Source organism: Marinigracilibium pacificum (genome assembly GCF_012926615.1).
GTDB lineage: Bacteria > Bacteroidota > Bacteroidia > Cytophagales > Cyclobacteriaceae > Mangrovivirga > Mangrovivirga pacifica.
Genome location: NZ_JABBNU010000010.1, coordinates 115,343 through 230,685, shown reverse-complemented (window position 1 = coordinate 230,685; position 115,343 = coordinate 115,343). Strand labels below are relative to the sequence as shown.

At 34.1% G+C, this 115,343-nt stretch carries 111 protein-coding genes, 1 tRNA gene and 1 riboswitch (2 of these 113 running past the window's edge); of the genes, 72 read left to right on the top strand and 40 right to left on the bottom strand.

Features of this window, described 5'->3' with window-relative positions; translation table 11 throughout:
• Positions 1–1,669, top strand: the 3' portion of a protein-coding gene (locus tag HH304_RS16590; RefSeq protein ID WP_169684069.1) for a DEAD/DEAH box helicase. The gene continues 26 nt to the left of window position 1, outside the view; the window shows 1,669 of its 1,695 coding nt (coding positions 27–1,695); its start codon lies off the left edge, out of view; the stop codon is at positions 1,667–1,669.
• 113 nt (positions 1,670–1,782) lie between these two features.
• Here the strand turns inward: HH304_RS16590 and HH304_RS16585 are convergent, their stop codons facing one another.
• Positions 1,783–2,622, bottom strand: a complete 840-nt coding sequence (locus HH304_RS16585) for a prephenate dehydrogenase (protein ID WP_169684066.1) — start codon at positions 2,620–2,622, stop codon at positions 1,783–1,785.
• The gene (locus tag HH304_RS16580) at positions 2,622–3,797 is read right to left on the bottom strand and encodes a pyridoxal phosphate-dependent aminotransferase (RefSeq protein WP_169684062.1); all 1,176 of its coding nucleotides are present in this window, start codon (positions 3,795–3,797) and stop codon (positions 2,622–2,624) included. Before HH304_RS16580 ends, HH304_RS16585 begins: the two co-directional genes overlap by 1 nt.
• Positions 3,798–4,163: 366 nt before the next feature.
• Between HH304_RS16580 and pta the strand changes: the two genes are divergently transcribed.
• Together pta and HH304_RS16570 are read left to right on the top strand one after the other, a co-directional pair.
• Positions 4,164–6,260, top strand: a complete 2,097-nt coding sequence (gene pta / locus HH304_RS16575; RefSeq protein WP_169684060.1) for a phosphate acetyltransferase — start codon at positions 4,164–4,166, stop codon at positions 6,258–6,260.
• Entirely contained in the window at positions 6,257–7,462 is a 1,206-nt protein-coding gene (locus HH304_RS16570) for an acetate/propionate family kinase (protein WP_169684058.1), read from the top strand. Before pta ends, HH304_RS16570 begins: the two co-directional genes overlap by 4 nt.
• Here the strand turns inward: HH304_RS16570 and HH304_RS16565 are convergent.
• The gene (locus tag HH304_RS16565; RefSeq protein WP_169684055.1) at positions 7,459–8,595 is read right to left on the bottom strand and encodes a sensor histidine kinase; all 1,137 of its coding nucleotides are present in this window, start codon (positions 8,593–8,595) and stop codon (positions 7,459–7,461) included. The genes HH304_RS16570 and HH304_RS16565 overlap by 4 nt on opposite strands.
• A gap of 145 nt (positions 8,596–8,740) precedes the next feature.
• Complete coding sequence (locus HH304_RS16560) at positions 8,741–12,055, bottom strand: ATP-binding protein (RefSeq protein ID WP_333908764.1); 3,315 nt, start codon at positions 12,053–12,055, stop codon at positions 8,741–8,743.
• A gap of 355 nt (positions 12,056–12,410) precedes the next feature.
• Between HH304_RS16560 and HH304_RS16555 the strand changes: the two genes are divergently transcribed.
• Genes HH304_RS16555 through HH304_RS16535 form a run of 5 tightly spaced genes read left to right on the top strand, consistent with a single transcriptional unit; the run spans position 12,411 to position 17,214 of the window.
• Entirely contained in the window at positions 12,411–13,196 is a 786-nt protein-coding gene (locus HH304_RS16555) for an SOS response-associated peptidase (RefSeq protein ID WP_169684051.1), read from the top strand.
• 5 nt (positions 13,197–13,201) lie between these two features.
• Complete coding sequence (locus HH304_RS16550) at positions 13,202–14,719, top strand: FMN-binding glutamate synthase family protein (protein WP_169684049.1); 1,518 nt, start codon at positions 13,202–13,204, stop codon at positions 14,717–14,719.
• A gap of 5 nt (positions 14,720–14,724) precedes the next feature.
• The gene (locus HH304_RS16545) at positions 14,725–15,252 is read left to right on the top strand and encodes a hypothetical protein (RefSeq protein WP_169684046.1); all 528 of its coding nucleotides are present in this window, start codon (positions 14,725–14,727) and stop codon (positions 15,250–15,252) included.
• A 1-nt stretch (position 15,253) separates the two neighbouring features.
• Positions 15,254–15,787 carry a peptide-methionine (S)-S-oxide reductase MsrA gene (gene msrA / locus HH304_RS16540; RefSeq protein ID WP_169684044.1) on the top strand — a complete coding sequence of 178 codons (534 nt, stop codon included), beginning with the start codon at positions 15,254–15,256 and terminating at the stop codon, positions 15,785–15,787.
• Positions 15,787–17,214, top strand: a complete 1,428-nt coding sequence (locus HH304_RS16535; RefSeq protein ID WP_169684042.1) for an FAD-dependent monooxygenase — start codon at positions 15,787–15,789, stop codon at positions 17,212–17,214. The genes msrA and HH304_RS16535 overlap by 1 nt, the downstream gene beginning before the upstream one ends.
• A 2-nt stretch (positions 17,215–17,216) precedes the next feature.
• Here HH304_RS16535 and HH304_RS16530 read toward each other — a convergent pair whose 3' ends face one another.
• Positions 17,217–17,843, bottom strand: coding sequence for a hypothetical protein (locus tag HH304_RS16530; protein ID WP_169684039.1), 627 nt, complete (start codon positions 17,841–17,843; stop codon positions 17,217–17,219).
• Between the two features lie 161 nt (positions 17,844–18,004).
• On the opposite strand from HH304_RS16530, the gene HH304_RS16525 reads away from it, so the two are divergent.
• Complete coding sequence (locus tag HH304_RS16525; protein WP_169684037.1) at positions 18,005–18,580, top strand: YkgJ family cysteine cluster protein; 576 nt, start codon at positions 18,005–18,007, stop codon at positions 18,578–18,580.
• 9 nt (positions 18,581–18,589) lie between these two features.
• On the opposite strand, the gene HH304_RS16520 is transcribed toward HH304_RS16525, so the two are convergent.
• A complete protein-coding gene (locus HH304_RS16520; RefSeq protein WP_169684034.1) occupies positions 18,590–19,234 on the bottom strand; it encodes a TPM domain-containing protein in 645 nt (214 codons plus the stop codon).
• A gap of 17 nt (positions 19,235–19,251) precedes the next feature.
• Positions 19,252–20,169 (bottom strand): TPM domain-containing protein, encoded by a 918-nt coding sequence (locus HH304_RS16515; protein WP_169684031.1) that lies wholly within the window; start codon positions 20,167–20,169, stop codon positions 19,252–19,254.
• A gap of 62 nt (positions 20,170–20,231) precedes the next feature.
• Between HH304_RS16515 and HH304_RS16510 the strand changes: the two genes are divergently transcribed.
• The 5 genes from HH304_RS16510 (at position 20,232) to HH304_RS16490 (ending at position 23,409) form a co-directional block, all read left to right on the top strand.
• Complete coding sequence (locus HH304_RS16510; protein WP_169684030.1) at positions 20,232–20,825, top strand: LemA family protein; 594 nt, start codon at positions 20,232–20,234, stop codon at positions 20,823–20,825.
• A gap of 85 nt (positions 20,826–20,910) precedes the next feature.
• On the top strand, positions 20,911–21,366 hold the full coding sequence (locus HH304_RS16505; protein ID WP_169684028.1) for a hypothetical protein: 456 nt from the start codon (positions 20,911–20,913) through the stop codon (positions 21,364–21,366).
• A gap of 111 nt (positions 21,367–21,477) precedes the next feature.
• On the top strand, positions 21,478–21,807 hold the full coding sequence (locus tag HH304_RS16500) for a hypothetical protein (protein ID WP_169684025.1): 330 nt from the start codon (positions 21,478–21,480) through the stop codon (positions 21,805–21,807).
• Positions 21,808–21,921: 114 nt separating this feature from the next.
• Positions 21,922–22,542, top strand: coding sequence for a sigma-70 family RNA polymerase sigma factor (locus tag HH304_RS16495; RefSeq protein ID WP_169684023.1), 621 nt, complete (start codon positions 21,922–21,924; stop codon positions 22,540–22,542).
• Between the two features lie 90 nt (positions 22,543–22,632).
• Positions 22,633–23,409 (top strand): acyl-CoA desaturase, encoded by a 777-nt coding sequence (locus HH304_RS16490; RefSeq protein WP_169684020.1) that lies wholly within the window; start codon positions 22,633–22,635, stop codon positions 23,407–23,409.
• 88 nt (positions 23,410–23,497) lie between these two features.
• Here HH304_RS16490 and HH304_RS16485 read toward each other — a convergent pair whose 3' ends face one another.
• Entirely contained in the window at positions 23,498–24,439 is a 942-nt protein-coding gene (locus HH304_RS16485; RefSeq protein WP_169684015.1) for a sterol desaturase family protein, read from the bottom strand.
• 126 nt (positions 24,440–24,565) lie between these two features.
• On the opposite strand from HH304_RS16485, the gene HH304_RS16480 reads away from it, so the two are divergent.
• Together HH304_RS16480 and HH304_RS16475 are read left to right on the top strand one after the other, a co-directional pair.
• Positions 24,566–25,462, top strand: coding sequence for an ATP-binding cassette domain-containing protein (locus HH304_RS16480; protein WP_169683965.1), 897 nt, complete (start codon positions 24,566–24,568; stop codon positions 25,460–25,462).
• Entirely contained in the window at positions 25,462–27,027 is a 1,566-nt protein-coding gene (locus HH304_RS16475) for an ABC transporter permease/substrate-binding protein (protein WP_169683874.1), read from the top strand. The genes HH304_RS16480 and HH304_RS16475 overlap by 1 nt, the downstream gene beginning before the upstream one ends.
• On the opposite strand, the gene HH304_RS16470 is transcribed toward HH304_RS16475, so the two are convergent.
• Positions 27,024–27,473, bottom strand: a complete 450-nt coding sequence (locus HH304_RS16470) for a DUF4174 domain-containing protein (RefSeq protein WP_169683864.1) — start codon at positions 27,471–27,473, stop codon at positions 27,024–27,026. The genes HH304_RS16475 and HH304_RS16470 overlap by 4 nt on opposite strands.
• On the bottom strand, positions 27,473–27,949 hold the full coding sequence (locus HH304_RS16465; RefSeq protein WP_169683854.1) for a DUF6992 family protein: 477 nt from the start codon (positions 27,947–27,949) through the stop codon (positions 27,473–27,475). The genes HH304_RS16470 and HH304_RS16465 overlap by 1 nt, the downstream gene beginning before the upstream one ends.
• 294 nt (positions 27,950–28,243) lie before the next feature.
• Between HH304_RS16465 and HH304_RS16460 the strand changes: the two genes are divergently transcribed.
• Both HH304_RS16460 and HH304_RS16455 read left to right on the top strand, forming a co-directional pair.
• Entirely contained in the window at positions 28,244–29,563 is a 1,320-nt protein-coding gene (locus HH304_RS16460; protein ID WP_271711663.1) for a DEAD/DEAH box helicase, read from the top strand.
• Positions 29,560–30,030: a DUF6495 family protein gene (locus HH304_RS16455; protein ID WP_169683847.1), complete on the top strand. Its 471-nt coding sequence runs from the start codon at positions 29,560–29,562 to the stop codon at positions 30,028–30,030. The genes HH304_RS16460 and HH304_RS16455 overlap by 4 nt, the downstream gene beginning before the upstream one ends.
• Before the next feature lie 59 nt (positions 30,031–30,089).
• Here HH304_RS16455 and HH304_RS16450 read toward each other — a convergent pair whose 3' ends face one another.
• On the bottom strand, positions 30,090–31,703 hold the full coding sequence (locus tag HH304_RS16450) for an ABC-F family ATP-binding cassette domain-containing protein (protein ID WP_169683841.1): 1,614 nt from the start codon (positions 31,701–31,703) through the stop codon (positions 30,090–30,092).
• Positions 31,704–31,808: 105 nt separating this feature from the next.
• On the opposite strand from HH304_RS16450, the gene HH304_RS16445 reads away from it, so the two are divergent.
• Both HH304_RS16445 and HH304_RS16440 read left to right on the top strand, forming a co-directional pair.
• Positions 31,809–32,420 carry an FMN-binding negative transcriptional regulator gene (locus tag HH304_RS16445; protein ID WP_169683787.1) on the top strand — a complete coding sequence of 204 codons (612 nt, stop codon included), beginning with the start codon at positions 31,809–31,811 and terminating at the stop codon, positions 32,418–32,420.
• A 112-nt stretch (positions 32,421–32,532) separates the two neighbouring features.
• Positions 32,533–34,521, top strand: a complete 1,989-nt coding sequence (locus HH304_RS16440; RefSeq protein ID WP_169683783.1) for an IGHMBP2 family helicase — start codon at positions 32,533–32,535, stop codon at positions 34,519–34,521.
• Here HH304_RS16440 and HH304_RS16435 read toward each other — a convergent pair.
• Positions 34,492–35,190 (bottom strand): uracil-DNA glycosylase family protein, encoded by a 699-nt coding sequence (locus HH304_RS16435; RefSeq protein ID WP_169683726.1) that lies wholly within the window; start codon positions 35,188–35,190, stop codon positions 34,492–34,494. The two genes, HH304_RS16440 and HH304_RS16435, sit on opposite strands and share 30 nt — an antisense overlap.
• Positions 35,191–35,359: 169 nt before the next feature.
• Between HH304_RS16435 and HH304_RS16430 the strand changes: the two genes are divergently transcribed.
• Genes HH304_RS16430 through HH304_RS16420 form a run of 3 tightly spaced genes read left to right on the top strand, consistent with a single transcriptional unit; the run spans position 35,360 to position 38,866 of the window.
• Positions 35,360–37,600: a heavy metal translocating P-type ATPase gene (locus HH304_RS16430; RefSeq protein WP_169683717.1), complete on the top strand. Its 2,241-nt coding sequence runs from the start codon at positions 35,360–35,362 to the stop codon at positions 37,598–37,600.
• Between the two features lie 10 nt (positions 37,601–37,610).
• Positions 37,611–37,823, top strand: coding sequence for a heavy-metal-associated domain-containing protein (locus HH304_RS16425; RefSeq protein WP_169683710.1), 213 nt, complete (start codon positions 37,611–37,613; stop codon positions 37,821–37,823).
• Between the two features lie 20 nt (positions 37,824–37,843).
• Entirely contained in the window at positions 37,844–38,866 is a 1,023-nt protein-coding gene (locus HH304_RS16420) for a glycoside hydrolase family 113 (protein ID WP_169683706.1), read from the top strand.
• Position 38,867: 1 nt separating this feature from the next.
• On the opposite strand, the gene msrB is transcribed toward HH304_RS16420, so the two are convergent.
• Positions 38,868–39,359: a peptide-methionine (R)-S-oxide reductase MsrB gene (msrB, locus tag HH304_RS16415; protein WP_169683704.1), complete on the bottom strand. Its 492-nt coding sequence runs from the start codon at positions 39,357–39,359 to the stop codon at positions 38,868–38,870.
• A gap of 163 nt (positions 39,360–39,522) precedes the next feature.
• Here msrB and HH304_RS16410 point away from each other — a divergent pair, with 163 nt between their 5' ends.
• Entirely contained in the window at positions 39,523–40,239 is a 717-nt protein-coding gene (locus HH304_RS16410) for a hypothetical protein (RefSeq protein ID WP_169683702.1), read from the top strand.
• Between the two features lie 55 nt (positions 40,240–40,294).
• Here the strand turns inward: HH304_RS16410 and HH304_RS16405 are convergent, their stop codons facing one another.
• From HH304_RS16405 to HH304_RS16390, 4 genes are read right to left on the bottom strand one after another with little or no spacing between them, the layout of a single operon-like run.
• The gene (locus HH304_RS16405) at positions 40,295–40,516 is read right to left on the bottom strand and encodes a DUF3820 family protein (RefSeq protein WP_169683699.1); all 222 of its coding nucleotides are present in this window, start codon (positions 40,514–40,516) and stop codon (positions 40,295–40,297) included.
• Positions 40,517–40,519: 3 nt separating this feature from the next.
• Positions 40,520–41,218 carry a TIGR04283 family arsenosugar biosynthesis glycosyltransferase gene (locus tag HH304_RS16400; RefSeq protein WP_169683689.1) on the bottom strand — a complete coding sequence of 233 codons (699 nt, stop codon included), beginning with the start codon at positions 41,216–41,218 and terminating at the stop codon, positions 40,520–40,522.
• Positions 41,208–41,972: a DUF547 domain-containing protein gene (locus HH304_RS16395; protein WP_169683686.1), complete on the bottom strand. Its 765-nt coding sequence runs from the start codon at positions 41,970–41,972 to the stop codon at positions 41,208–41,210. The genes HH304_RS16400 and HH304_RS16395 overlap by 11 nt, the downstream gene beginning before the upstream one ends.
• Positions 41,973–41,985: 13 nt before the next feature.
• A complete protein-coding gene (locus HH304_RS16390) occupies positions 41,986–42,282 on the bottom strand; it encodes a GNAT family N-acetyltransferase (RefSeq protein WP_169683684.1) in 297 nt (98 codons plus the stop codon).
• A gap of 336 nt (positions 42,283–42,618) precedes the next feature.
• Between HH304_RS16390 and pgmB the strand changes: the two genes are divergently transcribed.
• The 5 genes from pgmB to HH304_RS16365 all read left to right on the top strand — a co-directional run bounded on the left by pgmB (position 42,619) and on the right by HH304_RS16365 (position 47,597).
• Positions 42,619–43,269 carry a beta-phosphoglucomutase gene (gene pgmB / locus HH304_RS16385; RefSeq protein WP_169683676.1) on the top strand — a complete coding sequence of 217 codons (651 nt, stop codon included), beginning with the start codon at positions 42,619–42,621 and terminating at the stop codon, positions 43,267–43,269.
• 26 nt (positions 43,270–43,295) lie between these two features.
• Positions 43,296–45,605: a glycoside hydrolase family 65 protein gene (locus HH304_RS16380; RefSeq protein WP_169683667.1), complete on the top strand. Its 2,310-nt coding sequence runs from the start codon at positions 43,296–43,298 to the stop codon at positions 45,603–45,605.
• Positions 45,606–45,805: 200 nt separating this feature from the next.
• A complete protein-coding gene (locus tag HH304_RS16375) occupies positions 45,806–46,576 on the top strand; it encodes an exodeoxyribonuclease III (RefSeq protein WP_271711662.1) in 771 nt (256 codons plus the stop codon).
• Positions 46,576–47,040: a DUF4268 domain-containing protein gene (locus tag HH304_RS16370; protein WP_169683661.1), complete on the top strand. Its 465-nt coding sequence runs from the start codon at positions 46,576–46,578 to the stop codon at positions 47,038–47,040. Before HH304_RS16375 ends, HH304_RS16370 begins: the two co-directional genes overlap by 1 nt.
• Complete coding sequence (locus tag HH304_RS16365; protein WP_169683655.1) at positions 47,037–47,597, top strand: inorganic diphosphatase; 561 nt, start codon at positions 47,037–47,039, stop codon at positions 47,595–47,597. The genes HH304_RS16370 and HH304_RS16365 overlap by 4 nt, the downstream gene beginning before the upstream one ends.
• Here the strand turns inward: HH304_RS16365 and HH304_RS16360 are convergent.
• Positions 47,594–48,241 carry a hypothetical protein gene (locus tag HH304_RS16360; RefSeq protein WP_169683649.1) on the bottom strand — a complete coding sequence of 216 codons (648 nt, stop codon included), beginning with the start codon at positions 48,239–48,241 and terminating at the stop codon, positions 47,594–47,596. The genes HH304_RS16365 and HH304_RS16360 overlap by 4 nt on opposite strands.
• 190 nt (positions 48,242–48,431) lie before the next feature.
• Between HH304_RS16360 and HH304_RS16355 the strand changes: the two genes are divergently transcribed.
• The 7 genes from HH304_RS16355 to HH304_RS16325 all read left to right on the top strand — a co-directional run bounded on the left by HH304_RS16355 (position 48,432) and on the right by HH304_RS16325 (position 55,789).
• Entirely contained in the window at positions 48,432–48,638 is a 207-nt protein-coding gene (locus HH304_RS16355) for a hypothetical protein (RefSeq protein ID WP_169683647.1), read from the top strand.
• A 90-nt stretch (positions 48,639–48,728) separates the two neighbouring features.
• A complete protein-coding gene (locus HH304_RS16350; RefSeq protein ID WP_169683645.1) occupies positions 48,729–50,612 on the top strand; it encodes a tetratricopeptide repeat protein in 1,884 nt (627 codons plus the stop codon).
• A gap of 168 nt (positions 50,613–50,780) precedes the next feature.
• Positions 50,781–52,862 carry an S-layer homology domain-containing protein gene (locus HH304_RS16345; protein WP_169683640.1) on the top strand — a complete coding sequence of 694 codons (2,082 nt, stop codon included), beginning with the start codon at positions 50,781–50,783 and terminating at the stop codon, positions 52,860–52,862.
• 96 nt (positions 52,863–52,958) lie between these two features.
• Positions 52,959–53,456, top strand: coding sequence for a GbsR/MarR family transcriptional regulator (locus HH304_RS16340; protein ID WP_169683636.1), 498 nt, complete (start codon positions 52,959–52,961; stop codon positions 53,454–53,456).
• Positions 53,457–53,511: 55 nt separating this feature from the next.
• Entirely contained in the window at positions 53,512–53,883 is a 372-nt protein-coding gene (locus HH304_RS16335; protein WP_169683632.1) for a hypothetical protein, read from the top strand.
• The gene (locus HH304_RS16330; protein WP_169683625.1) at positions 53,876–54,781 is read left to right on the top strand and encodes a TIGR01777 family oxidoreductase; all 906 of its coding nucleotides are present in this window, start codon (positions 53,876–53,878) and stop codon (positions 54,779–54,781) included. Before HH304_RS16335 ends, HH304_RS16330 begins: the two co-directional genes overlap by 8 nt.
• A 114-nt stretch (positions 54,782–54,895) precedes the next feature.
• Positions 54,896–55,789, top strand: a complete 894-nt coding sequence (locus HH304_RS16325; RefSeq protein WP_169683621.1) for a helix-turn-helix transcriptional regulator — start codon at positions 54,896–54,898, stop codon at positions 55,787–55,789.
• 2 nt (positions 55,790–55,791) lie between these two features.
• Here HH304_RS16325 and HH304_RS16320 read toward each other — a convergent pair whose 3' ends face one another.
• Together HH304_RS16320 and HH304_RS16315 are read right to left on the bottom strand one after the other, a co-directional pair.
• A complete protein-coding gene (locus HH304_RS16320; protein WP_169683619.1) occupies positions 55,792–56,100 on the bottom strand; it encodes a hypothetical protein in 309 nt (102 codons plus the stop codon).
• A 3-nt stretch (positions 56,101–56,103) separates the two neighbouring features.
• Positions 56,104–56,745 carry a M15 family metallopeptidase gene (locus tag HH304_RS16315; protein WP_169683617.1) on the bottom strand — a complete coding sequence of 214 codons (642 nt, stop codon included), beginning with the start codon at positions 56,743–56,745 and terminating at the stop codon, positions 56,104–56,106.
• A 133-nt stretch (positions 56,746–56,878) separates the two neighbouring features.
• Between HH304_RS16315 and HH304_RS16310 the strand changes: the two genes are divergently transcribed.
• The 4 genes from HH304_RS16310 to HH304_RS16295 all read left to right on the top strand — a co-directional run bounded on the left by HH304_RS16310 (position 56,879) and on the right by HH304_RS16295 (position 59,891).
• Positions 56,879–57,817, top strand: coding sequence for a succinylglutamate desuccinylase/aspartoacylase family protein (locus HH304_RS16310; protein WP_169683615.1), 939 nt, complete (start codon positions 56,879–56,881; stop codon positions 57,815–57,817).
• Positions 57,818–57,995: 178 nt separating this feature from the next.
• The gene (locus HH304_RS16305) at positions 57,996–58,442 is read left to right on the top strand and encodes an Hsp20/alpha crystallin family protein (protein ID WP_169683609.1); all 447 of its coding nucleotides are present in this window, start codon (positions 57,996–57,998) and stop codon (positions 58,440–58,442) included.
• A gap of 124 nt (positions 58,443–58,566) precedes the next feature.
• Positions 58,567–59,499, top strand: coding sequence for a DnaJ C-terminal domain-containing protein (locus tag HH304_RS16300; protein WP_169683606.1), 933 nt, complete (start codon positions 58,567–58,569; stop codon positions 59,497–59,499).
• A 20-nt stretch (positions 59,500–59,519) separates the two neighbouring features.
• Positions 59,520–59,891 carry a hypothetical protein gene (locus tag HH304_RS16295; protein ID WP_169683604.1) on the top strand — a complete coding sequence of 124 codons (372 nt, stop codon included), beginning with the start codon at positions 59,520–59,522 and terminating at the stop codon, positions 59,889–59,891.
• Here the strand turns inward: HH304_RS16295 and HH304_RS16290 are convergent.
• Genes HH304_RS16290 through HH304_RS16280 form a run of 3 tightly spaced genes read right to left on the bottom strand, consistent with a single transcriptional unit; the run spans position 59,888 to position 62,436 of the window.
• Positions 59,888–60,790, bottom strand: coding sequence for an aminotransferase class IV (locus HH304_RS16290; protein ID WP_169683602.1), 903 nt, complete (start codon positions 60,788–60,790; stop codon positions 59,888–59,890). The two genes, HH304_RS16295 and HH304_RS16290, sit on opposite strands and share 4 nt — an antisense overlap.
• 2 nt (positions 60,791–60,792) lie before the next feature.
• Positions 60,793–61,503 carry a sulfotransferase-like domain-containing protein gene (locus tag HH304_RS16285; protein WP_169683598.1) on the bottom strand — a complete coding sequence of 237 codons (711 nt, stop codon included), beginning with the start codon at positions 61,501–61,503 and terminating at the stop codon, positions 60,793–60,795.
• Positions 61,504–61,515: 12 nt separating this feature from the next.
• Positions 61,516–62,436, bottom strand: a complete 921-nt coding sequence (locus tag HH304_RS16280) for an AraC family transcriptional regulator (protein WP_169683596.1) — start codon at positions 62,434–62,436, stop codon at positions 61,516–61,518.
• Between the two features lie 192 nt (positions 62,437–62,628).
• Here HH304_RS16280 and HH304_RS16275 point away from each other — a divergent pair, with 192 nt between their 5' ends.
• From HH304_RS16275 to HH304_RS16260, 4 genes are all read left to right on the top strand, one after another.
• Positions 62,629–64,152, top strand: a complete 1,524-nt coding sequence (locus HH304_RS16275) for an aldehyde dehydrogenase family protein (RefSeq protein ID WP_169683594.1) — start codon at positions 62,629–62,631, stop codon at positions 64,150–64,152.
• Between the two features lie 84 nt (positions 64,153–64,236).
• Complete coding sequence (locus HH304_RS16270; RefSeq protein WP_169683591.1) at positions 64,237–64,611, top strand: DUF779 domain-containing protein; 375 nt, start codon at positions 64,237–64,239, stop codon at positions 64,609–64,611.
• A 248-nt stretch (positions 64,612–64,859) separates the two neighbouring features.
• The gene (locus HH304_RS16265; protein ID WP_169683589.1) at positions 64,860–65,915 is read left to right on the top strand and encodes an App1 family protein; all 1,056 of its coding nucleotides are present in this window, start codon (positions 64,860–64,862) and stop codon (positions 65,913–65,915) included.
• A gap of 79 nt (positions 65,916–65,994) precedes the next feature.
• Positions 65,995–66,849: a dienelactone hydrolase family protein gene (locus HH304_RS16260; RefSeq protein WP_169683586.1), complete on the top strand. Its 855-nt coding sequence runs from the start codon at positions 65,995–65,997 to the stop codon at positions 66,847–66,849.
• A gap of 51 nt (positions 66,850–66,900) precedes the next feature.
• Here the strand turns inward: HH304_RS16260 and HH304_RS16255 are convergent, their stop codons facing one another.
• From HH304_RS16255 to HH304_RS16235, 6 genes are all read right to left on the bottom strand, one after another.
• Positions 66,901–67,794, bottom strand: a complete 894-nt coding sequence (locus HH304_RS16255) for a cation diffusion facilitator family transporter (protein WP_169683584.1) — start codon at positions 67,792–67,794, stop codon at positions 66,901–66,903.
• 4 nt (positions 67,795–67,798) lie between these two features.
• Positions 67,799–68,170, bottom strand: coding sequence for a DUF3703 domain-containing protein (locus HH304_RS16250; protein ID WP_271711661.1), 372 nt, complete (start codon positions 68,168–68,170; stop codon positions 67,799–67,801).
• Positions 68,171–68,186: 16 nt separating this feature from the next.
• Complete coding sequence (locus HH304_RS16245; RefSeq protein ID WP_169683583.1) at positions 68,187–69,377, bottom strand: efflux RND transporter periplasmic adaptor subunit; 1,191 nt, start codon at positions 69,375–69,377, stop codon at positions 68,187–68,189.
• 16 nt (positions 69,378–69,393) lie between these two features.
• Entirely contained in the window at positions 69,394–73,725 is a 4,332-nt protein-coding gene (locus HH304_RS16240; protein WP_169683581.1) for a CusA/CzcA family heavy metal efflux RND transporter, read from the bottom strand.
• 65 nt (positions 73,726–73,790) lie between these two features.
• Positions 73,791–74,099 (bottom strand): DUF6660 family protein, encoded by a 309-nt coding sequence (locus HH304_RS21455; protein ID WP_408631355.1) that lies wholly within the window; start codon positions 74,097–74,099, stop codon positions 73,791–73,793.
• Between the two features lie 43 nt (positions 74,100–74,142).
• Complete coding sequence (locus HH304_RS16235) at positions 74,143–74,544, bottom strand: Fur family transcriptional regulator (RefSeq protein ID WP_169683579.1); 402 nt, start codon at positions 74,542–74,544, stop codon at positions 74,143–74,145.
• Positions 74,545–74,633: 89 nt separating this feature from the next.
• Between HH304_RS16235 and HH304_RS16230 the strand changes: the two genes are divergently transcribed.
• From HH304_RS16230 to HH304_RS16220, 3 genes are all read left to right on the top strand, one after another.
• Entirely contained in the window at positions 74,634–75,314 is a 681-nt protein-coding gene (locus HH304_RS16230; protein ID WP_169683577.1) for an aspartate/glutamate racemase family protein, read from the top strand.
• Positions 75,315–75,528: 214 nt separating this feature from the next.
• Entirely contained in the window at positions 75,529–79,695 is a 4,167-nt protein-coding gene (locus HH304_RS16225; RefSeq protein WP_169683575.1) for a hypothetical protein, read from the top strand.
• A 39-nt stretch (positions 79,696–79,734) separates the two neighbouring features.
• On the top strand, positions 79,735–80,214 hold the full coding sequence (locus HH304_RS16220) for a hypothetical protein (RefSeq protein WP_169683573.1): 480 nt from the start codon (positions 79,735–79,737) through the stop codon (positions 80,212–80,214).
• A gap of 49 nt (positions 80,215–80,263) precedes the next feature.
• On the opposite strand, the gene HH304_RS16215 is transcribed toward HH304_RS16220, so the two are convergent.
• Both HH304_RS16215 and HH304_RS16210 read right to left on the bottom strand, forming a co-directional pair.
• Positions 80,264–80,971: a YebC/PmpR family DNA-binding transcriptional regulator gene (locus tag HH304_RS16215; protein ID WP_169683572.1), complete on the bottom strand. Its 708-nt coding sequence runs from the start codon at positions 80,969–80,971 to the stop codon at positions 80,264–80,266.
• 89 nt (positions 80,972–81,060) lie between these two features.
• A complete protein-coding gene (locus HH304_RS16210; RefSeq protein ID WP_169683569.1) occupies positions 81,061–82,671 on the bottom strand; it encodes a WYL domain-containing protein in 1,611 nt (536 codons plus the stop codon).
• A 146-nt stretch (positions 82,672–82,817) separates the two neighbouring features.
• Here HH304_RS16210 and HH304_RS16205 point away from each other — a divergent pair.
• From HH304_RS16205 to HH304_RS16165, 9 genes are all read left to right on the top strand, one after another.
• Positions 82,818–82,901: transfer RNA gene (locus HH304_RS16205), tRNA-Tyr, on the top strand.
• A 601-nt stretch (positions 82,902–83,502) separates the two neighbouring features.
• Entirely contained in the window at positions 83,503–84,612 is a 1,110-nt protein-coding gene (locus HH304_RS16200) for a slipin family protein (protein WP_169683567.1), read from the top strand.
• Between the two features lie 39 nt (positions 84,613–84,651).
• Complete coding sequence (locus HH304_RS16195; RefSeq protein ID WP_169683565.1) at positions 84,652–86,067, top strand: RtcB family protein; 1,416 nt, start codon at positions 84,652–84,654, stop codon at positions 86,065–86,067.
• Positions 86,068–86,219: 152 nt separating this feature from the next.
• Complete coding sequence (locus tag HH304_RS16190) at positions 86,220–87,005, top strand: glucosaminidase domain-containing protein (protein WP_169683563.1); 786 nt, start codon at positions 86,220–86,222, stop codon at positions 87,003–87,005.
• 28 nt (positions 87,006–87,033) lie between these two features.
• On the top strand, positions 87,034–88,077 hold the full coding sequence (locus HH304_RS16185) for a polysaccharide deacetylase family protein (RefSeq protein ID WP_169683561.1): 1,044 nt from the start codon (positions 87,034–87,036) through the stop codon (positions 88,075–88,077).
• Between the two features lie 144 nt (positions 88,078–88,221).
• The gene (locus tag HH304_RS16180) at positions 88,222–88,506 is read left to right on the top strand and encodes a response regulator transcription factor (protein ID WP_169683559.1); all 285 of its coding nucleotides are present in this window, start codon (positions 88,222–88,224) and stop codon (positions 88,504–88,506) included.
• 421 nt (positions 88,507–88,927) lie between these two features.
• Positions 88,928–89,104: a hypothetical protein gene (locus HH304_RS16175; protein ID WP_169683557.1), complete on the top strand. Its 177-nt coding sequence runs from the start codon at positions 88,928–88,930 to the stop codon at positions 89,102–89,104.
• 114 nt (positions 89,105–89,218) lie between these two features.
• Positions 89,219–90,205, top strand: coding sequence for an NADPH:quinone oxidoreductase family protein (locus tag HH304_RS16170; RefSeq protein WP_169683555.1), 987 nt, complete (start codon positions 89,219–89,221; stop codon positions 90,203–90,205).
• The gene (locus HH304_RS16165; RefSeq protein ID WP_169683553.1) at positions 90,202–90,657 is read left to right on the top strand and encodes a MaoC family dehydratase; all 456 of its coding nucleotides are present in this window, start codon (positions 90,202–90,204) and stop codon (positions 90,655–90,657) included. The genes HH304_RS16170 and HH304_RS16165 overlap by 4 nt, the downstream gene beginning before the upstream one ends.
• A gap of 97 nt (positions 90,658–90,754) precedes the next feature.
• On the opposite strand, the gene HH304_RS16160 is transcribed toward HH304_RS16165, so the two are convergent.
• Positions 90,755–91,408 (bottom strand): TetR/AcrR family transcriptional regulator, encoded by a 654-nt coding sequence (locus HH304_RS16160; protein ID WP_169683551.1) that lies wholly within the window; start codon positions 91,406–91,408, stop codon positions 90,755–90,757.
• 128 nt (positions 91,409–91,536) lie between these two features.
• On the opposite strand from HH304_RS16160, the gene HH304_RS16155 reads away from it, so the two are divergent.
• From HH304_RS16155 to HH304_RS16130, 6 genes are all read left to right on the top strand, one after another.
• A complete protein-coding gene (locus tag HH304_RS16155) occupies positions 91,537–92,304 on the top strand; it encodes a glucose 1-dehydrogenase (RefSeq protein WP_169683548.1) in 768 nt (255 codons plus the stop codon).
• 22 nt (positions 92,305–92,326) lie between these two features.
• Positions 92,327–93,538 (top strand): acyl-CoA dehydrogenase family protein, encoded by a 1,212-nt coding sequence (locus HH304_RS16150; protein WP_169683546.1) that lies wholly within the window; start codon positions 92,327–92,329, stop codon positions 93,536–93,538.
• On the top strand, positions 93,535–94,599 hold the full coding sequence (locus HH304_RS16145) for a phosphotransferase family protein (RefSeq protein WP_169683544.1): 1,065 nt from the start codon (positions 93,535–93,537) through the stop codon (positions 94,597–94,599). Before HH304_RS16150 ends, HH304_RS16145 begins: the two co-directional genes overlap by 4 nt.
• A gap of 5 nt (positions 94,600–94,604) precedes the next feature.
• Positions 94,605–94,781 carry a 3-hydroxyacyl-CoA dehydrogenase NAD-binding domain-containing protein gene (locus HH304_RS16140; protein ID WP_169683542.1) on the top strand — a complete coding sequence of 59 codons (177 nt, stop codon included), beginning with the start codon at positions 94,605–94,607 and terminating at the stop codon, positions 94,779–94,781.
• Positions 94,782–94,790: 9 nt separating this feature from the next.
• Entirely contained in the window at positions 94,791–94,931 is a 141-nt protein-coding gene (locus HH304_RS16135) for a hypothetical protein (RefSeq protein WP_169683540.1), read from the top strand.
• A gap of 210 nt (positions 94,932–95,141) precedes the next feature.
• The gene (locus HH304_RS16130; protein WP_169683538.1) at positions 95,142–95,381 is read left to right on the top strand and encodes a hypothetical protein; all 240 of its coding nucleotides are present in this window, start codon (positions 95,142–95,144) and stop codon (positions 95,379–95,381) included.
• Here the strand turns inward: HH304_RS16130 and HH304_RS16125 are convergent.
• Positions 95,361–96,095, bottom strand: coding sequence for an EcsC family protein (locus tag HH304_RS16125; protein WP_169683536.1), 735 nt, complete (start codon positions 96,093–96,095; stop codon positions 95,361–95,363). The two genes, HH304_RS16130 and HH304_RS16125, sit on opposite strands and share 21 nt — an antisense overlap.
• Positions 96,096–96,228: 133 nt before the next feature.
• Between HH304_RS16125 and HH304_RS16120 the strand changes: the two genes are divergently transcribed.
• A complete protein-coding gene (locus HH304_RS16120; RefSeq protein ID WP_169683534.1) occupies positions 96,229–97,494 on the top strand; it encodes a glycosyltransferase in 1,266 nt (421 codons plus the stop codon).
• On the opposite strand, the gene HH304_RS16115 is transcribed toward HH304_RS16120, so the two are convergent.
• Together HH304_RS16115 and HH304_RS16110 are read right to left on the bottom strand one after the other, a co-directional pair.
• The gene (locus HH304_RS16115) at positions 97,491–97,877 is read right to left on the bottom strand and encodes an acyl-CoA thioesterase (protein ID WP_169683532.1); all 387 of its coding nucleotides are present in this window, start codon (positions 97,875–97,877) and stop codon (positions 97,491–97,493) included. The two genes, HH304_RS16120 and HH304_RS16115, sit on opposite strands and share 4 nt — an antisense overlap.
• Positions 97,874–98,350: a PAS domain-containing protein gene (locus HH304_RS16110; RefSeq protein WP_169683530.1), complete on the bottom strand. Its 477-nt coding sequence runs from the start codon at positions 98,348–98,350 to the stop codon at positions 97,874–97,876. The genes HH304_RS16115 and HH304_RS16110 overlap by 4 nt, the downstream gene beginning before the upstream one ends.
• Positions 98,351–98,478: 128 nt before the next feature.
• A riboswitch (cobalamin riboswitch) is annotated at positions 98,479–98,713 on the bottom strand.
• A 519-nt stretch (positions 98,714–99,232) separates the two neighbouring features.
• Here HH304_RS16110 and HH304_RS16105 point away from each other — a divergent pair.
• A complete protein-coding gene (locus tag HH304_RS16105) occupies positions 99,233–99,823 on the top strand; it encodes a hypothetical protein (RefSeq protein ID WP_169683528.1) in 591 nt (196 codons plus the stop codon).
• Between the two features lie 10 nt (positions 99,824–99,833).
• Here HH304_RS16105 and HH304_RS16100 read toward each other — a convergent pair whose 3' ends face one another.
• Positions 99,834–101,048, bottom strand: coding sequence for a multidrug effflux MFS transporter (locus tag HH304_RS16100; protein ID WP_169683526.1), 1,215 nt, complete (start codon positions 101,046–101,048; stop codon positions 99,834–99,836).
• Between the two features lie 297 nt (positions 101,049–101,345).
• Between HH304_RS16100 and HH304_RS16095 the strand changes: the two genes are divergently transcribed.
• From HH304_RS16095 to HH304_RS16080, 4 genes are all read left to right on the top strand, one after another.
• Positions 101,346–102,005, top strand: a complete 660-nt coding sequence (locus tag HH304_RS16095) for a DinB family protein (protein ID WP_169683524.1) — start codon at positions 101,346–101,348, stop codon at positions 102,003–102,005.
• Positions 102,006–102,071: 66 nt separating this feature from the next.
• Positions 102,072–102,326, top strand: coding sequence for a hypothetical protein (locus HH304_RS16090; RefSeq protein WP_169683522.1), 255 nt, complete (start codon positions 102,072–102,074; stop codon positions 102,324–102,326).
• 96 nt (positions 102,327–102,422) lie between these two features.
• Entirely contained in the window at positions 102,423–103,082 is a 660-nt protein-coding gene (locus HH304_RS16085) for a hypothetical protein (protein ID WP_169683519.1), read from the top strand.
• A gap of 74 nt (positions 103,083–103,156) precedes the next feature.
• Positions 103,157–103,408, top strand: a complete 252-nt coding sequence (locus HH304_RS16080) for a hypothetical protein (protein ID WP_169683517.1) — start codon at positions 103,157–103,159, stop codon at positions 103,406–103,408.
• Between the two features lie 48 nt (positions 103,409–103,456).
• Here HH304_RS16080 and HH304_RS16075 read toward each other — a convergent pair whose 3' ends face one another.
• Together HH304_RS16075 and HH304_RS16070 are read right to left on the bottom strand one after the other, a co-directional pair.
• The gene (locus HH304_RS16075) at positions 103,457–107,008 is read right to left on the bottom strand and encodes a M1 family aminopeptidase (protein ID WP_169683515.1); all 3,552 of its coding nucleotides are present in this window, start codon (positions 107,006–107,008) and stop codon (positions 103,457–103,459) included.
• A 3-nt stretch (positions 107,009–107,011) separates the two neighbouring features.
• Complete coding sequence (locus tag HH304_RS16070; RefSeq protein ID WP_169683512.1) at positions 107,012–107,899, bottom strand: ABC transporter ATP-binding protein; 888 nt, start codon at positions 107,897–107,899, stop codon at positions 107,012–107,014.
• A 206-nt stretch (positions 107,900–108,105) separates the two neighbouring features.
• On the opposite strand from HH304_RS16070, the gene HH304_RS16065 reads away from it, so the two are divergent.
• The 3 genes from HH304_RS16065 to HH304_RS16055 all read left to right on the top strand — a co-directional run bounded on the left by HH304_RS16065 (position 108,106) and on the right by HH304_RS16055 (position 110,338).
• Positions 108,106–109,236 carry a sensor histidine kinase gene (locus HH304_RS16065; RefSeq protein WP_169683510.1) on the top strand — a complete coding sequence of 377 codons (1,131 nt, stop codon included), beginning with the start codon at positions 108,106–108,108 and terminating at the stop codon, positions 109,234–109,236.
• Positions 109,233–109,937, top strand: coding sequence for a LytR/AlgR family response regulator transcription factor (locus HH304_RS21415; protein WP_169683508.1), 705 nt, complete (start codon positions 109,233–109,235; stop codon positions 109,935–109,937). Before HH304_RS16065 ends, HH304_RS21415 begins: the two co-directional genes overlap by 4 nt.
• 125 nt (positions 109,938–110,062) lie before the next feature.
• A complete protein-coding gene (locus HH304_RS16055; RefSeq protein WP_169683506.1) occupies positions 110,063–110,338 on the top strand; it encodes a hypothetical protein in 276 nt (91 codons plus the stop codon).
• A gap of 9 nt (positions 110,339–110,347) precedes the next feature.
• Here HH304_RS16055 and HH304_RS16050 read toward each other — a convergent pair whose 3' ends face one another.
• Positions 110,348–111,712 carry a transglutaminase-like domain-containing protein gene (locus tag HH304_RS16050; RefSeq protein WP_169683504.1) on the bottom strand — a complete coding sequence of 455 codons (1,365 nt, stop codon included), beginning with the start codon at positions 111,710–111,712 and terminating at the stop codon, positions 110,348–110,350.
• A 246-nt stretch (positions 111,713–111,958) separates the two neighbouring features.
• Here HH304_RS16050 and HH304_RS16045 point away from each other — a divergent pair, with 246 nt between their 5' ends.
• Positions 111,959–114,106 carry a Kelch repeat-containing protein gene (locus HH304_RS16045; protein WP_169683502.1) on the top strand — a complete coding sequence of 716 codons (2,148 nt, stop codon included), beginning with the start codon at positions 111,959–111,961 and terminating at the stop codon, positions 114,104–114,106.
• A 121-nt stretch (positions 114,107–114,227) separates the two neighbouring features.
• On the opposite strand, the gene HH304_RS16040 is transcribed toward HH304_RS16045, so the two are convergent.
• Positions 114,228–115,343 carry the 3' portion of an alpha/beta hydrolase gene (locus HH304_RS16040; RefSeq protein WP_169683500.1) on the bottom strand. It continues 57 nt past the right edge of the window, so 1,116 of the gene's 1,173 nt are visible here — the last part of the coding sequence; its start codon lies off the right edge, out of view — the gene reads right to left on this strand; it ends in the stop codon at positions 114,228–114,230.

Sequence of the window (115,343 nt, the reverse complement as noted above, 5' to 3'; positions counted from 1 at the left end):
TTCTCCTGTGATCGTTCAGGCGATCGAAAAACTTGGTTTTGAAGACCCCACTCCGATTCAAAGGGAAGCAATCCCTTTTCTATTAGCAAATCAAAAGGATATAACAGCGTTGGCACAGACCGGCACCGGTAAAACGGCTGCATTCGGTTTACCGTTACTTGAGAAGGTTGATTCTTCAAGAAGTAACACCCAGGGCTTAATCCTTGTGCCTACGCGTGAATTGGGGCAGCAAGTATCTCAACAACTTAAGCAATTTGCAGCATTTGCCAAGCAGGTAAATATTGAGGTTGTTTATGGAGGTGCTTCGATTGAGCAGCAAATAAGAGCGCTGCGCAAAGCTCCGCATATAATAATAGCAACGCCTGGGAGACTTATTGACTTGATCAACAGAAGAAAGGTTGATCTTACGCAAGTAAACTATGTTGTTTTAGATGAAGCCGATGAAATGTTAAATATGGGCTTTAAGGAGGATATTGATACTATCCTTGAAACAACACCAGAAAACAAAAATACTTGGTTATTTTCAGCTACGATGTCTACTGGTATTAGAAGAATTGCTTCTAATTACCTTAATAATCCTCATGAGATCAAGATTGATGCTCAGGAGACTGTTAACGAAGGTATCACTCATGCATTTGTTGAAACTAATCGTGAAACACGTGTAGACATCATCAAAAATATCCTGATGATCGAAAGTGAAGCGGGAGGAATTTTATTCTGTCGTACAAAAGCTGAATCTGAAGAAGTTGGACAAGAGCTTCAAAATGCAGGAATTAAGTCGGAAGTTCTTCACGGAGGATTTACTCAGGCTCACCGTGACAAGGTGATGAAGAAGTTCAGAGAAAAGAAAATTCAACTTCTTGTGGCTACTGATGTTGCAGCTAGAGGAATTGATGTTAAAGATATCGGCTATGTTTTCAACTTTGGTATTCCAGATAATGTTGAATTCTATACTCACCGTAGTGGCCGTACAGCCAGAGCTGGATCTAAAGGTACTTCAATTGTATTTATCGGTCGAAGAGACAGATCTAAGTTAAAGAATCTGGCAAGAAGACTAAGAATTGACTTCGAACAGTTCCAAATGCCTGATGTAAATAAGGTAGTTGAAGAAAAACTGGTCAATTGGATTGAAGAACTTCAAAAGAAGTCTGAAAAGGCTGAGAAAAGAATTCCTGCTGATATCATTAATGATGTTACCAAGAAACTTAACCACTTTTCAAGAGAGCAATTGATTTCTATGCTTATTGATTCTGATTTCGGAAAGCTATATAAAGCTTTAGATCAAATCAAAAAGATCGAAGAAAAGAGATGCTCAGAAGAAATCAATGGTAAAAGAGAGGGTAGAGGCAGAAATGATAGAAATGACAGATCAGACAGATCAGACAGGTCTGAAAGATCTAGAAATTCTAGCCAGCCATCAAGAGGAGACAGAAACTATCCTAGATACTTTATCAATCTTGGTAAAATGGATAGTATGAATAAAAAGGATCTTGCAATGTTTATTAGTCAACAAGCAGGTATCCCTCAAAGAGATCTAGTATCGATTGATATTTTCAGAACTCACTCTTATTTTTCTGTAAATAAGAAGTTTACTGATAGAATTGCTTCTTCAATGAGAGGTATTGAAGTAAATGGTAGAAAGCTAAGAGTTAATCCTGATAATGTTTAATCAGTAGAAATACTCCAATAAAAAAAGAGGCTGTTAAATTAAACAGCCTCTTTTTTTATCTTTTTCTTTAACCTGATTATTAGGAATACTTAATAATTTAGCTTGAATTCGACTTATTTTAATATTTTACGGATTTTACCGGCATCTGTAATTAATTCTTTAAGTGATTCATCACTTGATTCAATCAATGCATCTTTAATTCGCTGCAATTGATTTTGATATTCCTCAACTGCAATCAGTAAATTTCTTTTATTAGACAAAAAGATTGATGTCCAGGTATCCGGATTACTCTTGGCAAGTCTGACCGTGGAAGCAAAACCAGATCCACTTAGATTGAGTATTTGTTCATCATTTTTTTCAATTTCAAGGGCTGTAAGGCTTAATGCGAAAGAAGATACATGTGATAGGTGTGACACATAAGCAAGGTGCTTGTCATGTTCTTCAGATGTCATATAAAGTAACTGCATTCCAAGAGAACTAAATAATTGTAATGCTATTGTTTTTGCTCTCTCATTACTTTTCTCAATATCGCAGAAGATCATTTTTTTACCTGAAAATAAATCTGGGAGTGCAGCTGATGGTCCGCTAAACTCAGTTCCGGCTATCGGGTGTCCTGCCACAAATCGATCTCTAAATTCATGACTATCTATGTTTGAGCAAATGTCTTTTTTTGTGGAACCGCAATCAATGATTATCTGATCAGATGAAGTTTTAGAAAGTGTTAAATTGACTAAATGGTCAATATGCTCAACAGGTGTACAAATAATAATTACATCACAATTATCAGTTAAATCATCTAATTTATCTGTGAAATCACTAATAAGCCCAAATTCATGAGCTTTTTCAGTATGATTCCTGTTTTTATCAAATCCTGTTACATTGTGTCCATTTTTTTGAAGGGAAAGGCCTAGCGATCCTCCTATCAATCCCAATCCTATTATACCAATATTCATTATACTACTTTTTTATTAGGTATACTTAATATTTTGTTTATTGCTTCTGAAAGCACATTTAGATTTGAACACAAGGAAATTCTTATAAATCCATTACCTCTTGATCCAAAAACACTTCCCGGGGTTATAAATATTCCGGTTGCATCAAGCAGGTAGTCAGATAGTTCTTCACCAGATTTAAAATAATCAGGTATTTTAGCCCAAATAAACATTCCTGCACTTGATTTGCTATACGTACAATTCAATAAGTCTAGAATTTCAAGGGCCAATTCCTTTCTTTTGAAATATTCATTATTGAGATCTTTAAACCAACTGACACCAGCTTGTAAAGCACTTACTGCAGCCATTTGTAAAGGAAGAAACATCCCGGAATCCATATTTGTCTTAAATCGTAAAACGTTATTGATATGATCTTCACTGGATATCATATATCCGATTCTCCAGCCTGCCATATTATGAGACTTAGATAGGGAATTTAATTCGATAAGGTTTGGATGTATTCCTTCGACCTGTAAAGCACTAACTGGATTATCATTTAAAATAAAAGAGTATGGATTATCATTAACTACCAAAACATTGTATTTAGTTGCAATCTTTAAAATGCTTTTGAAAAGTTCAATATTAGCCATGGCGCCAGTTGGCATATGAGGGTAATTCAGAAATAAAACCTTTACAGAATGATTATTTATAAGGTATTCTAAATAAGAAGTGTTAATTATCCAATTTTCTTCTTCATTAAGATCATAAGAAACAGGAATAGCTCCAGCCATTCTTGTAACTGCTTCGTAGGTAGGGTAACCAGGATTAGGAATCAATGCAACATCACCTTCTTCAAGGTAGGTCATTGCAATGTGCATCAGGCCTTCTTTTGAACCTATCAAAGGAAGTACATTGTCAGAATTAATATCCGTTAAATAGTTTTCGTTATAGAAATTGGCTATTGCTTTTCTGAATTCGGGAAGGCCTCTGTATGACTGATAACCATGCGTATCGATTCGGCCACTTTCTCTGATAAGAGATAGAACTGCCGATTCAGGTGGTGGTAAATCGGGGCTTCCAATACCCAGATTGATAATTTTAATACCATTCTCTTTCATTTCATTGAGTTGTTTCAATTTCGTTGAGAAGTAGTATTCTTTTTGGTTACCTAATCTGCTTGCTAATTTGATCTGCATAATTTTAAAAGTAAGGGCAAAAAAAAAGAGGCCTCAAGGGCCTCTTCCATAAATATTTAGACATATCTAACTATTACGAGCACCCTTTGGGTTTCGGGAAATAGTAATAGTAGTAATATGTTGCTGTCATTGTCATTGAATGCAATAAATGAACTTTTAATTAAAATAAAAAGATAATTCTAAATTAATTGAAGATTAATAGTGGGTATTGTTAATTAACAGGGCTGATAATTGTGAAATTAATAAAAATTAGCCTGATATATTTCTCAATATTATATGATATATATCTTATAAAAACCGACTATTATCTCACTCAATTCCATAATCTATTGTTATTTTTAAATAAGCAAGATTGACATCAACGATATGGCAGGATCTATCTATTTAACCACTTCAGAATCAGGGTGCGGAAAGTCTTTGGTACTATTAGGCATTTCTGAAATACTTCTCAGAAAGACAAACAAAATTGGAATATTCAGACCTTTCATTAGCCGTCGAGGTGAAATCAGAGATAAAAATATTGAATTAATACTGAAGCATTTCAACTTACAATTGAATTATGAAGATACTTATGCTTTTTATCTTGATGAAGGTTTACGGCTAATTCAGGAAGGTAAAAAGGATTGGGTAATTGAAAAGGTAATAGAGAAGTTTAAAGCAATAGAAGAAAAATGTGACTTTGTAATTTGTGAAGGCTCTGATTTTTCTGTTGATAGTGTTTCTTTTGAATTTGATATTAATGCAACTCTTGCAAAGAATCTTGGATGCCCTGTAATGGTCGTCGGAAAAGGTACCGGAAGAAATCTTGAAGAAACACTAAATCCTTTATTCCTGGCATATGATAGTTTCATCAATAAAGGTTGCAGGGTGATGGGTGTTATAATAAATAAAGTTTCAGATCAGAATTTGCAACCGTTATTAGATACGTTAAATAATCGAATTCCTGATGAATCTATAATAAAGGCAGTTATTCCGAATAACAGAATTCTTGAAAGTCCAACACTCCGGGAAATTGCTGAACAATTGAATGCTGAAGTGTTATATGGTGAAGAGAGGTTAGAAAATCAAGCTTATAATATAACTACTGCGGCAATGCAGGTTCAAAATGTTTTACCAAGACTGGTAGAGAATAGCCTGGTCATAACTCCTGGTGATCGTGCTGATGTCATTCTGGGAGTGTTACAAGCACATGCGTCTGTTAATTATCCTCCTTTAGCAGGTATTTTGTTAAGTACAGGGTTTAAACCAGACCATGCTATTGACAATCTATTAAGAGGTATCTCACAGATAATTCCGATATTATCGGTAAAGACTAATACTTATGAAACTGTATCAAATTATAATAAAATTCACTCATATATTACTCATGATAATGCCTTGAAGATAAAAACAAGCATGTCAATTTTCGAGAAATACATTGATACAGATAAACTCGAAAAAGAATTGTCTGATATCCGCAGTGAAGGTCTTACTCCAAAAATGTTTGAATATCAGCTTACGCAAAAAGCAAAATCTCAACGAAAGAGAATTGTTCTACCTGAAGGAGATGATCCACGGGTACTAAAAGCTGCTGCTATATTATCCGAAAGAGATATTGTGGATTTGATATTGGTTGGAGACGAAGATGAGTTAAGGCAAAAGGCTAATAAATTATCTATATCGCTTGATTTTAATAAGGTTTTAGTTACTAACCCAAAAATAAATTCTAAAACGCCACAATATATTAATAAGATAGTAGAATTGAGACAGCATAAAGGCGTAAACCATGATATGGCTAAAGATCTTATTAATGATGTATCGTATTTTGCTACTATGATGGTTTTGGAAGGAGATGCAGATGGAATGGTAAGTGGAGCGGTACATACTACTCAACATACTATCAGACCTGCACTTCAGCTAATAAAAACCAAGCCGGAATATAATGTCGTTTCTTCCGTGTTTTTTATGAGTCTGGCTGATCGTGTATTAGTATATGGTGACTGTGCGGTCAATCCTAATCCTAATGCTGAAGAACTCGCTGAAATCGCTATAGCTTCTGCAGAAACCAGTCGTAATTTTGGAATTGAGCCAAAAGTTGCGATGTTAAGTTACAGTAGTGGGGACAGTGGTAAAGGAGAAGAAGTTGAAAAAGTTAGGAAAGCTACAGAAATAGTTAAAAGCAAAGTTCCGGATCTGGCAATTGATGGCCCTATTCAATATGATGCAGCCGTTGATACTTCAGTAGGAGCTAAGAAGCTGCCGGGGTCACCTGTAGCTGGTAAAGCCACCGTACTTATTTTTCCGGATCTTAATACCGGGAATAATACTTACAAAGCTGTTCAAAGAGAAACCGGAGCAATCGCAATCGGACCGGTATTACAAGGTTTGAATAAACCTGTTAACGATCTTAGCCGTGGCTGTAAGGTTGACGATATTGTAAATACAGTAATAATTACCGCAATTCAATCTCAAGATTATAAATGAAGATATTAGTTTTAAACTCAGGAAGTTCGTCAATCAAATATAAGTTTTTTGAACTTGAAGGTGAAAGTTATAAAGTACTGGCAGAAGGAATGGTTGACAGGCTTGGAATAGCCGGATCCATATTGAAATACACTAGAATTAATGGTGATGAGGAGCATTCAAAAAAAATAGAAACTGATATTCCTAATCATGAAGCAGGATTGAAAATGATAGCTGAAGTGCTAATGGATAATGAATTTGGTGTTATCAAGAGTGCTGAAGAAGTTGATGCTATTGGACATAGAGTCGTTCATGGTGGAGAGAAGTTTTCCGGGCAAATGGTTATTGATGAGTCAGTGAAGAAACAAATTAAAAACTTATTTGAATTGGCTCCGCTTCATAATCCTCCTAACTATACAGGGATTGAAGTTTGTGAAAAGGTTTTTCCCGGTGTAAAACAAGTTGGTGTTTTTGATACAGCTTTTCATCAGTCTATACCTGAAGTAGCTTTCCGATATGCTATACCGGAAGAGTGGTACAAAAAATACCATGTCAGAGCTTATGGTTTTCATGGTACGTCTCACAGGTATGTGTCAGAAAAAGCCAGGAAAATACTCGGAACTAAAAATTCCTCCCGAATGATTACCCTTCATCTTGGTAATGGCGCTAGTATGGCAGCAATAAAAGATGGTAAATGTGTAGATACTTCAATGGGGTTTTCACCTTTGGCTGGGTTAATAATGGGTACAAGAAGTGGAGATCTTGATCCAACGATACCTCTTTATATGGTTTCAAATTATGGGATAGCTGCCGATGAGGTAGACAGGATACTAAATAAGGAAAGTGGTTTAGCTGGTATTGCCGGAGAAAGTGATATGCGTGATCTTGAGGATAGGATGAAAAATGGAGATAAAATGGCAACATTAGCCATTGAGATGTATGTATATAGAATTAAACGATACATTGGTTCATTTGCATCTGTTATGAATGGATTAGATGCCATGGTGTTTACAGCAGGAGTAGGAGAGAACAGTGATTATATAAGGGACCTTATTTGCAAAGATTTGGAATATTTTGGTGTTAATATAGATGGCGATTTGAATCAAATAAGGAATGATGAAGCTAGATTAATCAGTTCAGAAAAGAGTAAGGTAAAATTGATGGTAGTACCAACAAATGAAGAATTGGCTATTGCCCAAAGAACTGTAGAGGTTCTATCTTAATTTTCTTCAGATGTAACGACAGGGAGTTCGACAAAGAAAGTCGTACCCTTGTTGGTTTTACTTGTTACAGAAATATTGCCATTAATTTTAATTAATGCTTCTTTAACAATGTATAGGCCAAGTCCTGAACCATTGTTAATATCAGAACCACGGTAAAACATATCAAATATTTTATCCAAATGACCTTTTTCAATGCCAGTTCCATTATCTTCTATCTCAAGGATGATTTTAGAATTATCTGTTGATTTATAAACATCTATCTTTATAAAAGGAATTTCATTTCTATGGAATGCATGAAATTTTATGGCGTTTGAAATAAGGTTATTAAGAATGATTTTTAACCTCAATTGATCACTGTTAATGACTTTTAGATTCTCAGGAATAGAAATCTTTACATCAATCTTTTCAAATCCATTATGAAATGAGTGATTTTCCAGTATCGACTGAATGAGTTCTTCGAGTTGGATTTCTTCATATTCAACTTCCTGCCTTGTATTTCGGCTAAAGTTTATAATCTCGACAATAAATTCATCGAGTTTATGGACACTTTTTTCCATCAGATTGAGATATTGAGTCATCTGTGGTTCTTTGGTATCCAATTTAGCCACATTTATTAAGCCTAATAAGGATTTTAAAGGTGCAGAAAGATCATGAGATGCACTATACACAAATCTGTCTAATTCTTGATTTGTCTTTTGAAGTTCATGATATTGCTTTGTAAGTAATTTATCAGCTTCCTTTTTAGCCTTTACTAACTTCCATTCCCTTAGTGTGCGGTTAACAATACGTGGAAGTTCCTGAAATACTGATTCTGATTTGACTACATAGTCAATAGCTCCCTTTTTTATTGCGTCTACAGCAATGTGCTCATCACCTTGACTAGTCATTAAAATAACAGGAACGTCTCTCTCTGATAAGACATTTGAATCAAGCAAGTCAATTCCTTCACCATCTGGTAGAAGGTAATCAGTTATTATCAGGTCAAGATTATTCTTGTTAATATGGTCTAATGCTGAATTTAGTGAGTTTACAGATTCAACTTTGAAATTTTCAGATCTTTCCAGAAACCTCTTGATTAACTCAGCATGAGCTATTTCGTCTTCAACCAATAAAATATTTATCGTTTCCTGCATTTGAATGATGTGGAAAATTAATGACCAGATCTAAATTTCTACAATATGTTTAAATTAATGAATTAATTGGTTTTTATTATAGGTAAAACCACAATTTCAAAATAATAATTTTAAACAATCGGAAATAAAAACACAGAAACAATAATTAATTGGATATTTCTAGGTTTTTGGGTTTATAGGGCGATTTTGGTTTTTTATTAATTGTGAAATAAAAGGTGGAGCCTCTTCTTGGACCTTCAGACTCTACCCAGATGGCACCATCATGCATGGTAACGATTTTTTCTACAAGTGCAAGTCCAATTCCTGTTCCTTCAACATTATTTTCAAGTCTATCGAAAAGTTTAAAGATTCTTTCCTGGTGTTCTTTTACAATACCCGAACCATTATCTTTTACGAAATATACTTTGTTACCATCAATAATATCTGTACCTATTTCAACTATTGGCTCATCTTGAGAACCCATATATTTCAATGCATTCTCAATAAGGTTTTGAAAAACTTGAAGTAATCTTGATTTATCGCCATAAATTATATCTTCAGAATCATATGACTTTATAATTTTTGCGTTCTTATTGTTTATATGGCCTTTTACAGCATATAATGACTCCTCTACAATGTCATCCAATTCAGTATGATCAAAATTATTTACCACCATACCAATTCTTGACAATTCTAAAAGGTCATTAATCAGAGTTTGCATTCTTCCGGTCGCTTTTTCCAGATTTAATAAATCACTATCAACCTGTGATAAATTACCGTTGCCCAAATCATGCTTTAGAATAGAAACAAACCCTTGGATAGTTACCAATGGACTTTTTAAATCATGTGAAACGGTATAAGTAAACTTCTCCATTTCCTCATTTTTCAATTGCAGTTCCTTATTGATATCTTCAAGCTGATCTTTCTTGAAGGCTAATTCGTGAGTATGAATTCGTATTTGCTTTTCAAGGTGAATTTTTTGAGCCTTTATTTTTCTGATTCTTAGATATACATAAGAAGTTATTAGTGTACCAATTATGATGATACTCAAAGCATAAAACCAGATGGTTTTCCAGAATGGAGGCTTAACTATTATTACTACACTAGTTACTTTTGAGTTTTCTGGTAAAATTTTATTAATAGCCTTTACCTCAAAGATGTATCTTCCTGGCTCAAGGTTTGTGTAGGTTACATCTGTTCTTTCACCAATTTCAATCCAATCTGCATCAAAATTAACCATGCGGTAAGCGTAGTTTATGTTTTTATCAGGACTATTAATTATTGAAGTCCATTTAAAACTTATGACACTATGGTTGTAATTAAGGCGGATTGTATCAACAAAGCTTATTGATTCCTTAATCAGGCTACTGTCGCTAGGGAAGATTTTATTATTGAATAAAAGAAAATCAGTCAAAATAGGGGTTGGTGAATTATCATATGATTTTACCGAGTCAGTGTGGAAATATGTTATTCCTCCTAATCCACCGAAAAATACTCTTTTTGATATAGGACTGTAATAAGATGTATTCTCATTAAACTCCTGAATACTAATCCCATCACTTTTATCAAAATTGATGAATTGTTCTTTTTTGATGTCAAATCTTGCAATTCCCAGATCAGAAGATACCCAGATATGATCATTATTATCAATAATTACATCATAAATGATATTTATAGGGAGCCCTTCCTTGGTATTGTAAATATGAATTTCACTTGAATTTGGGTTATATTTTGTAAGTCCAAGCTCAGTTGCCAACCATAGCACCCCATTTTTATCTTTCTTGATATCAAAAATATCAACATCTTTTAAAGAGTGTTGGTCTGATTCAACAAATGAGAATGTGTTCCCTTCATTATAATCTCTTTTTATTAATCCCATCGGAGTACCCAGATAAATTATCGAGTCTCTCGAATTCACATGAGCAGTATTTAGACCATAGGTTAATAATAGTGTGTCAAGTGAACTATTAAATAAAATTTCTTCTAATTTACCAGTCTGTTTATTTAGCCTATTTAAGTTATATGAAGAAACTGTATAAATGTTTTGCTCTTCATCACTAAATATATCAGTAACATAATTCAAATAACTACCCTTGTAGGTTGCTTCTTCGTGGTATATGTTTTTAAAGGTGCCGGCTTCTTCATCAAACAAGTTTAAACCCCTTTGGGTACCAACATATATTTCGTTAGTAGCTGGAAACCTTTTAACTATTGTAATTGAATTAAACGATATACTATTTTCATCTGTACTATCATGTTTAAAATACTGATATTCACCAGACTTTTTATTGTAAACATTTAAGCCATTGTTATCAGTTCCAATTAGAATATTCTTCTCACTTTCTGAAACTCCCCATACAGTTTGATCATTTAAACCTTTATTTGGGTTGGAAGAGTAACTTATATTTTCGAAACCGATTTGGTCAGCATAAATAACATGTACTCCATTAAGTGTTGAAAGCCAAATGTTGTCGTGAGAATCCTGATATATATTATAAACCTGATTACTTTTTAAAGAAAAGGCACCTTCCTCGTTTTGAGGATAATTGGTAGTCTTTCCTGTTTTCGGATCATAAACTATCAATCCATATGTATCTGTACCAAATAAATATAAATCTCTAAGACTATCGTAGTGAGTCTCTATTATAAGCATTCCATTTTCTTCATAAATGGGAGTGATCTCTGCTTTATTGGTGTTTAATATATATGCGCCTTGATAATAGGATGTTATTATAGCTGTTGAATCAGAAAGCTTATCAAAATCAGCAACCAGGAGGTTCCTGTCTTTTAATTTGTTTTCCTTAACAGTATCTAGCTCAAATGTATTAGTATTAATGAATTTTAATCCGGAGCCTGTACTAACAACAAGCTCTTCACCTATCAGATCAAATCCAATAATAGAGGAATATTTATGCTTAATAGCTTCTTTTTCAGAATTACTAATAGTTTCTACTGTTCCAGTTTTTTTATCTATTATTGATAAGTATCCATTATATCCAGCAACAATTAATTTGTCACCATTAATTTCGGTTACATCAACTATATATCTTCCGGAAAACAGGACAGAATCAGTATTTACATTTTTGTAATTTTGAAAGTATTCATGCTTGTAGTCATAAATACTTAAGCCATTATGAGTACAAATAGCAATTTTATTATCCGAAAGTTTCTTGATTTTTCTTATTCCATTACTTGGAATTGAATGAATAGTATCTTGGTTGAATCTGAAAATCTGAAAATTTTTCCCGTCATATTTATTCAACCCATTTTGGGTGCCTATCCAAATGAAACCAAGGTCATCTTCAATAATATCAGAAACAGCTGTTTGAGATAACCCATCTTTTACAGAAAGGTGGTGGAATTTATACTCATTTTGAGCAATTACTGTAGAATTTCTCAATAAAAAGAGAAGAGAAACTACTAAGTAAAGTTTAAAAAAATATTTATAGTTACCCATTGACACCATCACTACTATATACACTTACATACATAAGAGGTAAACCCCCATGTAATAAAATTTGGCACGATTTATGAAAAACGATCTTATTAGCTCTTGATTCTATTAAAATCTATTTGCTAATATAATGACAATATTTACTTAATCAACAATTAATTCAATAACTCTAATTTTGAACTAAAATTGAAATGAAAAATATCACAGAAAGAATTTTAATTAGTACATTTTCTGCCTTGATTGCTTCTTTGTTCTATGTTTTATCGATTACAGATAGAATACTTTTTAGAAGACGAGTTGAGAGAAACTCTAATATTTAGGTATGTACTATTCTTTGGCTAAAATCATTGTTTATCGACCATCTTTGGGCTAATTTCAGACCATGTGTGGTCGTTATGTACAAGTTTTTAGTGTTGACCAGGTTAAAAAAGAATTACCTGCAATAATAGTTCCTTCTTCCTTTAAAGGAGTTCAAAATTACAATACTTCTCCTACTCAACTAGTTACAGTTGTCCAAGAAGCAGATACCCCGGTTTTGAATGAAATAAGATGGGGTTTGTTACCTCCTTGGGAATCAGATCATAAAAAAACAGGCTTATTTAATATACGAGCGGAGACAATTACCGAACCATGGAAACAAAAACCTGGTTATGCTCGATTTATTGGATCAATTTTATCAGAAAACAGATGTTTATTTCTTGCAAATGGATTTTATGAATGGGCTGCAGGGAAACCTCCAAGACAGCCTTATTTTATTTATTCAAAGAATGAATTGGCTGAACAGGGATTAATCACTTTCGCCGGATTAACATATGAATGGGTAAATAAGAATACAGGTGAAATAATGAAAACAGGAGGGATTTTGACCAGGCCGGCTAACGAACTACTAAAAAAAGTCAGCCACGACCGAATGCCTGTTATTTTAGATGATAATTTGAGGAACATTTGGCTTAAACCAAATGTTGATCCAGGTGAATTAAAAGATATTGTTAAGTACCAGAAAGAAGCTAAAGAAATGAATGCATTTCCTGTTGGAAGAATTGGAAGAGAGAACTCACCTTCACTTTTGGTACCTGCAGGAAATACAGTATATTCGGAAAGTGAAATACAAATTAATGAACAATTGTCACTGCTAGGGATGGGTGGCAGACGAAACAACCCCAGATAACTATAATGCGGAAATCATTTATATATACTTCATTACTATTGTTGATTCTTTTGATTGTTTTAGGATTATGGGTCAACAAGCTGTTTATTACTGTTTTATTAGTTTTATCACCTGTATTTTTGCTTGGTTGGTATGATATTTTACAGCCATGGCACTCTATTAAACGTAATTTCCCGATAGTAGGCCGTTTGAGATACGTACTTGAATCTATGGGTCCAAAAGTGTATCAATATTTTATTGAAGGAGAAACTAACGGAACTCCAATTAATCGCAATTTACGATCATTAGTTTATCAAAGGGCTAAAAACACTGTTGATACACTTCCTTTTGGAACAAGAGAATTGGTTTATGAAGAAGGATATGAATGGATGAATCACTCTATCGATCCTTTAGCTTTAGAAGATATACCAGAAGATATTAGAATTACAATAGGAGGTAAGCAATGTAAAAAACCTTACAGTGCTTCAATTTTGAATATTTCTGCGATGAGCTATGGATCACTTTCTGCAAATGCAATTCTGGCATTAAATGGGGGTGCCAAAAAAGGTGGGTTTGCGCATAATACAGGTGAAGGAGGGATAAGTAGACACCATCTAAATTATGAGGGAGACCTTATTTGGCAAATAGGTACAGGATATTTTGGTTGTAGAACTCATGAAGGTGATTTTGATGAAGAGATGTTTAAGCAGAATGCTGCTGCAGAATCCGTCAAAATGATTGAATTAAAATTATCTCAGGGAGCCAAACCTGGTCATGGAGGTATATTGCCTGCAAAGAAGAATAATGCAGAAATTGCAAGTATAAGAGGTGTTAAACCACATACCCAGGTTGTGTCACCACCGTATCATAAAGAATTTAAAGGGAAGGGACATAGGGGGTTACTTGAATTTGTAGAAAGACTGAGAAATGCTTCAGGAGGAAAACCAGTAGGATTTAAGATGTGTATGGGGAACCCCGTTGAATTTGAAGCACTATGTGATGAGATATTAAATTCAGGAATTTATCCTGATTATATAACTATTGATGGAGGAGAAGGAGGGACGGGTGCTGCTCCACTGGAATTTAGTAATTCTGTAGGGATGCCATTTAAGGAAGGGTTATCAACCGCATATACTATTTTAGTCAGAAAAGGCCTTAAAGATGAAATAGTGTTAGGTTGCTCTGGTAAAATTGTTACCGGATTTGATATCTTTCGTGCATTTGCTTTAGGAGCTGATTTCTGCTATTCTGCAAGAGCAATGATGCTGGCAATTGGATGTATTCAGGCACTTGAGTGTAATTTAAATACATGCCCATCAGGTGTGGCAACACAAGATCCGTTTTTAACACAAGGGCTAGTAGTTAAACATAAGATAGATAGGGTGTCTAATTTTCACAAGGAAACCCTTCACAGCTTCAGGGAATTGTTAGCGTCTGCAGGATTAAAAGATACTAAACAAATAACCAGAGATCATATTTTCAGGCGAGTTACATTGTCTGAAATAAAAACTTATACGGATATCTACGGAAAAGCCTATGACTGATTGTAATGATAGCCTCAAATACTTATGAAATTCGTTGGTTTTTTGATTATGAAGTACAAAAAGTTGATTTTGAACAACTGTTCAATGATGCAGAGTTTGTAGAAGAATCAAGAGTTGATAATTACCTGATAAGTAACAATAATCAAGTTTCAATAAAGAGAAGAGAAGGGTTATTCGAGTTTAAATACTCTACAAATCAACAGTTAATCATTAACAACTTTGTCTTTCAGTCATATAGGAAATATTCATTTACTAATGTAGAGGAATATGGTGATAATAGGTTTATAGATGTGCATAAGAAGAGGATTGTTTACTTACTTAATTCAGGTAATCTGAGAATAGAAAACTCAAGTCTTCAAATAGGATTAAATAAATACCATAGTGTTAACATAGAAATCAATGAAACTAATCTGGAACCTTCTATAGGCCTATTGGAACAAGATTCAAGGTTTACAGTTTTATTTTCAAAATTGAAAAGTATTTCTGATACTAGAATTATTAGTTATAGTGAATTTATAAGTCAATTTTATTGATATGGAGAAAATTTCATTAGGTGCAGGATGTTTTTGGTGTATTGAAGCGGTGTTACAACGGATGAAGGGTATAAATAGGGTTAAGTCCGGATATATGGGAGGGCATGTTAAAAATCCACCTTATAGAGAAGTAGCAATGGGAACCACCGGGCATGCTGAAGTTGTAGAAGTGGAATATGACCCTTCGATTGTGAAAATTGAAGAGATTCTTGAAGTATTCTGGAATATTCATGATCCAACAACCCTAAATCGTCAAGGATACGATGTGGGCACTCAGTATAGATCGGCAATTTTCTATTATACAGAACACCAAAGATTAGTAGCTGAAGAATATAAGATGCAGCTTGACAAAATGGAGATATTTGAAAATCCAGTTGTTACGGAAATTACACCTGCGGGAGAATTTTATCCGGCTGAGGTTGAACATGATAATTATTATAATGACCATCCCGAACAACCATATTGCAATATAATTATTAGACCCAAAGTCGAAAAATTCAATAAATTGTATCCTGATAAAAGAAAAGAAAATTAGTGAATGACCCTGTTTTAATTGTAGGTGCAGGACCTGTAGGGTTATTGACTGCATTGATTTTGGATAAGTTTCAGGTTCCAAGTATAATAATCGAAAAAAGGCGATCGTTACCAGGTATTCCAAGAGCCATTCATTTGGATGGTGAAGTTATGGGTATTTTAAGAATGGTGGGACTTGGTAGTTATATTGATGCTAAAACTTATTATTCAGAAGGTCTGTATCTTATAAACAAAAAAAGCAATAACACATTCTTAGAAGCAAAACTTAAATACACTAATAGATTTGATGGGTCTTCATATTTTTTTGATCAAAATGAATTAGAAGCCGAGTTAATCCAAAAAGTTAATTCTTCGGATTATATAAGTTTTAGATATGGTAATGAACTAACAGAATTAATTAATAACGAGGCAAATATAAAGTCTCAAGAAGGAGAGTATATTCAAAAGTTTAGCTATTTGATTGGGACTGATGGAGCAAATAGTATGGTAGCTAGGTTACTTGATATTAAGTATACTAAATACCCGTTTGCTAAATCTAATTATAAAGTTGATTTTGTAACAGAAGACAAGATTAACTATTTAAACAGAATAGAAAAATTTTGCTCTACGAACGACAGCTATGTCAGGATGGGGTTTAAAAATAGAGTGAGGGTAGAATTTACTTGTCAGAATACAGAAGAACTGCCTTCCCGGGAAAAGATAGAACAGGTTGCAGAGGTTAAAATAAAAAGAGTTCTTCATGCGGATATATACAATTTTGAAGCAAAAATAGTTACCGAGTGGATTCGGAATAATATTATTCTAGCAGGAGATTCAGCTCATACAATGCCACCTTATATAGGCGAGGGGCTTTGTTCAGGAATAAGGGATGCCAACAACTTGGCCTGGAAAGTTGCGTTGAGTTATCATAATAAAGAAAACCTTAATCTTTTGGAGACATATCCTCGAGAGAGAATACCAAACGTAAAGAAATATATTGGATTAACACTCTTGACAGGATTTCTTTTTACCACAAGACTAAAGTATTTACTTAAGCCACTTGAGTTATTAAATACTCCTTTAAAAATAACACAAAAGGCATTAAATAGTGGGGAAACTAATATTATTGATAGGAGCTTTAATTTACCTGTTTTAGTAAGCAAACCTTCGAAATTTGCCTCAGAGATTGAAAAATTATATGGGAAATTTACTCTAATTACTTCCGAAGAGCTTTCTGATGAACTGTTAGGGTATTTAATTAAAAAAGTTGAACCTATGGAGGTAGTGATTTTCAGGGAAAATGAAAATATAAGCAGGGAAATACTTAATAAATTAGGAATAAAAAAAGTCAGGTCATTAATAATTAGACCTGACTTATATGTTCTTTTTAAAGGTAATTTAATTGATTTTGCAAGTAGTAATAAATATTTTAAGTTACCTGTATACTAAAATTATTTCATTGAAAGTTTCTTTCTCAATTCATCAACAGTATTTCGTTGATCTTGAAGTTCTCTCATAATCTTAATTTCTTTCTCCTGAGTACGTTGCCTGAAGTCTTGTAACTCGTCTTCTTTAGTTTTAAGATTTTTCTTTGCTTCCTTAGTCAGGGAATTACTTCTTTTATATTGCCAAAAGAAGAATCCTCCAAGTAAACCAAGTACAGCAAATAATATTAAACTGAAAGTAACGTATCCTGTTTTACTCACAGGCATGCCTAAAAACATAAGATTATCAACCCTGGTCTGAAGATCTTCATTACTTGAAGTCAGGGTAGAAACATTGCCATTAAGTGCTTCAATTTCAGTAGTCTGATTTTTAATAACAGACTGTAAGCTGTCTTTTCTTGCATTAAAAGCTGCTAAAGAGTCATTAAGAGACTGTTTAAAATAGGCTAATCGGTCAAGTCTAACAGTTTTTACAGTGTTATATGTTTTGGATAAGTCCAGAAGTTCTTCATATTGACCTTTCAGATCTCCTTTCAATAGTTCATCATCTTCTTCACTTTCCTGAGATACCGCACTAAAGCTGGTGCAAAAGGCGATTAATAAAATTGCAATTCTAAATTTAAAGCTGGTCATTATTTAGTTATGATTTTTGTTAAACCTTAAGTCAATACAAAGATAATAAGGCATTTAGACTAAATTAAGTTATTAATAAATAAAAATCTCTTTTGTTAACGTAAAATATAGAGGTTATTATATTATTTTCGCGACACTTTTTTATGAATCTGGTTCGCAAAGTGAGATTGGTGGAACGGGTGTTTCAAGATCTCGACCTGGAAATTAGTAATGCAAAGGGCAATTTAGGATATTCTTGCATTAGCTCCTGTGGGGCTTGTTGTTTTAAACCTGATATTGAAGCCTCTGTACTTGAGTTTTTACCATTAGCATATTATTTATTTAAAAGCGGAAGAGCTGAGGCGATGTATGAAAGTCTCGTTGAAAATAAAACAGATATCTGTGTTATTCTTTCCACATTATCAAGTGAGAACAAAAGTGGATTTTGCTCAGAATATAAGTATCGAGGGTTAATTTGCAGGTTATTTGGTTATTCTACAGTTAGAAAAAAGGAATCAGTCAAATCTTTATTGGTATGTCAACAAATAAAAGAGGCATATTCAACCCGGATTATGGAGATAAATGGAGATGAAGAAGTCAAAAATACATTGCCTGTATGTTCCGATTACTTTTATCGTTTATTAGCGATTGATTATAAGCTTGCTACAGATAAATTTCCAATTAATACTTCCATCCAAAAAGCATTAGCTGAGGTATTGTGGTATTTTCAATATAGGTCACCTAAGAAATCGGCATAAAATTAATATCTAATATCTATATCTGATTCTATCTGATAACTCATTTTCAGGGCTTTCTGATGCAGGAAACCTATGTTCTAATAGTAACTTCTCTGAACTTTCAATAGCTTTGACCATTGATTCAGCTATTTTCTTTTCTTTGATACCAGTAATTACTATATCAACAATGGCTTTCCAGTCTTCAAATTTAACCTGAGAGTTAATCCCTGAATCACCCATAATAACTACTTCTTTTTCAGCTATCGAAATGTAAAGTAGAATACCAGTTCTGTGGTTGGTATTAAATACTTCTTCTTCAAGAAAAGCAGTTTCTGCTGCTGACATTACCCTTTCATGCTTTTTCTCAGCAGATACAAATAGTAATCTGAATTTGTCGCTGAACTTACAAGCCAGGATACAAATGGACAACAGGATTAGAGAATACAACCCTACTACAAAAAATGTAATCTGATTTGGAATAAGCCACAAGTAACTGGCTATTGCTAAAGAAGCAAAAATGAATAATGATACAATTGAAGCAAAAAACCATGTTCCTTCATCATAATCATCAGATATTTTAGAGATGTAAGGAACGAATTCTCCAGATGTATTTTTTTCAAGCTTTCTGATTGCCTGAAGGATATTTTCTTCTTCTTGTTTATTAAACTTTTTCATAATAATCTCAATATTAATTACCAGCCTCCTGAAGCACCTCCACCTCCGAAACCACCTCCGCCTCCGGAGAATCCACCGAAGCCTCCGCCTCCGCCGCCGAATCCTCCGCCGCCGAAACCACCTCCCATAGGTCCGTAGTATCTTCCGCCACCACGACCCCCGTGTCCACCTCTGCTGTCAATAAGCGCAGCAAAAAGACCTGCAATAATGCCTACAATGAAATTGACAAGGAAACCAACAATAAGGGCTGTAAGTATAAAAACTATTATTCTGCTAGCTGTTTTCCCTACTACTTTTCTTAGAATGGCTTTTATAATAGATAAAAATATAATACCGAAAATCACAAAAAAGGGTAATAACTCAAATAACTGATTTGGGTCATCAACCTCATTATTTTCGGGTAGCGGTAATTCTTCACCTCTAATTAATTTGAAAAGAGCATCAGTAGCATTATTTACACCGGAGTAGAATTCACCATTTCTGAAATCCGGTTTCATAATGTTTTCGATAATTCTTTTGGCATAAATATCAGGAATGGCACCTTCGAGACCGTAACCAACTTCAATTCGCATTCTGCGATCATTTTTGGCAATCAGTACAATTACTCCATCCTCGACATCTTCTCTACCTGCTTTAATTTTATCTGCCAAGCGAATTGAATACTGAGCTATATCTTCAGGTTCTGTAGTAGGAACAAAAATTACTACTACTTGTGAACCCGTCTCTTTCTCAAAATTTGCTAACTTAGTATTAAGCGTTTCGACTTCTACCTCAGATAAGGTATTGCTTTGATCTACTACAAACTTATTAACTTCAGGAAGCTCAGCAAGCTGTGCGAACGAAGTAAACGATACCAGGATTAAGCAAACAAGCAATATAAAAGTATAAAATTGCTTTGGATGATAAAAAAAAGTCGAAGAGCTTTTAATATTCATTGTTCGGCTAGTAATTTGTCAGTAATTTATAGCAACAAAAACAGGTTACAAAATATTAAAGTATGAAAAAAGGATTAATTATATTTTTAGCTATTGCCGCTGTTGTAGTTTTAATAGGTTATAATTTCTTCGCTGGTAATTATAATAAGATGGTAACCTCTCAAGAGGTTGTCGAAAAACAATGGGCACAAGTTGAAACTCAGTATCAGCGTAGAGCTGATTTAATTCCTAATCTTGTCAATACCGTTAAAGGATATGCAGATTTCGAAAGAGAAACTCTTACACAAGTAATCGAAGCCAGAGCTAAAGCTACAAGTGTAAATATTGATGCTTCAAATCTGAATGCAGAAACAATGGCTCAGTTCCAGGCTGCACAAGGTGAACTTAATGGTGCACTATCTAGACTACTTGTTGCAGTAGAAAGATATCCTGATTTAAAAGCTAATCAGAACTTCCTGGAACTTCAAGCTCAATTAGAAGGTACGGAAAACAGAATTCAGGTAGCCAGAGATCGCTATAATGATACAGTTAGAGATCATAATTCATTAATAAAAACTTTTCCAAGAAATATGTTGGCTGGAATGTATGGGTTTGATGCATATCCATATTTTGAGGCTGATGAAGGAAGTGAAAAAGCTCCTGAAGTGAAATTTTAAAATTTATTGAAACCTTTTTAGTAAAAATATAGTTATTAAGATATCGAGGTGAGGCTCACTGATTATTCAGTGGGCTTTTTTTTGTATGCGACTTTATACACTATCCACATATTATAAAGAAATTTGGGATGAGATATATTCTCAGGTAGGAGACCCCTATACATTTTGGGAAAGTCTTCGATTAGGAGGTATTGGCAGTCCAAGATTGATCCTAGTTGATTCAACAGATCAAGACATTAATGAGCTTATTTTTAAAACGAATGCCTCTAAAGATTGTAATATCCAACTACTAAAACAGGGTATTTTGATTAGGTTCAGATCCCGCAACGATGAATATGGTATTTCTATTAAATTTAATGAAATAGCAAAAATCAATATTAAAAGTCTAAAAGAAACAGATCAATATCAAGGAGCAAAAATTGCTTCAGTAGTTCTGACTTCTAATGAAAGAGTTGATCTGGTTATCAGAAAATTTGAGATTAATAGATTTAACCGTTTTGTTGATAAATTTCTAACCAAAAAAGGGTTTGATATTATTTAGAATACTTAATAAAATCTCTTTATTTATGGTTTACCTAATAAATAGAATAAAATCCTTGATTATTAAGTATACTTATTATTATCTTTGAATTATTAAGTATACTTTAAAGATATGCCTAAAGGAGAACACTTTAAGAAAAACAATCCAAGAATACATCAGGTTAGCTTCAAAGTTAATGCGACTGAGCTAAGTGAATTGAAGCAAATTCTTGCAAAAGAGAAGATGGGGATGGCTGAGTGGTTTAGATCTCAGATTACTGTTTATTCCGGAAGTGATAATCCTGTGGTGAAACAAAAAGAAGTAAAACAAACAATAGTGAAGACTGTTGAACCACCAAAGGTTGAACAAAAGAAGGTATCTACTGCACCAAAACCAAACAAGCCTGCCAAAAAAAATCAAGTGGAGGAGTCATCAGACCAGTCACAAATGTCATTATTTTAGTAATACAGGCATTAGAATTCTTCTCATGTACTTAATTTGAGTTAATTTTATTTTATTAGATTTTTAATTGCTGCTGTATTTCATAACTTTGATATATTATATAAGAAAAGTAAAGTGGCAGCAGAATTAACGATAGAGGTATATAAGTATAGAAATATCTTAGAATCCATAGCATACAGGATGGTAGGGTCTATGGAAGATGCTCAAGATATTGTGCAAGATGCTTTTCTAAAATGGTTTACCATTGATAAAACACATATAGATAATGCGAAGGCATATTTGATAAAAGTCGTTACCAATAAGTGCCTTAATCATTTGGAATCAATTAAATCCAAGAAAACCGAATATCTGGATTCGTTACAACAATCTGAATGGGTCCAACGAATTAAGGAAAGCGAAATACTTAATTTCGATCTTGATAACGAAATCTCATCAGCTTTAAATTATCTTCAAAATAAGTTAGAACCTGTTGAGAAAGCTGTTTTCTTAATGAGAGAGGTTTTTAACTTTGAATACGAAGAAATTCAGGAGGTAATTGATAAGAAAGTTGACAATTGCCGAAAGCTTTTTAGTAGAGCAAGTAATAAGATAAAAGAAGATAAGAATTTTTTGATTACAAAAGAAAATAATAATTCCCACCTTACTGATAGCTTTAAAAATGCTTGTACGGGTAATTCTGCGGCATTTTTAGCAGATCTTAAAAAAGACATTGAGTCTAAATTCAGAAAAAAATAATTTTTTTTTAATCATTTTGTCACAAATCAAAATGTTTCCTGTCTTTACAGTAAAGGGATAGATATATTTAAAATTTTACTGTTTAATTCTATGGAAGTTATATTAACGTTTTTTGTGGCACATTGGTATTTGTCACTATTCTTTCAAACATTTTTCCTACATCGATATGCATCTCATGCAGCTTTTACAATGTCAAAAGGCATGGAAAAAGTGTTTTTTGTTTTGACATGGATTTTTCAAGGTTCAAATTACCTGAGTCCTTATGGTTATGGAGTAATGCACAGAATGCACCACGCATATGCTGATACACCAAATGATCCTCACTCTCCAAAGTATGATGAGAGTATCTGGAAAATGATGTGGAAAACTAAAACTATTTATAGTGCTATAGCAAATCGTAAAATGGATGTAGATCCTCGATTTACAACAGGAGTTCCAGAGTGGGATCCATTTGATAAATTTGCACGTTCATGGGTATCAAGAGTATTCTGGGGTGCTATTTATGTATTTATTTACTGGCAATATGCTGATGTATGGTGGTTATGGTTATTGCTTCCTATGCAGTTTGCATTATCTCCAATACATGGAGCAATTATCAACTGGTTTGCTCACAAGTATGGTTATGTGAACTTTAAAGTTGGCGATACATCTAAGAACTTCCTACCATTTGATTTCCTTATGATGGGTGAAAGTTATCATAATAACCACCACAAGCATGGGAACAGAGCAAATTTTGGAGGATTCAGATGGCATGAAATCGACCCAACATATATAGTGATTAAAGTTTTGAATGCTGTAGGTGTAATTAAGCTAAAAGCTCAAAAACAAGTTTCTCTTAATGAACAAGAGAAAAGAAAAGCTGCCTAAAACGTTATTTAGATATATCATAAAAATGAAAAGCACGATCAATTTTGATCGTGCTTTTTTATTGATTTAAGATTTTATTATTGGTTTCTTAAGCTGCCTTTTTTTGTTTGCGAGTTTGTACACTGTTATCTGATGCAGCTTCAGATGAAGGTAATTTTCCTTCTTCCTGTAACTGACTTATCCTTGTAGGCGATGCAAATATTAATGTCCATGCTTCTTTAATAGATCGAGCCCTTCTTACATCTTTAATTATATCACTCCATTCATGAAAGCATAGGTATACAGGATTATAAGGTTTGTCAAGCTCTTTGGTAATCCCATAAACAGGTGTTTCAACTTCAGGTTCAAATGTTCCAAACATTCTATCCCATATAATTAATGTTGAACCGTAGTTCTTATCAATGTATTGAGGATTTGTTGCATGATGAACTCTGTGATGTGAAGGAGTTGTAAATATATATTCGATAGGTCTCGGAAGCTTTTTAATATAGGCACTATGAATCCAGAATTGATATAATACTTCAATCTGGTGGCAAATGAAGAATACAACCGGGTTAAATCCTATGATAAATACTGGAATGAAAAATATAATTTTTAGGTATTGAGTCCAGCCAAGTCTAAATGAAACAGAGAGGTTGTATTTTTTAGAACTATGATGTGTTATGTGAGTTGCCCACCAAAACCGGCTCTCGTGACCAATTCTATGTGACATATATCTCCAGAAGTCAATCCATACAATACAAAGTATAAAAGACCACCAAGTTGCCGGTACACTCCACGGAACCAGGTTATAAAAGAAAATTGCCATACCGAAAGTAATCACTTTTATTCCCGCTCCAATAGCAACATTTACCAGGCCTACAACAGTAGCTGCAATTGTGTCTTTACCATTATATTTATTTTTATTTTTATAGAAACTCACTGCCCATTCAATAATTACCAGTGAAATCATTACAGGAGCAGCGTAAACAATAATGTTTGGCAGATCCATGTTTTGAACCATTTCATAGGTTAATTTTTCTTTTTGCATAAAAAATATTTAAAAATGTGTAACTAATTCGCTCAATTATAAAAGTAAAGATTTAAAATTTACAATTAAAGTCTGCATGCATAATATTTTAAATAATCTGAAATTTATTCTGTATTATTATAGCTAATGGTGAACATTCAATTTAATAATGTTTTTAAACATTTCGGTAATAAGGCCGCAATAAAAGATCTTTCTTTTGATACATCCAGTTATAACAGAATTGTTTTTCTTGGTACAAGTGGAAGTGGAAAGACTACTAGTCTCAAACTTATAAATAAGCTTATACAACATGATAAAGGGGATATTTATTTGAATGGGGATACCATAAATGATCTTAACCCGGTTCTTTTAAGAAGAAATATTGGATATATGATTCAGAAGGGTGGTTTGTTTCCTCATAGAACTGTTCGTGAAAATATTATGACAGTTCCTGAACTTATAAATATGAATAGGAAAGAGGCTGAAGAAAGACTTGATATGCTTATTGATTTTGTGAAAATAGATAAGTCTTACCTTGGAAAAATGCCAGATCAATTAAGTGGAGGAGAACAGCAACGAGTAGGAATAGCCAGGGCTTTAATCGGACAGGCAGAATTAGTGTTAATGGATGAGCCTTTTGGTGCTCTGGATCCACTTACAGCTCGAGATATAAGAAATGATTTTTTACAAATACAATCTGATCTGGGATTTACATCAGTATTAGTTACCCATAATATAATGGAAGCTATTGAGTTTGGAGAACTTATCATTTTATTGCATGAGGGGGAATTGATGCAGGCAGGGAGTGTTTTGGACCTGCTTTTTACACCAAATAACAGTTTTGTAAAACAATTTTTTGATGAAAACAGATTTGAGCTAGAACTCCAGGCTGTAAAAGTAAAAGATATTAAACCATTTATATCAGTGTTAAATGGTCATAAGGATAAATTGGCGATTAGAGAACTAATGAGTGTTTCAGATCAACGAACTGATATTTTAAATGCATTCGAAATGTTCAAGTCTGATTATAAATCAAGAAATTAATGATTGACTTTCTTCAATTCATTATTGATCAAAAAACTGAGATTATAACTCAGACTTTCGAGCATATCTATCTTACTCTAATTAGTTTGTTTATTGCAATTATTATTGGCGTTACAATAGGAATAATTATTTCTGAAAAACGAAAATTAAGCAGTCCGGTTATTTCCTTAGTTAATGTTGTTCAAACTATTCCTAGTCTTGCGTTATTAGGTTTTATGATTCCTATTTTGGGAATAGGGAAAGTCCCTGCTATCGCAGCTTTATTTCTCTATGCATTATTACCAATAGTAAGAAATACGTTTGCCGGAATTGATGGGGTTGATGAAGCTGTAATTGAAGCGGGGAAAGGAATGGGAATGACACATAAACAAGTATTGTTTAATATAAAGCTGCCGATTGCTTTGCCAGTTATTTTTGCAGGCATCAGGACAGCATCTGTTATTAATGTTGGGGTAGCTACTTTAAGTGCTCTTATTGGTGCAGGAGGGTTAGGGGAGTTTATCTTCAAAGGAATCCAACTCAATAATAGTAATATGATTCTTGCCGGGGCAATACCAGCCTCATTACTTGCATTAGCATTTGACTTTGGTCTTGGCAAATTAACTAAATTACGCTCTAGACAATTGATAAGGCTTTCACTTGTAGCGGCTGTCTTCACAATCGTAATTGTAGCATCGTTTGTTTTGGTAGATGGATTAAAAAATAAAACCAGATTTGTCGGTGGTTTCCCTTCGGAGTTTATAGAAAGAGAAGATGGGTTAAGAGGGCTATTTAGTAAATACAATTTTGAAATGGACTACATTGAATTGGAGATCGGTTTGATGTATAAAGCCTTAAATGAAAAGGAAGTTGATGTTATAAGTGGCTTTTCGACAGATGGAAGAATTATGGAATTTGGTTTTTATTCCCTTGAAGATGATGAGTCATATTTTCCTCCCTATTATGCTGCACCATTTGTAAGGAGGGAGGTGCTGAATAGATATCCTTTTATTGAAGATATTCTGGAACAAATTATAATCGATGATAGTACAATGACAGCATTGAATTATCAAGTTGATATTCTTAAGAGAACACCAGAAGAAGTCGCACTTCAATATCTTGAAAATAAAAATTTATTGAATATACATTCAAAAAATAAATTTAGCACTTCAGGTGTTATTAAAGTTGGTTCTAAGGCATTTACAGAGAGCTATATTCTATCAAATATTATTTCAATACTTATTGAATACCAGTCTGATTTGACTGTAGAAAGGCTATTTGGATTTGGAGGAACCAAGCTTTTAATGGAAGCGATGAAAAATGATGAAATAGATATTTACCCTGAATATACCGGGACAGCTTTGCTTTTAATGTTACAGCCAGAACAGAGGATTATTGATTCACTTGAGTTTGACAGAAGAAGTGTTTTTAATTATGTGTCTAAAGAATCTGCAAGAAGATTTAATTTCATACTATTAAACGAACTAGGATTTAATAATACTTTTGCTTTAATGGTTAGAAAAGAATTTGCTGAAAAGAATAATTTAAAGACAATATCAGATCTTTCAGAAAGGGCCCAAAACTAATTATTATTCATTTCTGTTTTTCTCATTGGCATTTTATCAATTAAATCAAACCAATAATTACTTTGGTTAATTTCATGGGATATGTCCTTTATTCCTGTGTCTTTTCCAATAAGAACCACTGATAATTGACCGGAATCTAATTCGAAATGCTGGATCAGTTTCTTATTAGGAACATAATAAGTAGGTATTGATGAAGGGTATGACTTTATCATCCAGTGTGCTTCAGAAGGTATAATTATAATTAAATCTCTTTCTTTAAAGCCTTCAGTATCCTTTTTCCAAATGGTGTACTGTTCCCTAATTAGAGAATGTTTTTCTTTTTCTGCAGCTATGACCAAGATTCTGTTTTTAGACGCCGCATCCTTTAGTACCTTGTCAAGGTTATCTTTCTGACCCAGATAAATGGGTGATATTATTAAGAATACTAAATAAACTAATGTTTTCATTAAAAGATGAATTTAAATCCTGGTCCATTTTGAGTTATTTGAAAAGTGCTTAATATCTTTTCAAGATTATCAGAATGGTTTTTATGAATCAAGTAAAATATCAGATCAAAACTAATTAAAAAGCTTCCCTGAAGAATTAACGATTTACCATAGCCTTTCAATCTTTCAGAGTGTTTAGAATTGCCCTTTTCCTGTAACCACAGTCCTCCCATAATGTATGCAACATCTAATCCTGTATTGAAAAGTAATATTTTTTCTATCTTATTTTGCTCAGCGAGGCTTTCAATAGGAGATAAATAAGCATCCCCATTGATGGTGTTGTATAATCCATAGCCTGCAATTACTAAATTTACTGTATTCCAGTAAATATTCATTTGCATGAAGTATTTATTTTCCTGGTTTAAATTGCCGTTTCGTAAAAGTAGCCCTCCGTTTAAGGCAATATTAGACAATGCCCATGTACCCAAAATTATCATTCCTGTTTTGGTAATTTGATTACGATTTTGGTTATATGTAGTCAATTGGGAAGTTAAAGCCGAATTAATTTCCTGAGAATTACAGTTAAAGTAAAGTATTGTAAAAAAAAGAATTAAAACAATCCTGCATTTCATAGAGGTGATAATTTATTATTGGTAAATGATAATACAATTTAATTTTTATAGGATTAAATTTGAAAAATGTATATCATTTGTTTATTAACCTGATATACTTTTTGGTAAATCAAATAATTGTTTTAGGTTAAGATTTACATATTATTAAAATAAGATCATTTGAAATTTCAAGAACTTAAATTAAATGAAACCCTGATAGATGGACTAATGTCTATGGGGTTTGAAAATGCAACTCCAATACAGGAGCAGGCTATTCCAATAGTACTTCAAGGTAGAGATTTGATAGGTTGTGCACAGACAGGTACAGGAAAGACTGCTGCTTATCTATTACCAGTATTAAATAATATTACTAACAGAGGTTCAAACAAGATCAATACATTGATACTAGCACCAACAAGGGAATTAGTTCAGCAAATTGATCAGCAGCTTCAGGGGTTTGGATATTTTACTAACACATCATCAATTCCTATTTATGGTGGTGGTGATGGTGCAACCTGGACACGACAAAAGCATGCAATGAAACAGGGAGTAGATATAATTGTAGCCACTCCCGGAAGATTATTGTCACAGCTAAATACAATTGATTTTGATTTTTCTGATTTGCAACATTTAGTACTGGATGAAGCTGACAGGATGCTTGATATGGGTTTTTATGATGATATCGTAAGAATCATTTCTTTTATTCCAAAGAAGCGACAGACACTCTTATTTAGTGCTACAATGCCTAAGAAGATCAGGGAACTTGCAAATAAGATTTTACATAATCCTGCAGAAGTTAATATTTCAATATCAAAGCCAGCAGAAGGAGTTGAACAGGTTGTGTATTCGGTTTATAATAAACAGAAGACACCTTTGTTAATGCAGCTTCTTGATCATGGTGATTTTGAAAGTATAATTATCTTTGCATCCCGAAAAGAAATTGTTAAAGATCTTGAAAAGGAGCTTATCAGGAAGAAATATAATGTGAAAGCATTTCATTCAGATCTGGAGCAACCTGAAAGAGAGTCTTTAATGCGTGATTTCAAGAATAAGCAAGTAAGGGTTCTAATTGGTACAGACATCCTTGCTCGTGGTATTGATGTGGATGGTATAGATTTGGTTGTAAACTATGATTCTCCTTCTGATCCTGAAGATTATGTTCACAGAGTAGGAAGAACTGCCAGAGCTTCAAGAACAGGTAAGGCTGTAACTTTTATTAATGAAGATGATCAGCGTAAGCTATTCAAGATTGAACGAATGATAGGGATGGAAGTTCCAAGAGGAATTTTACCAGAATCATTAGGAGAAAGCCCTGTAATAGAAAAGAGACCTCCAGCCGGAAATAAAAGGAAAAATTTCAGGAAGTTTGATAAAAACAAAGGGGGAGGACCTTCAAATAAGGGAGGAAATAACAAATTTTACAAAGGAAAAAAACAGGGAGGGAAACCAAACAATAATAGGGGGAATAGAAATAATCCCCAAAAGAAAGCAGAAGGATGAAAAAATACAGGAAGCTGACAAAAACTGAGCTTGAAAATCTGAAGGACGAGTTTATTGAGTTTTTATCGGTACAAACTATTACTGGTGAAGAATGGAAAACAATAAAGGAGGAGGAGCCTGAAAAAGCCGATGAAATAATAGCCTGGTTTAGTGAAGTAATGTATGAGCAGTGGATGAGAAGAGTTAATTTTGCTGTTAAGGTTGATCCCAAAAGCATTACTGCATTCAGATTTACTGCCAGTAATATGGTGCTAATTTCAATTCAGTCAACAAATGGAAATATTGATTTAACTCAAACTCCTTTGGCACAAATTGACAATGAAGCATTAAAAAGCATGGAAGTTTATACTTCAACAAAAAAATATACAAAGAGTAGGGAAGAAGAGATTTTCGATCTGGTAGAGAAAGGCTGTTTACCAGATGATGGAAAGTATTTTAAAACCCTGATACAGATATTGCCTGACTAACCATTAAAAAAGCCGGATTTAATTAATCCGGCTTTTACTTTTAATTGAAATCTTATTTTTTATTGATGAATTGCAGCTCGTTGCTCCGCAATATTATTATCAGAGATATAATCATCATATGACATTAGTTTGTCAAGCATTCCATTTTTACCTATTTCTATAATTCTGGTTGCCACTGACTGTGTAAATGCGTGGTCATGAGAAGTAAATAAAATGGTTCCAGGGAATTCCATTAATGCATTGTTAAGTGCAGTAATTGATTCCAGGTCCAGGTGATTGGTTGGCTCATCAAGAAGAAGAACATTACCACCAGTAAGCATCATTCTTGAAAGCATACATCTCACTTTCTCACCCCCTGAAAGTACATTTACTTTTTTAAGAACTTCTTCACCACTGAAAAGCATCTTACCGAGGAATCCTCGAACATAAACTTCTTCTTTATTCTCAGAATATTCCCTCAACCAATCAATTAGGTTGTCATTGCTTTTGAAATACTCTTCGTTCTCATTAGGAAGATATGAAGTTGTAATAGTCTGTCCGAACTTAAATTCACCCGAATCAGGCTCCATCTCACCAGCAAGAATTTCGAAAAACGATGTTGTGGTTAAACCATCTTTCGAAAGTACTGCGATTTTATCGCCCTTGTTGACATTAAGGTTAACATTATCAAATAATATCCTTCCTTCTCTTGATTTCTTCAGGTTGTTAATTTCAAGAATTTGATCTCCGGCTTCTCTGTTTTGAGTATAAATAATAGCAGGGTATCTTCTACTTGAAGGTTTGATATCATCAAGGTTGATTTTATCAAGGAGTTTTCTTCTACTTGTTGCCTGCTTTGATTTCGCAGCATTAGCAGAGAACCTCGCAATGAATTCCTGAAGTTCCTTCTTCTTTTCTTCAGCCTTTTTGTTTGCTGAAGTACGTTGTTGTGCTGCCAATTGAGAAGATTGGTACCAAAAAGAGTAGTTACCTGTAAAAAGGTTTATTTCTTTGAAATCAATATCAACAATATGAGTACAAACTGTATCCAGGAAGTGTCTGTCGTGAGAAACTACAATTACAGTATTTTTGAAATCAAGCAGGAAGTCCTCTAACCATGCAATTGTATTAAGGTCAAGGTCGTTGGTAGGCTCATCGAGAATAAGTACATCAGGATCACCAAATAATGCTTGAGCTAGTAATACTCTTACTTTTAATGTTCCAGGAAGATCTTCCATTAAAGAAAAGTGATAGTCTTCATGAATACCAAGACCGCTTAATAAAGCCGCAGCATCCGGTTCGGCATTCCATCCATCCATCTCGGCAAATTCAGCTTCTAGCTCAGATGCCTTAATTCCGTCTTCTTCAGAAAAATCAGGTTTGGCATAAATGGCATCTTTTTCCTGCATGATAGACCATAATTTGCTATGTCCCATCAAAACAGTATTCATTACAGTTTCTTCATCAAATTCGAAGTGATTCTGTTTTAGAACTGCCATTCTCTTACCAGGTTCTAAAGCAATTTGACCACCGTTTGGTGATATTTCACCTGACAAAATTTTCAGAAATGTGGATTTACCAGCTCCGTTGGCACCAATTACACCATAGCAATTGCCATTAACGAACTTAAGGTTTACATCTTCAAAAAGAACACGTTTTCCAAACTGTAAGGTTAAATTATTTACTGAAATCATTCGTAAGTATTTGTTTGCCCTTAGGCATTTGATAATTTTAAAGCTGCAAAGGTATGAAATTCAAACCGATCGATCTTGATCTGTGCTATATAAATTAACTTATTTATGAAATACCCTCCTGTACACTATAGAGAAGCTGACCATGATATGTCATTGAGACTGATTGAGTTATTTCCATTGGCTATGGTAGTTTCTACAAATGAATCCGGTATTCCGGATATCACTTTTATGCCTCTGATCGCAGAAATTCAAGGCAATGAGCTTTACTTACTAGGACATATTGATGGAAATAATCCCCAAGTAAATAATCTTGAAAAAGGAACACTAAAGGTGATATTTAAAGGTCCTGATACTTACATCTCGCCAAATGATTATATTTCAAAGAAACAGTTGCCTACCTGGAATTATGCTTATGTTGAAGTTACTGGTACTTGTGAGTTTTTGTCTGATTCGGAAAGTGGGAAGTTATTAGTTACTATGACAGACAGGCTTGATTCAAAAAACTGGAAACTTGAACCAGAAGATGAGAGAATAAATCATCTTGTGCCATATATAAAAGGTTTCAAAATAAAAGTTGATTCGATTGTTAACAGGTTTAAACTATCACAAGATAAAACAATTGATGATCAACTAGTAGTTAACAATGTTATGAAAGAGGATGATCGTGATATCAGGTTTACAAACGAACTTAAGAATCTTATTAATCAAGTTAAATGATTCTAATTATTATTCAGTTAACCTAATATAATTACTTCTTATTCAGTATACTTATGTATATCAATTTAGATTGAGGTAGAGGTATTTTTTAAAATGATAAAAGCATAGCGGATTGAGAGAAATTAAAAACATAAAGCTCTATCAAAAGTATTTTAAGAGCCTCATTGAATTAGAGCGTGAAGAGGAAATGGCAACTCAGTTAATGGAAATCAGGACATTATCTGGAAAGGAGCGTCAAAGGAGAGGAAGAGCTATTTTGGATGTCAGAGGTAAGGATGCCGGTACTGGATTAGGTGGGACTTATCTCGTTAGACTGGGTGGAAGGGGGAAACTACCTGATACTCAAATAAGTGTTGGAGATCTAGTGATTTTAAGCAGCGGAAACCCTTCAGGAAAAGAAGAGCATGCAGTTGTTACAGAATTAACAAAGGGGACCATTACTGTAGCTTATCAAACAATGCCTCCACATTATGTATATGGTAAGGGAGTAAGGGTTGACCTGTATGCCAATGATGTGACGTTTAAAAGAATGTCTGAAGCAGTAGGTAAACTTAAGCCTCACCAGGTTTTATCAGATTTATTGCTATTTCATAGAGATCCGGAAGTTGATAGTAATAGTGTGGTTGACCCGGAATTTATTAATCAGAATCTAAACGAGAAGCAAAAATTTGCAGTTAAGAAATCTCTTGAATCAAAGAATATATTTCTATTGCATGGACCTCCGGGAACAGGTAAAACTACCACCTTAACTGAAATAATGATTCAGCATGTAAAAAATGGAAATAAGGTGCTGGCAACTGCAGATTCAAATACTGCAGTGGATAATATGGTAGAAAAGCTGATAAAATATGGTGTTAAGGTGTTAAGAATTGGAAATCCGGCCAGGATTCATCCTGAATTAATACCAGTTTGTCTGGATTATCAGATTCAAAATACAGAAGGTTTTCAATCTGCTACAGCCATTTGGAATACTATACATGAATTAAAACAAGATCAGGAGAAGTTTACTGTCCCTAACGGGCAAAACAGGAGAGGATTATCTGATCAGGAGATATTAAAATTTTCACGAAACAAGACTACTTCACGAGGAATTCCAATTCAGAAGATCCATCGAATGGCTAATTGGCTAAAGATTCAGCAAAATGTTAATAAGCTTGTTGACGACGCCAAAAAGTTAGAAGAAGAAGCAGTGAGTGATTTAATAAACTCTGCTCAGATAGTTTTATCAACCAATAGTGCTGCCGGAGGTGAGGTTTTAGAGCCATACAAATTTGATGTGACGGTAATTGATGAATGTACTCAATCTGTAGAACCATCATCCTTAATATCAATGACCAAGTCAAAGAAGTGGATAATGGCAGGCGATCATAAGCAATTACCTCCGACAGTGATTTGTGAAGAGGCTGAGGCTTTACTTCTATCACTTTTCGAAAGATGGATAAACGGATATAAAACCTCTAGTGTCATGCTGGAAGTTCAGTATCGTATGAATTCCGAGATTATGAAATTTTCCAACAGGGCATTTTATGGGGGACAATTAGAAGCCGCGGAATCAGCAAAAGATAAGCTGCTTAAGGATTTGAACGGTTTTAATTCACCTGATAAATTCTACGACCCTCAAAATTATAGTCTGATCCGACCTGATTTACCTGTTTCTTTGATAAATGTTGCCGGGAAAGAGGCAAAAAAGGAAGGGGCATATTCTTATTACAATGAAGAGGAGGCTAGTGAGGTTAAAAAAGTAATTGATGCTCTATTATTTTCTAGAGTTTTTCCTGAAGATATAGGTGTAATTAGCCCATACGAAGGACAAGTGAGCTTACTAAAGAAAATAATAGATGTTCAAGGGCTTGAAATCAAATCAATTGATGGTTTTCAGGGCAGGGAAAAGGAAATAATAGTATTGTCTCTGGTAAGATCAAATAATAAAGGAAGAATTGGCTTTCTTACGGATTACCGAAGGCTTAACGTGGCTTTGACACGGGCTAAAAAGAAGTTATTCATAATTGGTAATGTAGAAACCTTAAATATGAATAAGTATTATTCAGCTCTGATAAGGCAAATTGAAGGATCAGATCTTTCGGTTAATATCGACGACTGATCTGATGGTACTTACATAATTATCAATATGGTCTTCAAGAGATTTTCGTTTGTATTGCATTATGTATCTGGGGTGAGGTAAAGCAACGATCTTATCTACAAGCTTTTCTTTTTCATTTAGTTTTTCCAGATAATCCTGGTTTTTACCACCACCCAGACTAATGATTTGTTTTTGGGGTCCGACAATATTAATGAGCTTTCTAAGCTGGTAAACAGCATAATCATAGATTTTGTTCTTTAAGCCCTTATCATCGTAGTAGTTCAGGTTTTTACCATCTTGCTCAAAGCCAAGAGGAGAAACAGCACTAACAATAACATCATTATAGTAAAGTTCCGGACCACCATAAGCATCTATCATTTTGTAAATGAATTGAGATGAAAGTTCGTGTTTTTTATTGTAATTATTCGATATTCCTAATATACTGTCCATAAACACAGGGTCAGTAAATGGGATCCCGGTAACGCCAGCTCCAAATCTTCCGGGGTTAATACCAAGAATTATTGTTCTGTTTCTCTCGTCCTTATAATATTTTTCAAAGAAAAGTTTAATGTTTTCAAGAGTTTGCTGACTTTCATAAGGGTACAAGACCTTTATGTGGGCGGGAATATTTTCGGCTGGAAAATTCTCTTGCAATTGTGAATGGTAAACAAATAAATCTCTGGAAAGCATAAACAGTTTCTACTATAATAAAGTTTGCTAAATACTATTATTGTAAGTTATAATTGAAAGATATAAACTTCAAATATTTGGCAGGTAAGATACATGTTGAATTAGATATAAATATGGCCAACACTAACTCATTATTTACGTTCTGAATTAATGATTTGAGTTAAATTAAATGAATAGTGATATCAAACATATAAATACATCGGTTACAGGGATGACCTGTGCATCATGTGCTACTTCGTTAGAGTCGTATTTAAAGGAACTTGATGGAGTAGCTTCAGTAAACGTGAATTATGCTAATCAGTCTGCAGATATAAAATTCCATCAAGACCTTGTAAATGAAGAGATGCTGGAGTCTGCTGCCAGGAAAATTGGTTATGGATTAATTCTTGGATCTGCCGGAGAACAGGTTAAAGAAACAGAGCAGCGCGAAGGAGTAAGACTGGCTCTATTAAAAAGGAAGCTAATCATATCAATAATTTTCACAGTGCCGGTATTTATTATATCGATGATTCTGAATAATCAAATTCCGTTTGCAGCAGAAATATCATTGATGTTTAGTATTCCGGTATTATTTTATGCAGGAAGCGAATTTTATGCTAATGCATATAAGAGAATTCGACATGGACAGCTTTCCATGGATACTTTAGTTGCCTTGAGTACAGGAATAGCATTTGTATATAGTGTATTCAATACAATAAATCCACAATACTTGTTGTCACGAGGTATTGAGCCACATATATATTTTGAGTCAGCAGTTGTAATTATTACTCTTATTCTAATAGGCAGATTTCTTGAAGAACGTGCAAAATCGAAAACAACATCTGCAATAAAAAATCTTATTAAGCTTCAACCTTCTACCGTATCAATTATTCGAAATGGAGAAGAGATTGAAGTTTCCGTTGAGGAAGTTATTGCCGGGGATCTGGTTTTAATTAAGCCAGGAGCAAGAATTCCAGTAGATGGAAAGATAAAGAGAGGAGAGAGTTACCTCGATGAAAGTATGATTACAGGTGAGCCTGTACCTGTTTTTAAAACAAAGAAAGACATTGTTTATACCGGTGCCGTTAATGGAAATGGGGCTCTTAAGGTACTGGCAACCAAAGTAGGCTCTGATACTCTGCTTTCCCAGATTATCTCGATGGTACAAAATGCTCAGGCTGATAAACCAAAAGCTCAACAAGTTGCTGATAAGATTTCAGCTGTATTTATTCCAATAGTTATTGCTATTGCAGTTGTTTCAGCTTTATGCTGGTATTTCATAGGTCCTTCACCTGAATTATCTCATGCAATGTCTGTATTAGTTACTGTGCTGATTATTGCATGTCCATGTGCCCTTGGTTTAGCTACACCAACAGCTTTGATGGCAGGTATTGGTAATGGAGCTGACCAGGGAATTTTAATCCGTAATGCAGATAGTCTTGACTCTTTACATAAAACAGATATCCTGGTTTTAGATAAAACTGGTACAATAACAGAGGGAAAACCACAATTAAAAGAGATTGTATGGATGAATGGGCTTGGTCCTAAAGAAAAAAGAGAACTTGAAAGTTCAATATTTTCACTTGAGAAGCAATCTGAACACCCATTGGCAAAGTCAATTATTGATGGGTTACAAAATGAAAATCACAACATAGTTGAAATAGAAGTAGAAAATCCTCAAAATCAACCAGGAAAAGGTATTGTAGGGAAAATCGAGGGTACCAGCTTTGCCATTGGAAACTTAAAGATGATGGAGGATCACAATGCCCGGTTGTTAGATCCATATATAAAGGCAAAGCATATTGAATATGATCTTAAAGCAGGTACGAAAGTCTATGTTTCAAGAAATGGTGAAATTGTATGTTTTGCTATTATTGAAGACAAGGTTAAGCCTGGTATAAAAGAGGCAATAGAAAAGCTAAGAGATGAGGGTGTAGAGGTTGAAATGCTGACTGGTGACAATCATGTAACGGCCAAAGCAGTTGCAAAAGAAGTTGGTATCAGGCATTATCAATCAGATTTGATGCCTACAGATAAGGGAAAGATCATAAAAGAGCTTCAATCAAAGAATTTTAATGTGGCGATGGCTGGCGATGGCATTAATGATGCTGAAGCACTGGCACTTGCTGATACTGGAATTGCTATGGGAACAGGAACAGATGTCGCAATTGATAGTGCAGGAATAATATTGATGAAAGGTGATCTTTCTAAAATTATCCAGGCAATTAAATTAAGCCGGAATTCAACTAATACCATAAAACAAAATCTATTTTGGGCATTTATATATAATATTGTTGCTTTGCCAATCGCAGCCGGAGTTTTATATCCAATTACCGGATGGTTACTAAACCCGATGATAGCTGGTGCTGCAATGGCGTTTAGTTCAGTTTCAGTTGTTACAAATAGTTTATTATTAAGAAATAAAAGATAATTTATAACTTATGGAAAGTATCAAATTCAAGACAAATATAAATTGTGGAAACTGTATAAAATCAGTTACACCCTTTCTTAATGAACTTGATGATGTAGACGAATGGAAAGTAGATACGGATAATCCGGATAAGATTTTATCAGTTACTTTTGATGGCGATGCAGATCCGCAGCAGGTTATCGATGCTGTGGTGAAAGCCGGATTTAAGATTGATAAAATCTAATTTTATTTAGAATACTTAATATGCGAAGTTTATTAGTTGTAGTTATATCTATATTGGTTATATCCTGCGGTAAAACTAATGATACTTCGCATTCTCATTCCAAGATAAAATACAGGGGAGTTAGTCTTGTAGCTCCACCACAACCATTTGATCCTGTATATTTTGATTCTCTTAAAGAAATGGGAGTTTCCCATGTAGCAATTATCCCTTTTGGATTTTCAAGAAACGGGCATACCAAAGTTGTTTTTAATCATTCACGACAATGGTGGGGAGAAAAAGATGAAGGTGTAATACAGACCATCAAACAGGCTCATGACAAAAATCTTGAAGTATTACTAAAACCTCATATCTGGGTTCCTGGAGAGGGCTGGCCGGGTGACTTTAAGCTTGATATAGATTCAGTTGACCAATGGTTCAGTAATTATACTGATTATATAAGGAATTATGCCAGGGTAGCGGATTCATTAAATGTGGAATTATTTTCTATTGGAAATGAATTCAGGCATCTGACTAAAATGTATCCGGAGAAATGGAAAACATTGATATCAGATATAAGGACTATTTATAAGGGTAAAATATTATATTCAGCTAATTGGGACAACTATTCTGATATTCAATTTTGGGATGAGGTGGATATAGTCGGTATTAATGCTTATTTCCCGCTTCCGGTCAAAAATGATGATTCGTTAAATATTGAATCATTAAAAAATGCCTGGGATCCATGGTTACAAGAATTGAAATCATTTGAGAATGATATAAAGAAGCCGATTATTTTTACTGAATATGGTTACATGAGTAAAACCAATTCACATAAAGGTCATTGGTCGGTTGAAAATGAAAGCTATAATGAAGAAAATCAGGCTCTAGCTTATGATGCGTTGTTATCGGTTTTCAGAAATGAGGAATGGTGGTATGGTGGATTTAGCTGGAAATATTTCATGAAAACTATTCCCAGCCAAGAATTCCACCAAAGAGATGCTTTTATTTTTCAAGGGAAAAAGGCTGAGGATATTATAAAAAAGCATTATAATTCAGGCTATTAGATTACTTTTTCTCAAAATCCAGAGAAACTGAATTAATACAATATCTAAGTCCTGTTGGATTTGGTCCATCATCAAAAACATGTCCCAGGTGACCACCACATGACGAGCATACAACTTCTGTCCTTAGCATACCCAAAGACTTATCTTCAATTAGTAACACATTCTTTTTAGAGTAGGGAGCATAGAAGCTCGGCCATCCGGAACCACTATTAAATTTGGTATCTGATGAAAATAATTTGGTACCACAAGCGGCACAGGTATATACACCATCATCATAATGTTTATCAAATTTTCCTGTAAACGCTCTTTCTGTTCCTTTTTCTCTTAGAACTTTATATTCTTCATCTGTCAAAACAGTTTTCCATTCACTGTCAGACTTAACAACTGTGAATTTATGGTTGTTCATAGATTCTACATTTTGTGGATCTGATTGCCCGCAGGAACTGAATAAAACAGCTGAACTGATTAATAAAATAAGAATTATTCTATTCATGATTTCTCAATTATTGACTTTTGATAGCTTTTTACTGTTATAACGGATATTAAATCATATAGATTGGATGATTTTCTTACATTTTGTTAAAAAAATTATCACAAAAATGTTACGATGGCATGCTGTTTGAAAATTATTGAAAAAAAATCAAATTTTTAACTTTATGATAATCAGCAAGTTTTATAATCTTTCAGCCCTATTAGTTATCTCTTTTTTAATTTTAGCTTCTTGCTCTGACGACAAAACTTCACCGAATGACAGTAAGTTAATTTATGATGTTAAAATGAATCCTTCGAGTATAGCAACACCCTATGAAGCTGATTCAAATAATATTGAATTACTATTTACCGACGCATCATTTAGTCTGGAGGAAGTTTATTTTCATGCCGGAAGTAATAAAACAGAAATCGAAATAGAGAGTAATACCAAGACAAGATTAAATTTGTTGACCGGAGAGTCAAGTCCTGTATTACCTCAATTAAGTCTAGCTAAAGGAACTTATGAGAACATCAAATTCGGGTTAAAGCTTGATAATGAGAAGGATGATTATGCCTTACTTTTAAAGGGTGTATTCACAGATTCAGAGGATATTTCTATTCCTTTTGAGTTAAGAATATCTGATTATCTGGAGATTGAACTTCAATCAGAAAGTAATCTTGAATTTGAAGGTAAAGAACTAGTAGAGATAAAATTTAATGCCGAAAGAATTTTTGATAGTATAGATTCAGCTTTAATTTTTAAAGGGAGTAAAGATCAAAATAATATTCTAGTTATCAGTGAAGATGATAATAGTTCACTTTACGAAATGATACTTAAAAATTTAAAAGATAATGGGGAGGACGATTCTTTATTTGAAGTAAATATTGAGTTTGAAAACTAAATAAAGAATTTTCTTGATTTACTTGCAAACAGGGGGCTAAAATTAGCCTCCTATTTTATTTGTACATCTTTTTTAAGTTATAGATAATTTCCTCAAGCCCATTCATTTTGATTTCTAAAGTCGTTTCTAGCAATACACCTAATTTCCCTTGTGGAAATCCTTCACGTTTAAACCACTCCAGGTAGTGGATTGGCAGATCTGCTATTAATCTGTCCTTGTACTTCCCAAAAGGCATTTTGACAGTTACTATATCCTTAAGTATTTCCTTATTGAACATTCTTTACTTGAGCATTTTATAATAGAAACTTTTGATCTTTTCAGGGTTATGCCCCATAAAAAATCGAATCAAAGCTACTCCATTAATGAAATTAACCCACAACCAAATGTTATTTTTATACTTTCTTGATGATACTTTAATTTCTTTCTGGATAATATGATAACCATAGATGTTCAAATTTTGATGATAGAACTCAAAGTCCTCCATTATTGAATACCTTTCATTAAACCCTCCACTGCTTTCAAAATCTGACTTTCGAATAAATAGTGATTGATCTCCACCTCCAGTAAAAAATCCTTTCTTTCCAGACAGATATGAATTAATTCTTAAAAATGATAGTCTGGATCTTGGTTTAAGCTTCATTTTAAACCCACCCATACGATGACCATTTTCCAAAGCTTTGATTATTGACTTTTTAAAACAGGTAGGAGGACGGGCATCAGCATGTAGGAAATACAGAATATCGTTGTTTGCATTTATTGCTCCGAGGTTTAATTGAGATGCTCTTGAGCACTTTTTAGAGTTCAGCCATTTGATATTATTTGATTCCGTGATAGCACCTTTAGAATTATCAACACTTCCACCGTCAACTATAATTATTTCATCAGTGGAATCGAGACATGAGGTTAGGTAAGGAATAAGTTTTTTTAAATTCTCTTCTTCATTAAGTACCGGTATAATAACTGATAAATTATTGTTCATTTAGATTCCAGTCATATTCCATATAATTAATAGATGCATCGCTGTTAATTTTGGTATAAGAGTATTGGTTCAGATATTCAATAAGAGAAATTTCCTTGGTAAAATCTCCTTTAAACCAGCTAAATATTTTAGATATGTAGACTTCACCATCATCTTTTATAATGTTTCTCTTTGAGTCATTTATAAACCATATAGCTTGTTCTTGAAGCTGACTATCTAATTTTTCTGCTGTAAAAGCCTCATTTCTTAATGGAGGACAAGAAAATGAAGCACAATTTATGGCAAAATGAATTCTGGGTTCTTTAAACTGTTTTCTTAAAATTCCGTGTTCAATTTCATCAAGATTAAAGTCAACTCCATTTATCTTAAAAAACTTCCTATGCCACACCGTTTTAACTAGTGGAATCATTATTGTGGGATGAAGATCTTTAATACTTTTTACCGGGTAATTATCAACTATTAGTTTTAATGTGAATCCGTTATATGCATTAATCCAATAAGCTAATTGTTCATTATCACTCCAATTTTGAGAAGGAGGGTTGTTACTCAGTGTTTCAAGGTAGTTGTCTAGTATATTTTTGTTTTCCCTAAGACCTTTGTAATCAACCATTCCTTGATCATCAACATACTTTTTGAGCAATGTTGAGAAAGGTGAATGGTCTGGGGGTGTGGTATTTTGAGCAAATTCAAATGTCTGACCATTACAACTTGCCAGACTTATTAAAGAAACAAATATGATAAACAGATAACGCATAAAACTTTTTCGATTATGCAATAATATAATGATAAGATGAATCAGACTTCATTAATTTGTTGGCATACGGACATATGGGTATAATTTTTCTTGATTCCTTTTCTGACAATTCCACAACTTTATCGACCAGAGCACGACCTATTTGCTTACCTCTGAGTGAATTTGTAACAAAAGTGTGTTCAATAATGATATACTTCGTACCTGATCTTGAATATATGATTTCTGCTAATCTTCGTCGATTAACTCCTGGAATGTAAAAAACTCCCCTGGTTTCTCCATCACGGTGATTTATTTCTATTGCTTCGTTCATTTCTAAAAATCTTGAAGTAAATTATAATAGTAAAATAGCAAATAATTGCCCTGGTTCTTATGTAACCGTTTGCGTAAAATCAATAATTCAGTATCAATATAATGTGATTTTATAATTTGATGACAAAATAAGATTGCTTTCAAAAAAAAACTTGAAATTATTTTTGGGAGCTAAAAAGCATTTTGGATAAATCTCAATCGTTTGCGAGAAGTATTTGAGATTCAATTCACTGGAAAACACCAGTTAAGTTTTACCTCGATTATTTGTTCAATTTAACCAGCGGTTTATATTTGACAACTGTATAACCTAAGTAGACATTAATTACGACAACTCAAAATGGAGGTGAAAGCATGTATTTTCGACCTGGACGGGGTCATCGTTGATACGGCAAAATATCACTATTTAGCCTGGAAAAGATTAGCAGAAGAACTCGGAATTAACTTTACCGAAGAGGATAATGAAGAGTTGAAGGGTGTTTCCCGAATGGATTCATTAGATATTATTCTTAAAAAGGGAAATAAGGAAATTTCTCAAGAGAGAAAGGATGAACTTGCTGCTAAGAAAAATGATTGGTATTTAGAATTCGTCAATGAAATGACACCTGGAGATGAACTACCAGGAACCCTCGATTTCCTTAAAACTTTAAAACAGAATGATATCAAAATTGGTCTTGGCTCTTCAAGCAAGAATGCAAAGCTATGCCTTACCTTGCTTGATATGATGGATTTCTTTGATGTTATAGTTGATGGAACAATGATAACAAAAGCTAAACCTGATCCTCAGATTTTTCTAATGGGAGCTGAGCAATTAGGTGTTGCTGTTGAAAATACAATTGTTTTTGAAGACGCTGTTGCAGGAATTGAAGCAGCACAGAATGGAGGTTTCCTGACAGTAGGAATCGGAAATCCTGATGTGTTAAACAAAGCCACGATAGTAAAACCTTCATTGGCTGAAGTTACCATCAAGGAGCTTGAAAGTTTGAAATAACCCAAATAGATAAACATAAATACTGTATGAAAGATTACATCATCCATGATGAATGGAATATAATTGAAGAAGGATTCGATCCTGAATTAAACCGTGTTTCAGAAAGTATCTTTTCACTTGGTAACGGTCGAATGGGACAAAGAGCCAATTTCGAAGAACAATATTCAGGTGATTCTCTCCAGGGTAATTATGTAGCGGGAGTTTATTATCCTGATAAAACCAGAGTTGGATGGTGGAAAAACGGATACCCAGATTATTTTGCAAAAGTACTTAATGCTGCAAACTGGGTGGGTATAAATATCTGGATTGACGGTGAAGCTCTTGATCTGGCTAAGGCAAAAGTTTCTGATTTCAGAAGAGTGCTGAATATGAAAGAAGGGTATCTGGAAAGGTCATTCGTTGCTACACTTCAAAATGGAAATCAGGTTGAGGTAAAAGCTACACGTTTCTGCAGTATTGTTGATGATGAAACAGGTGCAATTGAATATAAAATAACAGCTAAGAACTTTTCGGCTCCAATCAAAATTGAACCATATATTGATTTTGATGTTGTGAATGAAGATTCAAATTATGATGAAAAGTTCTGGAATAGTGTTGATCAATCAGCATTTGATGGATCAGCGTGGGTAACAGCATCAACTAAAAAGACCAACTTCTATGTGTGTTCTGCAATGAAATTTGCAGTAGTTCACAATGGGTCAGAATTAACTCTCAACCCTGAGCTGGTAGAGAAAGAGAAATATGCCTCAAACATTATCGAAAGTGTAATCAATTCAGGTGAAACCGTAACTATTTATAAGTATGCGGCAAATATCTCATCTGAAAATCATAAGATCGATGACTTATCGAGTGTTGCAAATGAGCAGTTAGCAAAAGTTTCTTCCAAAGGATTTGACCAAATGAAAAAAGAGCAGGCTGATGCCTGGGCTAATAAGTGGGTTGAGTCTGATGTTGTTATAAAAGGTGATGTTGCTGCACAACAGGGAATTAGATTTAACATATTTCAGTTAAATCAAACTTATACTGGTGAAGATCCAAGACTGAATATTGGTCCTAAAGGATTTACCGGTGAGAAATACGGTGGAAGTACTTACTGGGATACTGAAGCATACTGCTTGCCTTTCTATATGAGTACTTCTAATAGTCATGTTGCAAGAAATCTACTGGTTTACCGCTATAAGCATTTGCAGAAAGCAATTGAAAATGCTGAAAAGCTAGGCTTTAAAAATGGAGCTGCTCTTTACCCAATGGTTACCATGAATGGTGAAGAGTGCCATAATGAGTGGGAAATCACTTTTGAGGAAATTCACCGTAACGGAGCAATTGCCTATGCCATATATGATTATACCAGATATACAGGTGATAAATCTTACTTGGGAGAGTACGGTCTTGAAGTCTTAATCGGAATTTCAAGGTTTTGGGCACAACGTGTGAATTGGTCTGAGGCTAAACAAAAATATGTAATGCTAGGTGTTACCGGACCTAACGAATATGAGAATAACGTTAATAATAACTGGTACACTAACTATATCGCTGCATGGACATTGAGATATACTCTTGAGTCTATGGATTATGTTAAAGAAAATAATCCGGAAGATTTAAAACGTATTTCTGGTGCAGTGAACTTCGATTTTGATAAGGAAACTCAAAACTGGAAGAAGATCATCGATAACATGTACTATCCTTATGATGAGGAAAGAAAGGTATATCTTCAACAGGATGGTTTCCTTGATAAAGAATTAATCCAGGTTAAGGACTTGGCTAAGGAAGACAGACCAATAAATCAAAATTGGTCGTGGGATCGTATTTTAAGATCTTGTTTTATCAAGCAGGCAGACGTACTTCAAGGTTTATATTTCTTTGAAGATGAATTTACTGAAGATGAAATTAGAAGAAATTTCGAATTCTATGAGCCAATGACTGTTCATGAGTCTTCTCTTTCACCATGTGTACATTCGATTCTTGCTTCGAAATTAGGAATGGAAGACAAAGCCTATGAGATGTATCTTCGTACTGCAAGATTAGACCTAGATGATTACAATAATGATACAGAAGACGGGTGTCATACTACTTCAATGGCAGGAACGTGGATGGCAGTTGTCAAAGGGTTTGGTGGTATGGATATTAAAGATGAGAAATTGCATCTAAATCCATTTTTACCTTCAAAATGGCAAGGATATTCTTTTAAGATTAACTACAGAGATGTTGTCTTAAAAGTTGATGTGTCTAAACATGGAGTAGAAGTAACCAACGAATCTGGTGAGGACCTTGATATTATTTTCAAGGGAAGTCCAATTACTGTTGAAGGTAAAGCCAAAAAAGAAATGGCATTCTAATTAGTTGAAGACATAAATTTTAAAAAGCCCGGTCAAAAGCCGGGCTTTTATTTTATGTGAGGGTGAAAATTGTTGTCAGATAGAAAGAATGGAATTAGATTTAAATTTAATTGCTTAGGGAAGAATATGGCTTATTGCTGATTATATCTTCAAAAAGGTAATTTTTGTTAAACAGATTGAAATATAACTTAAAAAAGTAAATGATCATGAATATAGTTTCCTGGAATCTGAATGGAATCAGAGCAGCGGTAAGAAAAGGTTTTTTAGATTCATTATCTCAACTTCAACCCGACATACTTTGTGTTCAGGAAACTAAAGCCCAGGATGATCAGGTTCAGGAAGCTTTAGAGGAATTGGATGGGTATCATGTATTTTCGAATAGTGCAGAGAAAAAAGGATATTCCGGAACCGCAATTTTATCAAAACACGAGCCCTTATCTGTTACAAATGGAATCGGAATTGACGAACATGATAATGAAGGTAGAGTATTGACTGCAGAGTTTGAAACTTTTTACCTGGTAACTGTATATGTTCCAAATTCATCCTCAGGACTTAAAAGGCTTCCGTATAGAACTGAATGGGATAAAGATTTTTTAAAGTTTTTAAAAGGATTAGAGAGCAAAAAACCTGTTGTAGTATGTGGTGATTTTAATGTGGCACATCAGCCAATTGATATTGCCAGACCCAAATCGAATTACAACAAGACTGCCGGATATACCCAGCAAGAAATCGATGGAATGACTGCTTTCATAGAATCAGGTCTGGTTGATACATTCCGATATTATAACCCGGAAACAGTCGCTTACAGCTGGTGGAGCTACCGTGCAGGAGCCAGAGAAAAGAATATTGGCTGGCGTATTGATTACTTCCTTGTAAGTGAATCATTGATTGGTGATATTAAAGATACCGGAATCCATCCTGATTATTTCGAATCAGATCATTGCCCTGTTAGTATAAAACTGGAAGTTTAATGTATTCCAAAGAAGCCGCTTCAGCAATAAGGAAAGAATTCTGGACAAAACTGGGACAGTTTATGAAGCCTGTCCCTTCTGCTGATGGATTAAAAGTAAACTGGATCAATTATAAGACCGGGGTTAAAGGGATCAGGTTTAAACTGGATGCAAAAGATAAATTGGCCTGGTGTGGTATTGCTGTCGAGCATAAAGATGCAGATATCAGTTCCTTATTATTTGATCAATTAGTTGAACTTGAAAAAATGCTTGAGTCAGAATCCGGAGAGGAATGGATTCTCAATGCACCGGGAGAATATCGATATGGTATACCCCAACCTGGTTATTATCAGGTGCTTGAAGGAGTTAAAATAATGAACGAAAACGACTGGCCAGAGATGATTTCATTCTTTAAAAAGAATTTGATAATTCTGGATGAATTCTGGTCGACTGCTAATTATGCATTCGAAATTTTTAAGGGATGAAATTGATATATCTTTTTTTGCTTTTAATTCCATCTGCCTTGTTTTCTCAGACTCAGCCAATCGAAATGATGGTTGAAATACCGGCTGGAACGATTGAAAAATACGAAGTAAATAAAACTACCGGCTTAATTGAACAAGACTCCGTTGACGGAAAGCCTCGGGTGATTGACTATTTAGGTTATCCAGGTAATTATGGATATATAAAGGGCACATTACTATCAAAATCAGATGGAGGCGATGGTGATCCATTGGATGTTATATTGCTTTCTGGTTCAGTATCGAAAGGCACGATTTTAGAGATCATTCCAATAGGTGTTTTGCGATTAAAGGATAACGGTGAATCTGATGATAAAATTCTTGCCGTTCCTTTAGGTCACCCGAAAAACAATTTGCAAAATCTTAATACCTTTGAAGAATTGATGGCGAAATATCCCTCAATAGCCGAGATTATAAAATCATGGTTTCTAAACTATAAAGGAAAAGGCAAAACAAAATTTTTGGGGTGGGAAGATGAGGTTTTTGCACTAGACCTTATTGATGCATCGAGAGTTGATTAGATCTCGATAATAAAATTATCTCCTTCAGTAAAATATTCTCCATTTATTAAATATTCGTAAGTATCAGTGAGTTCTTCATACCCTGGAGTATCTACATATCGTGGGATTTTATATATTCTATCATCCTTTTTCTTGAATGGTGGCTCAATTTTTGAGCTGAATAAAAATGGAAAAACAGTTTTATTGCAACTTAAGGCAATTATATCAATTGAATATTGATCGTGATAATTTTGAAGTCTGGTATTGATATTTTCGAAAAACTCTAAAGCATTGGCAAGTCTTACTCGTGAACCCGCTCTTGATTTTCCTTTGGTTTTTAAATACTTGAGTTGACTTTTTCCCTGCTTCTTTCTAACCATATATGATTTGAATACTTTATGTTCAAGTATTTCCTCTTCGTCACATAGTGCAAGGGCAGCATGACCTGTTTCAATTAAAGCAATGGTAAAATGTCTGGATACCTCTGTAACCTCACCGTTTTCATAAATGGAGGGCAGGGGAATGCGGATAAAATCCCGTTTATCTTCTTTAGAAACAATGATTCTGCATTTTTCAGGTTCATAGGTGATTTCAATATCCGGATCGGAGTTGATTTTTTCCAAAAGGTCATTCAATGAATCAATATCCAGAATCTTTCTTTTCATATTGTCAAAAATATCATTTTACTAGCATTTTTCAATCCGAGTTCATGATTATAAATTTTGTACATTTTCGTACAAAACCTGTTCAATACTGAATAGTTTTTGCTTGGCTATCAATTGTTAACTTGTTGTAAATAAAGTGTTTATGTGTTTGGTGAGATAATTGTATATCTATAATCAAACAATTGAAGATATGAGAACATTTATAGCATTTTTACTTTGGATGATCCTGTTAGCAGTATGCTGGCCGTTGGCACTATTGGTTTTCTTCTTATTTCCGGTAGTCTGGGTACTTTCTTTACCCTTTACAATATTGGGACTATCAATCGAACTTGCATTCAATATATTAAGAGATCTGATTTTATTGCCTTTCCGAATTTTAAAGATGGCTATAAAGTAAATTATCCCTTGACTTTTATGAATAAGGTTGTAATATTATAGTAATGTCTATCATTATTTATTTTTCTTTCAACCTTATACTTATTATAAAATGTCAATTAGCATTTTATTTATTTTTAGATTTTTGATAGCATCATTATTAATACCAAATCATAATAGTTTAGAAGATGAATGTCCTGCGGAAAAATATCTGCAGTTGGGTCTTGAACAACGAAAACATGACTTGTATGATGCTCTAAGTTCATTTAATAAAGGTTATCAGTCTGCAATTGAATGTGACGAACAGGAACTTATAGTTTTGTCAAAAATTCGCAGTGCTGAAGTTTATTTCATGTTAAATGATATTGATACCGCCCTTTCAATATTGAAGAGTAATACTATTTTAATACAAAGGATAAAAAATGAGCGTTTAATTCTTCAAAATAAATTAGCTCTTGGGTTAGGGTATTATTACCAGGGTGAATATCATCATGCCGAATCAATTTTAAAAGAGTCACTAGACCTGGCAAAACAAATTGATAGTTCATTCTATGCTAAGGCATTGAATAACATTGGGTTGGTAAAACATGTGCAATTTCAATATGATTCTGCCCTGAAATATTATCTATTAGGTTATGAGGTGAAAAAACGTATGAGTAGTCAGACAAATCTGGCAAGTACAGCTAGTAATATCGGGTCAGTTTATAAAAAGATAGGTAATTATCAGGAGGCTCTAAAATATCTAAATGAAGCTATTTATTATGATTCAATAAACCAAAATCCAATTGGAATAGCTCAAAGTCTGAACAATATTGCAGCAGTATTTATTGATGATAACCTGCCAGAAAAAGCCATACCTGTTTTACTAGAAGCATCTTCTAAATTTAAGGAATATGGCTATCTAAGAGGTTTTGCAAGCACTCAGTTTAATCTAGGGAAATTATATTTTGATACAAAGTCAAATCCATTACTTTCAGAAGCATATTATTTTTCTGCTGCTCAAATTTATGATTCATTGGATATGGGTGAAAATGAGTTTATCACCTATTTGAGTCTTGTTGAGTTAAAACTGTCTGAGAATCAAACTGAGGAAGCCTGGAGTTATTTTTTGAAAAGTCAAAATAAATTAGAAACTATTGACTCTTCAAGTATTGATATGAGTAAATACTATTTTATAAATAGTGAATTGAATAAAGAAATAGCAAACTATCAGAATGCTTACCATTATTTAAAGAAGTCTTATGAATTAAAAGATTCATTAAAATTTTCAGAACAGAAAAGCAGGATTGAAGAAATAGTAGAAAAACAAAAGTATCTGCTTGCCAGTCAAAAATTGGAGTTAGCAAACAAGGAACATCGACTTGAGATAATATCAGACAGAATAGTATTAGTCATAGTTATTCTAATATTGGCTTTTGTGATTTTCTGCTACATATACTTTGTGCAGTTAAGCAAAAGGAAAAATGCAGAATTTAGATATTCAATAGAAAATGAAAAAGCTGATTATAGGAGGCTCAGGATACTTGAATTAGAAAAGGAACAGCTTAAAACATTGCTAGAGCAGAAACAGGAAAGTCTGTTAAACCAACGTTCATTAATTCAGGAAAAGCATAAAATTCTAGGTGATTTAGGTAACGAAATTAGTGAGATAATAAAGAATGACTCGGTAGAAGATAGTGTTATTAGAAAAAGTATAAAGGACATTCTTAAGGACTATAATAAAAGAATTGATTTTGATTCTGAAAAATGGTATCGCCGGTATCTGGAGAGTTCTGCATGGAGTGAGTTTAACCAAAAACTTGATCAAATAGGAGGAGGGTTAACTGAAAATGAAAAAAGACTTGCCATATTACTTCGTTCTGATTTTAACTCTAAAGAAATAGCAATTGCAATAGGAGTTGCACCTAAGACTATTGACATGAGTCGATACCGTTTACGGAAGAAAATAGGGTTAAAAACCGGAGAAAGCCTAGTTGACTATCTGAAATCTCTGTAGTGATAAAATATGCCAATAAGCTCCAAAATAAGCATTTTTATTAGTGTTTGTAGAGATAATAATCCAGATTAATTTCTCAATGTAGGCATAATATAGATACAATGGTTTTTGTCAAATTTCGCAGTGGTTATAGATTTGAAATTCATCTTTTAACCAAACCATTGAAATATGTTAAAGAATAAACTTGGTTATTTAATAGCTCTATTATTGTTAGTGCTATTAAATAGTTGCGACAAAGAGGAAGTTTCTCCGACTGAACATCCTTCAAAAATTTCAACATCTATCAGATCCGTTTCTCCAAAGTCACATGACCGGGACATATTAGAAACAGGTACACCACCAGGTGTTAATACAAATTCGAATGCCAGAATTTCAGGTACAAACAAACTTGGAATGTGGTTGTGGTATCTGGAAGGAACAGGATACTCAAGCCATACAGTGTTGGCAAATGATCTGGCTAAAATGGGTGTGTCAAGGATTTATGTGAAAGTTGCAGATGGAACAAATATCTGGAAGGAAAATAAGGATAAGTCTGTTGTCAATGCCTATAAAAATGCTGGTCTGGAGGTATGGGCATGGGCTTATAATTATCCGGGAAATGAGTATGCCCAGGCTGATGCTGTTTATTATGCTGCCCGAGCAGGTTATGATGGATTTGTAACTGATATCGAAGTTGAATTCGACGGGAAGTCTACTGAATTACATAATCTCTTTAAAGAATTCAGGAAAGCAATTACTCAGGCTGGTAATGACGGATATATTGGTGACTTTAAACTTTATTGCACCAGCTGGGGAAATCCGAAGGACCATGGAATGAGGGTGGATATAATCGATCAATATGTCGATGCCCATATGCCACAGACCTATCTTGAAGTATGGGGAAATACCTATATGTCAAATGCCAGATACTGGGTCGATTATGGAACCAATGAATATAAAGCATTGGGATGTAAAAAGCCTGTCCATCATATTTTAAGTGCAGAATATAATACAATAACTTCCGGGCAGCTAAATGAGGCAATTCAGGCATCAGGATCTGAAACTTCAATTTGGAGAATACCTGGGGGAGGCACTTCTCTTGACATCTGGAAAACCCTTGAAAATGTTAACTGGTCAGCTAATTTTGGTAACCAAAATATACCTTTCAGGGATATAAGAGGTCATTGGGCTGAAAAGGAAATATCGGCGTTAATAAATAAAGGCTTCCTTTCAGGATATAGTGATGGTACTTTCAGACCTGACCAGAGCTTGACACGGGCTGAATTTGCGGCTATGATATCATCAACAATTAATCCGGCGATAAACCCGGATTTCCAGAATCGTTCATTTACAGATATTTCAAGTCACTGGGCGAAAAGTCACATATTAAAGGTGGCAAGAGCCGGATATTTGTCTGGATATCCGGATGGAACATTCAGACCTGATCAGCGCATTTCAAAATACCAGATGCTTATAGCACTTGCTAGTCATAATGGATTAACAAATGCTAATGAATCAGTTCTTAATTATTTTACAGATTATACCAAGATTCCAACCTGGGCTAGAAAAGCTGTGGCCAGGGCTGCAAAAAGTAAATTGATTGCTAATTACCCGACTTTAACAACTCTAGATCCACTAAGGAATGCTTCAAGAGCAGAAACTGTAATGGCTATTTATCAAATTTTGACCCTTGAAGGAAAAGTTTCACAAATAGTTAATAACAATAGAGTTACAGATTTAAACAGTACAGGATACATAAAAGGTGTGCCGTATTTTTATCAATTGAATAATGATTATAATCCGTATGGATCATGCCAAAATACATCTGTAGCTATGGTTATCAATTATTACGGAGGAAATACTTCGCCTGATGAAATTTCAGATAACTATGGGGGTACGGATAAAGGTCAGACTGTACCCGGACTTGAATCGATATTCAATTCGGAAGCTTCTTATTTTGGTTTGAATGTAAGAGTAAGTGGTACAACCAAAGGATCCCTGACCAGATTAAATCAGCTTTTGAAAGAAGGCAAGCCAGTTATTGCTCATGGTTATACAACTAGCTATGGTCATGTAATGGTGTTTCTGGGTTTTGATGGAACTTACTATACTGTCCATGACCCTTATGGCAAGTGGGATCAAAAAGCATATAGCTCAGGTTATTATAATAGTTCTACTTCTGGTAAAACAGTAAAATATCATAAAGATGCTATTAGGGAAGCATTTTCACCCGATGGACTTTTATGGATGCACGAAATATATTTTAAATAAGGTTAAATGGGAGGCTATCAATTGGTCTCTCATTTATTTTTGCTAAAACTTTCAATAACTTTTGAAAGTTATGAATTTTTGTTTTACATTAGCATTATGAAATTTGAAGAAGCAAAATCGAAGTTTATACATACCTGGGGAGCACTAGGCTCAGACTGGGGAATCAATCGGACTATGGCTCAGATTCATGCACTACTTCTTATTTCACCGGAAGCATTATCTGCCGAGGATATAATGGAAGAATTAAAAATATCACGTGGTAATGCCAATATGAATATCCGGGCTTTAATTGATTGGGGATTGGTTTATAAGGATCATATACCAGGAGAGAGGAGAGAATACTTCAAAGCTATTAAAGATATAATGGAAATAGCGAGAAAGATTAGTGCAGAAAGACGTAAAAGGGAGTTAACGCCTATCTTAAATACCATGAATGAATTAAAAAGTATTGAAAGTGAAGGATCAGCCCAGGAGGATGAGTTTAAAAAAATGACTTCCGAGATTGCTTCATTTTCAGGGAAAGCAGATTCAGTTCTTGATATGTTTATCAGATCTGACAAAAGCTGGTTTCTTAAGCTTCTAACGAAACTTTAAAAAAATTTGTTTTAAAGTTTCAATAAATTTTGAAAGTAATGAAACTATTGAAATTATGATGATTAAAATTAACTTCTACCTACAATTATTTCAGTTTAGCATTATCATAATGCTCTTGCTGGCTTCCATATTTAATGTTGAAATTCTGGTATATGTTATGCTATTGGCGATGCCTTTGGGATTTACTCAATTCCTGAGTGGAATGTGGTTTAGTTTTAGCCAATATTATCGTTCAAAAGGCTGGATCAGATATTTTTTGTATGCAACTCTAATTTTAATTTCTATTCCACTGTGTAATTATCTTATTGATTTAATTGGAATTAGAAATTTTAAGGACAATTATATCTTTCCTTTCTACATTATAAACTGCTCGATTGCAGCTCTATCTCATTGGTATTTAACATTTAAAACTTACCGTCATGCGTAAAATAGTAATTGCCGGAGGAACCGGGTTTTTGGGAAGATTACTTTCTAAATACTTATATAATGCTGGATTTGATGTGTATATTTTAACCAGGTCTGTAGAAATATCTGATAAGTTCAAATATGTATATTGGGATGGTCAGTCTCTTGGCAGATGGACCGAAATACTAGAAGGAGCAGAGGCAGTAATAAACTTATGCGGAAAATCAGTAAACTGCCGATACAATGAACATAATAAATCATTAATTTATACTACCAGAATCATTCCTACGAATCTTTTGGGCAGGGCGATATCTAAATGTGTGAATCCTCCGAAAGTTTGGATGAATAGTTCATCAGCCACTATTTATGCAGATTCATATCATCAAGCTAATACTGAAGATACCGGTATAATTGGTGAGGGATTTTCTGTTGATGTTTGCAGAAAATGGGAGTTAGAGTTTAATAGTTTTACCTTACCTAAGACAAGAAAAGTGATTTTGCGTACCTCCATAGTTTTAGGTAAAAATGGCGGGGCATTAATTCCTATCAAAACTTTAGTAAAATTTGGTTTAGGTGGAAAACATGGTAGTGGAGATCAATTTGTCAGCTGGATTCATGAGGAGGACTTTTGCCGGGCAATAAGTTTTATTTTAGAACATAGTGATTTAAAAGGTGTTATTAATATAGCTGCACCGTGCCCTGTTACCAATTTTGAATTGATGAATACAATCAGGGGTATTATGAAAGTCCCATTTGGGATACCACAAGGAGAAAAGTTGCTAGGTTTTGGTGCTTTATTAATTGGAACTGAGACAGAACTAGTGTTAAAAAGTAGAAGAGTAGTATCTAATAAATTGAATTATTGCAATTTTAAATTTAAATTTAATAATGTGCGTCATGCGCTCAAGGATTTATTATAGATAATATAACCCTTAAAACCGACTTTGAATTTTATTAAATATCAGATCGACCATTTTCATGATCTTTGCAATAAATTAAGTGACAAATTTGATTGCTATTGGGAGGATCATTGTATGCAATCTAATCAAGATGATATTGATGGTTTTACCTATAAGTTTAATCTGACGCCAGAGTTATCTTTTATGTATAACAAATTCAATTTTAAAGAACCCCTGGCGGTACTTCGCACAAGTGATAATAACAGGTTTTTAATACAGATAGATTTTCATCTTAAGGGTAGTCATGAAATATTGTATTTGCCAAAGGTAAAGTCTAATATAGGCGAACTGGAATCTGATAGTTTTAATGTTCTATTATCTAATTCCTACCTTGATTGTGAGTTTAAATATTTGGAAGATCAGGATCATCAGAACTTTTCAATTGTTATTGATCAGTCATATATTCAAAGAAATTTCATTGAATTGATGAATTTGAAGGATGACGTGATTTATTTACTGACTTCCAGAGATAAATTATACCTCGGGAGTAAAGTTCAGCTGAATATATTTGAGATAATTCATTCGATCTTAATAGATGTTTCAGATGGAAACAGGAATTACCCACTACTAAAATCAAAGATTGATCAGGTACTGGCATTATATTTTGATTTTCTAAATGACTTTGATTTTAGAAATCTAAAATTTAATGATTTAAGTAATGATTTATTAAACAATGCCATTCAGATAATTAATGAAAAATATAATGATGTAATTACGGTGGAAGGTCTTGCTAAGCAATTATCGGTAAGTCCGGCAAAGCTGAAAAGAACCTTCTCCGATAACCTTGATACCAGTGTTGGTAAATATATTAGAAAGGTGAAATTGAAAAAAGCCTATCATTGGATTGAAACAAATAAATATAATGTCTCCGAAGCCGGTAGAATGATAGGTTATAGTAATTTAAGCCATTTTACTACTGCTTTTAGAAAAGAATTCGGGATACTACCAAAGCAAATAAAAAATCAATAGGATCAGAAAAGGCTTTTAAAGAATAATTTAAGAAAGAAGTTTAGTTTAGTAATTTTGAACTCACCTTTTTCGATTTTAGCAATTTCTTTTCCTTTATGAGAGATGATGATAAGATCTTTAGCTTTCTTCAATTGATCATTATTCTTCAGACTTGACATTAAAAGCTTAAAAGGCAGGTCGGGAGTTTTTTCAGATAAAATATCAATATGAATTTTATCATCGATGGTAGTAAAAAGTGTAATAGATTTTTCAGTATTGGGTAACCTAACTGCCGAGCCTATTTCAATAGTGTTGTTTTGCAACTTACTCATATGTTAATCACATTTGGTTTTGGTGTTAGAAATAGGGTATTGCCTGGCATTGGTATAATTGTAATGCCACCATTCTGTGTTTATATGCTTAAACCCATGCTTAAGCATTATCGACTTCAGTAATTTTCTATTACTTATTATGTTCTCAGGAAGATCTTGAAAGGTATGATTAGCTTTCTTTCCGAAGTAATCAAAATCTGTACCCATAGCTATTTCATTTCCTTCCATATCCACTAAAGTAAGGTCTACAGCACCGCCTCGGTTATGAATAGAACCGCCATTATAGGGGTTTGCCACATATCCGGGCTTAGGATAGATTTTCCACATTTCCTTTTGGACATCCAGTGGGCGATAACAATCATAAAATTTAATCTTATAACCGAGTTTCATAAACTCTCTGTTCGCATTAATCAGTGCCATTGCAACCTCTTTACGAATCATACACTTATCACAATCATATACTTTTTTATTGATGAAATTATCTTCTGTTGCATACCGCATATCATACATAAAGTCATCAGAAAGGTTTTCTATAAATACAAAAGAAGTATCACTCTCAATTATTTTATGATTTGAATTTGATAGATTAAAGCCGGTCAGACCTATTAAAATTAATATGACTATTACAGGCAGTGAATATTTCATTATTGGTATATTGATTTCGTTAAAAGATTAATTGTAAACTTACAAACATTAATTTGACCATCCATTTAATATTACATTTTGTTAACTTCAAACTCTAAATTGATTTATTTCATAGTAAAACTGAAAAGCACTTATGAAGTTTAACAGTATTCCATTAATTCCCGGTGAAGAAATAAAGGTAGATATTAACATAGCCAAGCTACCTTCACATTCTCCTATCGATATAACAATTACCACCTATAAGTCACCAAATCCAGGTCCTGTTTTGTTATTAACTGGTGGATTACATGGCGATGAAATAAACGGGGTTGAAATAATACGCCGGATAATGGAGCGCAATATTCATAAATGTAAAGCTGGAGCTGTGATATGTATTCCGATAATCAATATTTATGGGTTTATTCATTTTTCGCGTTATGTACCTGATGGAAAAGATGTTAACAGATCATTTCCTGGAAATAAGAATGGTTCACTAGCTTCAAGAATAGCTTACTATTTAATGAAGGAAGTAATTCCTTTAATTGATTATGGTATTGATTTTCATACTGGCGGCTCGGATAGAACAAATTATCCGCAAGTAAGGTGTAAGCTTAGTGATCCTACAAATCAAAAACTTGCAGATGCATTTCATGCACCATTTACTCTTGACAGTGCATATCGACCAAATTCACTTAGAAAATCTGTAGCCAGGGAGGGAAAACATATTATTGTTTATGAAGGAGGCGAATCATCCAGGTTTGATGAGTTTGCAATTGAGGAAGGGGTTAATGGAACTATCAGGATGATGAATATGTTAGGAATGACTGATGAATATGTAGACCCATTATATGAAAATAGAATTATAAAAAACTCTTCCTGGATCAGGGCTGGAAATTCAGGGATATTTCTTTCAAAAGTTAGGTATGGTGATTCGGTAAATAAAAACCAGATTGTAGGAAATATCTTTGACCCATTTGGTGATTTTTCACTTAAAGTAAAGTCACCCGTCACCGGTTATGTTATTGGGTTAAACCATGATCCGATTGTTCATCAAGGTGATGCTTTAATGCATATTGGGGTAGTCCGCCGATAGGTGAAAACCTGTCAGGAATTAATTGATTTTATCCTTGAAAACCTGTCAATTTTTCTATGTAAGGAATTGGATAATAGTGTTTTATGACATTTTGTCTCTTTGGTTAAGCATATGTTTGACTGGAACTGTTTTTGTAGTAATTCAATTGAAATGAATGTTAAACTAAAGCCAGCTAGCCATGACACTTATTAGAACAAAAAAGGACATGTTTCCTGCATTAGACAATTTGTTTGATGATTTCTTTAGCCATGATAGGGGCTGGGGAGTAGGAGACTTTATGAGAACAGGTACCGAATCTCTTCCTAAAGTCAATGTTAAGGAAGATAAGGAGAGCTATACTATTGAATTAGCTGCTCCAGGCAAGAAAAAAGAAGACTTTAAGATCGAGTTAGAAGATAATATTTTAACTATTTCGTCAGATGCAGAGCATGAAGACACAGTAAATGAGGATAATTATACTCGTCGTGAATTCAAATACTCATCTTTTATGAGGAAATTCACTCTGCCTGAATCAGCTGATGGCGAAAAGATCAAAGCTTCTTATAATCATGGTGTTTTGGATATTCATGTTCCAAAAAGGGAAGAATCTAAGCCAAAAACACCAAAGTCAATTGACATTTTATAATTGAAATCCGGAGGTGTTAGCTTCCGGATTTCTCTTAAGTAACTGATGTTTATCAGTAGAAAGAGCGGACAATAGTAGTCCGTTTTTTTATGATATTGAGTAAATTTAAGGTAAAGCAAATTAGATGGATTATAAGGATTATTACGATATACTTGGGGTAGATAAAAAGGCTTCTCAAGAAGAAATCAAGAAGGCTTACAGAAAGCTTGCAGTAAAATATCACCCTGATAAAAACCCGGGTGATAAAACAGCTGAGGATAAGTTTAAGGAGATCAGTGAGGCAAATGAAGTTTTAGGAGATCCTAAAAAGCGAGAGCAATATGATAAGCTGGGGAAAAACTGGAAGCAATATCAAAATGCTGGTTATGACCCTAATGCTGCTAGAGGGCCTTTCGGACAAGGTGGCTTTAACTACCAATATCAGGGCGATCCTTCAGAGTTTTTTGGCGGAGGTGGTTTTTCTGACTTCTTCGAAGCTTTTTTTGGCGGAGGAAGAAGGTCAGGACGCAGGCAGTCGGGATTTGGAGGTGCTAATGATATACCCGGAAACGATTTATCAGGTGAGTTGAGTATTTCTTTATATGAAGCTTACCACGGTACGGAACGAATTGTAAATATTGGTCCGGAAAAAATCAAAGTTAAAATTAAGCCCGGTGCTTATGATGGCTTAAAGCTAAGAATTAAAGGAAAAGGACAACCTGGTCCGACAGGAAAACGAGGGAATGTGCTGCTGAAAGTAAATGTAAGTGAGCAGAAGGGTTACGATCGTAAAGGTGATGACCTGTACATGGATCAGGAAATTGATGTGTTTACATTACTATTAGGCGGTGATGTAGAAATAGACTCTTTTACAGGGAAAATCAAAATCAAAATTCCTGAAGGTACTAAAAATGATAAAACACTAAGGTTAAAAGGCAAGGGAATGCCCGAATATAATGGAAAAGGACATGGTGATTTGTATGTCCGGATAAAAGCTAAGCTTCCTGAAAAGTTAAATGATGAACAAAAAGAAATGGTTAAAAATCTTAGAGCTAGCTTCAATAAACAGTTTGTGTAATTAAAAGAAAAACCTGACCGATGATTTACGAAATAACAAATTATGGAAATCAAAATTCAAATCCTGCTTTTCACAGGTTTGAAAATGCAATACGAGAAAAAGGATTATCATTTAATGCTTCTTCAATAATTAAACTGACAGGAAAGGAACTTTCAAATGATATTAATGAAGCAATATTTAAAGCAATACAAGTATGTATGAATAGTGGAATTCCAGTCGAAGAGCACTTTATGAAGTATTATATCTCTGATGAGGATAATCATACAGTATCCCACGACTGGAAACTATCTAAATTTGCGTATACACTGGTTTTATTGAATAAAGCCCCCGATCATCCGTTTGTAAGCCAGATGCAGACACAGATGATCAGAGAGTTTCTTGAAAGGCATTAAGAAATCTTTTCACCTAACTCATAGATCTTCTCGTGGATCTTCTCGTGGATAAGGCTTCTGAGGTTACTTCCGGTTTTGTTTTCAACCGGTCTACCATCAATTTCATGAAGGGGAGTCAATTCTCCCATCGTTCCCGTGCAGAATACTTCATCGGCATTATAAAATTCATTAACGGTCAGGTTTTTTTCTATAATGTCAATTCCTGAAGCTTTTGCTACCTCAATAACAAGACCTCGTGTAATGCCCGGCAGGCATGCATCAGCATGTGGAGTATAAATTACATTTTTATGAACCATAAACAGGTTGGTGTCATTTAACTCTGAAACAAATCCCTGGGTGTCGAGCATAATTGCTGCATCAACACCTGCAAAATTAGCCTGTACCTTCGCAAGAATGTTATTTAGTAGATTATTATGATGGATTTTACTATCCAGATGTCTTGGAGAGTTTCTTTGTATCGCTGAGGTAATAACCCGAATCCCATTTTTGTTATCATAAACTAAAGGTTTCCACTCAGCCAAAACTATTAAGTTTGAACCTTTAGAGTTTAGCCGGGGATCCATTCCTGAAGTCACTTTTTCACCTCTGGTCAGGGTAAGCCTGATATGAGTTTCATTAAACATCCTGTTTGCCTTCAGAGTCTCAAAAATAGCTTTTTTGATATAATCTCTTTCAGGAATGTGATCAAAAGCTAGTGCCTTGGCCGAATATTCTAATCGTTCCAGATGTTTGTCAAGACAAAACACATGATTGTCATAAACTCTGAGTCCTTCCCATACACCGTCACCACCTTGTACGATACTGTCAAACACAGAAACTTTTGCTTCATGACGGTCAAAAAGTCTGTCACCTACCCAGACTTTAATGTTTTCATTTTTTGGATTGTATTGTTGTAGCATAATTACTTTATAGCATGTTTAAAAAGTTCGTTATAATATTTTGAGGCTTCTGTATAAAGCTGTTGATATTTTTCTGGTACTTGTTTAGGCTGCTCTGACTTTTGCATCAGTCCATTGCTTTTATGAACATTGGCATACCAGTATTTAGCCCAGCATCCATCTTCAGGTCTTGGACCGGGGTTCCAGGAGAGCATCGATTTGTCAAATGGAATTTCTAATGCTTCACATATTTTTGGCAACATAGTTTCAGGATCTTTTAAAACGGTACCTGAATCAATTACGATTGGCTTTTGACCTTCATTTACCAGTTGATTATAGAGTTTCAATGAATATCCATAACCGATTTCTTCTTCCGGAATTTTCTCAACAACCTTTGAGAATGAAGTGATAATATGTGAAGGCTCCCTGATCAAAAATACATTTATCATTTTCGACATGAAATCAGTATTTAGACCAACAAGATGCTTAGCCATATTTTTAACAAAGAGAATATTCTTTCCATTATCATTCAAAAGAGATCCAATTACTGAGTCAGGATTACAGTCCATAGAAGCGATTATTTCCTCACGACCTGGATGATCAAGTCCCGTGGTAGTAAGGTAATATCCATACAAAGGTTCGTCAATTACCTTTGTGTCCTTTCTTTGAGCAAATGAATACATTAATGCAGTTGAGATATTCCGGGGTCCGGATATCAGGTTGATTATTTTCATGAAATCAAAAAATTAAGTCTGAGAGGTTTGCCAGGTTTTTGGCGTTAATCCCGTTTCTTGTTTAAAAGCTTTAATAAAATGTGAAAGATTTTCGAATCCTGATGAAAAACACACCGATGTTATTGATCTTGAGCTGTCTCTTAGGTCACTTTTGGCTAATTTGATACGCTCTTTTAGAATATATTGAGCAGGTGTTAACCCGGTAACTTCCTTAAACTTCTTAAAAAATGATGCTCTACTCATACAGGCTATGTCTGCAACCTTATTTAGATCTAGTGTATTACACAAATTTTGTTTGATATATTGAATAGCTGCTGCCAGGCTATTGTTTCCAGCTAGCAGGTCATAAGATGACTCCAAAACAACTCTTGCTTGAGTTTGCATTAGCCTGACCAGCATTTCCTTAAGAGTCAGATCTATCATAATATCCTTCACCTTACCCTTTTCACTTTTAGTGATTCTGACAATCCTATTGATAGTATCTGCCAGTTCCCGGTTATTATTGAGGTGAAATAACGCAGGGTCTATTTCCCAACTTCCCCAGGTTTCATGTCTTGGGTGAAGTTCCTGTAGTTTATTTATTGTATCAATTATCACCTCATCGGCAATTGTAAGAGCAATGCATTTTGTTGGATTATCCATATCAGCAACCGGGAAATCGATATTCATTAATTCTCCGGGTGGAAGTATAACAGATTCTCCGGGCAGGTAATCAAAAGAAGGCTTATCAGGTAAAGTCATTACCTTCTTACCTGAAATCATACTGGTGAAAACAAAGTGATCAAATACCAGATTAATATTTTTCTCTTTTTGATGAGTTTCAAACAGATTTAATTCGCAAGAATCAAATGAATAAGCTGTTCGGTTCTCGACCAGGGTGAGTAGGGATTTTCCATCCCTGAGACTAAAATTCTCTGGTTGATATTTCTTCACGGGTTGTGGGTTAAGTGTAATATTTTTAATCAGGGAAGTTTTGAGCAATCTCCATGACTTACTATAAATATCGGAATATTATTTTGATTTTCTGAATATTTAAGACTTAAAGAATACTGGTTTGGACTTACAGCAAAGCATTTGATGTGTTAATAAAGGATATTTTGATATTTAATTCTAAAATCCTTAAACATGAAAACTGTAACTGAAAAACAAAAAGTAGTCGACAGACCACAATTTAAGCCACATTATGATCATTTTATAGGAGGGAAGTGGGTAGCTCCTTCCAGCGGAGAATATTTTGATAACATAAGTCCGATTGATGGCGAAGCTTTTACACGGGCAGCCAGAGGAAACAAGGATGATGTTGAAAAAGCATTAGATGCTGCTCATAAAGCATTTCCTGGCTGGTCTACCACATCTGCCGCCGGACGAGCAAAAGTATTACTTGATATCGCAGATATAATTGAAGAAAACCTGGAACAACTTGCAAGAGTTGAGACCATTGATAACGGTAAGGCACTAAGGGAAACAAGAGCTGCTGACTTGCCTCTGTGTGTAGATCATTTCAGATATTTTGCTGGTGTAATCAGATCAGATGAGTCTACAATTTCAGAGCATGATCCTAATACGGTGAGTATTAATCTGCAAGAACCTCTGGGAGTTGTCGGGCAAATTATTCCGTGGAATTTTCCTTTACTAATGGCAACGTGGAAAATTGCTCCTGCCCTGGCTGCTGGCTGCTGTACTGTAGTAAAACCAGCTGAGCAAACTCCAACAAGTATTATGGTATTAATGGATCTTATTAAGGATGTTGTACCTGATGGAGTAATTAATATTGTTACTGGTTATGGACCAGAAGCCGGGAAACCACTAGCAACCTCTTCAAGGATAGCCAAAGTGGCATTCACGGGAGAAACTACTACAGGAAGGCTGATTATGCAGTACGCTTCAGAAAATTTGATACCGGTAACAATGGAGCTTGGTGGTAAATCTCCAAATATATTTATGCCAAGTGTAATGGATGCTGACGATGATTTCTTTGACAAGTGTATTGAAGGAGCGGTAATGTTTGCACTAAATCAGGGTGAGGTTTGTACTTGTCCTTCAAGGATTCTCGTTCATGAATCAATTTATGACAAATTTATGGAACGGGTGGTTGAAAGAACCAAAGCAATCAAAATGGGACATCCTCTTGGTGAAGATACCATGATGGGAGCACAAGCTTCTAATGATCAATTCGAGAAAATACTTTCTTATCTGGACATCGGAAAACAAGAAGGAGCAGAGGTATTATGTGGTGGTAAGAAAGCCGAGTTGGGTGATGATCTTGCTAATGGATACTATATCGAGCCGACTATCTTTAAAGGGCACAATAAAATGCGTGTATTTCAGGAAGAAATTTTCGGACCGGTAACATGTGTTACAACCTTTAAAGACATGGATGAAGCTATTGAAATAGCGAATGATACATTATATGGTCTCGGAGCCGGTTTATGGACTCGTGATGCGCATGAGATTTATCAGATGCCAAGAGCAATCAAAGCGGGAAGAGTGTGGGTAAATTGTTATCATGCTTATCCTGCACATGCACCATTTGGAGGGTATAAGAAATCAGGTTTTGGACGTGAAACTCATAAAATGATGCTTAATCATTATCGAAATACTAAAAATATGTTGATTTCATATGACAAAAAGAAGTTGGGATTCTTTTAGAATGCGGGTTATCGCGTGGTAAGTGAAAGTTAGGGAAGGCATTTTGCCTTCTCTTCTTTTGATTTATTAAGAAAACCTAATAAAATGACTAAGGTAGAAAAGATAGGAATAACAGATGAAGCTGTTGAAGTTATTGATGAACTAAAAGAAAGGTTTGGTCCATTGATGTTTCATCAAAGTGGTGGTTGCTGTGATGGTTCCTCACCAATGTGTTTTGAAGATGGCGATTTTAAAACAGGTGAAAGCGATATTTTGCTTGGGAGAATAGAAGATTGCCCCTTTTATATGTCAAAAGATCAATACGAGTATTGGAAGCATACCCATTTGACTCTTGATGTTACCAAGGGGCGTGGCTCAAGCTTTTCTCTGGAAATTCCTATGGGAGTAAGATTCATTATCAGGTCACGATTATTCACTGAGGATGAAATCAATACTTTGAAGAAAAATGGAGAATTATAATTTTTTTAATAAAATTTTAAAACAATATAAGTAGTTCAAAGTTGTAAAGACAGATTTCAAGTCTATTCTATGTTTATAAAGACAGGGTTTCCCTGTCTTTTTCTATTTATAGTCACTTCACATTAAAACTTAATTCTATATGTGGATTTACTTCATTAAAAGACTAATTTATGTTTAAGTCTAATTCAGGATAGATACAAGACTCATTTTAATATCAAACTTGAAGTAAGAATAATCAATTAATACCAATGGGAATATTTAAAAGGATTATCAGGGCAACAGAGGATGGTGTTGACAAATTTCAATATCAGGTTAAAGAAAAATTAAACTTATTTGATCTGGTATTCATTTATCCTTATCGTGGTTTTGGCAATCAGAAAAAAGCTCGAATTCATGGGAGAATTCTTGAAAAAGAACCAATCATACATGACAAAAATGAGCTTCCTGATTCATTTTGGACAAATCTCAAAAAAACCTGGAAGCGTTATGAAAGCGATGAAATCCCGGGAGTAACTATAAAAGGAGAGTTTTATGGAATAGAGTGTACCACAATAAGCGATAATGAGGGGTATTTTACTCTTGAGTTTGATGGATTAAATTCAACCCACCTCAAAAATGGATGGCATCCGGTGAATCTTGAGATCACAGATATGCCATTTGATCTGGAATATGAGAAAAAAACTACCGGAGAGATACTAATTTGTGAACAGGATAACCCTTTTGGGATAATTTCTGATGTTGATGATACGATAATTGTATCAGATGCGATGCATTCTATCAAGCGCATTATAACAATGATATCAAATGATGCTCCTTCTCGAACTCCATTTGAGGGTGTTAGTGAGTTGTATCATAAGCTTATCCAAAATTTTAAAAATCCACTTTTTTTCGTTTCCGGAAGTTCTTATAATTTATATGATATGCTGATAAGTTTTTGTGAGCATCATAATATACCCAAAGCACCATTTATATTGAGGGATCTGGGAATAGATAAGGAGCAATGGATAAGGGAAGATTCAGAACCATATAAAATATCAAATATTGAAAGGATCATGGATATTTATCCAAAGCTAAAATTCATTTTGATTGGAGATAGCGGGCAACATGATCCGGAGATATATTTTAAAGTCTGGAAAGATTATCCAGACAGGATTTTAGCAATTTATATCAGGGATGTTCATACTGAAGATAGAAGTGATGAAGTAACAAAGATGGCACAGGAGATCGATGTTCCCTTTTTATTAATGAAAGATTCCCATCAGGCTATTGAACATGCAAGAATGGAAGGTTGGATAATAGATTAAAAGAATGAGAATTATCCTTGAATTACTTTCAAATAAATATATTAAATTGAATATTATAATAAACACAACTTATTTACTTATGAAACTTATAACTCATTTCACTGGTCTTTTATGTCTGCTGGTGTTTATTAATGCCTGTGGATCAAAGACTGAAGAAAAACAAGAGGAAGAAACTTCTTCAAATGAAGAGATGGTTGAGAATGTATCATCTGTTGTTGGAGAGGAAGTTAGATATAGTACTGATTCTACTGAGATGGTAGGATATGTAGCTTATGATGAAAGTATTGATGGAACCAGACCTGGTGTTATCATAGTACATGAATGGTGGGGACACAATGATTATGTTAGAATGCGTGCCGATAAACTGGCAGAATTGGGATATGCTGCTATTGCTGTTGATATGTACGGTGATGGAAAACAAGCTGAGCACCCTGGTGATGCAGGAAAATTTGCAGGTATGGTAATGAGTAATATCGATATGGCCAAGGAAAGATTTGAAGCAGCTATGAAGTTGCTGAAATCACACCCTAAGGTTGATTCTACAAAAATTGCAGCTATTGGTTATTGCTTTGGAGGAAGTGTTGTTTTAACAATGGCAAATGCAGGTGAAGATCTTGATGCTGTTGCAGCATTTCATAGTGGTGTTCAGTTACCGATTATGCCTAACGAATCATTGAAAGCAAAAGTATTGGTTTGTAATGGAGGGGCAGATCCTATGATTCCACCTAAATCAGTTAATAACTTTAAAAGCGCGATGGATAGCATTGGAGCAGATTATAAGTACATTGAGTATCCAGGGGCTACACATGCCTTTACAAATAAAGGTGCTGATTCTTTAGGTCAGAAATTTGATATTCCTTTAGCTTATAATGAAGAAGCAGATACTAAATCATGGGAGGAATTGAAAAACCTTTTAAATGACGTATTTAATTAAGAATACCTAATATAAAAAAAGGCTGGTTAGATGATAACCAGCCTTTTTTTTTTATATCTTCTCCCTGTATTCATCATCATCAAAAGTCTTTTCAATCTGTAAAGTGGTATGATCAATACCAAATTTCTCTTTTAATTCATTTCTGATTTTGAATATGTACTCATCTTCACAACCTTCAGGTATGACAAGGTGTACCGTAAGTGCCGTTTCTGTAGTACTCATTGCCCAGATATGCAGATCATGGACATCTTCAACACCATTGAGCTCTTTAAGCATTGTATGAACGTCGTTATAATCAATATGATTAGGTACTGCATCTACTGCTAGTTTGATTGAATCTGATAGTAATTGCCATGCACCATACAGTATGACAACTACAATGATTATACTTAATGTAGGATCTACCCAATAAGCTCCGGTAAACTTCATTACCAACCCTCCAATAAGAACTCCCAATGTAACGGCCGCATCAGCCGCCATATGTAAAAAAGCACCCTTGATATTCAAATCATGCTGACCCTTCATAAATAACAAGGCTGTACCTGTGTTAATAATTATTCCAATTCCGGCAACAATCATTAACGTGTTTCCTGGAATTTCTACAGGATTTTTAAACTTCTGAATAGCATCAACTAGGATAAATCCGGCTGCACCAATGATAAGTAAACCATTAAACATTGATGCCAGAATGGTAGTCTTTCTTAGTCCGAATGTGTATTGTCCGGAAGGCTTTTTTTCAGCTATCCAAATTGCTACCCAGGCTAGGATCAAACTAAAGACATCCGATGCATTATGACCGGCATCTGCAAGTAATGCGGAAGAGCCTACCGCAAACCCGTAGAATGCCTCAATGGCTACATAAAGTGTGTTTAACACAATACCAATCGCAAAGGCTTTACCAAAACTTTTTGGTTCATGTTCATGATGGTGATGATTATGTGCCATATATTTAGTCTCTTACACTATTAAAGGTATCAATAATTTCCTTTTTGATTGGTAATTTTTTCAACGGAGAAATATTAGCCCCACCAGTATTACCTGTAGGAATTATTCTAACGAATGATTTTACTCCTCCGACAAATAACCTTGGTAGTTGTCCTATTATTTCTTTGGTATCCTTAATATAGAATCCAAATTCAAGCATCTTCCAATGAGCATAAGTATGTTGCCAAGGGTACGCTTGCCCTATAACATGTGCATTCTCCAGGTGAGTCCAGGCTTCTTGCAATTTGTTTTCTGCTTTTAAAGCCGTATACAGTGTTATTTCCTTTTCAAAGTAAGGAATAAGCTTTTTGGGCATTCTGGTATGAATATTTATCATGGTTGAATGGTTATGGTTAGTGACTATGTCCGGCTTCACTTTTATTCATTTCGGCCATCAGGTAATATGCATTATCAAGAACTATCAGGGTTTCCGCCGGAATTCTGGAAACAAACTCGATACTTACCCATCCTTTATCTTTCGTTCCAGGGATAACCTCAACAGGTTTAAAATGCCATTCTTCATGTTCATTTGTACTTTCTTTTTCTGCAGTGAATATGAAATACTTATTTCCATCTCGAACTAATCCATCCTCGGGAATAGCAGGTGTATCATTATTTCCGGTCAAAATTCTTCCTCGTACATACATTCCAGGGATTAGTAAACCTTGTTTGTTTTCAATTTCTGCATGCAGGTGAATTGCTTTTGGATCTTGTTCGAATGACCTTCCGACTGAATAAACAGTTGCAGAAAGCTCTTTGTTAGGTATAGATTCAATTGAAAACAATACCTTTTGACCTTTTTTTACCTTGTGAACATCCTTTTCAAATACCATCAGATCAGCATGGATGTGGTCAATGTTTACGATTTCAAACATTACTGTTTGTGGAGAAACATACTGCCCGGTTTTTACTTCTACGTACCTGACAGATCCTTGTATCGGACTTCTGACTGCAACCGTTTCATATATATTCTCATTTCTGATGTAGTCCAGATTTAGTCCTAAAAGCTTTAGCTGGGCTTCTAGACCTTTCAGATTTCCTTTTGCAGCCTGATATTCAGCTTTGATTTTCTGGAATTCTTTTCCCGAACCTACATTTTCCTGATATAACTTCTCCTGACGATCATATTCATTTTTTATGTACTCAAGTTTATTCCAGTTGTTCAGATACTCTGTTTGTAATTGAATCAAATCAGGGTGACTCAGGTAGGCTAAAATTTGGCCCTTTTTTATTTCATCACCCTCAATAACTTTAATTGAAGTAATGTTAGCACCAATGATAGCAGTTACTTTTGCCTCGTTTTGAGGGGGGACTTCCAATTGACCATTAGATTCAACATACGAAGACATATTTCTATATTGTATCGAGTCAATTGTAAGGTTTAGTGCTTTGAACTGTTGAAGTGAAAGATGAACTTCATTTTCTTCCTTTGATTCATTTTCTTCGTGTGAATGTCCATGCTCATCTGCATGCTTATGGTCTTCATTACATGATAAATTCAAGATAATCATTAGAAGAAAAAGTATTTTTATAGAGATTTTCATTGTTTTCATTTTTGGATTATTTGTTCAATAAATATTCAACCTTGAATTTTGATGTCATATACATTTCATATGCATTCCAGGCATCTATTTCTATTGAAATGGCACTTTGTATATTTTGTAAAAAGGCTACATAATCAATTGCACCTTCACGATATGACAATACAGCCCCATTGAATTGCTCCTCAGCTAATTCCAGAGCTTCATCATTGTAATATTCCCAGGACCTTTTCCATTTTAGAAATTCATTGTATGATGCAGAAAGGGTGGTAGTAAGTTCCATTTCTTTTTGAACCAGATTTTGTTCAGTCTGTAGCTGGCTGATTTTTGCAGCTTGAATTTTACCACTATTCTGCATAAAAAACAGAGGAATTGAAAGACCAAATTGATACTGGTAAAATCCTGACTGATTGTTAATCTCCTGCCAGCCATATTGAACATTTAATTTGGGTAGTAAATCAGCACGTAGTGTATTTACCTGCTGTTCTGCAACTTCATTTTCTTTTCTTGCCAGATTTAGTATTGGATGATCATTCGGAATGACCTGACCAGTCAAGATATCATTACTTTGTTCGATAATTTGTGTTTGCACTGTAAAAATGGTGTCACTTACCATCCAGAGATTGAATTTTGAAAGCTCAATCATCAGGTCATAAAGCCTTTGATCTTTTTGGATCTTTATTTGTTTTGCCTGATTTACAGCTGCGAGGTATTCCAATCGAGATGATTCTTCGGTTTCATACCTGATTTTGGCAGCTCTTTCGAATTCATTAAATACTGAGTCAAGTGAATTGTAAAGATTCAATACTTTGATTGATCTAAACAATCTGATATACTGCTGTTTAACTTCTAACTCGATTTGTCTGGATGATAGTTCCAATGCTGCTTCAGCAAAGTTGATTTGCTTTGTTTGTAGCTTTGATTTGGAAGGAACTCCAAAGATATTAATGTTTTGCTGCTGAATTCCAAATACAGTAGTTACACCGTCCTGATTATTGCCAATTTCTTCTCCGGCAGTATAAAACTGAGTGTTACCAAGCTCCCAGGCTGTTTTCTTGAGAGATTCCTGTTTGTCAATTTCCATTCTAGATGACTTAATTTCAGGATATAATTGTATTGCCCTGTTTATTGCTGAATCCAGACTAATTTGATACAGTGAGTCAGAATCCTGAGCCTTTATAGTAAGTGGATTAATAAATAGCATAATCACAGCAATACTTAAAAGTGTAGTCTTTTTATTGAAAGAATATTTCTTTTCGAGCCATTGATAAAGAATAGGAAGTACAAATAGAGTTAGTAGAGTTGCACTGATCATTCCTCCGATAACTACAGTTGCCAATGGTCGTTGCACCTCAGCACCGGAACCTTTTGAGATTGCCATTGGCAAGAATCCAAGAATATCAGTCAATGCTGTTAATAAAATTGGTCTTATTCTTCTTTTGGTACCAACCATGATTCTCTCTGTTAGGTTAAAGCTTTCGCTTGTCTTTATTTCATTCCAGCTGCTTATAAGAACGAGTCCATTCAGAACTGCCACACCAAAAAGCACCACAAATCCAACTCCTGCAGATATACTAAAAGGCATATCTCTAAGCCAGAGAGCTAGTATTCCTCCAATTGCAGCCATTGGAATCGCTCCATAAATCATGAAAGTCTGCTTCATGGAATTTAAAGCAAAGAAGATTAAAATGAAGATTAAAATCAGTGCAATCGGGACAACCAACTTTAGTCTTTTAAAAGCTCTGTCGAAGTTTTCAAACGCACCACCATACCGAATGTAGTATCCAGGTGGCAGGTCAAGACGGTCGTTTAGTGTAGCTTTTATTTCTTCAACTAATGATTTTATATCCCTTCCTCTGACATTAATACCAACATAAACTCTTCTATTTGTATTATCTCTACTTATCTGCATGGGGCCTGGCTGGTAACTTATTGTTGTTACTTCCTTTAAAGGAATTTGCGACCCATTAGGAAGGTTGATATACAGATTTTTAATGTCATCAATATTCTGCCGGTTCTTTTCATTAAGCCTGACAACCAGGTCAAACCGTTTTTCACCTTCGAAAATTACACCGGCTTCACGTCCTGCAAAGGCAGTTTGAATTGTCGTATTAACTTCATCTATATTGATGCCGTATTGAGCTAATTTCGATCGATTATAGTTAATAGTTATCTGTGGAAGTCCACTTGTTGCTTCTACACGCATATCCCCGACACCATCAATAGACGAAATAATTTTCCCCATTTCTTCGGCTTTAGAGGCTAGTAGTTCCAGATCTTCACCATATAGTTTTACAGCAATATCCTCTCTAACTCCGGTAATTAACTCGTTGAACCTCATTTCGATAGGTTGTGTAAACTCGTATGTCAGACCAGGGATTATTTCAATCTTTTCTTTGATCTTGTTGATCAGGTCCTCTTTTGATTTGGCCGAAACCCATTCATCTTTTGGTTTTAGAATAATAAAACAATCGGCAATGTCCATTGGCATTGGATCTGTCGGAACATCAGCAACACCAAACCTTGAAATTACTTGTTCAATTTCCGGAAAATTATCAAGTAATATTTTCTCAACTTTCGTTGATGCTTTAACAGATTCAGTCAATGAACTTCCGGGTTTTAAAATGATATGAAAAGCAATGTCTCCTTCATCTAATTGAGGTATAAACTCTCCACCCATGCGTGAAAACAGTAATACAGATATTACTAACAGAGAAATTGCAACTCCAATAATAAACCCAGGTATTTTTAATGCTTTCGTTAAGGCTTGTTCATACTTTTTTTCTAAAAATGTTACGATTTTGTCTCCAAAAGAGGGTTTTTCATTTTGTTTTACCCTAAGAAATAAAGAAGACATCATAGGGACGTATGTGAGACAAAGTAACATAACTCCAATCATGGCAAACATAAAAGTTAATGCCATCGGCTGGAACATTTTTCCTTCCACACCTTCCAATGCCAGGATCGGTATAAACACGATCAGGATAATTAGCTGGCCAAAGAAAGCCGCATTCATCATTTTACTTGAAGCTTCGTAGGCTGTCTTGTTTCTTTCTTCCTTATTGAGGGTATTCTTGTTTAAGATTTTTTGGTGAAGAAGAAAAACTGTACCCTCTACAATTATAACTGCTCCGTCAACGATAATACCAAAATCGATTGCTCCAAGACTCATCAAATTTGCCCAGACATCGAATACATTCATAAGAATAAATGCAAAAAGGAGGGAAAGGGGAATGGTAGAAGCTACAATAAGTCCTCCGCGCCAGTTGCCCAAAAGTAAAACCAGAATGAAAATGACAATCAAGGCACCTTCGATTAGGTTTCTGCTTATAGTACTTGTTGTGTTTGAAATTAGTTCGCTACGATCAAGAAATGGCTCAATTGTGATTCCTTCAGGTAATGAACGTTGAATTTCATCCATTCTATCTTTTACTGCCTCAATTACCTTATTTGAATTTGCTCCTTTGAGCATCAAGATCATGCCACCAACAGTTTCTCCATTTCCATTTTTAGTAAGGGCACCATATCTTATTGCATGACCAAATTTTACCTGAGCGATGTCCTTGATAGTAATCGGAATTCCCCCGATATTTTTTATCACGATATTTTCAATGTCTGATAAACTTCGGGCAAGTCCTTCTCCACGGATAAAATTCGCCTGATGATCTTTTTCAATATAGGCTCCACCGGTATTTTGATTGTTTTCTTCCAGAGCTGTAAATATATCTGTAATAGTCAGGCCAATAGATTTAAGCTCTTCAGGATCAACGGAAACCTCATATTGCTTGATCTTTCCACCAAAGGCATTGACTTCAACAACTCCCGGAACCATTGCCATTTGCCTTTTGATAATCCAGTCTTGTATAGTCCTAAGCTCAGTAATAGAGTATTTATCCTTGAACTTTGGATCAACACTGAGTGTATACTGATAAATTTCACTTAATCCTGTTGATATAGGTCCGATATCCGGCTTTCCGAATCCTTCCGGAATTTCTTTGGATACTGCTATTAACTTTTCAGAGACAAGCTGTCGGGGGAGGTATGTTTCCATATCATCTTCGAATACAAGAGTTACCAGCGATAATCCGAACCTTGATATAGACCTGATTTCCAGTACTCCCGGCAGGTTTGCCATTTCAATTTCGATCGGATAAGTTATAAACTGTTCAATATCCTCTGTACCAAGATTGGGAGCCTGGGTGATAATTTGTACCTGGTTGTTGGTGATATCCGGAACAGCGTCTAATGGAACCTTCGTCAGGCTCCATAAGCCGGCTATAATCATACCGGTGGTTAGTAAACCAATGACCAGTTTATTATGAATAGAAAATTCAATGATTTTATTAATCATAGTAATATCTGATTATTATCTTTTGATGAATAATTGTTAAAAAACGATTGAATGAATTAAGTAAATTATGCCCTGGGAGGTTGGAGTGGAAGGCCAGAAAAACCTTCGATTAATTGGGTAAAATAAAAAGAATTAAAATCAGAATTGAAATTTTGTATTTTAGGGAAGAATTTAAATTGATTGATGATTAAGTGTGAATGACAACAATTGCAAATACATAAAGGGGAGCAGTTTTCGACATCCTGGTTATGGTCGTGATCTGCTGAATCATATAGTGCCACTTCAGTCTCATTATGAGAATCATGTCTATCATCACAAGGGATAAAAGAAAGAATGAGTGTTAGTGCAATCAATATGTGTGCAATTATCTTCACAATTCAAATGTACAAAAAAAGAATTGCAACCAGATTGCAAAGTTCATGAACATGAAGAACAGTTTCCTTTAAAGACCATGTTAGCTGATGATGGAATAAATCCTTTTGGCAGGTTTAGATTAGGAATACCAATATTTGTTATGCAATAGGTTTTTTGGCATGATTCACAATGAAAATGGACATGCTGGTCATTTGTTTCGCAGTTACAATTTTCATTGCAAGGAGCATATTTTAGTGATCCGGAGCCATCGTCGATGCTATGGATAAGTTGATTTTCTTCAAATTTTTTAAGAGTACGGTAAAGAGTTGCTTTATCTGCGTTTTCAAGTGATTCTTCAAGATCAGAAAGACTCATTGCAGAATCACTGTCAAGTAATTGCTTTAGAACCAATATACGCATTGCTGTTGGTCTGATATTTCTATATTGGAGCTTTTCTTCAATCATATTTAAAGCTACAATATAGTTAAGTAACATTTAAAATTATGTGTGTTAAATCACTTTAAAAGTGAACTATTAGTAATAAATTAAATACTATGAAAACACTCGGGATGATAGGAGGAACATCATGGTACTCAACAGTTGAGTATTATCAGGAAATAAATAGAAGGGTATCTGAAATTATCGGCTCTCAGGGTAATCCTGAGCTTATTTTGTATAGTATCAATATCGAATTAATGAGGGGGATGGATATTGACAAGATCAAGTCCAGGTATCTAAAAATTTCACATCAATTGGAACACGACGGCGCCGATGGAATAATTATTTGCGCCAATACCCCACATTTGGTATATGAGTATGTTCAACCAAAAATTAGCATTCCGATATTACATATTGGAGATGCAATTGGTCTGGAAGCTAAAAATCAGGGATTGAAGGTGCTGGGATTACTTGGGAACAAACCAACAATGACCGGAGACTTTATCTCAGGTTATTTAAAGAGGAAATATGGAATTGAGGTAATAATTCCAGAAGGACACTCACTTGAAAAGAGTCATTACTATGTTTCAAAAGAGCTTACGAGGGGAGTATTTTCCAAAGAAGCCAGAGATTTTTATAATAATCAAATGGAGGAATTAAGGAAGAGAGGTGCAGAAGGGATGATATTGGGCTGTACAGAGTTGCCTTTACTACTTAAAGATGATAATATTGATATACCAACTTTATCAACTACCAATTTACATATTCAAATGGCAGTTGAATTTTTAACAGATTAATAGATTTATGTTTAATACAGTAATGCATTTGTCTCGTCTTGCTCTTATTTATTGATAATTACCTGTTAAATATATCCTTAACCGTTATTCTAATACGAGAATTTTGCTATATTGTTAATACCTACTATTAACTATTGTTATGATTACTTTAAAACTAGAGACAAATGTTTAATAGTATAACGATTATATTTTATTAAATACCCCAATAATTTCTATGAAAATATCAAATAAAGGTTGGGTGATTATTACAACAGTATTACTGGTATCATTAGTATTCATGTATTACTTTCTAGTCTTTGTAAAAGATAAAGAACGTGAAATAATAAATGATAATTTCAGGGTGCTAACTCAAATGAGTAGAAATTTCCATCAGGTAATTGAAGGTAATAAAAGGATATTTGAGACTAGGTTAAAAAATTCTTTTACCAAAGGAATGACTGATAATAATCTAACCTATAGTGATATTAATGTTGGTTTTGGTATAAATGGTATATTACTATATACATCAGTTAATTCTGAGAAGGGAATTGATGATACTAAAGATTTGATAAATAAATACGCTCATTTTGGAAATGAGCAGTTACAACTAATTTATATAGAAAAAATTAATAAATCAGATGAAATAATTAGGCTTATCAAAGAGGATAGTATAAAGATAAAATATGATAGGCTGTTAGAATCTAAGAAGAAAAATATATCTAATATTCCAATTATAGTATTCAGTTTTATTAATTATAATAAGTTATTTAAGTCTGATCTTATTGAAAGAAAAGACGTATTTGATTTTATTTTAATATCACAGATTGACGGTAGTAATCAAAATGTGCTTTACTCAAATCGACCTGGAGGTAGCATATTGTCTTTTGGAGATTCCTTAGGGTTATTGAAAAACAAAGAAGTATTTAAGGTTGATCTGGGGGCATCAAAATACCTAACCTTTAATACAAGAATTGAAGTTAGTGGAAATGAGGAGGTTATTTTGTCAGGGTTTGTTGATGACGAAAAAATGAATAACTCCAAAAGACAGGTGTCTGTACAGTTTCTTACAATTGCAGTCATCGGAGTAATACTTTTACTCATTGGGCTACCATTAATCAAGCTTAGAGTAATGAGTACTTTTGAGAGACTGTATATAAGGGATATTTTATTTTCAGGTATATCTGTATTATTTGCTGGTTCATTGTTGGTATTGATTTCAATATTTCTCATAGACCATTTAATTAATGAGAAGAAAGCTCAGGATAAAAATTTGGAATTACTTTATAATAAGATTACTACACAATTGTATAAAGAATTAGATAATGCCTCAAAGAATTTAGATTTATTTGATAGTTTAAGTTTAGCTAGGATACCTGATATACATTTAGTTAAAGGCAATAATAATTTATTTAAATATGCATGGAAAATTCCTAAAGAGGTGTCTAAGGATAGTCCTTTTAGTTATTTCAATGCTGTTTTCAAAGCAGATAGAACAGGAACTCCTTATTTAGTTTTTTCAAGCGAAGTGAACCCGGTAACCGTTCCAAATTTAAAGCATCGAAATTATGTATCAGGTCCTTTTACCGATAGTGGATTCAGATACAAAGATGATTATTATCTGGAATCAATAAGGTCTGTAACAGACGGTAATTATGAGATAGGATTTGGAAGAGAAGTAAGTGAAAGTAGCATGATAGCTACTAGTTTCTCATCTGCAACATTAATGGAGCCTATTGTAGAGCCAGGGTATGGATATTGTGTTTTTGACAATACTGGAAGAACGATTTTTCATTCTGATATATCGAGGAATCTGAATGAAAATTTTATTGATGAGGCAGATTTTAATATCCACAGAATTGAAGGTTCGAAAAGTGGAATAAATCTGATTACTGAATATCATGGTAAGTATCATTTTGTATTTGTAAAAAGTATTCCTGAGATTGAAGGTTTATTTTTAGCCACATTTATTAGTAGTGATTATGTCAACTCTCCTAAGAGTATAATATTATCGACAACTTTCGTATTTCAATTTCTCTTCTTTATGATTTTGCTTGTGGTGTATTATTTGCTTTATTTTTTTAATCATAAAGGATCAATGTTGAAGTTGCAGGTATTTTCATTTAATTGGCTAAGACCGCAGCTTGAAGATGTTAATGTTGTTAAACCTATTTATTTAAATCTAATATTAATTAATCTCAGTGTAATCATTTTGAATCTGACTTTGTGGTTGTTTGTGCATCAGCCTGTTATTCTGTTTCTTGATTTAATAATTAATACTACGACAACAATCATAATTCATTATGTTTTATTAGTTCCAAATGCCCCTTTTCATAAGCGAATTTTCTTCAGAAACTCATCGTTTATAAAGGCGCGATATTTATTAATGATCTTGGGAAGTATTTATGCCTTTTTCATATTAGTAAAGGTTATGATATTAGGTCAATCATATGAATTAATTGATTTGGGTCTTTACTTGATATATTTTGGAGTTGCAGTTCTTTTTTTAGTGTATAAGAGAACGAAAAAAAATAAGCATATAAAAAATTCATATAATGTATATATTTCCTATTTATTCAGCTTTATTGTTTTGATTTCTGTAGTCCCAACATTGATTTTTTATTCAATAAGTAATCAAATCGAAGCTGAAATACTTTTCGCAGCAAATAAAACTAATCTTGAAGCACAAAATAATGGATGGGCAAACCAAAAGTTAAAACAATACCGAAATTTAAATTCTAATCTCATTGGAGACTATACAGTATATGAAGCAAAAAGGTTTGTTGAAGAAATGGCAAGTACGGGGTTTCATGAATTAGTAATACCTAAAAAAATCCAGTATTCAGGGGTGAATTCAGTTTCTGACTCGCTCTTTAAGGAGTTATATTCAACAATTAGAGTAGAGTTTAATGATTATGGATTTAACACATCTGCATATTTAAAAGAGAGCAATTCTTCAAATAAGAAAAACACCATTACTAATAGTATTGGTATTTCACTATTAAGAGGAAGAATATTCTATGAAAATTATAATTGGGTTTATTATATCATTCTCTGTGGCATATTTTTATTTGGTATATTTTTAATCATTAGATATTCCATATTTAAAATATATGGTTTTCGATATAAATCATATGCGAAAAATTTGGTTCCTATCAATAATCTTGATTCAATTGGTCAATTTTTGATTGATAAGCTAAAAAAATCTCCTCTCGATGAGAGTTCATTTAATAACATTTTTTTAAATGGAGTAAACGCATCTCATTTGTTTGTTATCAGAAATAAATTGAGAGATGATTTTAATCAATCATTTATTAATATTGATTTCCTGGATATTAAAAATAAGATTGAAGGAGTAGGTTTAGCGTCTGGTGACGATAATAAGAATGAGGATGGTAAAAATGAAATAGATTATTATTCAATATCATTTTGGAATAAAATTGCGATTGCTCCCGAAAATGCTATAAAAGGTCTTGTATCATGTCTTAAGGATCCTTGTGAAGACAGAAATATTGATATCATTTATGTATATATTGAACATTTTGAATTGGGGTTCAATGATTATGAGTTTAATAAAATCAAATTAGATTTATTAAGTTGTTTAACAGACAATCCACATATCAGGGTAATTATCTCCTCAGAAATTAGCCCATCTAAAATTTTCAATTTTTATGAAGTATCCATGCAAAGTGTGGAAGAGGTGATGCGGCTTAAGAAAGAAGCAAAAGTTGAAAAGCAAGAAGTCTTATTTCGTTATCGAACTGATTATAAACGTTGGCTACATCTTTTGGGAGGTTTTTATCGACTTACAATACCATTTGAGTATGAAGGGAATAAACACCTTGAAAATATCGATAATATATACGAACATGAGCTAAATAATGGGAAATATTTAATAAAGCTCAAGGAGGTTTTGGAGAAAGATAAAAGGAGGAGGAATCCAAATATACCTGATGATCAAATTATTCTTTTGATCCAGGAGATAGTTTACCCTTATTATTTTTCAATTTGGAATTCACTCTCCAAAGAAGAGAGATATACAGTTTATGATATAGCCAAAGATAAATTTGTAAATACCAATAATGTAGATGGCATCATTGATCTGCTTCATAAAGGAATCTTGGTGTATGATTCATCCTTAAGATTAATGAATGAGAGCTTTGCAAATTTTGTCCTTTCAAATGTGGATAGCGATGAGGCTTTAGCTAGGGAGCTTGAGAAAAGAGAAGGGGGGACCTGGAGTACAACATCGTCTGTGTTGATAATTTTAATATTCAGTTTGGTAGTGTTTATAGGCTTTGGTGAAGTTAGTTTCTTAAGTGATATAAATGCATTAATCAGTTCGATGGCAGCAATTTTTGCTATCCTTCCTAGAATAGGAGGGTTGTTAAAACCAAGCAGTTAAATTTAATTGTCTTTTATAAAAGATAATTATCTTTATTAAATGAAAGCAGCAACAATGGCCCAGCTAAAAGGGGAGCTAAGCTATCGCGATCCTCAGGAACTATTTGATATCTGCCTGCGATTAGCAAGGTTTAAGAAAGAGAATAAAGAATTATTGACCTACCTTTTATTTGAGTCTCATAATGAGCAAGGTTATATCGAGCTAATCAAAGAAGAAATTGATGATGAGTTTGATTCAATAAATCAGACACATCTATATTATGCGAAGAAGAGCCTGCAAAAAGTTCAGAGAAACCTTAATAAATACATTAGATATTCGGGAGATAAGCAAACAGAGATCGAGGTTCTCATCTACTTTGCCAAATCCATGAAAGATTCAAGAATTGACTTGAGGGGATATACAGTGATTTTTAATATGTATGAGAGGCTTTTAAACAGGATAATCAAAGTCAATAAAAAACTTCACGAGGATTTACAAGCTGATTATCAACGGGAAATTGATGAGTTAATAATGCTATAAAAAAAAGGCGCTGAAATCTCAGCACCTTTATTATTTCTTTGGTTTCTATTTAAACCATATTGTGATAGACGTTTTGAACGTCATCGTCATCGTCAAATTTTTCTAATAGCTTTTCTACATCTGCAGCTTCTTCTTCTGATAGACTTTTCGTAACTGTAGGGATACGTTCAAAGCCCGAAGAGATAATCTCGATACCTTTTTCTTCCAGAGCTTTCTGGATAGCTCCAAAGCTTTCAAAGGATCCATAAACCATTACTCCGTCTTCTTCATCAAAGATTTCTTCTGCACCAAAATCAATTAGCTCAAGTTCTAACTCTTCAATGTCGATGCCTTCTTTATTTATCTTGAAATGGCAGTTGTGATCGAACATGAATTCAACCGATCCTGAAGTGCCCAGGCTACCATCACATTTATTGAAGTAGCTACGTACATTGGCAACAGTACGGTTATTATTATCAGTAGCAGCTTCAACAAGAATAGCTATTCCATGAGGTGCATAACCTTCAAATAATACTTCTTTATAATCGCCCTGTTCTTTTGAGGAAGCTCTTTTTATTGCTCTCTCAACATTATCTTTAGGCATATTGGCTGCCTTGGCGTTTTGCATGATTGCACGTAGCCTTGAGTTTGTATCCGGGTCAGGTCCACCGGCTTTAACTGCAATTACAATATCTTTACCGATACGGGTAAAGGTCTTAGCCATCTGGCCCCAGCGCTTGAACTTACGCGCTTTTCTGAATTCAAATGCTCTTCCCATGATATTTAAGTAAAATAAAGCGGACAAATATAATAATATTGTTTTTTAAACGGTTCATTGAAATTGAATTTTAAGGTTAATTGTTGTACTTAATCGTCAACTTCTTTTATGTCAATTCGAATTGTCCTTCTGATACGGTTAATTTCAGAACTATTATATCTTCTAATTATTCCAGACTTCACAATTTGAATTCCTCCTGCATTTACTTCACAGTTTGAAGGAATACTACTCGAAGATATGATTTCAATTTTCTCTTTTGTATGAACTTGTTTATGTGATCCTTGAATTATTGATAAACATCCATTTTCAATATTTACTTCATCCAGATGAATAAAAATGGTGAATATCTTATCTATAGCATCCTCATATTTATATATAATTTGATCTTGATGCCACTTTATTTTATCTGTTGTTGTTTCTGGTTTTAAGTTTAAATAAGTATTACAGATTTCCCATTTTTCAGAAATAGACTCTATTATTCTTTTCAAATTGAAGTTTAAAATTATTTTGGTCAGATCAGGGATTTCATCAATTAAATTATCAATATTTTTCAGTTTTGGTGTTTTGGTGTTTTGGTAATACTGAATTATTCTTCCTATTTGACCTATCTCTTTACGACTGAATACATAATTTGTGATTATAGATCCTTTGTGCTCTAATCGTGGTTTATAATTGTGAAGCTTTTGTTCATTTAACTCCGTAGTATATAAATCAATAGCATGATTTAACCGTTGTTTTATAATTGATCTTAACCGGGGAGGAGAAATTACTTTCATTCGATCTCCAAAACCTAAGATCTCCCTTTCTAATTCAAAATTTAGCTGGACATTTAATTTTATTGTTACTCCTTCATCAGATATGTTTATTACCTCTTGACTGTGGTGAATAGGCTTTGTTAATACATAAGGAGCATTACTATGATCAACTAACAAAATTACTTCTTGCAATATTCCGCCGGTGCTCACACCTATCACATGCTTGAAATAGTTGGCTATTTCATTTTGATCAAAGTTAATGCAGCTTGTTTCGCCTATTTCTAGACTATTGATTCGGTCTAACGCTAAAAGGACATATCCTGAGTTTTGATTTCTTTTTCCTAAAACGAACCAACGATTTCTAAATTCCTTCAATAATGCCGGATGGAATTTAAACGTATTTGCCTTTCTGGCCTTAAATGATTGATATTCCAGTGAAAGTGATTTTTTATTAAGAATTGCTTTATAAACCGGATCAATATATTCTAAACCTTTTAAATTTTCATTTTTCTCAAGATCAATAATTGGATGCTCATTTGTTTTGGATACATGTATCTTGTCTTCCAACTTTTGTACCATTCCTGATAATTCTTTGAAATGCGAAAACCCTTTAAATTGTTTTAAAATATTTGTCACTTCTGTGAGTTTGTTCAGGTCTTTATCTGTCAATGGAATATTAGTGATCGAGTATTCGGGATCTTTATAAGTGTAATACTTCCTGTCTACTACAATGATGGGCGCATTATAACCAAGTTTTTCACTGCGCATCATTTGAATATCCATTTGCACAGTTCGACGACTAACACCTTTATCAATTCCTTCAAATTCATATAATGCTTCAGAGCAGACATTAATTAAATCATCCAAAGTCCATCTTTTTTGTCTGTTTCTAAGGCAATTATCAATGGTTTTGTATCTGATTAGGGCATTTCTTGTTACAGGCATAAATAATTTTTTTTATAAAAAAATGAAAATAATATTTATTACGCAAAAACATTGCGCAGTAGGTGCTGACTTTTGAAATATCAAACGGGATAAAAGCATCCCGAATTAAGAAGCCCCCTCTGCAAATGGCAGAGGGGTTATGAAAAGGGGAAGCGCCAAAGATGGAGAGTTGGGCCGGACTGTAAATCCGGTGCTTTATGGCTGAGCAGGTTCGATTCCTGTCTTCCCCACAAGATTGTTCTTTGATAAAATATTGTGCTTTCAGCACTAAAGATCTTTTCACAGAGTGAAAAGCGAAGGGAATATATAACCAAAATAACCTGATGAGAGTCTCTGTATGGCTCCATAGTATCCGTAAGGATATGCTGTGTTTTGGCAAAAATGATTCCCACCATTTGTTTGTGTACGAGGGTTCGAATCCCTCCATTATGTAATACATTATGTAGCTAAGCGGTATAGCAACAAACCCTTGAATTGTGGGTTCGAATCCCACTCCTAATCATCACTTAGGGTAGTGTAATTGGTAGCACGCCGGACTTAGGATCCGATTTATTACAATTTGCTGAAAGTATCATTGAAAGTTCCAGCTTGTATTTGATTTCGATCAGTATGAGCAATCCGGGTAGTGTCCTGATTTTAGGTTATCCCAAACTTTTAGGTGACCTGCTTTTATTCAGACAGCCTGATCCTTCTCAAATTTCTGGAAGGTAATGGTCCTCTTTTTAAAATCAGATTACAAAAAATAAAAGGAAATCTTAAATCCACAGTATCTGGAGGAACAGCAATGATACTTTCTTCTTTAAAGAATTTTTTATTTTAAACTATATAATCATGAAAAGGATTAGAATTAATGCAGGTAAAATTGGTTTAATATTTAAAAAAGGTGATTTCCAACGGGTAATCAGTCGTGGTGCACATTGGCTTGCATTTGGTGAGTCAGTTGAGCAGTATGACCTTACCAGAAGATTTAATCCTGTAGAACCATTGGAGTTATACTTAAATGAGTCTTCAATAATTGAGCTTATACATTTGATAAATGTAGGAGATAACCAAATCGTATTAAAATATGAAAACGGAAATTTTACAGAGGTCTTAAAACCTGGTAGATATGCCTTTTGGAAAGGACTTATTGAATATAACTTCAAAGTTATCGATCTTACTAAAACAGAAATAGAGGAAGAAATAGAACTTCTGGCCTTGAAGCGATCAGAATTAGTACCTTATATAAGAGTCTCAAAGATTGAGTCATTCGAAAATGGTATATTATTTTTAAATGGAAAAGCAATAAAAGTGCTTACTCCTGGAGAGTATTATTTCTGGAAGAACTCAGTTGATGTTAGTGTATCTAAAGTAGATTTAAGACAGCAACAAATGGAAGTTTCCGGTCAAGAAATTCTTACAAAGGACAAAGCTTCCTTGCGTGTGAGTTTTTATGTTCAATATAAGGTGATTGATATTAGTAAAGCGTTGGTTGATAACAAGGATTTTGAGAAGCAATTTTATGTCCTTATCCAGTTTGCGTTACGTGAGTACATAGGCTCAATGACTTTAGATCAGTTGCTTGAAGATCGTGATAATATTTCAAGATATGTCTTTAATTTTCTGGAGACGAAAGTAATGGAACTTGGTATTGAAGTAAAAGGTGGTGGATTAAGAGATGTGATTTTACCGGGTGAAATGAAAACTATCATGAATCAGGTTCTTGTAGCTCAAAAACAAGCTCAGGCAAACGTGATTACTAGAAGAGAAGAAACCGCTTCAACCAGAAGCTTGCTTAATACAGCAAAGCTAATGGAGGAAAATGAAATGCTATTTAAGTTGAAGGAGATGGAATATGTAGAGAAAATAGCAGAAAAAGTAGGAGAGATTAGCCTTAATGGCAATGGTCAAATGATCGACCAGTTAAAAGCAATCTTTTCAGGAGTAAAATTAGATAAATAGAGTGCCCTGTTTTAGGGTGCTATTTTTAAGAAATCAAAAATGGAAAATATAAAAATTACCGGAGATAGGATTTTGAGATTGGGCTTTCCAGAGGGGAAGGTTGTGGGTGAGTTATTAAAAGCATTGAACTCACCTAATTTTGAACTCTCAGAAAATGAAGTAGAGAATTTATTAATTGATCTCAAAAATAATCCTGTTAAATATCTTGATGATAAGAGGTTTATGGATGCAGCAAGTGAATTACTAAAGCCTGTTGATCTTGTATTGCAACTAAAAGATACCCCGGATCCATATAAAGTATATGGAGCAGATGGTATTGAAGAAGGGGCATTAAGCCAAATGGAAATAGCCATGAGATTACCAATAGCTAAGGCAGGCGCATTAATGGCTGATGCACATCAAGGTTATGGACTGCCAATAGGTGGTGTTTTGGCTACTGAGAATGCTGTGATTCCTTATGGAGTTGGTGTTGATATTGGTTGTAGAATGTGTATGTCAATTTTTGATATTTCTGAATCCATAATTGATGAAAGAAGTAGTGATTTAAAGAACATGTTGATCAATAATGCCAGATTTGGTAGAGATACATTTAAAAATCCGAAGGATCATGAGGTTTTGGAAAATAGCCTTTTTAATGAAATTGACATAATCAGAAAACTAAAGGATAAAGCAGCTTCTCAGATCGGTTCTTCAGGAGGTGGAAACCACTTCGTTGAGTTTGGAGTTACTACTATTGAGTCAGCAGATAATGAGCTAAACCTCCCTAAAGGCAGATATTTGGCTGTGCTTTCTCATTCAGGATCAAGGGGAATGGGAGCTGCAATAGCTAATCACTATACTAAACTTGCAATGGCTAAATGTGATCTGCCGAAGGAAGCAAAACATTTGGCATGGCTAGACCTTGACACCGAGGAAGGGCAGGAGTATTGGTTGGCAATGAATCTGGCAGGAGATTATGCCTCTGCTTGTCATCATCAAATTCATGAACGAATGGCAGTGGGATTAAGGGCTAATCCTGTAGCTATGATCGAAAACCATCATAATTTTGCATGGAAGGAAAAAGATGCCGAAGGAAATGAGGTTATAGTTCATCGTAAAGGGGCAACGCCTGCAGGAAAGGGAGTGCTTGGAATTATTCCTGGAACAATGACGGAGCCTGGATTTATTGTCCGTGGAAAAGGTAATAATGATTCTGTTAATTCTGCGTCTCATGGAGCAGGAAGGGTAATGTCAAGAACAAAAGCTAAAAGTACTCTCAATCCTGAAAATGTTAGCAAGTATATTTCTAATGCTGGTGTTGAAGTAATTGGCTCGGGACTTGATGAAGCACCAATGGCATATAAAAATATTCATGCGGTGATGGAATCTCAAAAAGACCTGGTTGAAGTCTTAGGAACATTCCAACCAAGAATTGTTAGAATGTGTGGTGATAAAAAGTTTAGAGAAGAAGATTGAAAGTTTTCTTGGTTTACTTTTGTGGCTTGTTATTTCTAAGTTTCAAACTATGTTTTTGTATAGAAAAGAGGACATATTCTGTCCTCTTTTAATAATTTTCCAGGTTTAAATTCGTTTACTTCACTTATTATTAAATGATGTTCTCATAACAAATGAGTTATAAAAATAAATACTTGTTGATATTAATAGGTTGCGTTTTAATTATCGGAAGTTGTAAGCGTAACAAGGTCCCGATTATTACAAAGATAGAGTTGAGATCTTTAGAGGATGTCATCCACATCGAAGATTCATTAGTAAAGCCGGTTTTATATACAAATATTACCGGGCTTGATTCTCTTCCTGTTGATGAATCAAAAACTAAATTTGTAGATATTATCCTACCAGCCATACTAGTCGTCAAGCATCAGATTTTGACTGATAAAAATAAAGTTGTCGATTTGTTAGATAAGGAAGATTGGGATGAAGAGGACTCACTTTTTGTGAAAGAACAGCAAGTGAAGTTTGGAGCGGATAGTATCCAAGATTTAATTGTTAGAATGGAAACTCATCCTAATAGTATTGTACTAGCCCAGGCTGCTGTGGAAAGTGGGTGGGGGTCTTCCAGGTTTTTTCAAGAGGCAAATAATCTATTTGGAGTGTGGTCATACGATAAAACCGAACCTCGGATCAAGGCCGAAAGTTCAAATGTTTACCTTAGGAAATATGAAACACCTGCAGGCTCTATAGAAGATTATTTTGCTACAATTGGAAGGTCTTTCGCGTATAAAGAGTTTAGAAAAATCAGGTTGAATAATAAAAATGTCAATGATCTTCTTCCTCATCTTTCCAAATATTCAGAGCGGAGAATGGCTTATATTAATCAGTTGAAACGAATGATTGAACAGAATGACTTTACAAAGTATGATAATTATCAAATCGATCCCGAGTTTTTTGAATAGTTATTTGGTAGCACTTTTATGTTTATGCATGTTGTTTTCATGTGGAAGTGAATCAGAAAAAGAAGGGAAGAAAGAAAAAACAGATTCAATTGTTCAAAATTCAGAAAAAGAGGTGGTGTCATTTGTATATCATCGATTTGGAGACAAAAGGTTTCCTTCTACGAATATTTCGATAGAGAGTTTTGAGAGTCATCTGAAGTATTTAACTGAGAATAATTTTAAGTTGTTAACATTTTCTGAAGCAGTAGATTATTTAAAAAATGATTTACCAGAAAATAAGGTGGCAGTTATAACAATCGATGATGGGTATAAAAGTTTTTATAAGAATGCCTTTCCGCTATTAATTAAATATAAAGTCCCAGCTACACTTTTTATTAATACTTCGACAATAGGTAAAGATGATTATATGTCATGGACTGAAATAAAAGAAGTTAATAAAAGGGGTGTCGAAATAGGGAATCATACCCATTCTCATCAGTACTTTTTAAACTTGCCAATTCATGAACGTCATTTGAAGTTTGAAGAGGAGGTGAAATTATCTCAGTCCATAATTAAAGATGAGTTAGGTAGATCGCCAAAAGTATTCGCTTATCCATATGGTGAGCTTGATTTAAAAATGAAAGCGATCATAAAGAAATTAGGATTTATTGGTGCTGCAGCGCAAAACTCGGGTGTTATTCATTCAAATTCTGACAAATTTATTTGTCCAAGGTTTCCAATGACAGATAGTTATGGAGATATATCGGGGTTTGCTCAGAAAGCTAATATGAGTCCATTAAAGATTTTAGAAGGATCTCCATTATTGTTTGATTTAGAAGACCAGAGTGATCAGAAACTTGAGGTTTTATTTGATAAGGGTGAATTAATAATTGATCGATTACAATGTTTTATTCAGGGTAGTGAATGTAAATCACAGATAAGTATTAATGATAAAGGTTTGGTTAGAGTTATTATTCAGCCCAAAGAATTAATCGTAAATAGACGAAGAGTTTTATTTACGATTACAGTTCCCGATCGCAATAATAATTGGTATTGGTATAGTTACTTGTTTATAAGTCCTGATGTTAATTAAGAAGAAATAATTATTCTAATTCATGGTGATTTGTTAATAATAAATTTAATTTTTTGTAGATCATTTTGTAAATTGAATAAATATATCCTCAATTCTACTATGTAAGGGGTTACATCATAAGTTAAACGAATCTATCTGTCAACTATGAGAAGTACAATTTATGCTAATCCGTTAGATCATAAGATAAGGAGAATAATTAAACAGGAAGAGTTTAGGCTAAGTCATATTAATCAGTTTCAAAAATTGACTCCCAGAGAGAAGGAAATAATTGAACTGGTAATCGACGGTTTAAATAACAAAGATATTTCTGATCAATTATTTATTAGTAGGTCAACGGTTGAGCAACACAGAAAAAATATTAACAGAAAATTAGCTGTTCGGAATGTAATGGAGCTGTATCGATTTGCTCTTGCATTTGATCTTGTGTAATTGCGATTTTATATGAATTCAACTAATTATTGAGAAAATCAATTCTATTGATTTGATTAAAAATAACTTTTAACATAAAAGAGTTTAAAGGTTACTTTATTGCTTTTTTGGATATGATTGGTGCTTCCTGATTTTCCTTTAATAATTTTAATTGAAATTAACATAGCAGCTCAAGCTATTTGTAAATTGTATTTATTCTCTCTTATATTCCTCTTGTTTTACCCTAAAGAATAAAATCTATTAATATGTATTTGTGTAATTTCTCATTATTCAGATAATAATTCTGCCTTTCTTGTTATATACATCAATAAAATTTTAAAAAATCTTTCAATTAATTGGAAACGTCCGGAAAATCAATGACTTATATTAAGATTGGAACATGGTATATTTTAATTTGAACACGTTATCAACCCAACATGATTTGAAAAACCAATTATTAAAGATTCAAAATCAGGTAGCAATTCTAATGCTGTTATCATTCTTTGATATACATGCCCAGACTATCATTCAAGGACGTATTTGTGACACTGATGACGGAACTGCCCTAGTAGGTGCAATTGTTTTTATTGCTAATACCACTCATGCAGCTGGAATATAAAAAAAGGTTGGCTAAGATTCTTGCCGGGATCGATGTTGAAAATAAAGAAGTTGTAGTTGATAAATTATCAGGCTATTTTAAAAGAGTTTTTGAACTGAAGTAATTAATGTTTTTATGAAAGCAATTCGTTGTAATAGTTTTGGTCCGCCTTCGACTTTAAAGTTTGAAGAAATTTCAGATCCTGAATCTCCTTCAGAAAATGAAGTATTGATAGAAATTAAAGCTTGTGGAGTGAATTTTCCGGATACCTTGATCATTCAGGGGTTATATCAGGTCAAGCCTGAATTACCTTTTATTCCGGGTAGTGATATAGCCGGAGTTGTTTTGGAGAAAGGTGAAAACGTGAATCATCTGGAGGTTGGAGACAGAATATTTGGTTTTACTCAAACCGGAGGTTTCGCCGAACGAATTGTGATACCGGCAACTCATTGCTTTAAATTACCTCCAAATATAGATTTTCCGGTTGCTGCATCTTTTATGATGGCTTATGGCACATCTTACCATGCACTGAAAGACAGGGCGATGGTGAAAGAAGGAGAGTCGTTGGTTGTTTTAGGCGCAGCCGGAGGAGTTGGACTGGCTGCTGTAGAACTTGGTAGATTGATGGGCTGCAATGTAATTGCAGCTGCTTCGTCAGATCAAAAATTAGAGATTTGTAAAGAATATGGAGCCCATGAAACGATTAATTATTCCACTGAAGATCTGAAAACACGCATTAAAGAATTGACTGATGGAAAAGGTGCAGATGTGATCTATGATCCTGTTGGTGGTAAATATACTGAGGCTGCGTTAAGAGCAAGTGCCTGGGAGGGAAGGTTGTTGGTGGTTGGATTTGCATCGGGTAAAATCCCTGAAATTCTTTTAAATCTACCGCTACTAAAAAGTTGTGATATCAGGGGAGTGTTCTGGGGCAATTTTGCTACAAAGTTTCCAAAGCAGAATTTCCAAAACTCTAAAGAACTACTCACCATGTTGGCTACCGGAAGGCTTAAACCAAGAATACATCAAATTTATCCATTGAAAGAAGCTTCTTTGGCCTTGGAAGAAATCATTTCAAGAAATGTCAAAGGGAAAGTAGTCATTGAAATGGGTAAAGGATGAGGGTAGTTAAATTAAAAGATATTAAGTCACTGATCAATGAGGAATTAACGCCTTCGCTCTGGGTTAAAATCAATCAGGACAGAATAAATATATTCGCTGATGCTACTGATGACCACCAGTGGATCCATGTTGATCCTGATAAGGCAAAGGAGCAATCACCATTTAAAAGGACTATCGCCCATGGGTTTTTATCACTTTCTATGCTTTCAAGTTTGATGAAGGAAGTATTACAAGTTGAAGATATTTCCATGGGGATTAATTATGGATTTGAAAAAATAAGATTTCCTCATCCGGTGAGATCCGGTGATCAGATACGGTTGAAGGCTAAAATTGATGATGTCGAAAAAAGGGATGGAAAAGGCATTCATGTAACATGGAGTTGTATCGTTGAAATCAAAGATGTTGAAAAACCAGCTTGTACCGCAATCTGGAATATAATGCTGATGAATTAATAGGTTCAATAAATACCAGAAAGTAGATCGCTTTTTAACAAATTCTGATCTGCCAGAAGGTAGTCATAAAGAAATAGATGCCATGTAAAATTTCACTCTAACTTGGTTTTTTAAGCATTATTTCAGCCATGTTTATGATGTAATTTTTCCATTCGTCGCTATTTACTTTATAAATGCTCTTTCTTTTCTTGTCGCCATAGTATTGAAGTTTTATGTAACCTGCAATTAATGCCCAGCTAGTCAGGTACATCATACTTGAAGGTGAAGGGTTTGTAATGGAACCATCTTGTTTTCCTTTATCAATCTCTTTTACTACTATCTCTAAAGGCAAATTATGCATGTCTTTAAGTTTGAGGAAGTAAATACTGCTTTCAAGGTCCTTATTGAAATCTTTAAAATCATTTCTCACCATCGACATATAATCGAAGAGAGCTTCGTGATAATGAAAATGATTTTCACTGAATGAGAGGTAAGCCTTAAAAGTAGCCATTACAGTATCAAATCCATTACCATCTTTTGTGTCGGCGATAGATTTGTAGTAAGAATTGATCAAAAGCTCCAGAGCCCGCATAGTAATAGCTAGATAGATCTCTTCACGACTGGAGAAATAGAAATACAATGAAGCTTTACTCATGCCGGCTTCTTTTGCTACATCTTCCATTCGGGCTTGAGAATATCCTTGGCTGAAAAAGACTTTTTCAGCTGCATTTATGATAATCTCTTCTTTTTGTTGTCTTTTATTTGTGGCCATATAATCGACTTTTAGTCAAAAATAATAAAACCTCGTAAATTATTCAATTTCAGTATAATAAGTTGTTAAAAATAAGTTGTAAATGATTATCTATTTTAATAAATTGACTCGTAGTCAAATTTTAAAACATGAAAGATAATAATACATTCAATCTGACAGATAAGGTTGCTATTGTAACCGGAGCGAGCAAGGGTATTGGACTTGCAATCGCGCAAATTCTCGCAATGAATGGTGCCAAAGTAGTGATTTCAAGCAGGAAACAAGAAGCTGTTGATGAAGTTGCCGATGAATTAAAAAAGCAGGGATTCGAAGCGATCGGAATTGCAGCTCACATGGGTGATATGCAACAAATCGATCAGCTTGTTGAAAAAACCAGAGAGGTTTATGGTGGTATCGATATCGTAGTTAATAATGCAGCGATAAATCCGGCATATGGGCCAATTAAAGATGTTGACAGTATGATATTTGATAAAATAATGGATGTAAATGTTAAAGGTCCGTTTGAATTGGCGCGTAAAGCGTATGATTCTATGAAATCACGGGGTGGAGGCTCGGTTATCAATATCAGTAGTATCGAAGGAATTACCCCCGGACCCGGTTTGGGTCTATATAGCGTTTCAAAGTCGGCTTTAATTGCTTTAACAAAGGTTATGGCGCGTGAATGGGGACGAGCAAATGTACGATGCAATGTGATTTGTCCCGGACTGGTTAAGACCAAATTTAGTGCTGCTCTGCTTGAGGATAAAAAGACTTTTGACCATGTAATGGCTAAACAAGCACTGCCAAAGGTAGCAGAACCGGAAGATATTGCTGGTTTGGCATTGTTTCTTGCTTCGGAAGCATCTTCATTTTGTACCGGGGGTGTTTATGTGGCTGATGGTGGATATGTAATTTAATGCTCATTTAAAATAGGTTGAAATGGTAGATATATTCGCAACCGATAGATTGAAAAGGATCTATCCCAAGGTTAAAGCTTTCGTAGAAGAGGAACTGATACCTCTTGAAGCAGAATTTTTGAGTAAGCCTTTTTTTGAGGTTGAGGCAGTTTTGAATGAAAAACGAGCTCTTGCTAAAAAGTTAGGTATCTGGACGCCTTATTTGCCTGAAGATGAAGGCGGAGCAGGGTTGAATCTGGTAGAATTTGCCCAGGTAAGTGAACTGCTGGCAAGAACTGTACATGGGCATTATTGCCTGAATTGCCAGGCTCCCGATATAGGAAATATTGAGTTGATGAGTAAATATGCCACGAATCAATTAAAAGAAAAATATCTTGAACCCCTTATTCATGGTAATATCCGTTCTTGTTTCTCAATGACCGAACCTGAGTTTGCCGGGTCTAATCCGGTAAATATGGGAACAATCGCTAAGAAGGAAGGGAATGAGTATGTGATCAATGGAAACAAATGGTTTACAACTGCTGCTGACGGGTCTGCTTTTGCCATTGTAATGGCGGTAACTAATCCAGAAGAATCACCATACAAAAGAGCAAGTATGATCATTGTCCCTACTGATAATCCGGGTTTTAACTTGTTGAGAAATATACCAATTATGGGTGAAGCGGGAGAAGGACACAGTAGTCATGCTGAAATCAGATATGAAAATTGCAGGGTGCCGGTAGAAAACCTTATTGGAGAAGAAGGAGCTGGATTTATGCTGGCACAACAACGATTAGGTCCAGGCCGGATACATCATTGTATGCGATGGATAGGGATAGCAGAGCGATCATTGGATTTGATGTGTAAACGAGCAGTGTCCAGATCATTAGGTGGTGATACATGCCTTGCTCATAAGCAGACAATTCAAAATTGGATAGCAGAAAGCAGGGCGTCAATCAATGCTGCGCGGTATTCTGTATTGCATGCAGCATACAAAATTGATCAGGAAGGGTCTAAAAGTGCCAGACATGAAATATCCGCAATCAAATTTTTTGTTGCCAATATTATGCTCGAAGTATTAGATAAAGCACTACAGACCCATGGTGCTCTGGGAATGACTGATGATTCGATCATTTCCCATTGGTATCGTCATGAGCGGGCAGCAAGAATTTATGATGGACCCGATGAAGTGCATAAAGCATCATTGGCCAGAAGTATTTTAAAAGATTATGGATTTAATTCGAAGAAAATATGAGTGGATCTCACTTAGATCATGCAGGGGAAATTACTGTACAGACTGATTTTTCAAGTCTGAAGGACTATTTAGAATCACATTCGGAACTATCTGTAGATAATTTTGAAGTGAAGCAATTTCCCAGCGGCTTTTCAAATTTAACTTATCTTCTTATTTGCAATGGCAAAGAATACGTGATGCGAAGACCTCCTATAGGAGCAAACATCAAATCTGCTCATGATATGGGAAGAGAATTTAAAGTTCTTTCGCTTTTGATGAAAAAATATTCTTATGTACCAAAACCAGTTCTTTATTGTGAGGATGAGAATGTTATCGGTGCGCCATTCTACATAATGGAGAGGGTAAAAGGTGTGATTCTTAGGAGTAAACCACCTGAAGGATTGAATCTTAGTTCTTCTGTAATGAAAAACCTTTCGATCAATACTGTCAATAAAATGGTGGAACTACATGGATTACCATTAATAGATGGGTTGGAAACATTAGGTAAACCTGAAGGCTACAATGTCAGACAGGTAAAAGGGTGGATAAAACGATATTTTGCTGCAGAAACAGATGATATTCCTAAAATGAATTTTGTTTCCGAATGGATGAATGATCAGATTCCGGAATATGAAAACCCGACGTTGATCCATAATGATTTTAAGTACGATAATCTTGTTTTAGATTCTGATGACCTCACTTCGATAATGGCAATTCTGGATTGGGAAATGGCCACTATTGGTGACCCGCTTATGGATGTAGGAACCTCATTAGGCTACTGGGCTGAAGCCGATGACAATCCGGCGCTGAAATATAACCTGACCTGGTTACCCGGTAATCTGACAAGGCAGGAGTTTGTTGATCATTATGCTGATCAAACTGGAAGAAATGTTGATGATATTCTGTTTTACTATGTCTTCGGACTTTTTAAAATAGGTGTAATCGTTCAGCAAATTTATGCCAGATACAAGAAAGGACTGACGAAAGATCCTCGTTTTGCTCAGCTGAAATTCGTTTTGGAGGGATGCGCTGATACCGCTTATCGGGCAATTGAGTATAAACGTATTAGTCATTTAAAGTAATAATTATGATAACTGATCCAAATGAAATTAAAACTGTGACAATTCTAGGGGGCGGTACAATGGGGACACGTATTGGTCTTCGGGCTGCTATCAGTGGTTTTTCTGTTTTTATTTATGATATAGACAAGCGGGTGTTTGATAACTCTTCATCTGAGCAAACCAGACTTAATCCTTTCCCCTGACTTATAAATATGGAAACCATAGAAGCAACTATCAGCCGTGAAAGTTATAGTAAAGGGTATAAAAAGTATATTTTATTAGCTCTGACTGGTGTTTATATTTTTGGTTTTATTGATCGGCAAAATACTTGTGATTCTTCAGGAGTCTGTTAAGCTGGAATTAGGTCTGTCAGATACACAATTGGGTTTATTAACAGGACTTGCATTTGCTTTTTTCTATGTAATTCTCGGAATTACATTAGCACGACGGGCTGATAAAAGCAACAGGGTTAATATTGTAAGTATATCATTAGCGGTCTGGAGGATGATGACAGCTCTTTGTTGTTTTGCAGTTAATTATCTGATATTATTCAATTGCCCAGAGTGATAGATCATTACCATGAAATCGTTTCCAAGGTAAATGAAGGTCTTAGTCATACAGAAAAGATTAAAAAATTTAAGCTCATTTCAATTCCATGGACTTTTATGCAATCAAATGGGCATGAAGCAGAATTAACACCGACACTTAAATTAAAAAGAAGAGTAATTGAAGAAAAGTATAAAAATCAAATAGATGAAATGTATGAGACAGATCCTTCATATTCAGGTGCCCATGATGTCTAGTCGCATACGGTAGGCATTCATAGCATATCGTCCCAGCATTTTGGTGTATTTGTGATTAACATATGCACCTGCTATGGCCCCAACGCCAGGGATTAACTGAATTAGCTTTGCCAGGTCAATAAAATCACGATATTCAAGTTGGAACGTTTTCCAGTCAAAGTCATTAATGTCAGCAGGGAGAGTTTCAGAATTTTCTTCCCAGTTTTTCATGATTTCAAATAGCTTATTACGGTTTTTTTGGCTTGAAAATGTTAATTGAAAGATATGAAGAATATACAAACGCTCCTTATAATCTGTGATGTCATATCCATAACTGTTAGCTAATTCAAATAACATTTTCATTTTTAGTGATAGCCAAAGAGGAAAGTCTGCTAACCCGGAAATAAAGCCACCAAAACCGGTAATTGCTCCTTCGGCTGCTGAAGAGGATGCGTAGAAATCAATTCTTTTTTGAGCAAAAAGTTCGGCATCGGAAAGTGTGGCAAAATTTCTTTGCTTGAATGTAGAGTACTCAGCTCCGAATATTACCGCTCGTGTTATCTCTTTTATAGCTTTGGTAATGACATCATGAACTTTGTCGGGAATAAGTGTATTGATTTTATGCTGGAGATCTTTAGTTGCTTTATTTATCAAAGAAGGCGATTGACTCATTCGTAATTTCCAGAGTTGATGTTCCAGCTCAATAGTTGATATATATTCCTGATTTAACTTCATATTGGTTGCTATTTAAGTTGAAAGTGAATTTAACAAATGCAAAATGTCGTTGAAAGGTATTTTATATAGATGGCTTAATATTTATATAGTTTTATTTGTGACAATTAATAGATAGTTTATACCTTAATCTCACATGAAAATACTACTAACTGCGATAGGATCCAGAGGTGATATAGAGCCATTTTTAGCAATAGGAGATTTGCTTGTTACCAGGGGATATAATGTTACATGTTTATTTCCGGAGCAATTCAGAGATTTAGTGGTTAATTCTAATATGAGGTTTGAAACTCTTGGGCCTGAATTTATAGAATTACTGGATTCTGATTTAGGCAAGTCAGTTATGGGAAGTGATTTGAATCAGGTCAATAAAATCAGGTCATATATAAAACTAGCTAAAGTAAGTAGAGAGATTAACAAGAAAATGTTTCAGGATCAGATTGATGTGATTAATGAGATAAACCCTGATAAAATAGTTTATCACCCGAAGACATTATACCCTGTTATTTGGGAAATTAAAAAACCTGGAAGTACAATTATGGTCAGTCCGGTACCTTATCTGCATTATGTTAAAGGACATACCCATTTAGCATTTAATAGTAACTATGGTGAGTTTTTGAATAAAATGACATTTAAGATTGCAGAGTTTGGGTTATTGCAAACTATTATGACCTCTTTGAAATGGGTGGGCGAAAAAAGAATCAATAAAAATCAAGTAAAGTCCATTCTAAAAAACCGCAGTCTTATTTATTCAATTTCCCCTCAGTTATTTAAAATTGAAAATAATGAAAAGATAAAAGTGCTTGGTTATCGACAACGAAAATCTAAATCTGACTGGGAGCCGGATACTAAATTGATAGATTTCTTAAATAACCATAAAAAGATATTGTTCATAACGTTTGGAAGCATGACCAACCCTGAGCCTGAAAAGAAAACGAAGATTTTTATGGATGTATTAGCAAAGAATAACATTCCAGCCATATTTAATACGGCTTCCGGAGGATTAGTTGAACCAGGTTTTTACGACCATAATTTGTTTCATTTTGTTTCGGAAATACCCTATGACTGGATTTTTAAAAAGGTTTATGCGGTAATACATCATGGAGGCTCAGGAACTACCCACATGGGATTGAAGTTTGGATGTCCAACGTTAATTATTCCACATATCATTGATCAATTCTTATGGAATAAGTTGATATATGATGCCGGAGCAGGTCCAAAAGGTGACAAAATAGGGAAAATTACTCCTGAAAAACTGGAGCCGAAAATATTAGGTTTAATGTTAAATGCATCATATAAGGAAAAGGCCGTAACAATATCCGAGAACATGAAAAAAGAGGATTACGATAATGAAATCCTCAATTTGATCGATGCTTCAGATAAAATTCATACTGTAAGCTAATAATTAAGCTTAGTTGGCTTTTTATCATCATCAATTGCAACGAAAGTAAATAGTCCTTTAATGGCTGATTCTCGTTTTTCCGAATACATTTCTTCGATAAAAACATCAACTTCAATTTTTAAGCTACTAGTTCCGACTTTTACCACATTTCCAACAAGTTCTACAAAGGTTCCGGCAGGTATGGGTTTGGTGAAATCAATTTTATCACTGCTTACAGTTACCATTTTTTGACGGCTAAAACGGGTTGCCGTGATAAAAGCTACTTCATCCATTAATTGCATAGCTGTTCCTCCGAATAAGGTATCATAGTGATTTGTGGTTGAAGGAAATACCGCTTTGAAGATGCTTGTTCTACAATTATTTATTCTATTTGTCAATGTCATAAGATTTCTTTTTCTAATGCTAAAAAGTGAGATACTTGATTATTCTTATTTCGAAGAGGAAAAATGTTTAATTCACAGGTATAGATCTGGCCATTTTTCTTGTAGTTGATCACTCTCTCGGTAAAAGGTTTGCCAGTTGAAAGTTGTCTTCGAATTTTTTTGTTTGTTGACCTTAGGCTTAATCTTCCTTGAAACATTGCAGGAGTATTACCGATGATCTCTTTAGAATTATATCCTGTCATTTTGGTAAATCCCTGATTTACCCAATGTATATTTAATTTGTAATCAGTCAGGACAATCGCATGATAGTGGGATCTCAGGAGTTTTTCTGGGTTTGATTTCCATCTTAATTTAGATTTTAATTGTGTTAAAGCATTTAAATCCTTAGATTTTTCGTTTCTACGGACTGCCTCCATTAAAGAAATAATATCCCAGCAATGAAGTGGGATTCTGGGGATGTTAATATAGGTCATAATTAAGCTTTTTATAAAGCTCTTAGCCTAACTTCACATTACTTTTAAGAGAAAGAAAATGGTTGTTCAAGATGTTTTGGTGAACAGCATTAATTACTCTAAATCGCGAAAGTAATGTCAATTCCTAAAATATTAGGTGGATTATGGCAGGTCTCCTGGCTTATCTGATTATTATCAGCCTTCTCATACATTTGATAATTGTACAATGGCATCAAGATAATAACATCTTATTACAAATAAATTGTAAAGGTCAGAATCACAGTTGCGCGTCAGCTCATGAATTCCGGAAATAATCCGGTCACATGAATTCCCTTTTAATCCCTACCAATCAAATTGGAGGGAACCGCAATCACTTTTGATTAAGAAATCAAGTAAAGAACGTTTATTCAAAATTATTTATAATCTTCTATGATGACAAGTCATAACTATTATTATTTAAGGTTCTTTATAAAATTGAATAGCTAAATTACCTCTTTATATTTAGAATACTTAATATGTGGGTTAATATGATATTCTATCATTTAGTTTAATAAAAGCGTTTGGAGGTAGCTTTGCTGATGTTTACTTATAACCGAAAAAATAAGAACAATGATATTTCAGGTTTAAATATTTCATGTAAAAACAAAATGTCGGGAATAGGGGATCCATTTTCAGTTGAGAGCGGGAATATAATTAAGCCATAAAAATGTATAATTCTAACCAATACCTTTGACAAACGGAGAGACAACATATTGGGATAAATCTGTTGTTAAGTCAGATTCATTTTAGAGTAGGTTTTAGGAATTACTTTTTTATTCACTTTTGAAAGTAAACTTTTAATTATGTATTATTGATCCGGAATTTGAAGACAATAGTTTTTTAGTCATTATCAACTGATTTTTTATGAAATACATTTTGCCATTTTTACTTTCATTAGTAATCCCTGGTCTTGGACAAATCATTGTTAAAAAGGTGTTAAAAGGCATTTTTATGGTAGCCTTACTTGCATTGGCTTTTCTACTTTTAGAAGGGTTTTATTTATATGTCACTGCAGGAGTTATTTTAATCTGGTCTTTGGTTGATTTGTTTTTTATTATAAAAAATCGAGATGGTAATGCCGCTGCATTGAAAGGAATAGGGTTTACTTTTATCCTTTTATTTTTAATAATACCAGTATTTTTCGTAATAGGTTACTCAACAATTTCATCAGGGTTAGGAATTTCAGAAAATGTATACTTCAATGAGAAGAATACGATAAATGAAATGGACGAAATTACCGGTGGACTGGAAAGGTATTATTCAAGAAACAATTCATATCCTGAAGACTATATAAAATTTGCCAGTGCAAAGCCTGTAAGGAAAAACTGGATCACAGATTACTGGGGCAATGAGTATAAATATATCCTAATTGAAAAAGATAAGTATCAAATTATATCTTCAGGTGAAGACATGAAGTTTGATACTGATGATGATATTATCAAAGGGAATTTTTGATTCAATATTATTAATTACTTTGGCTAGCCAGATTTGGAAAAACTATTTTATGACCATATAAAAATAGTCCGAGAGCAATTGCGGGGCAAACTCCCATTATTACAGTCATTGGAAGGTAAGCATTGGTGTCAAATAATCCGACAAGAGCTGAGGCTCCGGCACCAACCACCATTTGAATAGCACCCATCAATGCAGAGGCATTTCCGGCCATATGTCCCATGGGTTCAAGTGATAGCGCTGATGCATTCGGAAATATAAATCCTAAGAATAATAAGAAACTAAATATCAGTGCTATATTAATGTATAAGTTTGGTTCCATAAACATCGTAACCAATAAAAGAATGATTCCAATTATACATTGAGCAGTTAAAGCATTCTTTATTATATGATCCATATTCCTTTTTCTCAGGAATCTGTTATTTAATTGAGTTGCTGCAATTAAGCCAGAGGCAATTAATGCGAATATCCATCCATATTGCTGCTCTGTTAAACCCAAAATATCCATATAAAGCTGTGGGGAACCACTCAAATAGGCATATAATCCTGAGTAAGCGATTGCACCAGTCAAAGCATTGATAATGAATACAGGATGGCTAATTACCTTTCCATAATTTTTGAAAACTGATAATATATTTAGTGAATATGCTTTGTTGCCCGAATTTGACTCCGGAAGAACAATTACTGCTCCTATAAGTATTAAAACCGAGGTAATTGCCAAGACGATGAATACAGATTGCCACCCAAAATATGTATTTAATAATCCCCCAGCTGTAGGAGCAATAATAGGCGATATAGCAACAACCATTATTAAGGTTGAAAATACCTTGGCAACCATTTTCCCTTTAAACAGGTCTCTGACAATAGCTCTGGCAGAAACTAACCCGGCACAACTTCCCAATGCCTGGAAAAACCGGAAAACAATCATTTCGTTGAGACTTGTTGAATATGCACAACCTATACTGGCTAATACATAAATCAACATCCCGGTGTAGATAGGCTTCTTCCTTCCATACTTTTCTAATACAGGACCATAGATTAATTGACCGATTGCTAAACCAATAAAGAAACTGGAAAGTGTCAGAGGAACCCGACTTATGTCAGTATTTAAACCTTTAGCTATGTCACCAAAAGCAGGTAAATACATATCGATAGAAAAAGGACCAACAGTTGTCAACAATCCCAGAATCAATATCAGTAATAAGTGGTCTTTTCTTTCTTTAGTCACAATAAGGAAGTTTTCCTCGAAAGTTGAGGGAGTTTAGTATTAAACAAATTTCAATAAAAGAGGACTAAAATGAGTTGGAATCCTCTGGCAATCATTCAATACTTATACTTTTTTTAAGTATGATGGTTGTCAGTTCTTCTGATTATTTTTTTTGCAATCTATAACATTCTGATAATTAAAATATTATCAAATTCATAAAACAAGAGTTTACGGTGAACTTCTCTACCATTTTCTCCAATTATACTAACTGTAATGGTAATAATTTTTGTATTTTAAATTTTAACAAACCACACCAACATGAAAAAAAATAACAGTTCAGTTTCCAGAAGGAAATTTATGATGACATCAACCGGAGTCTTAACAATGTCTTTGGCTTCCTTTCCTCTAAATATGTTTGCTAAGAGTGATGATAAGGCCAATAATTTTGATCCTGATAATGTAAATATCATTGGTCCAAAGGAAGGATTTTCTCCTCATATAGGTTCAATGTATTCAATGATGAACTGGATGAGAGGTGCAGTCTTAAATTCTGTAAAGGAATTAAACGAAGACCAGCTGGATTTTCATTTTGATAAAGATTCGAATTCAATTGGAGCCATGTTATTGCATTTGGCGGCTACAGAAAGGTATTATCAATTGAATACATTCGATAATATGAAATGGGGTACCTGGGATCAGGAGATTAAAGATCAATGGGATGTCGCAATGAATTTAGGGGAAACTGCCAGAAATAAGATTAATGGACATAAGCTTACTTATTATATAGATATTCTTACTGAAGTGAGACAAAATACTATTGATGAATTCAAAAGAAGGGATGATGATTGGCTTTTGGCTGTAGACGAAGATTGGTATTGGGGGCCCACAAATAATTATTGTAAGTGGTTTCATGTATGCGAACATGAGTCAAATCATAATGGTCAGATTAAGTGGATAAGGAAGAGATTACCAGGTTGATTCCTGATAGTCTGAGTAAATTTATTAAAACAACAGCCAGGAATTATTAGTTCTGATAATAAAAACATGACACAGGAAGAAGTAAAAAAATCTATTGAAAAGGTTCCGATTGGCTCCAGATTGCAGATAATAAAGAAGAATGGAAGTGTTATTGATGTCTGGCTGGCTAGCCATGAAGTTGAAGGCACAGAAAAAATCGAGTATGATGGCTTAGTTGTACCAGCCCTGCCACCGGCAATTACTGTAAATGGATCTTCAAGATTTGGAGAGTTCAGGATTGATACTGATGAAATTGTGAAAATAGCCTGGATTGACAGATAACCTTCAATAATTGATTTAAGGCCAAGAATTTTTAAAATTATTTATCGTGGTTGGTAAAATTAAAGTATATTTTATTTGTAAATCACGATCATTGGAATGAATAAAAGTAAAATTTTCAATTACCTAATCGAATTATTAATTGTAATTGTTGGTGTATCAATTGCATTCTGGCTTAACACACAGGCAGATTCAAAAAAAGAAAGAGATATTTTAAATGGTTATTACAGGGAATTTTTAAATGAACTAGAGGAAGACCGTTCACTTTTAGAGAAAAATATCAGTAATAGTATAAGTAAGCAGGAAAATATGATCAGGGCTTCACAATTGTATCAAAAGCCAACTGTATCTATTGATTCTCTAGTTATGTATGCTATGGAAATCGGCAATTATTATTTTTTTACACCGAATGATATTACCTACAGGTCTATGATTAATAGTGGTGATTTGAAGCTAATAACTGACCTTTCACTTAAAAGAAAGCTAACCAGATTATACAAACTATATAATGTAATTGATGAAGCTCAACAAAATCATTTACAGGCACTTGATGAAAATTACTTTCCTTTAATTGTTAATCAAATTGATTATGAAAAAGGTGAAGCAATCAGTTCCATAGATGGTAATTTATTAATCAAAAATTATTTCATATTCAGTATTAATGAGTTAGATGCTCATATTTATTTATATAAAAAGGCTATGAAGTTAAATGAGGAGTTAGATTCTTTAATTATGACTCAGAATGATAATTTGATTTAGATATAATATTTGTTGCTCGATATTGTGGTTATTTCTAATTTTCGGTCAATTATTATTAGATAAATATTATTGATATGTTTGACGGTGCGGGGTTTCCAAAATCACTTGATGAAGAACAATTTGATAACTGGTTGGAAGAAGGCCGTTTAAGCAAACTGAGTTATCATTTCATGCTTATCATCTGGGATGAAGCTGACATGGTTTATAAGCCAGTATATGCTGAATCAAGAGATAAAATTAGCCAGTATGAACCTTATGGGGAATCTACCGGAAGGGAGTCATTAATTGCAGCATATGACCTGTATTCTGAGTCTAGAATTGGGTAAAACTAACTAAGGCACCCAAATGATGCCTTAGTTGATTTTTTTAAAGATCTATTCTGATACTTTTATTAAATTATCAAACATGTTTTTGTCAGATCGTGCTCCATACGGATCAATAGATATGAATTCAGGCCTGTCATTAACAATTATCTTCATTTTCTGCTCACCTTCAATAATTGTTTCGGACTCAAAATATAAGATATCCTGATCGTTTGACACCAATGAAGGGTGTTTAGTGAATAAACCAACCGGAATTGGTTCGCTGATTTTTATCTTCTTTTCTTCTCCGGTATCTAATGTTTCATATCGATGTGCAGAAACGTCTATAGTGACTTCATATCTTCCATCAGAAAGTTTATTTACATCTGAACTTTTTATAGAGAGATCATATCGGATTGTCTTTTTGAACCAGTCATCTATTAAACTATGATATTCTGAAGGAGTGACTTTATAAAGTTCATCGATTAATTCAATTGATATCAAATTAAGGCCATTATTATTTCGATGTCTGTCAATTAAAGTTTTCATCGCCTGGTTAACCTTATTTTCACCAATTAATTCTCTGACTGCCATCAAGACAGTGTAATGCTTACCATAAGCCAGATAAGATTCATTGTTTTCCAGATAAATTGGAGGCTCTGGTTTAGTTGAATAAGCTCTACCTTTGAAATAAGTGTCATTTGCTGTTTTTGCAATCTGCCAGCTTGCTCCTTTGCCATACATTTTTTCTATAACTACCGACTCAGTATATTTTGCAAAACCTTCTACGAAAATTGAACCTCCCTCAACAATTTTAGGTGTCAAAATACCTCCCCACCATTGATGAGCCACCTCATGAATTGTACGTTTGGCTACCAGATTGAAGGTCTCTGTATTTCTGACATCAACTAAATACAGGCGATCCTCAACCATACTGATTGTTCCAGGATGGCTAAATCCACCAAAAGGCCAATGTCCCGGTATTTCGGCAATTCTAATATGATCAAAAGGGTAAGGACCAAAATTATCAAGGCAATAATCCAATGTATGCTTTACGCTTTCTTCAATAAGGTCAATATTATAGACATGTTCAGGATGATAAAATAGTTCGATAGAAATTCCCCTGTGATTATCCATTTGTGAACCATACCTAGCTGAAAAATAACCTACAGTTGGAATTACTTTAACTGGAGTTTTATATTGATAATAATTTCTTCCATTGCTTGTCCATTGATTAATTAAATCTCCGGGGCCAATAGCTGTTTGATCATCCTCAGTAGAAATAATTGTTTCAAAAGGGATTTTTTCAACATTACTCTCACTGGTTATAAGATGCTCATCTCCATGGATAGTCAATTTTGCTGGTAAACCTCGCTTTTTTCGTTCAAAGGCATTTTCTATTTCTTTGGAACTACTATATCCTAGCATTAGTTCAAAATCCCTGAAAGTGATGTAGCTACCATTTTCAATTATTGATCTATCAGGATCGAAACCAGTGGATGTTTTTTCCAAAGCATATTCCATGGTAATTATTTCGCCAGGTAAAATTCCATCCCTGAACTCTATTATGTAGGTGCCATGGATTGAATCATAATCGGTAATCAAACCTCTTTCAATCTCCAGATGAGAAAGTTTTGTGCGTTCGTTAATAAAAGCCTTGTAAACCGGGACTTCATTCTTATTTTGTAATTGATGTTTGGCTTTTACGGAATAACGATGTTCGGTAGGGTACAGGTCAATAACTGTTTTCCATGACTGATGATTCAATCTTTTCAAGCTGTCGTATTGTTTAAATTTTCTTTCATACTGTTCCTTTCGATCAAGTATGTCAGTAACTGAAAGGTATTTGTTCTTGATATTTACCTGATAGTGAATTGTTGTTGCAGAGGCCACAAAGCTAATTATTACCAGAATGCTAAATACCCGTCGATTTTTATTCCATTTGATACTCGAAAACCGGAATTTTAAAGATGAATATCCTCGGTTTAATAATTGAAACGCAATAATTGACAGGAGTAATCCAAAAGATATCCAGTACCAGGCATAATAATGAAAAGCTTCGGAGGAAATACTAAAGCCATTTAAATTGGTATATGATGGTATAGGGGCCAGACCTAGCTTTAAAAGTGGAGTATTAATACCTATGTACTCAGGAAAACTTCCAAAAAGTATTATTAAAACAGCTGTGATTCCGATTGCCAGATATTTTTTTGACACTAACTGCGTTATAAATATCGCCAAAAAACAATAGAATAATAGTCTTAAACCATAAAAATAAAATGTTGAAAGATAAAGGGGCAATTTAAATTCATAAAAACCCAGATATAATTGAAAGCAAATTGATAAGATTATTCCTGAAAGAATTAATGAAAAAGGCAGGCTTATTAAGACTATAAGCTTGGAAATGAATATCTGATAGTTTGAAACAGGTGTTGAATCAATAATTTCATTTATTTTGCTTTCCTTATTTCTCCAGGCTAATTCTCCACTATAAAAAACGATCAATATAAGTGATATAAATGTCAGGATGTTTGTGAAATGACCAATTAAAAGACTAGTTGTTGGGTACATACTATTGTTATATTCCCCTCCATCAACAATTCTGGCATAGTTTTCTGCGATCACCATAGTTACCCAGATTATCATAATTCCTATAAATGGCAGGTTTCTGAAAATGAAGCTTAAATCTGATTTGATTAAAGATTTCATAATCAGAAATTTCATCATTAACGACTGGTTTGGTGAAACCGAATTATAAGATACACTTGGAATTGGCTCTGTTTTGATTTTATTTCTTTTAGATTTCTTATTGATTTTTCGAAATGAGAAATAATTGTAGCCCACATATAGAATCACAATGGATATGAGTAACCAGATCACTCTGTTCCATAATAAGAATCCTACGAACTGTATCGGTTGATTATTTTTTTGAAAAGGAGTCCAATATTGAGTTTGTTCAAAGAAGGCAGCCAGACCAAACGGATCAGCCAATGATGCAATCATGAGTCCTTCAGGAGTTGAAGGTATTGATTGGGCCATTATTGGTGAATTCAATACTAATGAGCTCATCATATAAATAGCATAGATCAAAATTCCTGTTACATATGTAGCTAAAGCATTTTTGCTTAAAAGTGATACAGTAAATATAAATGCAGTGCAAATGAATACATTCGGAATTATAAAAATGAACCAATTGCTGAAATAGCTATAGAAATTGAAACCGGAAATTTTTTCAGGATCTAAGCCAGGGTAAAATGTGCCCAGATAAAAGCCAATCAGAAATGGACTAAAACATAATATGCTAAAAACAAGTATTCCTGATAATCTGCTGAAGAAATATTGGGACTTATTTACAGATGTACTATAAATGATTTGTTCAAAATGGTGCTTTTTATCTCTAATTATACCGCTGATTGTAAAGAACATAACTATAAAGGGGATTCCCAGTGTCATGATTCCGGTTATATAACCAATTTGGTAAAATGAATCATAGTTTACATCAGCAGGAGAAAATCCCTGGCTGCCCAAACGTAAACCAATAAGCATGAATACCAGAGATAAAACAACTAATGTTAATTGCTTTCTTTGGTAATAAAATTCAAATTTAATCAGGTTTGATAGCATATCTTATCGATTTTGAGGTGTCTTTGAATTGTTTTTAGTAGTGAAAAAGACATCTTCGAGGGAAGGGGCTACCGGGGAGTAATCAGATCCGGGAAATGAATTTGAATTTATCCTGACCAAAGTTTCACCACCTATAACTCTTGAAGAAATGAATCCATTTATATTGGGTGCTGACCTTTGAAATCTATCTATTTTTTTAATCCAGATTTTGCCATTTAATTCATTTACCAAATCATTTGGCTTTCCTTCCTTGATAATAGCGCCATTATCTAATATTGCTACCCTGGAACATAAGGAGTGAACATCTTCAACAATATGTGTCGAAAGTATTACTATGACATTTTCTCCAATTTCACTTAACAGGTTTAAAAACCGGTTTCTTTCCTCGGGGTCCAGACCCGCAGTTGGCTCATCAACGAGAATAAGTTTTGGATCTCCCAATAAGGCCTGGGCTATGCCAAATCGTTGTTTCATTCCGCCTGAAAAAGTAAATACAGATTTCTTTCGATGTTGATATAAATTTGTTTTTACCAACAAAGCCTCAATTTGTTGTTTTCGCTCATTTTTATTAAGTATACCTTTTAAAATCGCTATATGGTCAAGTAATTTCAAAGTGGAAACTTTGGGGTAAACACCAAATTCCTGGGGCAAGTATCCTAATTGAGACCTTAGTGATTGTGGGTTATCGATACTATTTATTCCATTAAATTTGATTGATCCGCAGTTAGGCTGCTGTAAAGTGGCGATTGTACGCATTAAAGTAGACTTACCGGCTCCATTTGCTCCGAGTAAACCATACATTCCATTTGAAATTGATAATGATATATTGGATAGAGCATTAACACCGTTAGGGTAGGTTTTTGATAAATTTGATATTTCAAGAGTGTTCATAATTAATTTTAGCTTGATTGAAATTGAATTTAGGAGGGGAGATGAATCAGTAAAAATTAATATGACCAACCTCTATGGATTGAGGATGTAATTAGTGGAAAGGATGTGTAAAGGGATTTGACTAAATAAATGATGAGTTCAAATAAAAAATGAACCATTACATCAAAATAATTAGGTCAATCCTACCTAAATCATAATTTTGAAGCATGACTAAATTGATAAATCAGGTACGCCCATTTTTTTATGGCCTTTTGGTAACCATTATACTTGCTATCATTCTCGAGGCTATTGGATTTATTATTATAGACTTTGATGAGGTAGAAGTAAACATAATTTTATTTGTGGTGTGGTGGTTAATAATCTCCCTTCCGATATATCATTTTAAACAATTAAAAAGGCGAAAGACCGCTGTGCTTAAATTTTTAGGATTTGGTTTACTTTTAGTTTTTCTTATTATAATCGATTCGTGGATAGATATTCCGGATAATCCGGTGACAATTTTCTTATTGATTACCTTCTGGATTGGTGTCAGTAGTCTGTTATTTCCCAGTTTTTTTGGGAAATACAAATACTACATTATCGGGATTTATGTATTAGCGTTTTCATATTGGGCATTTGTAAGGTTGTTTTCTGATAGTTTTTCTGTTTACCAGATTGAAAAGAAGCAATTGGCACTGATGTATATGTTGATTCCGATACCGGTATTTATATTATTATGGATTTATGAGCAATGGGTCTGGTTGCGAACGTTGAAGGCAGAAAAAACAAAAGCAGAGCTGGCTTTACTAAAATCACAAGTTAACCCACATTTCTTTTTCAATACGTTGAATAATCTTTATTCACTTACAGTTAAAAAATCAGATGAAGCACCAGAAGTAGTTTTGAAATTATCAGATATGATGCGGTATACAATTTATGAGGGAAAAAAGGAGCTTGTACCCATAGAGGATGAAGTAGAGTATTTAAAAAACTATATTGACCTTCATAAGATCAGATATCATAAGCAAGTTGATATAAATTTTAATGTTGATATTGATTCACCGGATAAAATAGCACCATTGTTATTTATTATTTTACTTGAAAATGCATTTAAGCATGGTGTGGAAACTATTTCAGAAGACGCATTTATAAACCTTGAATTAGAGTCTAATACTGAATATTTCAAGTTTATTATTGAAAACAACTTTGAAAAACCTGAAAATGGAAATCGACAGCAAGGAATCGGATTAGAAAATTTGAGAAAAAGGTTGAAGTTGATATATCCGGATAACCATGAATTAAAATCTTTGACAGAGAATAATATTTACCGAGCTGAATTAACCATCTTTAAAGAGTGATAAAATATTTAATAATAGATGACGAACCATTAGCCCATGATCTGATAGAAGAATTTTGTGGGATGTTACCTCATTTAAAAATTGTAGGACATTGTTATAGTGCAATGGAGGCTATTCAATTATTGAATAGTGGGGTTCATGTCGATATTATATTTTTAGATATTAACATGCCTAAATTAAGTGGTTTTGATTTTTTAAGAACATTATCCTCACCACCAAAGGTAATTGTTACTACAGCCTATAAAGAATATGCTTTGGAAGGGTACGAATTAAACGTAGTTGATTACCTATTAAAGCCATTTAGTTTTGACAGGTTGGTTCAGGCAATAAATAAAGCAACAAAAGATATACCCTCACAAAAATCTCCTGTTATATCAGAAGAAATTAGGAATAGTGATTCCAGGATGTTTATTAAAAGTGATAAAAAGTATCATCAAGTAAATGTAAAAGACATATTATTTGTCGAAGCTTATGGTAATTATGTTAAAATTCATCTGGATAATGATATGATTATCAGCCATGAAAAAATTTCATATTATGAATCAGAATTAGCTCCATTTGAGTTTTTGAGAGTACATAAATCGTATTTGATAGCTGTCCCAATGATAGAAAAAATTGATGGGAACCAAATTTTTATTGGGGAGTTTAAAATTCCAATCGGGCAGACCTATAAAAGCCAAATCAATAAGCTGATTAGTTAATTTTGGACTCATACAATGATTTTCAATTATGTGAAGAATGCTTTGCTATTGATTTAATGAATTACTTTTTTATATTTATATTATAAATTGCAATCACAATTGAATTTAAACCTTAATATATTTTTATGATTACTAAAAAATTCAAATCATTAAGCACTAGTCTTTTGGCTATGGCATTTTTTATGGTGATAACTTTAGGTTCTTGCGGAACAGCTAAGGAAGAGTCTAGCGATACTGATGATGTTACAGAGCAAGTTGAGGAGTCAACGGAGCATCATTCAGATGATCACGAACATTCATCAGATAGCACTCATGAGGAACATCCGGCAGGTGAGCATCCTGAAGGAGAACACCCAGAAGGTGAGCATCCATCATCAGATGATGACGGAGACTCAGAGTAATATCTGGTTTTAAATACTGGAATTGTTTCTGTTAAAGGTGAATTTAGTGTCAACGCGCACTGGTTCACCTTTTATTTCTAATACGGGGTAAGCAAGAAAGTTAATTGGTCCTGAATTAGGCATAATCTCAGGTTTTATATCCCTTCCCTTACTAAATTCAATTCTGTTTGCCGGGTGATGGCCAAAGTAATACGTAGCGAGAGCTGTATATTTATCAGCTTCACTGATATCGACAGGCCACCATTTATCTTCAGCATAGAATTCAGCCCAGCAGTGATAGCCGTCAACCCCGCCATCTACTCTGGATGATGGAATTGCAGCACCAACCGCAAATCTTGCCGGAATACCAGCGGAGCGTGCTAATGAAATAAATAATGAATGGAACTCAGTACAGTTTCCAGACTTTGAATCACAGGCATAATTAGCATCTCCGGTACCGTAAGTGCCTTGCTTGGCATATCGAACTTCCTCAATTACATAATCATAGAGGGCTCGTGCCTTTGTAAGTGGGGTAGAGGCATTCTTTTTTTCAATAACATCTTCAGCAATTACCGAGAATCGGTCACCAATAGGAAGAAGCTTGTTTGCCTTTAAATAAGTTGAAGGATCTTCATAATCTTCATACGCACTTTTTTCCAGTCTGGTCACCTGATATTCTATTGTAATCTTCTTTCCGCTATGAGAGGCATCCAAAGGCATATATAAAATGGAATTATCAAAATCAGGATCGCTAATTAATTTATAAACATCCGGAGTTTCGATTGCTTTGATTTCGATGGTTTGAAACTCATCACTTTTAGCAACCGGAATCCAGATTTCAGCCTGATCAGCAATTTCAGGAATGGTTGCTTCATATAGGAAAGAGAAGTTGTCCTGTCCTTCAATTACACCTAGAAGCTTGTTTGAAGCCTGCTCAACCGGGACAGTCTTCCAGGTTTTATCTTCAGATTGCTTCCATGTATAATATGGTTTGCCATTAAGTTTATGTAGGTCAGTACGCGTAACCGTCATGTCTTCTTTAGATCCTTTAAGAAAGAAATCAACATCATACACATCACCGTTTTCTGTGGCCAGATCAACGCAGGCAAAGAACTCGTTTGGACCCAGAATTGATAAGTACTCAGTATGGACTCGAACTAATTTGAGGCTAAAATCAGTGGTATCATTACTGAATTTGAAATAGCCATTTCCAGCTTTAGTTTGTTCGGCAATATTTTCACGGATACCTCTTTCAACATCTTCAATAGTTACTTTTTCTGTTGTAACCTTATTTTTTGAGCTCTCTTTGGAAGTATTACTATCCTCTTGTTGATTACATGAAAACAAGATGGCCATTGCTAACCAAGAGTAGCTTAAAAGATTATATATTTTCATGGTTTAAATTCATGGTTTAATAATGGATAAAGATAGGGATAGAATAGTCAAATAAGAAAGATTTTGTAACATCAAGATGAATTTTTAATAGTTGATTAAGGATTAATTAATAGCGGTTCGGTAATTCAGTTTGTTAATCAATTTAAAGGTAAAACTTATCCGATACTTTTATTATTTCTCATTGAATTCCAATCATAACGTATTAATTTCACACCGCTTTTCAATTTTTCAATCAACCAATTAATTATGAAGAAACTTTTACTATTATTTTTATTTCAATCATTCTTACTAAATTATTTTTCAACCCAAACGTTTGCCTCAAATACCAATCAACAAGCTGAATCTGTAACTCTTACTGATATAGCCGGTAGGGCCTATGCCATTTCTTTTTCAATAGGAGAATATGGATATATCGGATTGGGTAATAGCGGAAGTGTTACCTACTACAAGGATTTGTGGAAATTTGATCCTACAACCAATAACACAACTCAAATGACCGATTTTCCTGGTGTAGCCAGAAGGTCTGCTGTAAGTTTTGTTATCGATGGGTATGCTTATGTTGGGCTAGGTTCAGATGAATCTAGAAATTACCTTAAAGATTTTTACAAGTATGATCCTGTAAATAACGAATGGACTTCAATCGCTGATTTTGGTGGAGTAGCTCGTAACAGTGCAGTTGCTTTTGTAATTGATGGTAAAGCCTATGTCGGAACCGGAAGAGGAACTGACGGGCCGTTAGGTGATTTTTGGGTATATGATCCAGCAACCAACCAATGGAGTCAAACAAGTGCTTTTTCTGGTGATCCAAGACAATCAGCAACAGGTTTTGCATTAAACGGCAAAGGTTACTTAATCGGTGGAGTTTCATATGACGGGGGGACTTTCCAATACAGCGATGTGCAAGAGTTTGATCCGTCTACTGGTAAATGGACTGAAAAGGTATTCGCAGATTATTCATTAGGTATAAATGATGCCTCATCATTTGTTCTGGCTGGAGAAGCTTATATTGCATATGGTAATAAGAAAACAGTGGTGAAATATGATCCTTTTACCAATAATGTTACTAGCGAGGGAGATATTTTCAATATAGCCTCTTCTGATTCAAGGCCAAATGGTATTTCATTTGTTATAGATTCCAAAGCTTATTTTGGTTTTGGTTATACAGGATTCTTTACCACGACTTATCACAATGATTTAAATACATTTGAAATTCAAAATTCAGTTCCAACTGATATCAATCTTTCAAATACTGTTATTGATGAGAATAATTCAGTTGGTGCAGTAATTGGGACATTCACAACTGTTGATGCAGATGTTGAAGATACTCATGAATATTTTCTTGTAGAGGGTGATGGTATAATGGATAAAGATAATTCTTTATTTACTATCGATGGAGATCAATTGATAATCAATGTTTCAACAGATTGGGAAGATGATTTCGTTTATGATATTTATGTGAAAACTGTTGATAACAAAGGTGCCAGTTATTTTAGAACATTTCAAATAAATGTTAGAGATATAAATGAAGCTCCTGTTCTTGATGGACCTACAGCATTTCAGGTTTATGAAAATCCGTTACCTGACCATATTGTCGAGTACCTTTATTATAAAGATCCGGAAGGGGATTATCTGACTTATACAATTAAATCTGGTAATATTGGTAATTCATTTACAATTGATAATCAGGGAAAAATTATAGTTATTGATACTGCTGCTATTGATTATGAATCTCGCACTCAGTTTACTTTAGTAGTTGAGATAACTGATGAAGTTAATACGATTGAGGAAACTATTACTATTGACGTATTAAATATTAATGAAGTTCCTACTATTGAAGATGCTACTTTCACAATAAATGAAAATTCCGAAGCTAATTCCTTAATTGGAGAATTATCTGCCTCAGATCCTGAAAATGATGATTTAACTTTCCAGATAACCAATGGAAATGACAATGGTACGTTTAGAATTGAAGGTAATCAGTTATTAGTAAATAACCCTGAAGCCTTGGATTATGAGCAGACTACCTCATTTACTTTAACAATCGAGGTTTCAGATGGTGAAGTCTTCAATTTCGATGAAGCAATAATTACCATTAATTTATTAGATGTAAATGATGATTTGATTACAGGTATTGATGATCTATTGACTGAAAATACTATTGTTTATCCAAACCCTGTATTAGATCGAATATCTGTGAAATTGCCTTCAGGATTTATAGAATCTGAGTTTTCTATTGAAATCTACAATTTAGAAGGAAAAATGATCAAGAAAATTAACAATTATGATATAGATAAAGTTGTTAGTTTTGATGTACAATCACTAAAAGGAGGGATTTATACTTTGCATATAATGACTGACGAGAATTTGATCGTTAAGAGATTTATTAAAAAATAAAATCAACTTATTATTCATTTATAGAAAAGCACCAGATGAATTTCCGGTGCTTTTCTTATTTAGCCTTATGTGTACTTTTTAAATAGCAATAATTACCTGGCTTATGATTATTATTATCATATCACTCCATCAAATCATTCCAATCAAGCACTTCTAATTTTATAGTGTTTATATTTTTATCAATGATTGAAATGTTACCCATGAATTCATTGCCTCTAATGTAGGCTTCAGTCATCCAGTCTTTATTCCTTGTTATTTTAAATTCCACAGGTATTTTAACTTTTACAGTTATTTCTCTTACCAAATCAGATTTATGACTAAGCAATATTTGACCAGGCGTCCAATTTGCCAGTGATTCCTGATTACCAGTTATATATACAGAATCTTCTTTATTTGGAACGGTCACTTGAATGGTTAATGGAATTGTTTCATTTGACAACCTGGAAATATAATTTTTGCTATAAAAGTCCAGATAAAGCCTCAAACCTTCATTTATGCTTGAAATATAGGTATTCCAATGATTATTATCTGGAAATGATTTGTGATAATAAATGATGTTCTTTCTGGAAGAATCAGAAAGAAATGTACTCACTTTCTCAAATGCAGGTTTCCATTCTTTCCAGTAATTAATTCCTTCATTCGCCTGGCTTGTATAGATAAAAGTAGGGCTTTGTAATTTTGAATAATTAAAGTTTATCAGGTCTTCAGCCAGTCTTTCTTTGTCATAGGCCAGGTTGGGTGAAACAGCAATAAAATCATCAAACAATCCAGTTTTAGAGATCAAGGAATAAAGAATGAGTGATGCACTTAATGAGTGACCAATTGCTAGTCTATTACCTAATGTTCGATATTTTGACTCAATGTGGTTGATAACTTCTTTTTCAACGAATGAAATAAAGTTATCAGCATTTCCGGAGTATCCACCATAAAACTCTGATGGCTCTGTATATCGTGGAGGAGGAAGCATATCATGATTTCTTGCATAATCCGTTTCTTCATAATATGATGATGTTATACTAACTACTATGAATGATCGTCCAGTATTATTTAAGAAACCAGGGACGGAGTGAACATAATCAAATAGTTCTCTGTTTTGAGCATCAAACACATAGATTACGTCATAATGGGAATAAGTATTTTCATTATACCCAAAAGGAAGGTATATCAATATCTCCCTATCCTGATTTAAAATTTCAGAATGAATTACTTCTGACTTAACAGTAGCGATCTCCTGTCC

Bases quoted from the DNA above. Each gene is read 5' to 3' on its own strand.
- HH304_RS16585 (WP_169684066.1), bottom strand. From the start codon at position 2,622: ATGAATATTGGTATAATAGGATTGGGATTGATAGGAGGATCGCTAGGC.
- HH304_RS16580 (WP_169684062.1), bottom strand. From the start codon at position 3,797: ATGCAGATCAAATTAGCAAGCAGATTAGGTAACCAAAAAGAATACTAC.
- pta (WP_169684060.1), top strand. From the start codon at position 4,164: ATGGCAGGATCTATCTATTTAACCACTTCAGAATCAGGGTGCGGAAAG.
- HH304_RS16570 (WP_169684058.1), top strand. From the start codon at position 6,257: ATGAAGATATTAGTTTTAAACTCAGGAAGTTCGTCAATCAAATATAAG.
- HH304_RS16565 (WP_169684055.1), bottom strand. From the start codon at position 8,595: ATGCAGGAAACGATAAATATTTTATTGGTTGAAGACGAAATAGCTCAT.
- HH304_RS16555 (WP_169684051.1), top strand. From the start codon at position 12,411: ATGTGTGGTCGTTATGTACAAGTTTTTAGTGTTGACCAGGTTAAAAAA.
- HH304_RS16550 (WP_169684049.1), top strand. From the start codon at position 13,202: ATGCGGAAATCATTTATATATACTTCATTACTATTGTTGATTCTTTTG.
- HH304_RS16545 (WP_169684046.1), top strand. From the start codon at position 14,725: ATGATAGCCTCAAATACTTATGAAATTCGTTGGTTTTTTGATTATGAA.
- msrA (WP_169684044.1), top strand. From the start codon at position 15,254: ATGGAGAAAATTTCATTAGGTGCAGGATGTTTTTGGTGTATTGAAGCG.
- HH304_RS16530 (WP_169684039.1), bottom strand. From the start codon at position 17,843: ATGACCAGCTTTAAATTTAGAATTGCAATTTTATTAATCGCCTTTTGC.
- HH304_RS16520 (WP_169684034.1), bottom strand. From the start codon at position 19,234: ATGAAAAAGTTTAATAAACAAGAAGAAGAAAATATCCTTCAGGCAATC.
- HH304_RS16515 (WP_169684031.1), bottom strand. From the start codon at position 20,169: ATGAATATTAAAAGCTCTTCGACTTTTTTTTATCATCCAAAGCAATTT.
- HH304_RS16510 (WP_169684030.1), top strand. From the start codon at position 20,232: ATGAAAAAAGGATTAATTATATTTTTAGCTATTGCCGCTGTTGTAGTT.
- HH304_RS16505 (WP_169684028.1), top strand. From the start codon at position 20,911: ATGCGACTTTATACACTATCCACATATTATAAAGAAATTTGGGATGAG.
- HH304_RS16500 (WP_169684025.1), top strand. From the start codon at position 21,478: ATGCCTAAAGGAGAACACTTTAAGAAAAACAATCCAAGAATACATCAG.
- HH304_RS16490 (WP_169684020.1), top strand. From the start codon at position 22,633: ATGGAAGTTATATTAACGTTTTTTGTGGCACATTGGTATTTGTCACTA.
- HH304_RS16485 (WP_169684015.1), bottom strand. From the start codon at position 24,439: ATGCAAAAAGAAAAATTAACCTATGAAATGGTTCAAAACATGGATCTG.
- HH304_RS16480 (WP_169683965.1), top strand. From the start codon at position 24,566: ATGGTGAACATTCAATTTAATAATGTTTTTAAACATTTCGGTAATAAG.
- HH304_RS16475 (WP_169683874.1), top strand. From the start codon at position 25,462: ATGATTGACTTTCTTCAATTCATTATTGATCAAAAAACTGAGATTATA.
- HH304_RS16470 (WP_169683864.1), bottom strand. From the start codon at position 27,473: ATGAAAACATTAGTTTATTTAGTATTCTTAATAATATCACCCATTTAT.
- HH304_RS16465 (WP_169683854.1), bottom strand. From the start codon at position 27,949: ATGATAATTTTGGGTACATGGGCATTGTCTAATATTGCCTTAAACGGA.
- HH304_RS16455 (WP_169683847.1), top strand. From the start codon at position 29,560: ATGAAAAAATACAGGAAGCTGACAAAAACTGAGCTTGAAAATCTGAAG.
- HH304_RS16450 (WP_169683841.1), bottom strand. From the start codon at position 31,703: ATGATTTCAGTAAATAATTTAACCTTACAGTTTGGAAAACGTGTTCTT.
- HH304_RS16445 (WP_169683787.1), top strand. From the start codon at position 31,809: ATGAAATACCCTCCTGTACACTATAGAGAAGCTGACCATGATATGTCA.
- HH304_RS16435 (WP_169683726.1), bottom strand. From the start codon at position 35,190: ATGCTTTCCAGAGATTTATTTGTTTACCATTCACAATTGCAAGAGAAT.
- HH304_RS16430 (WP_169683717.1), top strand. From the start codon at position 35,360: ATGAATAGTGATATCAAACATATAAATACATCGGTTACAGGGATGACC.
- HH304_RS16425 (WP_169683710.1), top strand. From the start codon at position 37,611: ATGGAAAGTATCAAATTCAAGACAAATATAAATTGTGGAAACTGTATA.
- HH304_RS16420 (WP_169683706.1), top strand. From the start codon at position 37,844: ATGCGAAGTTTATTAGTTGTAGTTATATCTATATTGGTTATATCCTGC.
- msrB (WP_169683704.1), bottom strand. From the start codon at position 39,359: ATGAATAGAATAATTCTTATTTTATTAATCAGTTCAGCTGTTTTATTC.
- HH304_RS16410 (WP_169683702.1), top strand. From the start codon at position 39,523: ATGATAATCAGCAAGTTTTATAATCTTTCAGCCCTATTAGTTATCTCT.
- HH304_RS16405 (WP_169683699.1), bottom strand. From the start codon at position 40,516: ATGTTCAATAAGGAAATACTTAAGGATATAGTAACTGTCAAAATGCCT.
- HH304_RS16400 (WP_169683689.1), bottom strand. From the start codon at position 41,218: ATGAACAATAATTTATCAGTTATTATACCGGTACTTAATGAAGAAGAG.
- HH304_RS16395 (WP_169683686.1), bottom strand. From the start codon at position 41,972: ATGCGTTATCTGTTTATCATATTTGTTTCTTTAATAAGTCTGGCAAGT.
- HH304_RS16390 (WP_169683684.1), bottom strand. From the start codon at position 42,282: ATGAACGAAGCAATAGAAATAAATCACCGTGATGGAGAAACCAGGGGA.
- pgmB (WP_169683676.1), top strand. From the start codon at position 42,619: ATGGAGGTGAAAGCATGTATTTTCGACCTGGACGGGGTCATCGTTGAT.
- HH304_RS16380 (WP_169683667.1), top strand. From the start codon at position 43,296: ATGAAAGATTACATCATCCATGATGAATGGAATATAATTGAAGAAGGA.
- HH304_RS16375 (WP_271711662.1), top strand. From the start codon at position 45,806: ATGATCATGAATATAGTTTCCTGGAATCTGAATGGAATCAGAGCAGCG.
- HH304_RS16370 (WP_169683661.1), top strand. From the start codon at position 46,576: ATGTATTCCAAAGAAGCCGCTTCAGCAATAAGGAAAGAATTCTGGACA.
- HH304_RS16365 (WP_169683655.1), top strand. From the start codon at position 47,037: ATGAAATTGATATATCTTTTTTTGCTTTTAATTCCATCTGCCTTGTTT.
- HH304_RS16360 (WP_169683649.1), bottom strand. From the start codon at position 48,241: ATGAAAAGAAAGATTCTGGATATTGATTCATTGAATGACCTTTTGGAA.
- HH304_RS16355 (WP_169683647.1), top strand. From the start codon at position 48,432: ATGAGAACATTTATAGCATTTTTACTTTGGATGATCCTGTTAGCAGTA.
- HH304_RS16350 (WP_169683645.1), top strand. From the start codon at position 48,729: ATGTCAATTAGCATTTTATTTATTTTTAGATTTTTGATAGCATCATTA.
- HH304_RS16345 (WP_169683640.1), top strand. From the start codon at position 50,781: ATGTTAAAGAATAAACTTGGTTATTTAATAGCTCTATTATTGTTAGTG.
- HH304_RS16340 (WP_169683636.1), top strand. From the start codon at position 52,959: ATGAAATTTGAAGAAGCAAAATCGAAGTTTATACATACCTGGGGAGCA.
- HH304_RS16335 (WP_169683632.1), top strand. From the start codon at position 53,512: ATGATGATTAAAATTAACTTCTACCTACAATTATTTCAGTTTAGCATT.
- HH304_RS16330 (WP_169683625.1), top strand. From the start codon at position 53,876: ATGCGTAAAATAGTAATTGCCGGAGGAACCGGGTTTTTGGGAAGATTA.
- HH304_RS16325 (WP_169683621.1), top strand. From the start codon at position 54,896: ATGCAATCTAATCAAGATGATATTGATGGTTTTACCTATAAGTTTAAT.
- HH304_RS16320 (WP_169683619.1), bottom strand. From the start codon at position 56,100: ATGAGTAAGTTGCAAAACAACACTATTGAAATAGGCTCGGCAGTTAGG.
- HH304_RS16315 (WP_169683617.1), bottom strand. From the start codon at position 56,745: ATGAAATATTCACTGCCTGTAATAGTCATATTAATTTTAATAGGTCTG.
- HH304_RS16310 (WP_169683615.1), top strand. From the start codon at position 56,879: ATGAAGTTTAACAGTATTCCATTAATTCCCGGTGAAGAAATAAAGGTA.
- HH304_RS16305 (WP_169683609.1), top strand. From the start codon at position 57,996: ATGACACTTATTAGAACAAAAAAGGACATGTTTCCTGCATTAGACAAT.
- HH304_RS16300 (WP_169683606.1), top strand. From the start codon at position 58,567: ATGGATTATAAGGATTATTACGATATACTTGGGGTAGATAAAAAGGCT.
- HH304_RS16295 (WP_169683604.1), top strand. From the start codon at position 59,520: ATGATTTACGAAATAACAAATTATGGAAATCAAAATTCAAATCCTGCT.
- HH304_RS16290 (WP_169683602.1), bottom strand. From the start codon at position 60,790: ATGCTACAACAATACAATCCAAAAAATGAAAACATTAAAGTCTGGGTA.
- HH304_RS16285 (WP_169683598.1), bottom strand. From the start codon at position 61,503: ATGAAAATAATCAACCTGATATCCGGACCCCGGAATATCTCAACTGCA.
- HH304_RS16275 (WP_169683594.1), top strand. From the start codon at position 62,629: ATGAAAACTGTAACTGAAAAACAAAAAGTAGTCGACAGACCACAATTT.
- HH304_RS16270 (WP_169683591.1), top strand. From the start codon at position 64,237: ATGACTAAGGTAGAAAAGATAGGAATAACAGATGAAGCTGTTGAAGTT.
- HH304_RS16265 (WP_169683589.1), top strand. From the start codon at position 64,860: ATGGGAATATTTAAAAGGATTATCAGGGCAACAGAGGATGGTGTTGAC.
- HH304_RS16260 (WP_169683586.1), top strand. From the start codon at position 65,995: ATGAAACTTATAACTCATTTCACTGGTCTTTTATGTCTGCTGGTGTTT.
- HH304_RS16255 (WP_169683584.1), bottom strand. From the start codon at position 67,794: ATGGCACATAATCATCACCATCATGAACATGAACCAAAAAGTTTTGGT.
- HH304_RS16250 (WP_271711661.1), bottom strand. From the start codon at position 68,170: ATGATAAATATTCATACCAGAATGCCCAAAAAGCTTATTCCTTACTTT.
- HH304_RS16245 (WP_169683583.1), bottom strand. From the start codon at position 69,377: ATGAAAATCTCTATAAAAATACTTTTTCTTCTAATGATTATCTTGAAT.
- HH304_RS16240 (WP_169683581.1), bottom strand. From the start codon at position 73,725: ATGATTAATAAAATCATTGAATTTTCTATTCATAATAAACTGGTCATT.
- HH304_RS16235 (WP_169683579.1), bottom strand. From the start codon at position 74,544: ATGATTGAAGAAAAGCTCCAATATAGAAATATCAGACCAACAGCAATG.
- HH304_RS16230 (WP_169683577.1), top strand. From the start codon at position 74,634: ATGAAAACACTCGGGATGATAGGAGGAACATCATGGTACTCAACAGTT.
- HH304_RS16225 (WP_169683575.1), top strand. From the start codon at position 75,529: ATGAAAATATCAAATAAAGGTTGGGTGATTATTACAACAGTATTACTG.
- HH304_RS16220 (WP_169683573.1), top strand. From the start codon at position 79,735: ATGAAAGCAGCAACAATGGCCCAGCTAAAAGGGGAGCTAAGCTATCGC.
- HH304_RS16215 (WP_169683572.1), bottom strand. From the start codon at position 80,971: ATGGGAAGAGCATTTGAATTCAGAAAAGCGCGTAAGTTCAAGCGCTGG.
- HH304_RS16210 (WP_169683569.1), bottom strand. From the start codon at position 82,671: ATGCCTGTAACAAGAAATGCCCTAATCAGATACAAAACCATTGATAAT.
- HH304_RS16200 (WP_169683567.1), top strand. From the start codon at position 83,503: ATGAAAAGGATTAGAATTAATGCAGGTAAAATTGGTTTAATATTTAAA.
- HH304_RS16195 (WP_169683565.1), top strand. From the start codon at position 84,652: ATGGAAAATATAAAAATTACCGGAGATAGGATTTTGAGATTGGGCTTT.
- HH304_RS16190 (WP_169683563.1), top strand. From the start codon at position 86,220: ATGAGTTATAAAAATAAATACTTGTTGATATTAATAGGTTGCGTTTTA.
- HH304_RS16185 (WP_169683561.1), top strand. From the start codon at position 87,034: ATGTTGTTTTCATGTGGAAGTGAATCAGAAAAAGAAGGGAAGAAAGAA.
- HH304_RS16180 (WP_169683559.1), top strand. From the start codon at position 88,222: ATGAGAAGTACAATTTATGCTAATCCGTTAGATCATAAGATAAGGAGA.
- HH304_RS16170 (WP_169683555.1), top strand. From the start codon at position 89,219: ATGAAAGCAATTCGTTGTAATAGTTTTGGTCCGCCTTCGACTTTAAAG.
- HH304_RS16165 (WP_169683553.1), top strand. From the start codon at position 90,202: ATGAGGGTAGTTAAATTAAAAGATATTAAGTCACTGATCAATGAGGAA.
- HH304_RS16160 (WP_169683551.1), bottom strand. From the start codon at position 91,408: ATGGCCACAAATAAAAGACAACAAAAAGAAGAGATTATCATAAATGCA.
- HH304_RS16155 (WP_169683548.1), top strand. From the start codon at position 91,537: ATGAAAGATAATAATACATTCAATCTGACAGATAAGGTTGCTATTGTA.
- HH304_RS16150 (WP_169683546.1), top strand. From the start codon at position 92,327: ATGGTAGATATATTCGCAACCGATAGATTGAAAAGGATCTATCCCAAG.
- HH304_RS16145 (WP_169683544.1), top strand. From the start codon at position 93,535: ATGAGTGGATCTCACTTAGATCATGCAGGGGAAATTACTGTACAGACT.
- HH304_RS16140 (WP_169683542.1), top strand. From the start codon at position 94,605: ATGATAACTGATCCAAATGAAATTAAAACTGTGACAATTCTAGGGGGC.
- HH304_RS16135 (WP_169683540.1), top strand. From the start codon at position 94,791: ATGGAAACCATAGAAGCAACTATCAGCCGTGAAAGTTATAGTAAAGGG.
- HH304_RS16125 (WP_169683536.1), bottom strand. From the start codon at position 96,095: ATGAAGTTAAATCAGGAATATATATCAACTATTGAGCTGGAACATCAA.
- HH304_RS16120 (WP_169683534.1), top strand. From the start codon at position 96,229: ATGAAAATACTACTAACTGCGATAGGATCCAGAGGTGATATAGAGCCA.
- HH304_RS16115 (WP_169683532.1), bottom strand. From the start codon at position 97,877: ATGACATTGACAAATAGAATAAATAATTGTAGAACAAGCATCTTCAAA.
- HH304_RS16110 (WP_169683530.1), bottom strand. From the start codon at position 98,350: ATGACCTATATTAACATCCCCAGAATCCCACTTCATTGCTGGGATATT.
- HH304_RS16105 (WP_169683528.1), top strand. From the start codon at position 99,233: ATGAAATACATTTTGCCATTTTTACTTTCATTAGTAATCCCTGGTCTT.
- HH304_RS16095 (WP_169683524.1), top strand. From the start codon at position 101,346: ATGAAAAAAAATAACAGTTCAGTTTCCAGAAGGAAATTTATGATGACA.
- HH304_RS16090 (WP_169683522.1), top strand. From the start codon at position 102,072: ATGACACAGGAAGAAGTAAAAAAATCTATTGAAAAGGTTCCGATTGGC.
- HH304_RS16085 (WP_169683519.1), top strand. From the start codon at position 102,423: ATGAATAAAAGTAAAATTTTCAATTACCTAATCGAATTATTAATTGTA.
- HH304_RS16080 (WP_169683517.1), top strand. From the start codon at position 103,157: ATGTTTGACGGTGCGGGGTTTCCAAAATCACTTGATGAAGAACAATTT.
- HH304_RS16075 (WP_169683515.1), bottom strand. From the start codon at position 107,008: ATGCTATCAAACCTGATTAAATTTGAATTTTATTACCAAAGAAAGCAA.
- HH304_RS16070 (WP_169683512.1), bottom strand. From the start codon at position 107,899: ATGAACACTCTTGAAATATCAAATTTATCAAAAACCTACCCTAACGGT.
- HH304_RS16065 (WP_169683510.1), top strand. From the start codon at position 108,106: ATGACTAAATTGATAAATCAGGTACGCCCATTTTTTTATGGCCTTTTG.
- HH304_RS16055 (WP_169683506.1), top strand. From the start codon at position 110,063: ATGATTACTAAAAAATTCAAATCATTAAGCACTAGTCTTTTGGCTATG.
- HH304_RS16050 (WP_169683504.1), bottom strand. From the start codon at position 111,712: ATGAAAATATATAATCTTTTAAGCTACTCTTGGTTAGCAATGGCCATC.
- HH304_RS16045 (WP_169683502.1), top strand. From the start codon at position 111,959: ATGAAGAAACTTTTACTATTATTTTTATTTCAATCATTCTTACTAAAT.